This is a genomic window from Levilactobacillus zymae (assembly GCF_032190635.1).
Taxonomy (GTDB): Bacteria; Bacillota; Bacilli; order Lactobacillales; family Lactobacillaceae; genus Levilactobacillus; species Levilactobacillus zymae_A.
Genome location: NZ_JAVLAS010000001.1, coordinates 1,326,019 through 1,441,361, shown reverse-complemented (window position 1 = coordinate 1,441,361; position 115,343 = coordinate 1,326,019). Strand labels below are relative to the sequence as shown.

113 protein-coding genes, 1 tRNA gene and 1 pseudogene (2 of these 115 only partly in view) are annotated in these 115,343 nt (G+C 51.8%); 17 read left to right on the top strand and 98 right to left on the bottom strand.

Going from position 1 to position 115,343, the window contains the following annotated elements; genetic code table 11:
* The 15 genes from RI501_RS06605 to rpsB all read right to left on the bottom strand — a co-directional run.
* Positions 1-52, bottom strand: partial view of a L7Ae/L30e/S12e/Gadd45 family ribosomal protein gene (locus tag RI501_RS06605; RefSeq protein ID WP_313821035.1) — the 5' end (the start) only. It extends 254 nt beyond the left edge of the window; the window shows 52 of its 306 coding nt (coding positions 1-52); its start codon is at positions 50-52; its stop codon lies beyond the left edge, outside the window.
* The gene (gene rnpM / locus RI501_RS06600; protein WP_057730730.1) at positions 45-341 is read right to left on the bottom strand and encodes an RNase P modulator RnpM; all 297 of its coding nucleotides are present in this window, start codon (positions 339-341) and stop codon (positions 45-47) included. Before rnpM ends, RI501_RS06605 begins: the two co-directional genes overlap by 8 nt.
* 26 nt (positions 342-367) lie before the next feature.
* Positions 368-1,603 carry a transcription termination factor NusA gene (gene nusA / locus RI501_RS06595; RefSeq protein WP_313821032.1) on the bottom strand — a complete coding sequence of 412 codons (1,236 nt, stop codon included), beginning with the start codon at positions 1,601-1,603 and terminating at the stop codon, positions 368-370.
* A gap of 21 nt (positions 1,604-1,624) precedes the next feature.
* Positions 1,625-2,098 carry a ribosome maturation factor RimP gene (gene rimP / locus RI501_RS06590; protein WP_313821030.1) on the bottom strand — a complete coding sequence of 158 codons (474 nt, stop codon included), beginning with the start codon at positions 2,096-2,098 and terminating at the stop codon, positions 1,625-1,627.
* Positions 2,099-2,213: 115 nt separating this feature from the next.
* Positions 2,214-2,486, bottom strand: coding sequence for a hypothetical protein (locus RI501_RS06585; RefSeq protein WP_313821029.1), 273 nt, complete (start codon positions 2,484-2,486; stop codon positions 2,214-2,216).
* Positions 2,487-2,605: 119 nt separating this feature from the next.
* Positions 2,606-6,952, bottom strand: a complete 4,347-nt coding sequence (locus RI501_RS06580) for a PolC-type DNA polymerase III (RefSeq protein WP_313821027.1) — start codon at positions 6,950-6,952, stop codon at positions 2,606-2,608.
* 74 nt (positions 6,953-7,026) lie between these two features.
* Complete coding sequence (locus RI501_RS06575; RefSeq protein ID WP_313821025.1) at positions 7,027-8,739, bottom strand: proline--tRNA ligase; 1,713 nt, start codon at positions 8,737-8,739, stop codon at positions 7,027-7,029.
* A 28-nt stretch (positions 8,740-8,767) separates the two neighbouring features.
* A complete protein-coding gene (gene rseP, locus RI501_RS06570) occupies positions 8,768-10,045 on the bottom strand; it encodes an RIP metalloprotease RseP (protein ID WP_313821023.1) in 1,278 nt (425 codons plus the stop codon).
* 134 nt (positions 10,046-10,179) lie between these two features.
* Entirely contained in the window at positions 10,180-10,968 is a 789-nt protein-coding gene (locus RI501_RS06565) for a phosphatidate cytidylyltransferase (RefSeq protein ID WP_313821021.1), read from the bottom strand.
* A 26-nt stretch (positions 10,969-10,994) separates the two neighbouring features.
* A complete protein-coding gene (locus tag RI501_RS06560; RefSeq protein WP_313821019.1) occupies positions 10,995-11,771 on the bottom strand; it encodes an isoprenyl transferase in 777 nt (258 codons plus the stop codon).
* Positions 11,772-11,875: 104 nt separating this feature from the next.
* Positions 11,876-12,292, bottom strand: a complete 417-nt coding sequence (locus tag RI501_RS06555) for a hypothetical protein (protein WP_313821017.1) — start codon at positions 12,290-12,292, stop codon at positions 11,876-11,878.
* Between the two features lie 23 nt (positions 12,293-12,315).
* The gene (gene frr, locus RI501_RS06550) at positions 12,316-12,873 is read right to left on the bottom strand and encodes a ribosome recycling factor (RefSeq protein WP_313821015.1); all 558 of its coding nucleotides are present in this window, start codon (positions 12,871-12,873) and stop codon (positions 12,316-12,318) included.
* Positions 12,874-12,878: 5 nt separating this feature from the next.
* Positions 12,879-13,604 (bottom strand): UMP kinase, encoded by a 726-nt coding sequence (gene pyrH / locus RI501_RS06545; RefSeq protein ID WP_057730709.1) that lies wholly within the window; start codon positions 13,602-13,604, stop codon positions 12,879-12,881.
* 148 nt (positions 13,605-13,752) lie between these two features.
* Entirely contained in the window at positions 13,753-14,637 is an 885-nt protein-coding gene (gene tsf, locus RI501_RS06540; RefSeq protein ID WP_313821012.1) for a translation elongation factor Ts, read from the bottom strand.
* A gap of 147 nt (positions 14,638-14,784) precedes the next feature.
* Positions 14,785-15,588, bottom strand: a complete 804-nt coding sequence (rpsB, locus tag RI501_RS06535) for a 30S ribosomal protein S2 (protein ID WP_313821010.1) — start codon at positions 15,586-15,588, stop codon at positions 14,785-14,787.
* A gap of 238 nt (positions 15,589-15,826) precedes the next feature.
* On the opposite strand from rpsB, the gene RI501_RS06530 reads away from it, so the two are divergent.
* Complete coding sequence (locus RI501_RS06530; protein ID WP_313821009.1) at positions 15,827-16,540, top strand: HAD family hydrolase; 714 nt, start codon at positions 15,827-15,829, stop codon at positions 16,538-16,540.
* Between the two features lie 63 nt (positions 16,541-16,603).
* Here RI501_RS06530 and RI501_RS06525 read toward each other — a convergent pair whose 3' ends face one another.
* The 3 genes from RI501_RS06525 to RI501_RS06515 all read right to left on the bottom strand — a co-directional run bounded on the left by RI501_RS06525 (position 16,604) and on the right by RI501_RS06515 (position 18,712).
* Positions 16,604-17,599 (bottom strand): D-2-hydroxyacid dehydrogenase, encoded by a 996-nt coding sequence (locus RI501_RS06525; RefSeq protein ID WP_313821007.1) that lies wholly within the window; start codon positions 17,597-17,599, stop codon positions 16,604-16,606.
* 101 nt (positions 17,600-17,700) lie between these two features.
* The gene (locus RI501_RS06520) at positions 17,701-17,970 is read right to left on the bottom strand and encodes a GIY-YIG nuclease family protein (RefSeq protein WP_313821005.1); all 270 of its coding nucleotides are present in this window, start codon (positions 17,968-17,970) and stop codon (positions 17,701-17,703) included.
* Positions 17,963-18,712, bottom strand: coding sequence for a tRNA1(Val) (adenine(37)-N6)-methyltransferase (locus RI501_RS06515; RefSeq protein WP_313821003.1), 750 nt, complete (start codon positions 18,710-18,712; stop codon positions 17,963-17,965). Before RI501_RS06515 ends, RI501_RS06520 begins: the two co-directional genes overlap by 8 nt.
* 105 nt (positions 18,713-18,817) lie before the next feature.
* On the opposite strand from RI501_RS06515, the gene RI501_RS06510 reads away from it, so the two are divergent.
* The gene (locus RI501_RS06510) at positions 18,818-19,510 is read left to right on the top strand and encodes a lysophospholipid acyltransferase family protein (RefSeq protein ID WP_313821002.1); all 693 of its coding nucleotides are present in this window, start codon (positions 18,818-18,820) and stop codon (positions 19,508-19,510) included.
* 104 nt (positions 19,511-19,614) lie between these two features.
* On the opposite strand, the gene RI501_RS06505 is transcribed toward RI501_RS06510, so the two are convergent.
* The 4 genes and pseudogenes from RI501_RS06505 to RI501_RS06490 all read right to left on the bottom strand — a co-directional run bounded on the left by RI501_RS06505 (position 19,615) and on the right by RI501_RS06490 (position 23,875).
* Positions 19,615-21,408, bottom strand: a complete 1,794-nt coding sequence (locus RI501_RS06505; protein WP_313821000.1) for an ABC transporter ATP-binding protein — start codon at positions 21,406-21,408, stop codon at positions 19,615-19,617.
* Positions 21,395-23,162 (bottom strand): annotated as a pseudogene (locus RI501_RS06500) (ABC transporter ATP-binding protein). The gene RI501_RS06505 and the pseudogene RI501_RS06500 overlap by 14 nt, the downstream one beginning before the upstream one ends.
* A 135-nt stretch (positions 23,163-23,297) precedes the next feature.
* The gene (locus tag RI501_RS06495) at positions 23,298-23,528 is read right to left on the bottom strand and encodes a YneF family protein (protein WP_057730691.1); all 231 of its coding nucleotides are present in this window, start codon (positions 23,526-23,528) and stop codon (positions 23,298-23,300) included.
* Positions 23,529-23,626: 98 nt separating this feature from the next.
* Positions 23,627-23,875 carry a DUF896 domain-containing protein gene (locus tag RI501_RS06490; protein ID WP_313820997.1) on the bottom strand — a complete coding sequence of 83 codons (249 nt, stop codon included), beginning with the start codon at positions 23,873-23,875 and terminating at the stop codon, positions 23,627-23,629.
* A gap of 186 nt (positions 23,876-24,061) precedes the next feature.
* Between RI501_RS06490 and lexA the strand changes: the two genes are divergently transcribed.
* Positions 24,062-24,691, top strand: a complete 630-nt coding sequence (gene lexA / locus RI501_RS06485; RefSeq protein ID WP_313820995.1) for a transcriptional repressor LexA — start codon at positions 24,062-24,064, stop codon at positions 24,689-24,691.
* A gap of 60 nt (positions 24,692-24,751) precedes the next feature.
* Here lexA and RI501_RS06480 read toward each other — a convergent pair whose 3' ends face one another.
* The 3 genes from RI501_RS06480 to RI501_RS06470 all read right to left on the bottom strand — a co-directional run bounded on the left by RI501_RS06480 (position 24,752) and on the right by RI501_RS06470 (position 27,538).
* The gene (locus RI501_RS06480; RefSeq protein ID WP_313820992.1) at positions 24,752-25,192 is read right to left on the bottom strand and encodes a nucleoside 2-deoxyribosyltransferase; all 441 of its coding nucleotides are present in this window, start codon (positions 25,190-25,192) and stop codon (positions 24,752-24,754) included.
* A gap of 150 nt (positions 25,193-25,342) precedes the next feature.
* Positions 25,343-26,515, bottom strand: coding sequence for a hydroxymethylglutaryl-CoA synthase (locus RI501_RS06475; RefSeq protein ID WP_313820989.1), 1,173 nt, complete (start codon positions 26,513-26,515; stop codon positions 25,343-25,345).
* A gap of 156 nt (positions 26,516-26,671) precedes the next feature.
* Positions 26,672-27,538, bottom strand: a complete 867-nt coding sequence (locus RI501_RS06470) for a PPK2 family polyphosphate kinase (protein ID WP_313820987.1) — start codon at positions 27,536-27,538, stop codon at positions 26,672-26,674.
* Between the two features lie 171 nt (positions 27,539-27,709).
* Here RI501_RS06470 and RI501_RS06465 point away from each other — a divergent pair, with 171 nt between their 5' ends.
* From RI501_RS06465 to RI501_RS06450, 4 genes are all read left to right on the top strand, one after another.
* Entirely contained in the window at positions 27,710-28,372 is a 663-nt protein-coding gene (locus RI501_RS06465) for a histidine phosphatase family protein (RefSeq protein WP_313820985.1), read from the top strand.
* Positions 28,373-28,396: 24 nt separating this feature from the next.
* Positions 28,397-28,582, top strand: coding sequence for a PspC domain-containing protein (locus RI501_RS06460; protein WP_057730678.1), 186 nt, complete (start codon positions 28,397-28,399; stop codon positions 28,580-28,582).
* A gap of 116 nt (positions 28,583-28,698) precedes the next feature.
* A complete protein-coding gene (locus tag RI501_RS06455) occupies positions 28,699-29,151 on the top strand; it encodes a MarR family winged helix-turn-helix transcriptional regulator (protein WP_313820983.1) in 453 nt (150 codons plus the stop codon).
* Positions 29,152-29,169: 18 nt separating this feature from the next.
* Complete coding sequence (locus tag RI501_RS06450; protein ID WP_313820981.1) at positions 29,170-29,685, top strand: GNAT family N-acetyltransferase; 516 nt, start codon at positions 29,170-29,172, stop codon at positions 29,683-29,685.
* A 2-nt stretch (positions 29,686-29,687) separates the two neighbouring features.
* Here the strand turns inward: RI501_RS06450 and RI501_RS06445 are convergent, their stop codons facing one another.
* Together RI501_RS06445 and gnd are read right to left on the bottom strand one after the other, a co-directional pair.
* Positions 29,688-30,230, bottom strand: coding sequence for a GNAT family N-acetyltransferase (locus RI501_RS06445; RefSeq protein WP_313820979.1), 543 nt, complete (start codon positions 30,228-30,230; stop codon positions 29,688-29,690).
* Between the two features lie 119 nt (positions 30,231-30,349).
* Complete coding sequence (gene gnd, locus RI501_RS06440; RefSeq protein ID WP_313820977.1) at positions 30,350-31,252, bottom strand: phosphogluconate dehydrogenase (NAD(+)-dependent, decarboxylating); 903 nt, start codon at positions 31,250-31,252, stop codon at positions 30,350-30,352.
* A 229-nt stretch (positions 31,253-31,481) separates the two neighbouring features.
* On the opposite strand from gnd, the gene RI501_RS06435 reads away from it, so the two are divergent.
* On the top strand, positions 31,482-32,150 hold the full coding sequence (locus RI501_RS06435; RefSeq protein ID WP_313820975.1) for a histidine phosphatase family protein: 669 nt from the start codon (positions 31,482-31,484) through the stop codon (positions 32,148-32,150).
* Between the two features lie 61 nt (positions 32,151-32,211).
* Here RI501_RS06435 and RI501_RS06430 read toward each other — a convergent pair whose 3' ends face one another.
* Together RI501_RS06430 and RI501_RS06425 are read right to left on the bottom strand one after the other, a co-directional pair.
* Positions 32,212-32,916, bottom strand: a complete 705-nt coding sequence (locus RI501_RS06430; protein ID WP_087741890.1) for an MIP/aquaporin family protein — start codon at positions 32,914-32,916, stop codon at positions 32,212-32,214.
* A 221-nt stretch (positions 32,917-33,137) separates the two neighbouring features.
* Positions 33,138-34,235, bottom strand: a complete 1,098-nt coding sequence (locus RI501_RS06425) for a DNA alkylation repair protein (RefSeq protein WP_313820967.1) — start codon at positions 34,233-34,235, stop codon at positions 33,138-33,140.
* Positions 34,236-34,559: 324 nt separating this feature from the next.
* On the opposite strand from RI501_RS06425, the gene RI501_RS06420 reads away from it, so the two are divergent.
* Entirely contained in the window at positions 34,560-35,117 is a 558-nt protein-coding gene (locus RI501_RS06420; RefSeq protein WP_313820965.1) for a hypothetical protein, read from the top strand.
* 144 nt (positions 35,118-35,261) lie between these two features.
* Here RI501_RS06420 and RI501_RS06415 read toward each other — a convergent pair.
* The 7 genes from RI501_RS06415 to rnz all read right to left on the bottom strand — a co-directional run bounded on the left by RI501_RS06415 (position 35,262) and on the right by rnz (position 41,585).
* Positions 35,262-35,349: transfer RNA gene (locus tag RI501_RS06415), tRNA-Ser, on the bottom strand.
* A gap of 54 nt (positions 35,350-35,403) precedes the next feature.
* Positions 35,404-35,802: a TIR domain-containing protein gene (locus RI501_RS06410; RefSeq protein ID WP_313820963.1), complete on the bottom strand. Its 399-nt coding sequence runs from the start codon at positions 35,800-35,802 to the stop codon at positions 35,404-35,406.
* A 292-nt stretch (positions 35,803-36,094) separates the two neighbouring features.
* Entirely contained in the window at positions 36,095-37,171 is a 1,077-nt protein-coding gene (locus RI501_RS06405; RefSeq protein ID WP_313820961.1) for a YdcF family protein, read from the bottom strand.
* 154 nt (positions 37,172-37,325) lie between these two features.
* Complete coding sequence (locus tag RI501_RS06400) at positions 37,326-37,844, bottom strand: adenine phosphoribosyltransferase (RefSeq protein WP_313820959.1); 519 nt, start codon at positions 37,842-37,844, stop codon at positions 37,326-37,328.
* A 17-nt stretch (positions 37,845-37,861) separates the two neighbouring features.
* A complete protein-coding gene (gene recJ / locus RI501_RS06395) occupies positions 37,862-40,183 on the bottom strand; it encodes a single-stranded-DNA-specific exonuclease RecJ (RefSeq protein ID WP_313820957.1) in 2,322 nt (773 codons plus the stop codon).
* A 68-nt stretch (positions 40,184-40,251) separates the two neighbouring features.
* Positions 40,252-40,638, bottom strand: coding sequence for a LapA family protein (locus tag RI501_RS06390; RefSeq protein WP_313820955.1), 387 nt, complete (start codon positions 40,636-40,638; stop codon positions 40,252-40,254).
* Entirely contained in the window at positions 40,635-41,585 is a 951-nt protein-coding gene (gene rnz / locus RI501_RS06385) for a ribonuclease Z (RefSeq protein WP_313820953.1), read from the bottom strand. Before rnz ends, RI501_RS06390 begins: the two co-directional genes overlap by 4 nt.
* A gap of 160 nt (positions 41,586-41,745) precedes the next feature.
* Between rnz and RI501_RS06380 the strand changes: the two genes are divergently transcribed.
* Positions 41,746-42,018: a hypothetical protein gene (locus RI501_RS06380; protein ID WP_313820952.1), complete on the top strand. Its 273-nt coding sequence runs from the start codon at positions 41,746-41,748 to the stop codon at positions 42,016-42,018.
* A gap of 13 nt (positions 42,019-42,031) precedes the next feature.
* Positions 42,032-42,787 (top strand): hypothetical protein, encoded by a 756-nt coding sequence (locus RI501_RS06375; protein WP_313820950.1) that lies wholly within the window; start codon positions 42,032-42,034, stop codon positions 42,785-42,787.
* A gap of 205 nt (positions 42,788-42,992) precedes the next feature.
* Here the strand turns inward: RI501_RS06375 and obgE are convergent, their stop codons facing one another.
* Positions 42,993-44,285 (bottom strand): GTPase ObgE, encoded by a 1,293-nt coding sequence (gene obgE / locus RI501_RS06370; RefSeq protein ID WP_313820948.1) that lies wholly within the window; start codon positions 44,283-44,285, stop codon positions 42,993-42,995.
* 86 nt (positions 44,286-44,371) lie between these two features.
* Entirely contained in the window at positions 44,372-46,189 is a 1,818-nt protein-coding gene (gene uvrC, locus RI501_RS06365) for an excinuclease ABC subunit UvrC (RefSeq protein WP_313820946.1), read from the bottom strand.
* A 155-nt stretch (positions 46,190-46,344) separates the two neighbouring features.
* On the opposite strand from uvrC, the gene RI501_RS06360 reads away from it, so the two are divergent.
* Positions 46,345-46,527 (top strand): SPJ_0845 family protein, encoded by a 183-nt coding sequence (locus tag RI501_RS06360; RefSeq protein ID WP_313820944.1) that lies wholly within the window; start codon positions 46,345-46,347, stop codon positions 46,525-46,527.
* Positions 46,528-46,588: 61 nt separating this feature from the next.
* On the opposite strand, the gene RI501_RS06355 is transcribed toward RI501_RS06360, so the two are convergent.
* From RI501_RS06355 to rpsO, 8 genes are all read right to left on the bottom strand, one after another.
* Entirely contained in the window at positions 46,589-46,888 is a 300-nt protein-coding gene (locus RI501_RS06355; protein ID WP_057730639.1) for a nucleoside triphosphate pyrophosphohydrolase family protein, read from the bottom strand.
* Positions 46,889-46,890: 2 nt separating this feature from the next.
* The gene (gene yihA / locus RI501_RS06350) at positions 46,891-47,484 is read right to left on the bottom strand and encodes a ribosome biogenesis GTP-binding protein YihA/YsxC (RefSeq protein ID WP_313820939.1); all 594 of its coding nucleotides are present in this window, start codon (positions 47,482-47,484) and stop codon (positions 46,891-46,893) included.
* Positions 47,485-47,689: 205 nt separating this feature from the next.
* Complete coding sequence (gene clpX / locus RI501_RS06345; RefSeq protein WP_313820937.1) at positions 47,690-48,940, bottom strand: ATP-dependent Clp protease ATP-binding subunit ClpX; 1,251 nt, start codon at positions 48,938-48,940, stop codon at positions 47,690-47,692.
* 218 nt (positions 48,941-49,158) lie between these two features.
* Positions 49,159-50,466, bottom strand: a complete 1,308-nt coding sequence (gene tig, locus RI501_RS06340; RefSeq protein ID WP_313820935.1) for a trigger factor — start codon at positions 50,464-50,466, stop codon at positions 49,159-49,161.
* A gap of 552 nt (positions 50,467-51,018) precedes the next feature.
* Complete coding sequence (tuf, locus tag RI501_RS06335) at positions 51,019-52,209, bottom strand: elongation factor Tu (protein ID WP_313820933.1); 1,191 nt, start codon at positions 52,207-52,209, stop codon at positions 51,019-51,021.
* A 173-nt stretch (positions 52,210-52,382) separates the two neighbouring features.
* Entirely contained in the window at positions 52,383-53,312 is a 930-nt protein-coding gene (locus RI501_RS06330; RefSeq protein WP_313820931.1) for a hypothetical protein, read from the bottom strand.
* A 69-nt stretch (positions 53,313-53,381) separates the two neighbouring features.
* Positions 53,382-55,235, bottom strand: coding sequence for a ribonuclease J (locus RI501_RS06325; protein ID WP_313820929.1), 1,854 nt, complete (start codon positions 55,233-55,235; stop codon positions 53,382-53,384).
* A gap of 204 nt (positions 55,236-55,439) precedes the next feature.
* Entirely contained in the window at positions 55,440-55,709 is a 270-nt protein-coding gene (gene rpsO / locus RI501_RS06320; protein ID WP_313820927.1) for a 30S ribosomal protein S15, read from the bottom strand.
* A gap of 277 nt (positions 55,710-55,986) precedes the next feature.
* Here rpsO and rpsT point away from each other — a divergent pair, with 277 nt between their 5' ends.
* The gene (gene rpsT / locus RI501_RS06315) at positions 55,987-56,241 is read left to right on the top strand and encodes a 30S ribosomal protein S20 (RefSeq protein WP_313820925.1); all 255 of its coding nucleotides are present in this window, start codon (positions 55,987-55,989) and stop codon (positions 56,239-56,241) included.
* A 76-nt stretch (positions 56,242-56,317) separates the two neighbouring features.
* Here rpsT and holA read toward each other — a convergent pair whose 3' ends face one another.
* From holA to pdhA, 18 genes are all read right to left on the bottom strand, one after another.
* Entirely contained in the window at positions 56,318-57,355 is a 1,038-nt protein-coding gene (gene holA / locus RI501_RS06310) for a DNA polymerase III subunit delta (RefSeq protein WP_313820921.1), read from the bottom strand.
* Positions 57,356-57,360: 5 nt separating this feature from the next.
* Positions 57,361-58,989 carry a DNA internalization-related competence protein ComEC/Rec2 gene (locus RI501_RS06305; RefSeq protein WP_313820919.1) on the bottom strand — a complete coding sequence of 543 codons (1,629 nt, stop codon included), beginning with the start codon at positions 58,987-58,989 and terminating at the stop codon, positions 57,361-57,363.
* A 57-nt stretch (positions 58,990-59,046) separates the two neighbouring features.
* The gene (locus tag RI501_RS06300; protein WP_313820918.1) at positions 59,047-59,616 is read right to left on the bottom strand and encodes a DUF4131 domain-containing protein; all 570 of its coding nucleotides are present in this window, start codon (positions 59,614-59,616) and stop codon (positions 59,047-59,049) included.
* On the bottom strand, positions 59,613-60,095 hold the full coding sequence (locus RI501_RS06295; RefSeq protein ID WP_313820916.1) for a ComE operon protein 2: 483 nt from the start codon (positions 60,093-60,095) through the stop codon (positions 59,613-59,615). The genes RI501_RS06300 and RI501_RS06295 overlap by 4 nt, the downstream gene beginning before the upstream one ends.
* 47 nt (positions 60,096-60,142) lie before the next feature.
* Positions 60,143-60,850, bottom strand: coding sequence for a helix-hairpin-helix domain-containing protein (locus RI501_RS06290; protein ID WP_313820914.1), 708 nt, complete (start codon positions 60,848-60,850; stop codon positions 60,143-60,145).
* Positions 60,851-60,956: 106 nt separating this feature from the next.
* On the bottom strand, positions 60,957-62,018 hold the full coding sequence (locus RI501_RS06285; RefSeq protein WP_313820912.1) for a SepM family pheromone-processing serine protease: 1,062 nt from the start codon (positions 62,016-62,018) through the stop codon (positions 60,957-60,959).
* Positions 62,015-62,503: a pantetheine-phosphate adenylyltransferase gene (gene coaD, locus RI501_RS06280; RefSeq protein WP_313820910.1), complete on the bottom strand. Its 489-nt coding sequence runs from the start codon at positions 62,501-62,503 to the stop codon at positions 62,015-62,017. Before coaD ends, RI501_RS06285 begins: the two co-directional genes overlap by 4 nt.
* Before the next feature lie 2 nt (positions 62,504-62,505).
* Positions 62,506-63,063 carry a 16S rRNA (guanine(966)-N(2))-methyltransferase RsmD gene (gene rsmD, locus RI501_RS06275; protein ID WP_313820908.1) on the bottom strand — a complete coding sequence of 186 codons (558 nt, stop codon included), beginning with the start codon at positions 63,061-63,063 and terminating at the stop codon, positions 62,506-62,508.
* Complete coding sequence (locus RI501_RS06270; protein ID WP_313820906.1) at positions 63,060-63,344, bottom strand: YlbG family protein; 285 nt, start codon at positions 63,342-63,344, stop codon at positions 63,060-63,062. The genes rsmD and RI501_RS06270 overlap by 4 nt, the downstream gene beginning before the upstream one ends.
* Positions 63,345-63,365: 21 nt before the next feature.
* Positions 63,366-64,520, bottom strand: coding sequence for an FtsW/RodA/SpoVE family cell cycle protein (locus RI501_RS06265; protein WP_313820903.1), 1,155 nt, complete (start codon positions 64,518-64,520; stop codon positions 63,366-63,368).
* A gap of 353 nt (positions 64,521-64,873) precedes the next feature.
* Positions 64,874-66,718 carry a translational GTPase TypA gene (gene typA / locus RI501_RS06260; protein ID WP_313820901.1) on the bottom strand — a complete coding sequence of 615 codons (1,845 nt, stop codon included), beginning with the start codon at positions 66,716-66,718 and terminating at the stop codon, positions 64,874-64,876.
* Positions 66,719-66,854: 136 nt separating this feature from the next.
* On the bottom strand, positions 66,855-67,646 hold the full coding sequence (locus RI501_RS06255) for an inositol monophosphatase family protein (RefSeq protein WP_313820899.1): 792 nt from the start codon (positions 67,644-67,646) through the stop codon (positions 66,855-66,857).
* The gene (locus tag RI501_RS06250) at positions 67,646-67,945 is read right to left on the bottom strand and encodes a UPF0223 family protein (RefSeq protein ID WP_313820897.1); all 300 of its coding nucleotides are present in this window, start codon (positions 67,943-67,945) and stop codon (positions 67,646-67,648) included. The genes RI501_RS06255 and RI501_RS06250 overlap by 1 nt, the downstream gene beginning before the upstream one ends.
* A complete protein-coding gene (locus tag RI501_RS06245; protein ID WP_313820895.1) occupies positions 67,946-68,851 on the bottom strand; it encodes a Rossmann-fold NAD(P)-binding domain-containing protein in 906 nt (301 codons plus the stop codon). It abuts the gene before it with no gap.
* Positions 68,852-69,015: 164 nt separating this feature from the next.
* Complete coding sequence (lpdA, locus tag RI501_RS06240) at positions 69,016-70,443, bottom strand: dihydrolipoyl dehydrogenase (RefSeq protein WP_313820893.1); 1,428 nt, start codon at positions 70,441-70,443, stop codon at positions 69,016-69,018.
* Between the two features lie 7 nt (positions 70,444-70,450).
* Positions 70,451-71,764 carry a 2-oxo acid dehydrogenase subunit E2 gene (locus RI501_RS06235; RefSeq protein WP_313820891.1) on the bottom strand — a complete coding sequence of 438 codons (1,314 nt, stop codon included), beginning with the start codon at positions 71,762-71,764 and terminating at the stop codon, positions 70,451-70,453.
* An 83-nt stretch (positions 71,765-71,847) separates the two neighbouring features.
* Positions 71,848-72,825 carry an alpha-ketoacid dehydrogenase subunit beta gene (locus RI501_RS06230; protein WP_313820889.1) on the bottom strand — a complete coding sequence of 326 codons (978 nt, stop codon included), beginning with the start codon at positions 72,823-72,825 and terminating at the stop codon, positions 71,848-71,850.
* A gap of 2 nt (positions 72,826-72,827) precedes the next feature.
* Complete coding sequence (pdhA, locus tag RI501_RS06225; protein WP_313820887.1) at positions 72,828-73,943, bottom strand: pyruvate dehydrogenase (acetyl-transferring) E1 component subunit alpha; 1,116 nt, start codon at positions 73,941-73,943, stop codon at positions 72,828-72,830.
* Positions 73,944-74,219: 276 nt separating this feature from the next.
* Between pdhA and def the strand changes: the two genes are divergently transcribed.
* Positions 74,220-74,780 (top strand): peptide deformylase, encoded by a 561-nt coding sequence (gene def / locus RI501_RS06220; RefSeq protein WP_313820886.1) that lies wholly within the window; start codon positions 74,220-74,222, stop codon positions 74,778-74,780.
* Positions 74,781-74,874: 94 nt separating this feature from the next.
* On the opposite strand, the gene RI501_RS06215 is transcribed toward def, so the two are convergent.
* Positions 74,875-75,372 (bottom strand): hypothetical protein, encoded by a 498-nt coding sequence (locus RI501_RS06215; RefSeq protein ID WP_313820884.1) that lies wholly within the window; start codon positions 75,370-75,372, stop codon positions 74,875-74,877.
* A 201-nt stretch (positions 75,373-75,573) separates the two neighbouring features.
* On the opposite strand from RI501_RS06215, the gene RI501_RS06210 reads away from it, so the two are divergent.
* From RI501_RS06210 to RI501_RS06200, 3 genes are all read left to right on the top strand, one after another.
* A complete protein-coding gene (locus RI501_RS06210; RefSeq protein WP_313820882.1) occupies positions 75,574-75,792 on the top strand; it encodes a DNA-directed RNA polymerase subunit epsilon in 219 nt (72 codons plus the stop codon).
* On the top strand, positions 75,789-77,468 hold the full coding sequence (gene rnjA / locus RI501_RS06205) for a ribonuclease J1 (protein WP_313820881.1): 1,680 nt from the start codon (positions 75,789-75,791) through the stop codon (positions 77,466-77,468). The genes RI501_RS06210 and rnjA overlap by 4 nt, the downstream gene beginning before the upstream one ends.
* 153 nt (positions 77,469-77,621) lie before the next feature.
* Entirely contained in the window at positions 77,622-78,584 is a 963-nt protein-coding gene (locus tag RI501_RS06200; protein ID WP_313820879.1) for a diacylglycerol/lipid kinase family protein, read from the top strand.
* Between the two features lie 79 nt (positions 78,585-78,663).
* Here RI501_RS06200 and RI501_RS06195 read toward each other — a convergent pair whose 3' ends face one another.
* The 33 genes from RI501_RS06195 to murD all read right to left on the bottom strand — a co-directional run.
* A complete protein-coding gene (locus RI501_RS06195; protein ID WP_313820877.1) occupies positions 78,664-78,870 on the bottom strand; it encodes a hypothetical protein in 207 nt (68 codons plus the stop codon).
* Between the two features lie 163 nt (positions 78,871-79,033).
* Complete coding sequence (locus tag RI501_RS06190) at positions 79,034-80,575, bottom strand: LysM peptidoglycan-binding domain-containing protein (protein WP_313820875.1); 1,542 nt, start codon at positions 80,573-80,575, stop codon at positions 79,034-79,036.
* 485 nt (positions 80,576-81,060) lie between these two features.
* Complete coding sequence (locus RI501_RS06185) at positions 81,061-82,098, bottom strand: DUF1002 domain-containing protein (protein WP_313820873.1); 1,038 nt, start codon at positions 82,096-82,098, stop codon at positions 81,061-81,063.
* A gap of 104 nt (positions 82,099-82,202) precedes the next feature.
* Positions 82,203-83,093, bottom strand: coding sequence for a C40 family peptidase (locus RI501_RS06180; protein ID WP_313820871.1), 891 nt, complete (start codon positions 83,091-83,093; stop codon positions 82,203-82,205).
* Between the two features lie 115 nt (positions 83,094-83,208).
* On the bottom strand, positions 83,209-85,233 hold the full coding sequence (gene tkt, locus RI501_RS06175) for a transketolase (protein ID WP_313820869.1): 2,025 nt from the start codon (positions 85,231-85,233) through the stop codon (positions 83,209-83,211).
* Positions 85,234-85,546: 313 nt separating this feature from the next.
* Positions 85,547-86,467, bottom strand: coding sequence for a ribokinase (rbsK, locus tag RI501_RS06170; RefSeq protein WP_313820867.1), 921 nt, complete (start codon positions 86,465-86,467; stop codon positions 85,547-85,549).
* A 119-nt stretch (positions 86,468-86,586) separates the two neighbouring features.
* Positions 86,587-87,603, bottom strand: a complete 1,017-nt coding sequence (gene rbsR / locus RI501_RS06165; protein ID WP_313820865.1) for a ribose utilization transcriptional repressor RbsR — start codon at positions 87,601-87,603, stop codon at positions 86,587-86,589.
* Between the two features lie 293 nt (positions 87,604-87,896).
* The gene (locus tag RI501_RS06160) at positions 87,897-88,886 is read right to left on the bottom strand and encodes an aldo/keto reductase (RefSeq protein WP_313820863.1); all 990 of its coding nucleotides are present in this window, start codon (positions 88,884-88,886) and stop codon (positions 87,897-87,899) included.
* A 150-nt stretch (positions 88,887-89,036) separates the two neighbouring features.
* A complete protein-coding gene (gene murQ, locus RI501_RS06155) occupies positions 89,037-89,945 on the bottom strand; it encodes an N-acetylmuramic acid 6-phosphate etherase (protein ID WP_313820861.1) in 909 nt (302 codons plus the stop codon).
* Between the two features lie 192 nt (positions 89,946-90,137).
* On the bottom strand, positions 90,138-91,790 hold the full coding sequence (locus RI501_RS06150; protein ID WP_313820859.1) for a peptide ABC transporter substrate-binding protein: 1,653 nt from the start codon (positions 91,788-91,790) through the stop codon (positions 90,138-90,140).
* A 161-nt stretch (positions 91,791-91,951) separates the two neighbouring features.
* Positions 91,952-93,004 carry an acyltransferase gene (locus tag RI501_RS06145; RefSeq protein ID WP_313820857.1) on the bottom strand — a complete coding sequence of 351 codons (1,053 nt, stop codon included), beginning with the start codon at positions 93,002-93,004 and terminating at the stop codon, positions 91,952-91,954.
* A 68-nt stretch (positions 93,005-93,072) separates the two neighbouring features.
* Positions 93,073-94,053, bottom strand: a complete 981-nt coding sequence (locus tag RI501_RS06140) for a ribose-phosphate diphosphokinase (protein ID WP_313820855.1) — start codon at positions 94,051-94,053, stop codon at positions 93,073-93,075.
* A gap of 89 nt (positions 94,054-94,142) precedes the next feature.
* On the bottom strand, positions 94,143-96,662 hold the full coding sequence (gene recD2 / locus RI501_RS06135) for an SF1B family DNA helicase RecD2 (protein WP_313820853.1): 2,520 nt from the start codon (positions 96,660-96,662) through the stop codon (positions 94,143-94,145).
* A 6-nt stretch (positions 96,663-96,668) separates the two neighbouring features.
* On the bottom strand, positions 96,669-97,352 hold the full coding sequence (locus RI501_RS06130) for a tetratricopeptide repeat protein (protein ID WP_313820851.1): 684 nt from the start codon (positions 97,350-97,352) through the stop codon (positions 96,669-96,671).
* A gap of 13 nt (positions 97,353-97,365) precedes the next feature.
* Complete coding sequence (locus tag RI501_RS06125) at positions 97,366-98,025, bottom strand: histidine phosphatase family protein (protein WP_313823163.1); 660 nt, start codon at positions 98,023-98,025, stop codon at positions 97,366-97,368.
* Between the two features lie 266 nt (positions 98,026-98,291).
* On the bottom strand, positions 98,292-99,422 hold the full coding sequence (gene mnmA, locus RI501_RS06120; protein ID WP_313820849.1) for a tRNA 2-thiouridine(34) synthase MnmA: 1,131 nt from the start codon (positions 99,420-99,422) through the stop codon (positions 98,292-98,294).
* Between the two features lie 135 nt (positions 99,423-99,557).
* On the bottom strand, positions 99,558-100,415 hold the full coding sequence (locus RI501_RS06115) for a metallophosphoesterase family protein (RefSeq protein WP_313820847.1): 858 nt from the start codon (positions 100,413-100,415) through the stop codon (positions 99,558-99,560).
* Between the two features lie 74 nt (positions 100,416-100,489).
* Complete coding sequence (locus RI501_RS06110) at positions 100,490-100,831, bottom strand: DUF1831 domain-containing protein (RefSeq protein ID WP_313820845.1); 342 nt, start codon at positions 100,829-100,831, stop codon at positions 100,490-100,492.
* A 1-nt stretch (position 100,832) separates the two neighbouring features.
* Positions 100,833-101,999 (bottom strand): cysteine desulfurase family protein, encoded by a 1,167-nt coding sequence (locus RI501_RS06105; protein ID WP_313820843.1) that lies wholly within the window; start codon positions 101,997-101,999, stop codon positions 100,833-100,835.
* A 25-nt stretch (positions 102,000-102,024) separates the two neighbouring features.
* The gene (locus RI501_RS06100; protein WP_313820841.1) at positions 102,025-102,717 is read right to left on the bottom strand and encodes a 5'-methylthioadenosine/adenosylhomocysteine nucleosidase; all 693 of its coding nucleotides are present in this window, start codon (positions 102,715-102,717) and stop codon (positions 102,025-102,027) included.
* A 17-nt stretch (positions 102,718-102,734) separates the two neighbouring features.
* Entirely contained in the window at positions 102,735-103,034 is a 300-nt protein-coding gene (locus RI501_RS06095; protein WP_313820839.1) for a hypothetical protein, read from the bottom strand.
* Positions 103,035-103,042: 8 nt separating this feature from the next.
* Complete coding sequence (locus RI501_RS06090) at positions 103,043-103,585, bottom strand: NUDIX hydrolase (RefSeq protein ID WP_313820837.1); 543 nt, start codon at positions 103,583-103,585, stop codon at positions 103,043-103,045.
* A 3-nt stretch (positions 103,586-103,588) separates the two neighbouring features.
* Complete coding sequence (locus RI501_RS06085) at positions 103,589-103,810, bottom strand: cold-shock protein (RefSeq protein ID WP_313820835.1); 222 nt, start codon at positions 103,808-103,810, stop codon at positions 103,589-103,591.
* 158 nt (positions 103,811-103,968) lie between these two features.
* Positions 103,969-106,779, bottom strand: coding sequence for an isoleucine--tRNA ligase (gene ileS / locus RI501_RS06080; protein WP_313820833.1), 2,811 nt, complete (start codon positions 106,777-106,779; stop codon positions 103,969-103,971).
* Between the two features lie 348 nt (positions 106,780-107,127).
* Complete coding sequence (locus RI501_RS06075; protein WP_313820832.1) at positions 107,128-107,838, bottom strand: DivIVA domain-containing protein; 711 nt, start codon at positions 107,836-107,838, stop codon at positions 107,128-107,130.
* 19 nt (positions 107,839-107,857) lie between these two features.
* A complete protein-coding gene (locus tag RI501_RS06070) occupies positions 107,858-108,637 on the bottom strand; it encodes a YlmH family RNA-binding protein (RefSeq protein WP_313820830.1) in 780 nt (259 codons plus the stop codon).
* Positions 108,638-108,660: 23 nt separating this feature from the next.
* Complete coding sequence (locus RI501_RS06065) at positions 108,661-108,969, bottom strand: YggT family protein (protein ID WP_313820828.1); 309 nt, start codon at positions 108,967-108,969, stop codon at positions 108,661-108,663.
* Positions 108,970-108,980: 11 nt separating this feature from the next.
* A complete protein-coding gene (locus RI501_RS06060) occupies positions 108,981-109,424 on the bottom strand; it encodes a cell division protein SepF (RefSeq protein ID WP_313820826.1) in 444 nt (147 codons plus the stop codon).
* A 37-nt stretch (positions 109,425-109,461) separates the two neighbouring features.
* Entirely contained in the window at positions 109,462-110,745 is a 1,284-nt protein-coding gene (gene ftsZ, locus RI501_RS06055; RefSeq protein ID WP_313820825.1) for a cell division protein FtsZ, read from the bottom strand.
* A 22-nt stretch (positions 110,746-110,767) separates the two neighbouring features.
* The gene (ftsA, locus tag RI501_RS06050; RefSeq protein WP_313820823.1) at positions 110,768-112,105 is read right to left on the bottom strand and encodes a cell division protein FtsA; all 1,338 of its coding nucleotides are present in this window, start codon (positions 112,103-112,105) and stop codon (positions 110,768-110,770) included.
* Between the two features lie 142 nt (positions 112,106-112,247).
* Entirely contained in the window at positions 112,248-113,111 is an 864-nt protein-coding gene (locus tag RI501_RS06045; protein ID WP_313820821.1) for a cell division protein FtsQ/DivIB, read from the bottom strand.
* A gap of 33 nt (positions 113,112-113,144) precedes the next feature.
* The gene (murG, locus tag RI501_RS06040; RefSeq protein WP_313820819.1) at positions 113,145-114,239 is read right to left on the bottom strand and encodes an undecaprenyldiphospho-muramoylpentapeptide beta-N-acetylglucosaminyltransferase; all 1,095 of its coding nucleotides are present in this window, start codon (positions 114,237-114,239) and stop codon (positions 113,145-113,147) included.
* Positions 114,240-115,343, bottom strand: the 3' portion of a protein-coding gene (murD, locus tag RI501_RS06035; protein WP_313820818.1) for a UDP-N-acetylmuramoyl-L-alanine--D-glutamate ligase. The gene runs 276 nt beyond the window's last position; 1,104 of the gene's 1,380 nt are visible here — the last part of the coding sequence; its start codon lies beyond the right edge, outside the window; it ends in the stop codon at positions 114,240-114,242.

The window sequence follows — 115,343 nt, the reverse complement described above, 5'->3', positions numbered from 1 at the left end:
CTGCTCGCCGCACAAGGCCCAATAACTGTAAAGCTCGTTGAGAATTAGTCATGATCGAAAAGTTCCCGTCGAGCCTGTTGGTGATCCACGTAAGCAATCAAATCATCGTAAAATTGATCGTCGATTTTGACGCCAAAAACGTGATCGAAAGTTCGTTCCTTTTTAGCCCGCTTCGCCACGTCCACGTCTAAACTAATGTAGGCGCCCCGACCGGACTGCTTGCCCGTGGGGTCCAGACTGACTTCTTGGGCTTGGTTACGCACCACGCGTACCAATTGTTTCTTGGGTGCCATTTCCCCCGTAACGATGTCTTTACGCATCGGGATCTTTCGCTGTTTCATGGCTCCAAAACCTCCTTTAGCCGCGCTTACTCAGCCGGTTGATCGTGATTGTCGTCATCCGTGGCGGCCGGTTGGTCTTCAACCGGGGCCGCGGAAGCCGCCGACTCATCAGCCGCAGTGGCGTCAGTGGTGACCGTGTCAGTCGACTCATCACTAACCGGCGTCTCCGCATCGGTTGGCGTGGCGTCAGGCGTTGCGGCCGCTTCCTGTTCCGCTTCCATTATAGCAGATGCTTCGGATTCTGATTTAATATCAATCTTGTAGCCCGTTAACTTTGCGGCTAACCGGGCGTTTTGACCCCGTTTCCCGATGGCTAAGGACAATTGATAATCCGGCACAACCACCTCACAAGCCCGTTCGTTGTTCGGGTCAAAGATGACGTCCAGTACTTCGGCAGGATTCAACGCGTTGGCGATGAACTTCGCCTCGTCGTCGGTCCATTCGACGATGTCCATGTTTTCGCCGCCCAGTTCGTTAACGATGGTTTGAACACGTTGGCCCCGCGGACCCACACTGGTTCCCACGGGATCGATATCGGGGTTGTTCGACCGTACGGCAACCTTGGCTCGGTCACCAGCTTCACGGGCGATGGCCATGATTTCCACGGTCCCGTCGTAGATTTCAGGAACTTCTTGTTCAAACAAACGCTTCAACAAGTCCGAAGCCGTCCGACTCACGAAGGCCTGCGGCCCCTTGGTAGCGTTCTCCACCCGGGTCACGTAAACCTTGATGCGGTCGTGAATCCGATAAGTCTCGTTAGGCATCTGATCCTGACGACCCATCACGGCTTCAACTTTCCCTAAGTTTACGTAAACGAAACGGGAGTCCTGACGTTCCACTTCCCCGGTCACAATTTCGTTTTCGTATTGGCTATATTGATCGTAAATGATGTTTCGTTCAGCTTCACGAACCCGTTGCATAATGACTTGTTTAGCCGTTTGGGCCGCAATCCGACCAAAGTTTTTCGGCGTCACCTCAAACTTGATATCGTCGCCCAATTCATAGCCCTTGTTAATTGCTAAGGCGTCGTCCAAGCTAACTTCCAACCGTGAATCGTACACCTGGTCCACGACCTTCTTGACGGCAAACACGTGAATGTCGCCCTTACGTTGATCAAAGGTAACTTCCACGTTTTGGGCTTGATCGTAGTTGCGCTTGTAGGCCGAAACCAAAGCAGCTTCGAGGGCCTCAATCACAACTTCTTTTTTAATACCCTTTTCCGTTTCGAGGACGTCTAAGGCGCCCAGTAATTCTCTACTCATGTTGTCTTTCGCTCCTTAACTTTAGAACTTAATGGCCAACCGGGCCTGAGCAATGGCGGATCGCGGAATCTCGAAGGTCTTGAAACGCCCCTTAAGGTTTACCTTTAAATCCAGTTGCTCAGCGGTTAGCTTCTCCAATGTGCCTTCGTACACCTTACTTTGGCCAATCTTTTGGTAAAGTGATACGTGAATGTATTGGCCCACGGCTCGTTCAAAATCTTCCGGCTTCTTCAACGGCCGTTCGGCACCGGGTGAAGACACTTCTAAGAAGTATGCTTGCGGAATCGGATCGGGATCCAACGCGTCTAGCTGTTCAGACAATTCATCACTCACCAGCGCACATTCTTCAATGTTAATCCCACCGGGTTTATCAATATAGACGCGCAGGTACCAGCTCTTACCTTCCTTTACGAATTCCACATCGACCAGTTCGAATTGGTGACGGGCCACGATCGGTTGGACCAAGCTCGTCACGGTCTCGATGACTGTACTCAACTATATTCCGCCTCCTATATTTATCCATTAAAAAGAGTGAGCATGGCTGCTCACTCATTTAAAAACGAGTTTAATTACATTCTTAACTTTACTACAACTACGCCGTAATTGCAACTTACTCGCAAGTTGCCAAGACAATGATAAACCCTGCAATCGTAATAAATTCAAAAATTAGAAAATTCAGCTGCGTTAACTCTAACCGCCGTAGCCCGAACACCTTGATTAAGGTCAGGATAAAGGCGACGAAGAAGTACGCAATGACCAGGGCCAAAAATGGCGTTGCAGCAACACTGGCGATGAGACCACAGAACACGTACCCTAGTGCAATCAAACAATATCCCGCAAAGAAGAGCCAACCGTCTGGTAATCGAACGAATTGCCGTAACATGGGGAACACCCGCTTTCGTGATTGTCTGTGATTAAGTCATTCATTTCCTCAACCTCAGTATAGCACGTTTTTAGCATTTTGTAAGCGCTTCCCACGGGGTAAATCCCGCAAATCGGGGGTTACATCAGATCATCGAACAAACTCAGTTGGTTCTCATCGGGTAAGCCAGTCAAGACACCGTTTTCGGTCATAAAGTCAATCAACGTCTTCGAGACCTTCCCCCGCTTAGCTAAGTCTTCCTTAGAGATAAATGGTCGGTCGTTACGCGCGGCAACGATTTGCTTTGCCACGTTTAGGCCCAATCCGGGAGCCGCCCGAAACGGCGCAATTAAAGTGTTACCATCGATAATCCAATCGGCCGCATCGGACTTTTCCAGATCGATCATCTTAAAGTCAAAGCCACGTTCCAACATTTCGTTGGCGAGTTCCAAAACCGTTAACAGGTTCTTGTCCTTAGCCGAAGCATCCATGCCTTGGTCATTGATGGCCTTCATGGCGGCCTTGACCGCCGTCTTACCCTGCGACATGGCCACGACGTCGAAATCGTCGGCCCGCACGGAGAAGTAAGCGGCGTAGTAAATAATTGGGAAGTAGACCTTGAAGTACGCCACCCGCAAGGCCATTAGGACGTAAGCCGCCGCATGGGCCCGCGGGAACATGTACTTGATCTTTAAACAAGAGTCGATGTACCACTGGGGCACGTCGGTCTCGCGCATCTTATCCTGCCACTCATCCTTGATTCCCCGGCCGTGCCGTACCTGTTCCATGATCTGAAAAGAGGTTTCGGAATCTAACCCGTAGTTGATCAAGTCGGTCATGATGTTATCCCGACACCCAATCACGTTGGCGATGGTGGCGGTTCCGTTCTTGATCAACTCATCGGCGTTACCTAACCACACATCGGTCCCGTGAGACAACCCAGAAATCTGAAGCAACTGGGAGTAGTTCTGCGGGTGGGTCTGTTCGAGCATCCCCCGCACGAAACGAGTCCCGAATTCGGGCACACCCAACGTTCCCGTCTTGGACTGAATCTGTTCCGGTGTAACCCCTAACGACTCGGTCCCGGAGAACAACTTCATGACCCCCGGATCGTCCATTGGAATGGTGGTCGGGTCGACCCCAGACAAATCTTGGAGCGTCCGAATCATGGTCGGATCATCGTGACCCAGGATATCGATTTTCAAAATGTTATCGTGGATCGAATGGAAATCAAAGTGGGTGGTCTGCCAAGCAGCGTTTTGGTCGTCGGCCGGGTACTGGATCGGCGTAAAGTCGTAGATATCCATATAGTCCGGCACAACGATGATCCCCGCCGGGTGTTGGCCGGTGGTTCGTTTAACCCCGGTCGCCCCTTTGGCTAAGCGGTCGATCTCGGCGCCCCTGAAGGTCTGCTCGGTGTCGCGTTCATAGGCCTTGACGTACCCGTAAGCCGTCTTATCGGCCACGGTGCCGATCGTCCCCGCCCGGTACACGTTCTTCTCGCCGAACAATACCTTGGTGTAGTTATGGGCGATCGGTTGATAGTCCCCGGAGAAGTTCAAATCGATATCGGGCACCTTGTTTCCCTTGAAGCCTAAGAAGGTTTCAAACGGAATGTTATGCCCGTCGCCGATCATCAACGTGCCACATTGTGGACACTTCTTTTCGGGTAAATCGTAACCAGAGCTGTATTCCCCTTTGGTGTAAAAATGTGAGTACTGACAGTTCGGGCAACGGTAGTGCGGCGGTAAGGGGTTGACCTCGGTGATCCCGGTCAGCGTGGCCACCACACTGGACCCGACGGACCCCCGGGACCCAACCAAGTACCCGTCCTTATTGGACTTGGCTACCAGTCGTTGGGCAATCAAGTAAATCACGGAGAACCCGTTACCGATAATCGATTTCAGTTCCCGGTCGACCCGGTGTTGAACCAGTTCGGGCAACGGATCGCCATACCACGCGTGCGCGGTGGCCATGGTCCGTTCACGAATTTCATCTTCGGCGCCATCCATCCGCGGCGTGTAGAGCTTGTCCTTCAACGGATGAACTTCGTCGATCTCGTCGGCGATCTTGTGGGTGTTGGTCACCACAATCTCCTGGGCCGTTTCCGGTCCCAAAAAGGCAAACTGGTCCAGCATCTCGTTAGTGGTCAAGAACGGGACGGGCGGTAATTCCTGCCGGTTTAGCGGGTTAGCGCCCCCTTGCGAATGGATCAGGATCTTACGGTAAATGGCGTCGTTAGGGTTCAAATAGTGCACGTCCCCGGTCGCCACGACCGGTTTATTCAGGTCATGACCCAAATCCACAATATTCTTGATGATTTCGTGTAAGTGTTCCTCGTCAGCGATCAAGCCCGAGTCCAGCAGCGGTTGGTAAGCTTGCGGCGGTTGGACTTCCAGGTAGTCGTAGTACTTGGCCTTGGCCTCGGCTTCGACCTTCCCCTTTTGCATCATCGCGGTGAAGACTTCCCCCGACGAACAGGCGGAACCCACGATCAGGCCCTCCCGGTACTCCTCTAAAACGCTGCGGGGCACCCGGGGTACCCGGTAGAAGTACTTCACGTTGGATTCGGACACCAGCTTGAACATGTTCTTTAACCCGGCTTGGGTCTGTGCCAGGATGATGGCGTGATTCGGTCGGGCGTGCTTATAGGCGTCGTTATCGGTCATGTGGTCGTTCAATTGGTCGTGGAACTGCACGTGGTAGCGGTCCTCGGCGTCCTTTAAGAACAGATAATTCAAATGACCGGTCGATTCGGCATCGTAGACGGCCCGGTGATGGTGTTCCAGGCTGACGTGGAAGCGCTTGGCTAACGTGTTCAACCGGTAGCTCTTCAGCGTCGGGTACAGCCACCGCGCCAGCGTCAGGGTATCAATAATCGGGTTGGCAATCTCGTCCATACCATGGCGCTTATAACCGGTATTCATGAAGCCCACGTCAAACGTGACGTTATGCCCCACAATGATGGCGTCGCCACAGAACTCACGGAAGGCCTTGAAGACCTCCTCTTCGCTCTTGGACCCGGCCACCATATCGTCGGTGATACTGGTCAGGTTCGTGGTCTGTTCGGACAACGGAAAGCCGGGATCGATAAATTCATCGAATTGGTCGACCACGTTCTTGTGTTCCATCTTGACCGCGGACAGTTCGATCACCTTATCGTAGATGGCCGATAGTCCGGTGGTTTCCACGTCAAAGACCACGTAGGTCGCGCCGTCTAGGGGCACATGCGCACTGTTGTAGCCAATCGGCACACCGTCGTCCACCAGGTTAGCCTCGACTCCGTAAAGCATCTTCACGCCGGCCTTGGCGCCCGCATTAAAGGCCGCGGGAAAACCCTGGACGTCGGCATGGTCCGTGATGGCTAACGCCGGCATCCCCCATTTCTTGGCCTGGGACACGAAGTCGCCAATCGGATTGGTCGCATCCATCTGGCTCATGGTGGTGTGCAGGTGGAGTTCGACCCGTTTTTGGTCGGCCGGGGCCGTATCCTGGCGGGTGGCGTGCTTAACCTGGTTGATGTCATAGGCGTTCAGAGCCAAATCACGCATGAAGCTATCTTCTTGAACACTCCCACGGACCTTGACCCAACTGCCTTCTTCCACGCCGGCAAACTGGGCCTCGTCTTCGGCCCCCCGGGAGAACTTCTTGACCACGATGGAGGAAGTGTAGTCGGTGATCTTTAAGGTCAGCAGTTGCCGCCCCGACCGGAGTTTCCGAATTTCTTTGTCGAAAACGTAGCCCTCGACCACGACCGAGCGTTCCTCTTGGGTGATGTCGACCATTCGGGTGATCGGTTGATCGCCCTTAATGGTCTTCCCAATCTGGGTCGGCCCGCTAGCGGGTTGGACCTCGCCGTTAGCCTGCTGGCTTTGGCGTTTCTGATTGGCCTTTTCGATCGCCGCGGCAGCTTGTTGTGCGAGTTGCGCGTCGGTTTTTTCTCGTTGCGCCTTAAATTCGTCGATCTTGGCCTGCGATTTAGATTCGTCGACCATGACCTGAATGTTAAATTTCGGAAACCCGGCCTGCCGGTAGGTGTCTTCCAGTGGTCCTAAGGCCTGATTTTGTAGGAAGTCCTTAATGACTTCGTTTTGGGCATACAGTAGCACCCGCTGGTCGGCATCCAGTTCTGGCACCTGCGACTGGCGCAGTTCCTGCACTAAATTGTTGGTCAGCCCACTATTTTGGACCACCCATAACCAGTAATCACCCAGTAGCCGATTGGTCAATGCCGGATTAGTCGTCTGAATTGCAGCCGACACCGTGGCAATCTCGTGAAAGGCCAGTTGCAGGTGCTGCTGAAGCGTGGCAAACGTCTGGTACGGCAAAATTTCTGGAAACTGCAGTTGGAAATGCCACCGTCGCGATTGTTCGTGCACGGTCAACCGTTCGAGGGTGGCCGCCTTAAAGTTCTCTTGGTCAGCCAGTTGGCTGAGATCTAATTGTTGTAGCAGCTTTTCAAATAAGCTATGTCGATCTTCGTCCACGAGGAATCCCCTTCCTAATCTGTTTTCCGTCGAAAAAAGACCAGCCCCAATCGCTGGTCTTTTTCGTGGGGCAACTAGTCGTTATCCTTAAAGAGGATTTCGATGGTGCTAGCCACCTCATCCTTAATGACTTCGACCGTCTCCCCGGTCTTACGAATCTTGATTTCAACGATGCCTTCGCCGGCCTTCTTGCCGACCGTAATCCGGGCTGGAATCCCGATCAAATCGGAATCCGCAAACTTCACACCCGGCCGTTCTTTCCGGTCGTCGGTCAAGACCCGGTAACCAGCAGCGGTTAATTGTTGTTCTAATTCAGCCGTAAGGTCCGCTTGATCCGCCTTCTTTAAGTTGACCGGAATCAAGTGAATGTCGTACGGGGCAATGTTCCGGGGCCAAACCAACCCGTGTTCATCGGCATTTTGTTCCGCAACCGCGGATAGTAATCGGCTAACCCCGATACCGTAACAGCCCATCACCACTGGTTGTTGCCGCCCGTTTTCGTCGAGCACCGTAGCGCCCAATGCATCGGAATAACGGGTTCCCAGTTTAAAGATATGCCCAATTTCAATTCCCTTGGTGAACTTCAACACCCCGGCACCGTCCGGCGACAAATCTCCCGCCTGGACGTTACGTAAGTCGGCATAAGCGTCAACCCGGAAATCCCGATCAACGTTGGCGTTCAGATAATGGTGACCATCTTCGTCGGCCCCCACGGCCACGTTGACCATGTCACCCACATATTGGTCGGCCAAAATTTTGACGTCATCCCCAACGCCTACCGGTCCTAACGACCCAAAGTTGGCTCCCAGGTATTTCTGTGCATCTTCGGCCGTGGCCGGATCTAAGAAGTCGGCATCTAAGTAGTTCTTTAGCTTCACTTCATTGACTTCGTGGTCACCACGAACCAACACTAAGACGGGTTGATCCTTGTCAGCCATGTAAAACATGGTCTTGACTAATTCGCTGGGCTTAACCTTCAAAAAGTCGGCCAATTCGTCAATGCTGTGGACTCCTGGCGTGGCGATCTTCTTGAGGTCTTCTAGTGGCGCGTGCGATTTCTTACTGATGAACAGGCTCTTGGCCATTTCCAAGTTAGCCGCGTAATCGGAAGCATCAGAGTAAACGATGGTGTCTTCGCCTACGGGAGCAATGGCGGAAAATTCCTTAGAATCACTGCCGCCCATCGCGCCCCCATCACCTACAATGGCCCGATAATTCAGGCCAATGCGGTCAAAAATTCGTTCGTAAGCGGCTTCCATCTGACCGTAAATCCGATCAAGATCTTCGTCGTTTAGGGTAAAGGAGTAGGCATCCTTCATGATAAACTCGCGCCCCCGCAACAAGCCGTAACGTGGGCGATCCTCATCCCGGTACTTGGCTTGGATCTGATACATCACAAGAGGCAATCGTTTGTACGACTTCACGGCGTCACGCACCAACATGGTGTAAGTTTCTTCATGGGTGGGACCCAAGATAAAGTCGCTATCGTGACGATTCTTAAACTTAAACAAGTTGGGGCCATAAGTATCGTAACGTCCGGACTCCTTCCACAAAGAAGCGGGTAAGACCGCCGGCATCAACGTTTCTACGGCGTCGATCTTATCCATTTCCTCGCGAATGATCGTTTCAATGTTGGTTAGTACCCGAAAGGCCAGTGGGAGATAAGCGTACATCCCCGCGGTGACCTGTCGAATATAACCGGCTCGCAGCATCATCTGATGACTGAGAGCTTCTGCATCATTCGGGACCTCTTTCAAGGTTGGAATGAGTAGTTTTGATTGCTTCATAATCCAATATTCCCTTCTCGTAACGTAATTACCGAATAAAGTAGCGTTCGATATCGTTCCAGGTTACCAACAACATCAGGAGGACCAAGAAGGCCACCCCGACCAAGGTAATCCCCGCTTCCACGTTTTCCGATAGTGGTTTGCGGCGAACGGCTTCAATTAGGTTTAATAATATTTTACCACCATCTAAGGCTGGAATTGGTAATAAATTGACGATGGCCAGGTTCAGGGATAGAAACGCCAGGAAGTTCAAGATCCCGACCAACCCGAACTGCGTCGCCTGTGAGGTCGTGGCAAAAATGGCCACCGGCCCACCTAAATCGTTTAGGCTAAAGTGGCCCGCCACCATGTGCCACAGCGCCCCAAAGAGCAGCTTGGTCATGGTCCAGGTCTGCGTAAACCCGGATAATAGGATGGCCCCGACGTTTTTATCCTTCGCCTGGGTAATGCCAATCATCCCGACCGTCTTTCCATTAGACTTTTCACCCTTTGGCGTCACCGTCAGTTGACGGGGCTTCCCATCACGTTGAATGGTTAACGTGGTCCGCTTGTTCGCGCGGGGCTGAATCGCCTGGCTCAGAGCCGTCCAATCCTTGGTTGCTTTACCGTTAACGGCCACAATCTTATCGTTGGTTTTCACCCCGGCCGTTTGGGCGACCGACACCGGCGAGCTCGCCACCTGAACCTGATTAGTTCCCGTGGCCACCCCACCCTGGGCAATCGACATCAACATGAAGGTCACAATGGCCAAAAAAATGTTGTTCATCGGTCCAGCAAAGTTAGTCATTAACCGCCGGCCTAACGACGCAGACGGAAATTGAACGTCTTTGGGTGCAATCCGTAACTCGGTGCCGTCCGATTCAATAATCGTGGCATCGTGATCGACCGAATACCGCTTAACTGCGGACTCATCACCGTTTTCATAACCTTCAATCCATAACTCATTTTCCAGGTCCGTCGCCGTAACCTCCAGCGGAATACCGTTAAACAAGGTCGACTTCTTACTGGTATTGATCCGTTCCACCGTGTCGTGGGCCCCGATAAATAGGCTGACCGGCGTCCCGGGTTTAAGTTCTTCCTCGTCATCTTCGGCTCCGGCCATCCGGACGTACCCGCCCACGGGTAAGAGTCGTAAGGTATAGGTTGTCCCGTCCTTACCCCGATGATAGACCAGCTTCGGCCCCATCCCAATGGAGAATTCACGGACCAGTATTCCACCCCGTTTGGCAAAATAAAAGTGTCCGAATTCATGCACGATCACCAGGATCCCGAAGACAATGATAAAGGTAATAATCGTTTTAATCACAGATTTCGTCCCTTCCTCAGTTCGTTGTCTTAGTCGATAATACACGCCTGGTGCAACCTGGCACCGTAACGCCTAATTCGCTGTGTCTTAGCATACCCTAAGCCCCACCGTGGACGCAAGCGAACGTCTTCTAATTAAATCAGGCCAAAGAGGTGAATCACGGGCAGTACTAACAGTAAACTATCAAACCGATCTAGGATCCCCCCATGACCCGGTAAAATTCGGCCGGAATCCTTGACGCCATAGTACCGTTTCAGCGCCGATTCGACTAAATCCCCGAACTGACCCACAATGGAAAAGATCAGGGTTAAGAGGATCATCGTGGGTAAGCTGTAGTGGCCAAACGGGAAGAAAGCCCAGAAAATGGACACAATCAGCGTAGCGACCACCGTGCCCCCGACGGATCCTTCCCAGGTCTTATTGGGACTAATGTGTGGGGCTAACTTATGGCGGCCCAACTTACGACCAATCATGTAGGCCCCAGAATCGGTCACCCACACGATAAATAATGCGTAGAGTAACGCCACCAGGCTAATGGCCCGAGCAGCAATGAAAAAGTGAAAGCCAATCCCGATGTACAACATGCTCAGGGTGATCACCCCGGCATCATCAAAGGAGAAACGGTTACGTGACACCACCGTCCGTAAGAGCAGTAATAACACAAATAAGTACACGATGTACCAGGGACTGAGGTGTCCCGGTAAGTCCCGCCACCACGATTCCGGCGCAATCACTGCTAAGATCCCAATCCCCGAAATGATGGCTTCCGGACTGACCAGCAGCTTCTTACGCATCACCAAAATTTCCGATAACGCCACCAGCCCTAAGGCGAAGGCCGCAATATCAACCCAAATGCCACCAGCAATGATAATGGGAATAAAGATGATTAACGCCACCACTGCCGTAATAACCCGTTGTTTCATATTCTACGCTCCTCAATCACAAAGTTTTAATTAGTCAGCCCGCCAAAACGACGGTGCCGTTGTTGATATTGATAAATCGCTTGTTCCAGCGTTGTCTGGTCGAAATCGGGCCAATGCCGATCCATAAAGACAAATTCGCTATAGGCCACCTGCCATAACATGAAGTTCGATAGGCGCTCTTCTCCACTCGTTCGAATCAGTAAATCAGGATCCTGGAGAGCGCCCAGATCGCCGGTCATCAGGTGCTGACCGATCTGATCCTCATCGATGGTCGCCGGATCGAGCTGCCCCGCTTGAACCTGGCGTGCCAGAGATTGGACGGCCGTGACAATTTCGGCCCGCCCCCCGTAGTTCAACGCAAAGTTTAACACCATCCCCGTGCAAGCCTGCGTGGCTTCAATCGCGTCGTGAACGGCCTTTTGGGTCGCAGTGGGTAACTGGTCCGTGTAACCCATGACTTTGACGCGAATATTATTTTTCACCAAGTCCGGGACAAAAGTCCCAAAGAAATCGACGGGTAACTTCATTAAATAGTTCACTTCGGTCGTGGGGCGCTTCCAATTCTCGGTGGAAAACGCGTAAAGGGTCAACACTTTAACGCCCAAGTGACTAGCCGCCTTGGCAACCGTCTTGACCGTGTTCATCCCCTGCTTGTGGCCCGCAATTCGGGGCAAGTGACGCTGTTGCGCCCACCGACCGTTGCCATCCATAATGATGGCAACGTGGGCGGGAATATTCTGCTCGTCCAGCTGCAATTCGGCCACCTCACCGGTTTGCTGATCTTTATTTAAAAATGAAAACACAGTGCACCTCCATTGCTCTTCTTACAACCTCTCATCTTAACAAAAAAAGGGCCAGGATACTATCCTAGCCCCCAAATTGAGCGAAAACTTTAGCTTTTAGTCGACTACTCGATTAACCGCCATTCACCGCGTTTCGCATCCACTAACGTGCCAAAATAGCTCAGCAAGTTGTTGGCGTCATCCGCACTGACTTGACCCAACATGTTCAAGCCTTCGCCCGTAGGAATTGGGTCGGACAAGTCGGTAATCTCATTGTCGTTTTCAATCTTAGCCTTCGAGAAAGCGACAATCCAGTCGTCACCAATCAGCTGCGTGACAATAAAGAACAGGTTAAAATCATCACTAACAAAGGCGGGTTGCGCGTATACCCCGTCTTGAATCTGTTCCAATTCTGCCCCGTTGTAGTTTAGTACCGAAACATTTTCTGCGTTTACCGGGTTATTTAACCGAAAAACCATCTTCCCAAATTCCTTAGAACCCGGGGTAATTTCAACGTTTTCTTGTTGGTTATCTTCTGCCATGAGTCAACACTCCTTACTAGTGACTAGTCCGTCAAGACTTCCTTTTCCTTATCCGCCGCAATGGCGTCCACACCCTTGATGGCCTTGTCCGTTTCCTTTTGAACTTGGTCTTCTAGGTTGTGCAGCTGGTCGTCGGTGTAATCGCCAGCCTTGTGGCCCTTCTTCAGGCCGTCCATGGCTTCGCGTCGCACGTTACGCACCGCTACCTTACCTTCTTCGGCCGTTGCCTTAACTTGCTTGGCGATTTCCTTACGCCGCTCCTCAGTCAATTGTGGAATGACCAACCGAATGGCCGTCCCATCGTTGGCAGGGGTAATGCCGACGTCGGACTCCAGAATTCCCTTTTCGATGTTATCTAGCGCCGACTTGTCAAACGGCGTCACCATCAAGATCCGGGGTTCCGGAATCGTAATCGATGCGACTTGGTTCAACGGCGTTGGTTGGCCATAATAGTCAACCATGACGCGGTTTAAAATGCTAGCGTTGGCCCGACCGGCCCGAATCGTTCCCAATTCGCGCTTCAAAGCGTCTTCCGCTTTTTTCATCTTACTTGCTGCTGTGGTAATGATCTGATCTGCCATCTGTCTTACCCCTTACTATAAACTGTCGTTCCGATATTAGCGCCCTCGACCACCTTGCGAATGTTGCCACTCTTATTGAGGTTAAAGACCACTACCGGAATATCGTTATCCATGGAGAATGAGCTTGCCGTCGTATCCATCACGTGAAGCCCCTTGTTGATGATGTCCAACTGCGTTAACTGGTCGAACTTCACCGCGTTAGGATCCTTCTTCGGATCTGCCGAGTAGATACCGTCAACGCCGTTCTTGGCCATCAAGATGGCATCCGCGTTGATTTCAGCTGCCCGCAATGCCGCCGTGGTATCCGTAGAGAAGTAGGGACTCCCTGTCCCCCCAGCAAAAATCACAACCCGTTCCTTTTCCAAGTGTCGAATTGCCTTCCGCCGAATATAGGGTTCAGCGATTTGCCGCATCTCAATCGACGTTTGCACTCGGGTGGGCACACCGATGGATTCCAGATTATCTTGGAGGGCCAAGGCGTTCATGATGGTCGCCAACATGCCGATATAGTCGGCCTGGGCCCGCTCCATCCCCATCTGGGAACCAGCAACGCCCCGCCACATATTACCGCCACCGACCACGATTGCGATTTGAACGCCCAGATTGTAGACGTCCCGGATTTCTTGGGCCACCGTCTTAATGACGGGAGGATTAATTCCAAATCCCTTATCCCCGGCGAGAGCCTCACCGCTGAGCTTTAACATGATTCGCTGATACTTTACGTCCGCCATTGCGTTTCCTCCTATTGTATTCTGAGAACAATTCTATCATATTCCCCGAATTAGTGATAGTCAGGGCCCACGAAATCACCCTGTTCCTAAAATCTGCTCATAAGAAAAGCGTAGACCGCAAGCTGCGGCTACGCTTTTAGCTCAAAAATTAACCGTTGATTTGGTCTTGGACTTCCTTGGCCAGGTCAACCGTTGGCTTTTCGATGCCTTCACCAACTTCGTAACGGACAAAGGTCACTAACTTACCACCCTTGCTAGCCACGAATTGGCTCACCGTTTGGTCGCCATCCTTGACGAATGGTTGGTCAGCCAAGCTGATTTCGGATAAGAACTTGTGCAAACGACCTTCAACCATCTTTTCGACGATCTTTTCAGGCTTGCCTTCGTTCAAGGCTTCTTGCTTCAAGACTTCGCGTTCGTGAGCTAAGCGGTCGGCTGGAATGTCGTCCTTAGAAACGAATTCTGGGTTGATCGCAGCAACGTGCATCGCAACGTCCTTAGCCGTCGCTTCATCCGCACCATCTAAGACCACCACAGCAGCGATTTGGCCACCTTGGTGTAAGTAAGCGCCGAAGACTTGGTTGTCGGTCTTCTTAACAACCGCAAAACGCCGTAATTGAACGTTTTCACTCGTCACTTGCGTGGTTTTGATGATGGCTTCTTGGATGGTTTCACCATCGGCCGTCTTCAAAGCCAAAGCAGCGTCCAAACCAGCTGGTTCTTGCTTGGCAATCGTGTCACCAATCGTGTCAACTAAGCCGTTGAACGTGTCGTTAGTGGCCACAAAGTCGGTTTCGGAGTTAACTTCGATGATGGCAGCGTCGTTGCCGTTCACGACAACCTTAGCCAACCCGTTAGCTGCCACGTTACCACTCTTCTTCTTGGCCTTGGCAATTCCCTTTTCACGCAGGAAGTCGATGGCCTTGTCCATGTCGCCTTCAGAAGCAACTAAGGCCTTCTTGGCATCCATCATCCCAACTTGGGTTTTGTCCCGTAATTCTTTAACTTGTGCCGCAGTAATCTTGCTTGCCATGTGTAATGGCCTCCTTTTATAATCATAACGTTAGCGCCTAAAAAAGGCTGACCTAATCTCAGGCCATTAACGGTCCTTATTAAGCCAGCCTAAGGTGCTTTAAAGCGTGTATTTGGAAAGTTCCCGAACCGGGAACCTTGCATTTAATTACTTGTTGTCGCCTTCAACGGCGTTAACGATGTCTTCCATCGAGTTGTCAGACTTAGCTTGGCCATCCTTGGCAGCGTCATCCTTCTTACCTTCGAAAGTCTTTTCGTCAACTTGGTCTTCCCCTTGACGACCTTCAACAATGGCATCAGCCATCTTGGAAGTGATCAGGCGAACGGCCCGGATAGCGTCATCGTTAGAAGGAATCACAACGTCGATGTCATCTGGATCGGTGTTGGTATCAACCATGGCAACGATCGGGATGTTCAACTTTTGTGCTTCGTGAACCGCGATTTGTTCCTTACGTGGGTCAACGATGAACAGCACGTCAGGCAATTTAGGCATGTCTTCGATCCCGCCTAAGAACCGTTCCAACTTGTCTTGAGACTTCTTCAACAAGGAAACTTCCTTCTTAGGTAAGACGTCAAACGTCCCGTCAGTTGCCATCTTCTTTAAGCTCTTCAGACGCTTGATCCGCGTTTGGATCGTTTCCCAGTTGGTCAAAGTCCCACCTAACCAACGGTGGTTAACGTAGTATTGGCCCGCACGGGTAGCTTCTTCTTCGATGGAATCTTGAGCTTGCTTCTTAGTCCCGACAAACAGAACCACGGCACCCTTAGATGCTTCGTCCTTCATATAGTTGTAAGCAGCGTCGATCAACTTCACCGTCTTTTGTAAGTCGATGATGTAGATGCCGTTCCGTTCCGTAAAGATGTATTGCTTCATCTTTGGGTTCCAACGACGCGTTTGGTGACCAAAGTGGACACCGGCTTCGAGCAGTTGTTTCATTGAAATAACAGCCATGATAAAATGCCTCCAAATAGTTTTTGATTTCCTCCCCGGCGCTCAATTGGTCACGGAACTCATCACGAGCACCCCCGCGACCATCACGCAAGGTGTGAATTGGCGCATACGCACCGACAGTTATTATACAAAAGCCCCCACCGAAACACAAGCCAAAACCGTAAAAACTTTAGAAAAAATTGACAATTTAACGGAGGTATGATAAACTGCTAGGGAACTTAGACAGGAGGAAATGCACATGATAAAAGCGGTCGTCTTCGATGTTGATGACACGCTCTATGACCAAAAGGCGCCGTTTGTCGCCGCCTTAGCGCCGATTATTCAGGTGCCAACTAGCTTTGATCTAACCAGGACGTTTCAAGCCTATCGCCGCCAAAGCGGTCAGCTGGCCAAGCCCCTGACTTCCCGACGAACGGCAGATTGGCACCTCACGCGGTTAAACAACGCTCTGCACGCTCAGGACCTTCCTCCGGTAACCCCGGAAGCCGCAGCGGCCTTTCAAGCAGCCTACGTGCAAGGTCTTCAGGACATCAAGCTGTTTCCCGGTCTAGCGACAGCGCTCGATCAACTTAAAGATCAGTATCAGCTGGGCATCATTACCAATGGTAAAACGGATTATCAGTTAGCCAAGGTGATGCGTCTGCAGATGCACCGCTGGATCGACCGCGACACTATCCTGACGTCTGAAGAAGCCGGCGTCGCGAAGCCCGATCCCCAGATTTTCACCATGATGAATCGGCGGCTCAATCTCCGCGCTAGCGAAACCGTCTACGTGGGCGATTGCTACAGCCTAGATATCCGGGCCGCTAAGCAAGCCGGTTGGCAAGCCTTTTGGTTTAACCATCGCAACTTTGAAATGCCCGATGGGGATTGGACCCCTGACCAAACCGTCGAGGACCCCACCGAGCTACAGAATCTCCTACTCGCCCTAAGCGGCGTGATGCAACTCTAATCGAGACACCTAAAAACACCATCCCCGTCGTATTTGACCGGAGATGGTGTTTTTAGTGGCTAGCTAAAACTGAACTTCGTTTTCCGCCTGACCCGTTTCAATTAATTGCTTATTATTATTTAACGCATATTGAACCATGTTCTTCACGGCCGTCTTGGTGTAAAAGGCGATGTGGGGGCTGATCAACACGTTATCGCGACGCATCAGGTTCTTCAGCCGTTCGTCTGGAATGGCCTCGAAACTACCGAAATCGGTGTTAAAAATTCCCACTTCATCTTCGTACACATCCAACGCTGCCCCCGCGACTTTTCCGCTATCCAGAGCCCGAATCAACGCATCGGTATCCACCAGCGCTCCTCGTGCCGGGTTAACGATCCACACGCCGGTCTTCATCTTCGCAAAGGCCGCATCATTTAACATATGCTGGTTATCCTTAGTGGCCGGAGCATGCAATGAAATCACATCGGCTTGCGCGTAGAGCTCATCTAAGGTATCCACGTAAATCCCCTGCTTTTCCAGTTCCGGATTGTGGAAAACGTCGTAGGCAATCACCTTCGCCCCAAAACCTTGGTAGATCTTTAACGCCGCACGACCAATCCGGCCGGTCGCCACAATCCCCACGGTCATCGAATTTAACTCGTCGGCAATGTCCGGCGCCCAGCGTAGATCCCCCTGGGCCTGTTTACGGTCAAACGTCGGTGTCCGCCGCAGTAACCGCATTAGTTCGGTTACCGTAAACTCCGCAATCGCCGCCGGTGAATAGGCGGGAACGTTCGTCACCTTAAAGCCGTTGCGTTTAACGGCATCGGCGTCGACGTTATCGACCCCCACGTTACGCAAGGACAGATTGGTAATGCCTAGGGCCGCCAATTTATCTAACACGGCCGCCGTATACGGTTTTTGTTGATAAACCACTGCTCCGTCATATCCGTGAGCCAAGTCCACCGTAGTATCATCTAACAGCTGACTAACAGCCTTCACTTCAATTCCTTGGGCTTGCGACCATTGTTCTAAGTATGGTCGTTCGTCGTCGCGAATTCCATAAGCAATAATCTTCACAGTCGGTTCCTCCTTAAGTATTTTGCGTGCTAAATCACTAAACTACGTTCCTATCTTATCATGAAACCCTTTAAATCTTCACGGGAACGCTTTCGGAAAGTTCACTGCGGGAGGGTAACCCCGTGAGCCCGCAAAAAACGCACTTTTTTTTGTCGCGATTGGTGCTTGAAGGCCCACTCGGCGTGCAGCGCGTCATGCTTGGTCTTAAAGGCTTCCTGGTACAGGACCCGCACGGGCGGATGGGCCCTGGTATACTTAGCCCCTTTACCCGCACGGTGGGTCGCAAATCGCTGAGCGACGTCGGTCGTGAACCCACCATAAAACGAATTATCCGCGCAGAGCAAGACGTAAAAGTAATAGGCCTTAGCCATACAACAGTCGCCCCACTTCCGCCGTATAGTGACCGGTGGCATCGTAGACCGTCAGGGGAGCCAAAAAGCGCTGACCGCCGGGTTTACCGTCCTTAATGGCCTCCACCAGCACCATGTTGGCCTCCTTTTCCGGCTTGGGGTAGACCAAGCGGATGCGTTTGGGGGCTAGTCGATGGGCCTGCATAACCGCTAAAAGTTCTAATAACCGATCGGGGCGGTGGACGAAGTAGGCCTTACCGTTCATTTTAAGTAATCCACTAGTGGTCGCAACGACCGTAGCCAGCGTGGTGGTGATTTCGTGTCTAGCGATAGCCAGGTAGCGGTTGGGGTTCTTCTGGCTATCCGGTAGGTCCGCAAAGTACGGCGGGTTGCACGTTACGACGTCCACCGAATCCTTAGGAATCCATTGATTCACCTCGGCCAAGTCCCCTTGATAGACCGTCATCTGCCCGTCTAGTTGGTTGAGCGTTACGCTTCTGCGGGCCATGTCCGCTAAGCGTGGTTGCAGCTCTACCTCGGCGATCTGTCCCTTGGTTCGCTGACTCATAAATAGTCCCACGGCACCGTTTCCGGCGCAGAGGTCTACCGTATGACTATTGGCCTTAGTTGGCAACTTGGCAAACGCCGCCAAAAGTACGGCGTCTAAAGAAAATGCAAAGACCTCGGGACTTTGAATGATTTGAATATCCTGACTGTAAAGTTGGTCGATTCGTTCGCCCGGACGTAACTGTGGTTGCCCCATTCCGGCATCCCATCCTTTCAAATTATGGGGAGATTGCTTGCAACCCCCCCGTTTTTTTTGCATACTAGACAGATAAAGGTTCACTGTGAGAGGAGTGCGTCACCCATGTTCTATTCGTTTTTACGCGGGTTTATCCGCGTGCTGTTGGCCCTAATCAACGGTCACGCTAAATACCTGCACCGCGAAGACTTACCGGATGGGCCCTACATCTTAGTGGGTCCCCACCGGACTTGGTTCGACCCCATCTACTTTGCGTTGGGGGCCAGTCCCCGGAAGTTTAGCTTTATGGCGAAAGAAGAGTTGTTCCAAAATCCAATTTTACGATGGATTTTGAATCATGCCAATGCTTTTCCGGTAAATCGGGATCATCCGGGGCCCTCGGTCATCAAAACACCAGTCCGAATTCTCCGCCAAGGCGACCTATCGTTAATCATCTTTCCGTCCGGTAGTCGGCACTCCGCCGAGCTCAAGGGCGGTGCGGCCGTGATTGCCAAGATGGCCAAGGTTCCCTTGATCCCTACGGTCTACCAAGGGCCGTTGACCTTTAAACAGTTACTCACCCGTAAACCAGTCACCGTAGCTTACGGGCAGCCCATCACCGTTGATCGCAAGCTCAAACTCGACGAAGCGGGCTTGGCCCAAGTTGAGCAACAAATGCAACGGGCCTTCGACCAATTGGACCGCGAAATTGACCCAACTTTCCATTACGTGGACGTCACGGGCGAAAAACAAGCCGCTAAAGCCCAAAAACTTGAACAAACTGAGGAAAAGGCTGAAAAGAAACTGGAAAAAAAGTAGTGAAACCCGAAACGCGCCTGGGAAAACTCCCAGACGCGTTTTTTTACGTTCTGATCAGCACCGTTAAACCGCACCTCGACAGTTCACTCGGTGCAATTCAGAGGTTAAGCGTGCGCTGCATTTTGCAGTTGGATCATCTCGTAGTAATAACCCCGTTGACGCATCAGTTCATCATTGGTTCCGCGTTCGACAATGTGGCCTTGATGCAAGACCAGGATCAAGTCGGCGTTTTGAATCGTGGACAATCGGTGCGCGATGGCTACCGTGGTGCGATTGGCCCGTAAGCGGGACAACCCAGTCTGGATCATGGTTTCCGTTTGGGTGTCGACGTTGGCCGTCGCTTCGTCTAAGATCAAAATCTTGGGATCGGTCACCACGGTCCGCGCGAAGGTGATCAATTGGCGCTGACCGGCCGAATATTCGGTCCCGCGTTCCAAGACGGGTGTCGCGTAGCCCTGAGGTAACCGATCGATAAACTCATCGGCCTGCACGAACTGGGCCGCCCGGTGAACCTGCTGGTCGGTAATCGCGGGATTAAACATCCGGATGTTACTCTGAATGTCCCCGTAGAAGAGTTGCGGTTCCTGAAGGACCAGTCCCAGTTTAGCCCGTAATTCTGCGGCCGGATACTCCCGAATGTCACGCCCATCAATCAGAACTTGACCACTCTGGAATTCGTAGAAGCGCATTAAAACGTTAATCGTCGAGGTTTTTCCCGACCCGGTTTCCCCGACCAACGCCACGGTTTGCCCGGGTTCGGCCACGAAGGACACGTCCTTTAAGACCGGGTGCTTAGGGTCGTAACCAAACGTCACGTGCCGAAATTCGACCTTTCCCTGAGTAATCTGAGCCCCAGCCACGGGGTGTTGTTGCGGCGCCAAGGTTCGGTCGTCAAGAATCTTCAAGACCCGCGAACCGGCGACCATCCCGTTTTGAAAGTCGCTCAGACTATCCATCATCTGACTCATCGGGCTATAAAAGTTATTCAGGTAGGTGATAAAGGCGTACACGACCCCGGCCGCCACAACCTCGTGCATACCGCGTAAGCCGAATAGTCCCAGCACAATCACCGTCCCTAACGCGTAGAGCAGGTTAATCATGGGACTGAGGAGTAACGAATTGGTTCGAATCATGGCCCGCCGCGTGCCGTAGTACGCTTCATTGGTCTTTTCAAACCGCGTTGCCATTCGCTTTTCTTGCCGAAATTCCTGAATTACGCTGATGCCGGTAATCGCTTCGCTAAGCTTCGTGTTGAGCTCACTCAAGCGTTCCCGCATCCGCCGGTAGACCCGCGAACTAAACTTCTGATAGTACCAAATTACAAAGAGCAGGAATGGCACCAGCAGCAATGTGGCTAACGCGACCGTCCAGTCGGTCAGTGCCATGGCAACGACTGAAGTAATCACCGCAAACACGGCAAAAATCAGCGTGTTAAATAGCGCCCAAAAGTTCGAGAAGGTCATGGTATCGTTCATCAACCGGGACAGAATCGAGCCCCCGGGGGTCTGGTCAAAGTAGCGCATCCCCTTACCGTGCAAATCGGCAAACAGGTGCCGCCGCACACCTTCTAGCATGTACTCGGCGCCCATGGTACTGGTGTAGTTCTGCCAATACTGGGTCAACGCCTTGACCACCATCCCGAACAGGTAAAGCCCAGCGAACAGCCACATGATACCTAACGTGGCCGAACCGCGGCGCAGGTAATGATCCATATACAATTGGAGCAGCCACGGCAAGAACACGTTAATTCCGCTGATCAGCGCCGAAAAGAGAATCGACCCGATAAAGAACCATTTGTAAGGCGCAGCGAACTTGATCAACCGTTTAATCACCGTCAGCTGTTCCTTGGTGGACATGCTGTGCGCCCACACCGATTCCGTCGTTTTATTCGTGGCCATTCGTCTCGCCTCCCTTGACGCGGGTTTCTAATTGTTGTTGCGTAAACATCTGGTAATACCAACCGTGGGTGGCCATTAAGCTGGCATGGTCCCCCCCCCCGTTCGATGATCTGACCGTGATCCATCACGATAATTTCGTCGGCGTTCATCACCGAACTTAACCGATGCGCCGCGATGATTGTGGTCTTGTTGGCCCGTTCTTGGCGCAGGTTCGTGAGAATTTCGGTTTCGGTCTCCGCGTCGACCGCGGACAACGCATCGTCTAAGATCAGGAGTTCCGGATTGATCAATAACGCCCGGGCAATCGCTAACCGCTGACGTTGGCCCCCGGACAGCGAGATGCCGTCTTCACCAACCTGGGTGGCATAACCGGCCGGCAGTTGGGCGATTTGGTGGGCCAGATCACTCTTTTTCGCCGCAGCGACCACTTGGGCTTCCGTTGCCTGGGGCCGGGCAAACCGAATGTTTTCCAGAATGCTATCCGAGAATAGGAAGCTTTCCTGCGGCACGTAGCCGATAGCCGGCAGATAACTGTCTAGCGCATAATCCTTGATGGGGTGCCCCCCAAACCTAATTTCACCTTGATAATCGTCAAATTCGCGCAAAATTAATTTCATGATGGACGACTTACCAGCACCTACCCGGCCCACGATACCCAGGGTGTGGCCGGCTGCGAGGTCAAAGTTGATATCGTGTAGACTGGTCTGTTCGTCGTCGGGATAGTTGAACTGCGTCACGTGGTAGTTCAGGGCCCCCTGCGGCCGCGTCGTTAACCCATCCGTTTTGTCAATGACCTTACTTTGCTGGTTCAATAGTTCCATGACCCGGTCATAGCTGGCGTTGCCCCGTTCCATGGTATTAAATAACATCCCCACGGCAAACATCGGCCAGACCATCATGGCCAGATAACTGATAAAGGAGACCAGATTACCGATGGTGATGGTCCCTTGCATGACAAAGGTTCCCCCGAGCACGATGGTGGCCACGTACGAGATGGAAATAATCAGGGTAATCCCCGGATCGAACAACGAATCTAAGTGGTTGACGTGCCGGTTGATCTGAATGGTTTGCGCAATCTGTCGATTGTAGTCGGCAATGTCTTCTTGGTCCTGGCCTAACGCCTTAATCACCTTGATACCACTAATGCTTTCCTGAGCCTTGTTGTTCAATCGCGAAAAGGCTGCCTGGGACTTACCAAACGCCCGGTGAATTTTTTGCCCCAAAAACCAAGACACTCCCGCCAAAAACGGAAACGGAATGATTGCTAGTAACGTCAACCGCCAGTTAATCAAGGCCATCATGGCAATCAACGTGGTTCCCCCAGTAATGATGGCGTCGGCAAATTGGAGGATTCCCCCGCCAGCCACCCGTTGCACGGCTTCCAGGTCGTTAGTGGCGTGAGCCATCAAGTCTCCCGTTCGGTAACGCTGATAGAAGGTGCGGTCCATACGCATAAAGTGTTGGAACAATCGATCCCTTAAAAGCTGTTCCAACCGTGCCGCACCACCCCAGATGGCATTACGCCACATGTAGCGCGTCACATACTGGGCCACCGCCGCGCCGGTCACCAACGCTAGATCAAACGCTAATAGTGACCCGGTCATCGTCCGTCCGTGGATACTGTCGACCATATTCCCGATAATTCGGGGCGGTACGATAGCAATGATGGCCGTTAATAATAGCCCGATGACTCCGACCAAGTAACGTCGCCACTCAAGGCGAAAGTACCACGCTAATTTTTTAAAGATACTCACCCAGCATCCCTCCTTAAATTAAAATACGATTAGAAACTAATTATAGCAGACTTAACTATTCTAGCGAACTCCGCTAAAAAAGCAATCAAAAAAACTCGTCACCAACCGCTGGCGACGAGTCTTCCATTAACGAAGCTATTTCTTAGTATTACGGGATTGTTGTTGCATGGCATTCATCATTTGATGAAGCTTTCGTTGCGATGGCTTTTGCCCCATCTGTAACATCATGGCTCGTAATTGATCTTCATTAATAGGCGGATTGTCTCTCAGGTAGTTTTCCATGTATTTGCGAGCACCGAAAAAGCCCCCGACGGCACAGGCAATTCCGACGACGATCACGATAAGGATCCAAATTCCAGTTGACAAGACGTTTCCCTCCCTTACAAAAGCATTCATTAGACAATTTTACACAAACTTAACCCAAAATAAAAGAGTGAATCTCCAAAAAGACTCACCCCACTACCCTAATCGTCACGTAATCCTTTGTCCCGTTGGACCTGGCGAACCTTTTCGGGCGTGACCTCTTTACCATTTTTATCGTAAACCTGCATCATTTCGACCTGGCTTTTGAAGCTTTCGCGAAAAAGCTTCAGGTATTGCTGCCGTAAATCAGCCCGTTCGGCTTTTTCGGCAGCCGTTAATTCCGTTTTCTTGGCCTTATGCGCCAGTTCATTAATGCGCACGAGTAATGTATCCATCGTGGTTTCTGCCATTAGCGCCCCACACTCCTTCGGTAATTTTGATAATTAGTGATTGAGTTGATTCAAAACACACCCTATCATATCAGGGTTAATTTCAGAATTCAACCGATTAACCCGAACATCTGTTTGAAAACGTTCGCTACCTATGCTAGAATTGGGTTAAACTATACTACGAATGACGAACGAGGTGGCAACACTATGACAAAAGCATCTGAGAGTAAACAACTTGCCGTTCTCCGGTTCATCTGGGAACGAGTTAATGAGAAAGGCTACCCGCCAACTGTTCGAGAAATTGGCGAAGCCGTTTCACTGTCGTCAACATCGACGGTTCACGGCCACATCGCCCGTCTGGAAAAGAAGGGGCTCCTGACTAAGGACCCCACTAAGCCCCGGGCTCTGGAGGTCACGGCAGCTGGTTTAGAAGAACTAGGTGTTCACGAACAGCAGACCCAGATTCCCGTCTTGGGAACCGTCACGGCCGGCGAACCCATTTTAGCCGTCCAAGAGGCGACCGATTACTTCCCGGTGCCCCCAGAATTTGAGAGCAGTGAAGATCAGCTTTTCATGCTGACCATTCGGGGTGAAAGTATGATCAACATCGGGATTTTAAACGGTGACCAGGTCATCGTGCGGCGCCAGCAAACTGCCGACAACGGAGACATTGTGATTGCCATGACCGAGGACAACGAAGCCACGTGCAAGCGATTCTTTAAGGAAGCCGATCATTACCGACTTCAACCGGAAAATGACACCATGGCACCGATTATTCTCAATCAAGTCGCCATTTTAGGTAAAGTTGTGGGCCTCTTCCGTGACGACGTCCATTAAATTACTTTCTAAAAAAAGCGTTTCTCGCCAAATTGGTGAGAAACGCTTTTTGCTTGGTCGTTAGATGACTTCGCCTTCGTACCGGTTCGCCGGTAACGTGGCAAAGTCGTAGGTCGCTAACGCGTCTGCTTGGGTCAAGTAGGCTTGTAAGCTTTCGGCCAACATCAGGTTAACGATGTTATCCTTCTCGTGCACCAAAACCACCGGGGTATGACTATGATAAGCATACCCAATCTCAAAGGCAGCCCCCGAATCGACCTGATCATCCACATAATCCGCTAGGGCCACGACAACGTCAGCGGCATCGATCTGATCAGTGTCCATCTTAAACGTCTTAGCACACCACGTCGGCGTCCCCATCTCAAAGTCTCGCACCTCGTTTAGTCGGGGACTGAAGACCCGGTTGACCTGTGGGTTGGCGGCCAACGCCTTTTCGGCCCGACCGATTCGTTCTAATTGCTCGTCATCAAAAAAAGGTCCTGCTAAATAGATATTCGTCACGTTAATCTCCTCGTTTTCTCTTTGGTAGGTCCATTATAGCGAAAAAGTTAACTTTTAGCGATATATTTTTCTTAATTGTCCGTAATTTAATATTAAGTATATTATAAAGAGGCCTCCAGATGGCGGTTATCCTTTAAATTCGTAACAATCTCACGACCGTCGGCGATACTGGCGCTGCTGATGCTGCCGTCCTGCCAAATAAAAGGTCGCGGTATCTGCCCCCACGGGTAATTGCACATCCCGTCCGTTATTAGGTAGCTGTTGTTGAAAAATAGCTTCGTACTCCGCTACGCTGACGGCTTGCCGATCGGCGAGTAACGAGGTCAGTGCGTCATCATCAAAGCCCACTTGATAGTGTGGCTGAAGCGTGCCGCTGTAGAATTCACCTTCGGCTCCCGAACCGTAACTAAAACAACCAATCCGCTCACCGGATTGCAACGCACCGTGTCGTAACAGTGATAGTAAACTAAGATATAGTGACCCGGTATACAGGTTCCCCACGTTACGGTTATCCAGCTGACTAGCCTCAAAGGCCGCCGTGAGTTCCTGCTGATGCGCGGGAGTCGCTTCCGGCAAGACCTGCCGCAGACCCTTACGGCCCATCTTGGTAAATGGCAAGTGGAACACCATTGCCGCAAAGTCGGCAATGGTCCGTCCCGTTTGTTGCTGATAAGCCGCCCAAGTCTCCTTGAAAAAGTCCAAGTACACGTTGGTCGAATATTTCCCGTCCACTAAGGCTTCAGTCCGGTCCAACGGTCGCCAAAAATCCATCACGTCGGCCGTGTGGTAAGTGCTAATGGGATCGAGTGCTAAAATCTGTGGATTCGCCGTTACCAACATCGCGACGGCCCCGCCACCCTGGGTCACCTCGCCGGCCGTTCGGAGACCGTAACGCGCCACGTCAGCTCCAATCACCAAAACCTTCGCCGTCGGCCGCACGCGCACGTAGTCGGCCGCCAACTGTAGACCGGCCGTGGCGCCGTAACAGGCCTGCTTAATCTCAACGGCTCGGGTGTCAGCTGACAACCCCAGCAAATGAGCCAAATAGACCGCCGTAGCCTTAGAATTATCGATGCCCGACTCGGTTCCGAACAAGACCATGTTGATGTCGCTTAAGTCCGCCGGCGTTAAAATCTGTGTCGCTGCGTTAGCCGCCATCGTCACCACATCTTGAGTCGGTGGAATCACCGCCTGTTTATCCTGACCGATACCAACGTGGTACTTAGCAGGATCTACTCCCCGTGCCAGGGCCAACGCCGTCATGTCTAAATACAATTTGGGAGTGTAGAACCCCATTCGATCAATTCCCACCGTTACGGTCATGTTGCTTATCCTCCTTGAAAGCCATAAATTACTGGCATTAACCTTACCATTTTTCGGGGATTCTCGGCAAGCTTTCCCGTTATTATCACCAACAATCTACGGGTTAATCAATTCGTGATTTCCCAGTCAAAACGCTTTTTGTAAGCTACAATTTCTCTAGAGTTTTCCCGCTTCCAGTTTCTTCAAGACTTCTTGAAGTTTCTGGTGTTGCGCAGGTGTGACCTCAGGGTACCGTGGATCCAGTTCGGCGAGATTATTCGCTAAAATCGTCGCAACCAGTAACCGTGCCGTGGGCTTATTGTCGGCTGGAATCATGTACCAAGGATTCTTCTCAGTGGCCGTATGGGTCAGCATCTGGGTATAGGCTGCCTGATAAGCATCCCAATAGCGTCGTTCCTTAAGATCACTAGGATCGAACTTCCAGTTCTTTTCGGGTAACGCCAACCGTTTGGCCAGTCGCGTCGTTTGTTCATCGTAAGACAGGTGTAAAAAGAACTTGTAGGTGACAATTCCCTGATGCCGTAAGTATTGTTCGTAGTGGCGCAGGTCGTGGTACCGCCGCTTAAAGAATTTGTCGGTCACATCGGTGGTCGCGTGAACGTCGGGTAAATGTTGCCCCACTAGGATCTCCGGGTGAACCCGGCTAATCAGAACGTCTTCGTACTGGGAGCGGTTAAAGATGGCGATCTCCCCGCGAGCCGGTAACGCCTGGTTGATGCGCCACAAAAAGTCGTGTTGCAAATCTACCGACGTGGGTCGTTTAAAACTTTCCACGCGCGTCCCCGACGGATTTAAGCCACTGAAAACGTGCCGAATGAGGCCGTCTTTACCGGCGGTGTCCATTCCCTGTAAGATGACCACCACCCCGTTTTCCTTTTGCGCAAATAATCGTCGCTGCAGCTTTTGTAGCATGATCAGATCGCTTTCACGAATCTGGTCTGCATTCGCCGCGATTTCCTGCGTCGGCCACTGCGTGAGATCCATACTTTGTTTACCGTCATACCGATATGGTGTTAAGTCCATACGCTCATCTCCTAGCTTTAGGTTTACCATAACATGTTTACCCCCTAAAGCGGTTATTTTGTCTTCGTAAAACGTCTTACGTCAGGATTTTGGCCGCCAAAACCTTAGCGTTCTGTTAGGTGAGTTGCTATACTTAACTTGTACCTATGTCGATGAAGAGGAGTCTCAATTATGAAAAAAATTACTGCTTATTTTGTGCGTCACGGACAAACCATGCTGAACCACTACAACAAGGTTCAGGGGTGGATTGACTCCCCCCTAACTGCTAAGGGGCGTGCCGACGCGCAACGGGCCGGGGAACAGTTAAAAAACATCCCCTTCGTTGCCGCGTACAGTAGTGACTCCGGGCGCGCCATCGAAACGGCGCGCATCGCGCTGCGGCAAAACCCGGCCAACATGAACATTGTTAGCTACCAGTACCCCGAGTTTCGGGAACAGTGCCATGGTTACTTTGAAGGCAACGATCTCAATCAGATGTGGCAATTCGTCGGCGCCCAAGTCAAGCTAACCTCTGAGTCTGCGGTGCTGGGCACTTACGGGTTGGAAAAAGCTCGCGACCTGATTCACCAAGCGGACCTGTACGGCGAAGCGGAAAATAACGACATGTTTTGGAAGCGTCTAGACCGTGGCTTTGACAAGCTCCGCGCCAACTCTAAAGACGGCGACGAGGTCTTAGTCGTGTCTCACGGCATGACGATTCGGTCCATCGTTGACCGCTACGCCCCCGATCTCGATCTGGGGGTGGCCACCATCAACGGTAGCATCACCAAGCTAGAAATTACGGACGACAACATCCACGTCGATTTCTTCAATAAAGTTGATTTCCAATCTTAATTTCGCTTAAAGGAGTGCGCCACTATGAAAAATATTCACCGTTCCCTCAATAACCGCGTCATCGCTGGCGTTATCGGCGGGTTGGCCGAACATTGGGGCTGGAACCCCACGTTAGCACGAATCATTTTCGTCTTACTGGCAATCACGCCCGCCTTTCCGGGCCTAATTGCCTACCTCATTCTCTGGATGATCATGGGCGATCCAGCCTAGCTGACCGCCTTACATCGCCGCTCAGATCACTGGGCGGTATTTTTTTATAGACATTTTGATGTATTTGCATCAAAATTATGTTACACTAGGTCCGTTCCCGAAAGGAAGTGCGTCCGATGCCTGACGTTTTACGCGAGATTGGCATGATTGCTCGCGCGTTAGACTCAATTAGCAACGTTGAATTCAAGCAATACCAGTTAACCAAGGGCCAGTATCTGTACCTAGTACGCATCTGCGAACACCCCGGCATCATCCAGGAGGATCTGGGTAAGCTGATCATGGTGGAACGGTCAACGGTCATCCGGGCCGTGCAAAAATTGGTGGCGCAAGGACTCGTTGAAAAACGTCCCGATGCCACCAACCGTAAGATTCGTCATCTATTTCCGACCCCCCAAGCCCAGCCCATCTATGCTCGGGTCATAGCCGAAAACGCCTATTCCACTCAGGTGGCCCTTCAAGGCCTTAATCCGACCGAACAGGCTCAATTGGGCCACTTATTGCAACGCGCCCGGCTGAACGTGGCTACCGACTGGGAAGCCGTTCAACGAGGCCAAACCCGCCACTATTAATGATAAAGGAGTTTTTTAATGACTATTCAACTTAAACCTTGCACCCGCGATGATTTATCCGCGCTCCAGGCCGTCAGCCGTGAAACCTTCACCGCGACATTTGGGGACCAAAACACCCCGGCCGATTTAGCAGCCTACCTGGACACCGCCTACTCATCGGCTCAACTGACTCAGGAATTGGAAAATCCCGCCTCGCAATTCTTTTTTATTTTGAAGGACCAAGCCGTGGCCGGCTACTTAAAGTTAAACACCGGTACCGCCCAGACGGAGGCCATGGGTCCCAACGACTTGGAAATCGAACGGATCTATCTCCGGACGGCCTTTCAACACCAAGGCCTCGGGAAGCGGCTCTTTCAAGTTGCTCTCGACCAAGCCCATCAGCAGCATAAAACCCAAATTTGGCTCGGCGTCTGGGAACATAACCTTAACGCGCAGGGTTTCTACCACAAGCAAGGCTTTCGGCAAATCGGTCAACACACCTTTACGCTGGGCAGTGACCCCCAGACCGACTTGATTTACGCCAAAACCCTTTAATCTTAACGCCACTCTTCCCGCAACAACCCGTACTGGTACTCGTCATGATACCCGTCGGCTAAGCGTTCGTTTTGCCGCAACCGCCCCTCGGGTTGAAAGCCAGCGCGCCGAGCGACGGCATTACTGGCCAAATTATCCACGGCCGCTCGAATAGTAAGTTTGTTTAGGTCGTAATCCCGAAACGCCAAATCGCACATTCCCCGCGCTGCCTGGGTCATGAGCCCTTGTCCCCGAAAGGGTGCCCCCAACCAGTACCCAATATCGGCACTTTGGTTTGTGGGATCAAACCGGTTACAGCTGATCATGCCCACGATTTGCTGGGGTAACCACACCACCAAGTTCAAAGAAGTGCCCTGTCCCAAATGCTGATTGACCAGCCGTAAAAAGGCTTGTTCATCGGCCACTGTGCGGGTCGTCGCCACCCACGGCAGGTACCGAACTAGGGCGGCGCGGTCCTGCTCAATCAGGGCAAATAAGGCGGCTGCATCCTTGGCGGGCCGCGGAACCGCCAAAGCTAATTCTGGGGTAACCTGATAAGTTAACATCGTTGCCATCTCCTCTACTTTTAACGCCTCTCAGCATACCACACGAAAACGCGCCCAACGGTCAGTTAACCGTTAAGCGCGTTTTTAATCATATTAAGTTAAGTTAAAAGGTGGGTGCGTTAGGCCTTGTCGACCGCGTGACCACCGAAGCCATTCCGCAGGGCGGAAACGACCTTCCCCGTAAAGGTGTCGTCCTCCATGGAACGGTAACGCATCATCAAAGAAAGGGCAATGACTGGCGTTGGCACTTGTTGGTCCAGTGATTCTTGTAAGGTCCACTTACCTTCACCAGAACTGTGCATCGTGCCCCGGATTTCGTCCAACTTAGCGTCCTTTGCAAAGGCTTCCTCAGCCAATTCCATGAGCCATGAACGAACTACGGAACCAGCATTCCACAGCCGGGCAACGGCTTCGTTGTCGTAGTCGAATTGGCTGTGTTCCAGCACGTCGAAGCCTTCACCAATGGCTTCCATCATGCCGTATTCGATCCCGTTGTGGACCATCTTCAGGTAGTGACCGGAACCAGCAGCACCGGTGTACAGGTAACCGTTAGTTTGGGCGATGCCTTCAAAGACGGGCTTCAAGGCGGCGTCGAAGGCTTCTTGAGAAGTTCCCCCGATCATAAAGTTACCGTCGCGACGGGCACCGGATTGGCCACCAGAAGTCCCACAGTCGAAGAAGTTAATGCCCTTGGCTTCGGCCTTTGCGGCGTCTTCCACGGAGTTCTTCCAGAAGGAATTCCCACCGTCAACGATGTAGTCACCCTTGGCTAAGGTATCCGTTAACGTGGCGATCGTGCTTTCGGTTGGCTTGCCGGCCGGCAGCATCAACCAAACGATCTTAGGTGATGGTAACTTGCTCAACAGGTCTTCCAAAGACGTTGCGGCTTCAGCACCCAGCTTAGCAGCTTGGTCGACAAAATCTTGGTTTAAGTCAAATCCAACAACTTCTTGGTCGTGATCCATCATGTTTTGGGCTAAGTTTAACCCCATTTTCCCTAATCCAACTAATCCAATTTTCATGGTTAAATTCCCTTCCTTGGTGAAAAGTCCTAATGCCTTTTATCAAACAAGCATTATTATATGAAAAAGTTTTACACTTTTCAAGCCTAAAAACTGAAAAAAAGTTACATTTTTAATTTAATTGCCAAATTCCCTCAGTTTAAGGCGTTTGACTGGCCACCCCCATTCAAAAATAATCGGGTAACCGGTATACTATGAGTAACCACAATCGTTGAGGAGGAATCTATTCATGAAAACACTTACCGTTGACTTCGTGCGTCACGGGCAAACTTTATTTAACATTTTAGACCGCCTACAGGGCTGGTCCGATTCGCCACTAAGCGCGGCGGGGCTAAAAACCGCCGATGAAACCGGACAACGATTAAAAACCGTCCATTATGATCACTACTATTCATCCGACCTGAAGCGAGCTATCGATACCGCCCACCACGTGATTGCGCCGAACCAGTTTAGTCAGGCGGAACCCACCCAGCTGAAAGATGTCCGAGAAGTCTACTTCGGTTCTTTTGAAGGCGCCGATAACACCGCCTCTTGGATTACGGCTGCCCGACCATTGGGCTTTAAGACCCAAGCCGAGATCATTGCCCATGACTCCTTTTCCGCGGCCCGCGACGCGATGCACGCTGCCGACCCGCTGCACCTCTCCGAAGACGGTCAAACGTTCGAAAACCGAGTTAACCGGGGATTACAAACCTTGTTGGACCAGGGACAAGACGGCCAGCGACTGTTGGTGGTCACGCACGGCACCTACATTCGCTCCTTAGCCCTGCGCTTTGGTTCGCAGTTCGACCCGTTAACCGTCTTCCCGGGAAACGGCAGCGTCACCACCCTGACCCTGCAAACGGCCGACAATGCCGCCGGGTTCCACGCCGAAGTCACCGCTTATAACCAACTTTAACCTAATTATGCCGCAAAAAAACTCATGACCGTCAACCGACGATCATGAGTTTTTAATTGATTTACTTTAATAAAACCTGTAGTCCGGCGGCCAATAAGCCCCCTACCAGGGGACCACACATGGGAACCCAGGCGTACGACCATTCGGCACTACCACGGTTCGGAACCGGCAAGATGGTATAGGCCAACCGGGGGCCCCAGTCCCGGGCCGGGTTGATGGCAAACCCGGTGGTGGTCCCTAGCCCCATCCCGATCACGGCGATCAAGGTCCCCACGATGAAGGGTTTCATCCCCTGAGTAAAGTCACCCAGATTCAACAGGATGAAGATAAACGCCCAGGTCGCGATGGTTTCGGACAGGAAGTTAAAGACCGGATTAGCGATCGCCGGGCGCGTAGCGAAGATGCCCACGGAGTTCCCGTTTTTCGCCGACGTGGCTTGAAAATGCGGCCGGAATTGGATGATGACCAGCGCGGCGCCCACAAAGGCCCCCAGAAATTGGCCTAATAGGTAGGGCAATACCTGGTCCCACGGGAAGAAACCAAACGCCGCAAACCCAATCGTCACGGCTGGGTTCAAGTGACCATCCGATCCCAAGTTACCGGCCACGTAGACCCCCATAGTTACCGCTAAACCCCAGGCCAGCGAGATAAAGGTCCAATCGCTGCCGGTCCCGTAGGTCTTCTTCAGGTTCACGCTCGCGCACGAGCCCGTTCCCAAAACAATTAAAATCAACGTTCCAAAAAATTCACCAATAAAACCACTCACAGTTACCCACATCCCTAATCTTTGCGTTAGTTTATAAACTCCTTGGTAAGTTTACCATAATTTCAATCCTGGGGGACCGTTCCGACAAAAAAGATTGACCGGCCAATCGTAATTCTCCCGCGGATGGTACCGCTACCGTGAAGGTAATCTGCTAGCGCTCACCTAGAGGCTCCATTTGTTGCCAATTGCCGATTCACAGCCACTCGTTGCTTCGGACGACCTTAACGTGTCTGCTCCACCGTTAATTTCACGTGAGCAGTCGCCACCACCCGCGTATTCACGAGTAACTCAATCACGTGGTCTCCCGAATATAGTTTTCTGGTCGTTAGCTGCCGCCAAGGACGCGTCACCTGACCACTTACCGTTGCACCAGGCCGGATAGTTGTGCGTTTAATGTAGAAATCCTTAAAGGTCGTTCCTTGACGTTGTCGAACGTAGTGCACCCGGTAACCTAAGTAAACGGGTAGTGACCGGCCAGTCTCGGCCGTCATAGTATATTGAAGCGTCGTTGTCGTTCCTAAACTCGCCGTCTGCTCGATCGGGGTCAACGAACAACCCGTCAGGTGATCAGCGGCGCTCAAGGCATACCCTTCTAAGGCCAAGACTGCGGGATTTCCCTGCTTAAACAGGGTCCGCAATCCCCGGGTCAGTATCCAGGTCGTTTGTGGCGTTTGTCCCCAGTAAGTTTGCGCCCAGTCGATCACGGCTTGGGGATGATCTTTACTGATATCGTTGAGATTATTAGCGACCGACTTTTGCACGTACTCGCTTTCATCAGTCATGAGTTCCCGTAAAACCGGCCAGATTGGCGCGGGGTCGGTCACATACTGCGTTAGCCGAATCCCCCACGGTAGCCTGGGGCGTAACCCCTCACTAGCCAAGCGCCGGACGGCCGGATCCTGGTCATGCGCCCACCGCAGCATCTGGGTCTCAGTGGCCTGCGGTGCGTGAATCAAAAACGGTCGAATCGCAAATTCACTACTGGAATAACGCGTCAGTTCTTTCAACAGGACCATGGCAGTGGCCCAATGCGCCAACCCGTACTGGGCCACATACTGGGGTAAACAAACGGCCGCTAATCCCGTAAATTGCGGGGCAATCGCCCGCAAAATGGGAGCCGCCTGTTCAAAATCGGCCGGTAATTGCCGGTGGAGACTGTTCACTAGCCGGTCACGTCGTTCCATTAATTTTAGCTTTGGCCAATCAGCACGTAAACAATCGGCTAATAGCCGATCGGGTTGAACCAACGGATATTCTCGTTGTATCGCTTCTCCCAGATGCCGAATAAAAATCGGTGAATACAGTTCTTTTAGGTCCATAGCGCCCTCCATTAAAACTAGTTTTAGCCTTAGTTTACCGCAAGTGCCCGTTGCTTAGCGACGCCATCACAAAATTTACAACATTCAAGCTAAATAGTTCAACGATTAATCCACTCAGATTTAAGCGGCCGGGTAGCCCGAAAGCGGTTCGCCTACAAAAATGGCATCCCGCGGGAATTTCCGGCTAAATCCACTAGCTTTTGGATTCCTGCCCCTTTAATTTTCCGCAGTCTCATGGTTTAATGGAGCTAATTATTCCGGTTTTGCTGCCGGGGTCCACACCCGACGACCTAAAAAGCTGACATTTTAACGGGGGGAATCTTCATGACATCATCTAAATTATGGGCAGTGGCCTTAGCGACGCTGTCGGCCGGGTTAGTCTTTGTGGCACCACAGAACGCCTCTGCGGCCAAGGTCCACAAGGCAAACTATCGCGTGGCGAAATACACCGGCTTTACCAAGAGTTACCGGACGGGGTACCTGACCAACCGCCAGTGGAATTATTCTTTTTATAAATTAAATAAGGCGCTCAATAAGCCCAGCAAGACGGTCGCTTTCAAGATTAAAAACAGCCTAACGCCTTTAAAGGTCAAGAAAACCGGCGTCAACGGCGAACACGAAACGGCTTATGCGGTCAAGTACCACAAGAAGGTAGCGACAGAAGAATACTGGCGCTCTTACAGCACCCTCTACCCGTACAACTCGTCTAAGCTCGACGCCACGACCATCACGTCTCAAACCACGCCGTATTCCGGCAAGGCCGTACTCCCTCACGGCACCAAGACCAGCAAGCTAAAGGTCTGGATGACCATTAAGCACGGCAATAAGACCGTCTTCTACAAGCACGTTAAGCACGGTTGGAAATACAGTGGCACCATCTAACATCTAACAGCGTATTTAATCACGTTTTCGTGGCGAAGATTCAGCACGAAAACGTGATTTTTTTTGATTTCATAACTGCCAAAACCAAACAAAAAAGCCACCAAACCGTTGTTTGATGGCCACTGTCTGTGGTGAAGCTTCTTAAGGAGAGTACAGGATTTGAACCTGCGCGCCGGTATTAGCCGGTTCGCCGGATTTCGAGTCCGGTGCATTACCACTCTGCCAACTCTCCATTACTTAATCTATTCTACCAATAATGAATATAAATGCAAGACCCGATTTTAAATTAAATTGAACGCTGCAACAAAGCTCCCGGATCAAACGGGTCAATCCATAACGGATCCGCTTCGAAGAGGGCTAGCGGCGTCATGCTGGTGGTATCCAACTTAGCAGCCATGAGCTGTTTATCCTGTTGGACCGCCGTCTTAATTTCCCAATTGACCCATTCAGACTGCCAAGTTTCACGGCTAATCACCACTAAGTAGCTCTGATTTTCTTTGATTTCCCGCCGTAAATGGCGTTTAAGTCGGTTAGCCTGGCGACTATCGAAAGCCACCGCGGGTTGTTGTTCATGAAAGATGAACGCCGGGAAATCCCAGCTAGCGGCGGACCACTGACTTAATTGCAAGCGAAAAGAGTGGGCTAACGGATCCGTCGCCTGATAATTCACAATAACTTTACTCATCGGCTGCTCGTCCCTTCATCTCGGATTGTCATGATTGATTATACACGCTTAATAAGTCAATCGTGTAACAACCACATATATTCCTGATGAATACAATTCGGCGAACCTAATTTAACCCCTGAGTTTCCGTCCCCCATCACGACGACTAGGTTTAGCGAGGAACGTTTAATTTCCATAAAAAAAGATCACTCCCCCGCGGATGGTAGAGTGATCTCGTCTTCTGGATGGTTCTATCCTAGCAGAGAACCTTACCGCAACACAACTAATTCCTCGGGTAAGCGCGGTGAACTATCTAAGCCCCTAACGTAGGTAACCAGACTAGCAGCCCGCTTAGAATCACCATCAGCCCCAAAGCCACCGCGTGCCACTTACGATTCCGCACGAAAATGGCGATGTATTCCCGTAAGACCGCGTTTGGCAAGAAAAATCCCGCCGTGCGCGACCCGATTCCGTCGGCCTTTAATCCCACTTGGCGGGCAATCATCCCCGCCCGAAACGTATGGTAATTGTTGGTGACAAAAATGACGCGTGGCTTTGTGATCCCACTAGCCTGAATCAGCGCCTGGCTAAATTTTAAGTTTTCAAAGGTGCTGGTCGACCGTTGCTCTGCCAATCCATCCGCTGCAGGCAACCCCTGAGTCAGCGCGTAAGTCAACATCGCTTGACCTTCCGGCACCGTTTCGTCGGCACCCTGGCCCCCCGAAAAGATCAGTTTAACCGGGTGTCCCGTCTTCGCCCGTTGCTTACGATAAAACGCCAGCCCCCGATCGATCCGTTGTTGCAGCAGTGGCGACACCTGGTCACCGTTTAACAACCCCGCTCCCAAAACAATGATGAAGTCCTGCCGCCACCGCGGATGGTTGAATTGATAGACCACTAACATGGTCAGATAATTGTAAAACCAAAACGCGACGTAAAAGATCCCCAAATTAACCAAGATCACTAAAAACTCGTCGACTTGTGCCGGCAAAAACTGTCCTGCTAAATGATTAACCCAGGGTAACAATAAAATGGCCAACCCCAGCCAGAGGGTCAACATATTGGCAAGCGTGTGCTGTTCCCGGCGCCACACCAGCCACGCATTCCACAAAAGCAAAAAGGCTTGTAACAAGAAGGCGAGTCCGATAACCATCAGTAAGATGACAAATAGCCCAACACTGACGATGATTAACCACCGATTTTCCGTTCCCAAAATCGACATCGCTAACACCGCTAAAAAGCTATATAGAGTGGCCGAGAACCATAACCCGTTACTCAGCCGACATTTATCCCGTTGATACCGCCAAGTAAAGATGAGTCCTAAGCCAACGGGCAACACCCACAGCCAATACCAGGCCGCCGGAATGGCCGTTGCATATTCTGGTGACATTTGTTTTTCCTCCTCATGATTTCCACCCTTGAGGATAGCATAAATTTCCAAGGCTTTTGGCCCTAACCCCTTCGAAATAGCTAATTTCCCTCCACGACACAAAAAAACAGTGCGCCCCGCTAACTAGCGGACCCACTGCTCACTTAGAATTAGCTTAATAGTTCATCAAACTGAAGACGTCGTAACCCTTCAGCTTATCGCGACCGTGTAAGGCGTCTAACTCAATCAGGAAGGCCGTACCGACGACTACCCCGCCTAAGTCTTCCACCAGCTTGATTGTTGCGCCAATCGTGCCACCCGTGGCTAATAAATCGTCGGTGACCAACACCCGTTGTCCCGGCTTGATGGCATCCTTATGCAGGTATAGCGAGGACGTGCCGTATTCGAGATCGTAGCTGGCCTTAACCGTTGCGCGGGGTAGCTTACCTTCCTTCCGTGCTGGGGCAAACCCCACGCCAAGTTCGTAAGCCACTGGGCAACCCACAATGAATCCCCGGGCTTCGGGCCCGACAATCATTTCGACCGCCTTGTCCTTCGCGTATTGCACGATCTGATCAGTTGCGGCGTGGAACGCCTCACCGTCCGCCATCAACGGCGAGATGTCGCGGAAAATAACGCCCTTTTCTGGATAATCGGGAACGCTTGCAATGTATTTCGTAAAATCAATGGCCATTTTTAAAATTAGCTCCTTTATTTTAGGTCGATGAGGTCCTGGAGGCGCTGCGTTAACGCCTGGGCCGGACAAAGTAGCAGGTCTTGTTCGGTCTGCATTTGTTGTTGCCGTAACTGATAACTCGGCGCACTCGTCAAATCTTGATGTCCCGGTTGGGCGACCGCATCCATAATGCCGTGCGCAATCGAGATAAACCCACATTCGAAGAAGACCTGGATCATAAAGACCAGTTGCGTGCGGGGAATTTGAATGAACGTGCTGAGTTGCGCCAATTGATGACCCACGTCGACGTGTTGGTGTGTTGCAACGAACTTAAATAGTTTAGCATATTGTGCGCGAGAAGGCATCCCTAAACGCGAAAGACTTTCTTTCTCGTAAAGATAAGCTATAATCCGCTGGGGCGCCAACTGGGTCACGACCGTCGTCAAGTCCGTCGTCAGATCAGGACAATCAACCAGGTAAACCGGTTGTTCGTCCGTGATTGGTGCTAAGGGTTGGCCCGTATATAGCACCGCCGTGCCCGTGGCCGGCAGCCGGGAAGCCAACTGCTGATAGATATTTTGGTGAAAAAAGACGTAGGTTCCCGCTTCGGCAAACATCGCTTGGTGTAACACGGTCGTCCGCGCAACAACGACGGCCGCCGTCTGCGTTTGTAAGTCCTTCACCATTACCTGAAGCGAATGACGACCCTGCCAGACGTTATCCTCTAAGGTCCCCAAAACGGCGACCTGGTCGGCCTGTTCGAGAGCCGCAGCCTGGGATCCCGCGCCAAACTGAATGGCGTTAAGCCGACTGTTGCCCGTCTGCAGCTGAAATTTCAAGTGATCGTGCGTTTTACCGATGGCCTTGACCTGAGTCACACTTTCCGGCTCAAAGGCAAATAAGGGTTGGGGATTGTCCGTACCAAATGGCGCCAATTTCCCCAAATCGTGATACAACGCCATCGTTGCATCCGGTACCGCCAACGTGGCCGCCACGGTAACGTCACTGGGGCCTTGGTCAGCTAACCGTTGTGCAGCAGCAGTCGCTTCTAAAGCGTCTGCTAGCGCCGCTAATTGCTCGGCCGGGACGGTGAGACCCACTGCCATGTGGTGCCCCCCAAAAGCCGTCATTAGGTCCCTATGTTGGTCTAACGCCGCAAAGAGATTAAAGGCTGCCACGCTACGGCCCGACCCCTTAGCTCGTCCCTGAGCATCGATATTTAAGACCAGCGTGGGTTTACCCGTTCGTTCCACGACCTTGCTGGCAACGATTCCCAAGACCCCTTCGTGCCAATCGTGACCACTAATCACGAGGGCTTGCCGGTCCTGGTGCTGCGCGTCCGCCGCTTGGGCCAATGCCGCCGTACTAATCTCGGCAACCAATTCCTGTCGCTGCCGGTTTTTCTGTTCCGTTTGTTGGGCTAGATCTTGAGCCACGTCTTCGTCCAACGTCGTGAGGAGTTTTACGGCGGGTCCCGCATCCCCTAAACGTCCCAAGGCATTCAGCCGGGGAGCGATGCCAAACCCAATCGATTGTTCCGTTAAATCGTCTGGTTGAATCCCCGCCGTCTTCATTAAGGCCCGCAGTCCGGGCCGCTCGTCTTGCTTGAGTAACGCCAGACCAAAGTAGACCAGTACCCGATTTTCATCGGTCAGGGGCACCAAATCCGCAACGGTCCCAATGGCCGCCAAGTCTAACAGGTCTTGCGGGATCTCTTCACGTAGCGCTTGGGCCACCTTAAAGGCCACCCCCGCCCCGGAGAGCCCTCCAAACGGATATTCGGCACCGGGATACCGCGGATGAATGATGGCATAGGCTGCCGGCAGCTCCTGGGGTAGTTCGTGATGGTCGGTCACCACCACATCGACCCCCGCTTCGTTAGCAGCCGCAATTGCCGCGTTACCCGCAACCCCGTTATCGACCGTTACCAACAGCTGAGTCCCCGCCGCGATGAGCTTTTGAAACGCAGCGACGTTGGGCCCGTATCCGTCGGTAAAGCGATTAGGGATGTAATAGTTGACCTTAGCGCCCAGCTCATTCAGGGTTTCGTACATGATTGACGTACTGGTAACCCCATCGGCATCGTAATCCCCGTAAATGGTAATCTGTTGCTCCGCGGCAATGGCGTCTTCAATCCGGTCAAGTCCCTTACGCATATCGTGGAGTAAAAAGGGATCGTGCAGTTGCTCCGGTCCCGGGGTCAGGAAGGCCCGCACCGCTTCTAAAGTATCGATCCCCCGGTTTTGCAGAATCTGAGCCACGATGGGCGACACCTGAGCCGCCTTGGCTAACGTCTGCGCCGCTGCGGACGGCTGATCCACGTGCTGGTTGTTCCAATGGTATTGGGCCGCAATCATTCCACTGTCATCCTTTCTAAAAGACATGAAGAGTGACGACCACGCGCCACTCTTCGTTTTCAACGTGTTTATTTAGCTGCGAGCTGGGCTTGTAACGCCTTAACCTGAGCTTCCAGGTCTTGAATCTGCTTATCCTGTTGCCCGGCGGCTTGTTTACCCGAATTCTTCAAACGCTTTTGTAAACGCTGATTGTCGTCGGTTAACGCCGCAATGCGCGCTTGACTCGTTTTTTCGAGTTCCTTGTACGCCCGGTTATGCTGCAACGAGGTGATAGTTGAAAATAAAATCACCAGGATTGCGCCGATGAGGATGGACACCAACAATAACAAAATTAAAGGCCAGTGAACCGTGGTAAACCCAAACGACACGGGAACCGATTCAACGTTTAAAATTGCAAAGACTGCCACCACAATGACCAATAAGATGGTCACGATAATCCGCCATTGATTCTTCATGCCTTAGTCGCCCCCGCTTTTTTCTGAAACAGTACTGGAATCTCATCAAAATCCTTTACAACCCGGGTGTTCGCGAACACCTCACGGGCCTGATGCTGTAATTCCGCGGCTAATTTACCCGTGTAACGCGCAGAGATATGGTTTAGTAACAACATCTTTACGTGCGCACGTTTAGCCAATTCCGCCGCCTGAACGTTGGTGGAATGGTAATAGGAACGGGCCAATTTACCTTCGCCCTTCGCAAAGGTGCTTTCGTGAACCAAAACATCGGCATTGCGCGCCAACTTCTCGGCATTCGGCGTTTGGCGAGTATCACCCAAGATGGCCACGATCCGCCCCGGTTGTGCGGGCCCCAAGTAATCTTGCCCATTAACTACCCGACCATCGCTCAAAGTGACGGTCTTGCCGGCCTTAAGCTGGCCATAAAGTGGGCCGGCGGGAATCTGATCGGCCCGCAACCGGTCCACCATTAACTCGCCCGGATGGTCCTTTTCGACGATGCGGTACCCGTAACAGGCGATGCGGTGATCTAGATGGGCGGCGAAGACCTGAAACTTATCATCTTCAAAGATCAAGCCATCCCCGCTAATTTCTTGGTAACGAATCTTATACGCCAACTTGGTTTCAGTGACCCGCATACTGACTTCCACAAAATCGCGAATCCCCTTGGGCCCATAGATGGTCAGCGGCGAATTGCCCCCTTGAAAGGACCGACTGCTCAATAACCCCGGCAACCCAAAAATGTGATCCCCGTGCAAGTGGGTAATAAAAATTTTATCAATCTTTCGTGGCTTTAACGTTGTTCGTAAAATTTGATGTTGCGTGGCCTCCCCGACGTCAAACAACCAGACCGAATTTCGTTCGTCCAACAAGCGTAACGCCGTACTCGTGACATTCCGAAACTTACCAGGTGACCCAGCACCCGTTCCTAAAAATTCAATTTCCATATTTTTTTCGTTCCTATCTAATCGTTTTAAAGTCCGTTCACTATTTTAGGGGATTTTGGGGCAAATCGCAACTTTTGTCTTCGCCGGTCCACGGAGAATAAGATTAGGGTTCTGCTCCTAAATTCGGTATAATTGGGGTATCCAAGAGGAGGTGGGACCCGTGCGCTTAATCGATTTTGACCGGTCAACCAGCGACCTGGCACCACAATTGCGGTTGTACTTAGAGGCTCAACCCAATCAACCCATCCAAGACCTGCAAGTCCACGCCGAGCGACTTTATCTCATCACGGGACCGGGGCGGCCACTGACCCTCGATCAATTTCGTGCCCGAACCCAACAAGTCAGTCCCACCGCCAGTCTTTTCCTAGCGGGACCGCCCCCTCAACGACTCTACGGTTACCGACTAATTCCCCAATGTCTCCTGTTGGGTTAAAGGAGTGCTTACCATGCATTTTTCACGCATCACCTGGTTATTAGGTCTGAGTTGTTTGTTGGTCGGGCTCACCGGCTGTCACCAACAATCCCAGCAAAGTCATACGAGTTTTAAAAACGCCAGTTCCCAAACCAGCCATTATCGCGCCGCTAGTCCCGACGCTGCCGTAACGGCCTCATCATCTACTCACTTTAAACAAAATTTCCACCCTACACGGGCTCAGACCCAGAGTCGCCAGTACGTCAAGTCGGGAAACCTCACCCAAAAAGGACAATACACTTACGACGGGGTGGGAACCAAGTTAACTCTGGCCCGGGTGCGTCATCCGAAAACCACCATCAAGAGTGGTGCCTTTACTTATCAGTTAACGACGGTCCGATTAATGCGTAACGTCGCTGAAACTACCGACGCGAAGAAGATGGCCGCTCAAGCGCTGAACCTCAGTACCATCAAGAGTCCTTACTACACGCTCCAGATCAAGTTTACCATTATTAATCACCGCAATCAGGATCTCACCACCGACGGCATCAAAGGAATTCAACTGGGAAATGGCACTCACACGTTAAACGCCACCACTCAGCTCAGTGACGCCAGCGCCGGCAAAACGATCCCCGCCAATGGTCGGCTTAACACTTACGCGACCGGCCTTGCTAGCCAAGGAAAGGCCCCGACGTTTAAGCGCATTAAGATCGCCTTTGCCGGTGCCTACACCGCCAAGCAAAAGCAGGTGGTTCCGCCCAGTGGCTGGTTAACCGCTCAACTCAACTAACAATGGAACTAGAACCCGATTGCCTAGCGCCCAGCGCCTGATCGAAGCTCCTCCTAGGGTCAATTACGGTCTCACAATGGGTACTAACCGATAATTTAGCCCGTTTAACGTCAAGCGACCACTATTCCCCAATTGAGGAATAGTGGTCGCTTTTGACGTTCAGGCTCAGCACCCAAGCGCCTTTGTTTTACTTCAATTTTCGACCTTAGGCCATGTATTCAAAACTAAAGTCGTCAATCTGAACCGTATCACCATTTTGGGCACCCTTGTCCCGTAAGGCATCGTCCACGCCCATCCCCCGCATTTGCCGGGCAAACCGTAACAGGCTTTCGTCGTGGTTAATATCGGTCATCTTAAAGAGCTTTTCGAGCTTGTCGCCGCCCAGAATCCACACGCCATCTTGATCGCGCGTAATGGTGAAGTCCGGTGTCTGGTGGAAATCGTATTCGGCCGTCTTGACCGTAGCGTCCTTGACCGGGAACTTCGGCGTCTGTGCGAGCACCTCAGCCGTCCGCTGCAACAGCGGCGTTAACCCGTCATGGGTGATGGTCGAGATGGCGAAGACTTCTGGCGTATCCGCCAACAGCTCATCTTGACCTAGCTGTTGCTTAAACGTCGCCAGGTTGGCGGCAGCAGCGGGCATATCCATCTTGTTAGCCACCACAATTTGGGGTCGTTTGAGAATATCCGGATCATAGGCCTGTAACTCCCGGTTGATCTTTTCGAAGTCGTCATACGGGTCGCGTCCTTCCACGCCACTCATATCAATGACGTGGAGAATCACTCGGGTCCGCTCCACGTGCCGTAAAAATTGGAACCCTAAGCCGATTCCGTTAGCGGCGCCTTCAATCAATCCAGGTAAATCGGCCATGACAAAGTCTTGACCATCGGGTAAGCGAACCATCCCCAGATTAGGAACCAAGGTGGTGAAGTGGTATTCCGCAATTTTCGGTTTCGCACTCGTCACGGTTGCCAGGAGCGTGGACTTACCAACGGACGGAAAGCCAACCAGCCCGACGTCGGCTAACACCTTCAATTCCAACTGAACCTCAAACTCTTCACCAGGTTCCCCATTTTCGGCAATCTCTGGTGCCGGATTTTTCGGTGAGGCAAAGTGAATGTTTCCGCGCCCACCGCGGCCCCCGTGAGCCACGATCACGGAATCGTCATCACCAACTAAGTCGCCAATAACGGCGCCAGTTGCGCTATTAACTACCGTGGTTCCCTGGGGAACTTGCACAATCAGGTCGTCGGCGCCGCGACCCGTCATCGATTTAATGGCCCCGTTACCGCCGTTTTTCGCCTTAAACTTTCGCTGGTAGCGAAAATCCATCAACGTCCGTAAGCCTTGATCCACGACAAACACGACGTTACCGCCGCGGCCACCGTCACCACCGGCTGGACCACCATTAGGAACAAATTTTTCTCGCCGAAAGGCAACCATTCCGTTACCGCCGTTACCGGCTTTCACATTAATTTTAACTTGGTCTACAAACATATTAATTTCCTCATTTTCTTAATCAGTTCAGTGACGTGGTCGTCACCGGCACACGCTTGTCAGTATACCGACAAACCGGTGCGGCGTCAAAGTTTCGTCGGTGTGCGGGGCTTTTTGATCTCCGCCGTCTCGGCCTTCAGGGTCAATAAGATGGTCTGCGCCACCGTCTTATTAATGCTCAACGCCTGCAAGTCTTCCACACTGGCCTCCCCAATCTTCTTGGTCGAGCCAAACTTACGCAACAGTTTATTGCGGGTCTTGGGACCCACACCCGGAATCGTATCCAGCTTCGAACTTAGCGAATGCTTAGTGTGGACTTGACGGTGGAAGGTAATGGCAAACCGGTGCACCTCGTCTTGGATCCGTTGAACCAGATAGAAGCCCTGACTTTGCGGATCCAAGTGAACGTGCTGATCGGCCGGCCCAAACAACAGATCGGCGGTCTTATGATGATCGTTTTTGACCATCCCCGCCACCGGTATATGCAGATCTAATTCGTCCTCGAGGACTTCCTTAACGGCATTCATCTGAATGTCGCCCCCATCCATCAAAATTAGATCCGGTAATGGGGCATGCTCCTTTAATAACCGCGTATACCGCCGCCGAATGACTTCTAAGGTACTGGCCGTTTCGTCGGCGTGATCAACGGTCTTTAATTTATACTTTCGATAAAGTTTCTTGTTAGGCTGGCCGTCCACGAACACCACCATGGCCGACACGAGATCGGCTCCCTGAATGTGGGAGTGGTCGAAGGCCTCGATTTTATGCCCCGGCGCAATCCCTAACGCGTCGGTAATCTCCTTCATGGCCCCAGTGGTCTTACTTTCATCCAGTTCCAACAAGCGGAATTTTTCTTCTAGGACTAACCGGGCATTTTTACCGGCCATGTCCAACAAATCACGCTTAGTTCCCCGTTGCGGCGTCCGCACGGGGACGTGGAGTAACGCTTCAATCATCTCACCATCAATACTGGCTGGCACCAGAATCTCGCGCGGGAGCACCGTATTCTTGCGTTGATAGAACTGCACGATGAAGCTGGCCAATTCCTCTTCGGCCGTGTTAACCACCGGAAAAAGCCGTTTTTCACGCTTCATCAACCGGGCTTGACGGATAAAGAAGACCTGAATCGACAACCACCCCTTGTCCAGATAAAAATTAAAGATATCTCGGGGAATGTGGTCGTTAGAAATGATCTTCTGTTTTTCAACGGTAGCCTCAATATAACGAATCTGATCACGTAAATCGGCCGCCCGTTCGTAAGCCATTTCCGCTGCCGCCGCTTCCATGCGTTCGTGCAGCTCCTTTTCGGCCCGGCCCACGTTACCGTTTAGAAACGACTTAATCTTGCGAATCTGCCGGTCATAATCGGCCTGGGGAACCTCCTTGAAGCACGCCCCCAGGCACTGCCCCATGTGATAATACAGGCACGGACGGCCCTGATACCCGGTGCACCGCCGCAAGGGGTAGACCTTTTGGAGAAAATGAATCGTTTCTTCGGCCGCATAGACGTTCGGATAGGGCCCAAAGTAATAGCCACCATCCTTTTTGATTTCGTTAACTAGTAACAGTTGGGGGTCTCGTTCGTGGGTGATTTTAATGTAGGGATACCCGGTTCCCCGCTTTAACTTGATGTTAAAGTACGGCTGATGTTTTTGAATCAGGGTGATTTCGAGGAGGAAGGCTTCCTTGTCGGTCGACGTGATGATCGTTTCGAAGTCCACGATTTCACTGACCAATTGCGCCGTCTTGCCCGTATGGCTACTCTTAAAATAGGAGCGTACCCGGTTCTTGAGGTTTTTGGCCTTCCCCACGTAAATAATCTGACTATTCAAATTCTTCATCAGATAACAGCCGGGTAATCCCGGGAGCAAGGCCAGCTTATGTTCGAGGTATTCCGATGCCACGACGATCCCTCCATTTCTTATTTTAGCTAATAAATTATAAGCCGAATCCCTGTTCGGCGCAAGCAATCCACCCGCAAGCCGGCTCCTTGCGTTTCGAAATGACAAACGAGATGAGTTCTGCTATGATAGCTGAAAAGACATCAGGAGGTGGCAACATGGCACTTAAGGTAAAACGGCAAGATGATTTAGACTCCATGTTCGGCAAGTTTGCCCAAATGGATCCCAAGGACGAAAAGCGCGATAAGTTCTTAAAGCGAGCAGACGCGCATAAGGACAATAAACGCGCCAAGGGCCTCACTAAGACCGACCAAGAAAAGATTGAACATGACAACCAATAATTCCCACTAATCATAGTGGGGAAAAGCCCTCACGGAACCACTTCCGCGAGGGCTTTTTCGGTTACTTTTCGGCCTGATAACCGTTCGGATAACGGGCATTCAACCGATCAATGTTACTTTGAGCCACCTCATCGAAGTCGATATCGGCCCATTGAGCAATCTGACTCAGATACCACAAAACGTCGCCCATTTCTTTGACTAACGCATCATGGTCGAGGTCCTTACCGTGAAAGGTGTACTTCTTGATTAACTCCACAACCTGTCCGGATTCACCGGCCAAGCCCAACGCACAGTTAGTCAACACCTGTTCGTTCCCGTAAAGGGTTCGGTTCGCTGCTTTTTGATAGTCACTAAATTCCACGGTTATTCCTCCCCAAAGGCTTGTTGTTCAATCCACTGCCACACGGCAGCCTTCCCCGTCTTCTGCGGTGCCGAAAACAGGATGATGTTATCAGTATTGGGTAACCCCAACGATTTCTTAATCTGACTAATGGTTTGGTTCCACTTACCCCGGGCCACCTTATCGCTTTTCGTTGCCACAATCAGCGTTGGCAGGTTGTAATAGGCCAACCATTGGTACATCTGAACATCCGCTGCTGTGGGCGCATGGCGCGCGTCGATCAGCGACACAACGCCCTTTAACTGGTCGCGCTGCGTCAGATAAGTCTCAATCATCTGGCCCCACTTTTCACGGGCCGCCTTCGACACCTTTGCGTAGCCGTAACCAGGCACGTCGACGAAATACAGTTGATCCTCCACGTTATAGAAGTTCAACGTCTGGGTCTTCCCCGGTTGACTGGAGGTCCGCGCGTAAGAACGTCGATTAATCAAAACATTGGTTAGGGATGATTTCCCCACGTTGGAGCGGCCGACTAGGGCAATCTCCGGGTAACCCGTCGTGGGATATTGACTTGGCTGTACCGCGCTCATAACTAGTTCTACGTGATTCACTTCCATTGCTTCGTGCCATCCTCTCCAAAATCGTCTTTCATCATTCTAACACAGAACGGCTCGGCGTACCGGTTCCTTTCCGGCCGTAAAACTTGCGTAAGCGGTTGAAAGCCCCGGACGGTCCGGGTTTGTCTCCGCTGATAAAATCTCAAAATGTGATGACTACAAAAAAGGCTCGGTCAATGACCGGGTCTTTTGAGATTACCTTAAATTATGACGCCTTTTGATCTCGTAAAACGAGTTCTGGTTGAGCGTGATCCGTCACCGTCGCGGCCGTGATAATCACCTTGGCAACGTCGTTACGACTCGGTAAGTCGAACATGATGTCGTGCATCACGTCTTCGATGATCGACCGTAAGCCCCGGGCCCCGGTATTCCGGGCAATCGCCAACTTGGCCATTTCTCGTAATGCCGCGGGTTGGAATTCGAGTTGCACGTCGTCTAAGGACAACAGCTTCTCGTATTGCTTGACCAAAGCATTCTTCGGTTCCGTTAAGATCCGAACTAAGTCATTTTCATCCAGCTTTTCCAGTGCCGTCAGAATTGGGAGCCGCCCGATGAATTCAGGAATCAGTCCAAACTCTAAGAGGTCTTCTGGAATCACGTGTTGCATCAAACTATCGCCGGACGCCAAGACCTTTTGTTCCTTGGTATCGGCACCAAACCCGATTGTTTGGTCCCCTAACCGGCGCTTAACGATACTGTCGATGCCGTCGAAGGCCCCACCCACGATAAACAGAATGTTGGTGGTATCAATCTGAATGAACTCTTGTTGGGGATGCTTCCGCCCACCCTGCGGCGGCACGTTGGCAATCGTTCCTTCCAAGATCTTCAGCAGGGCCTGTTGGACCCCTTCACCGGAAACGTCCCGGGTAATCGACACGTTTTCCGCTTTCTTGGCAATCTTATCGATTTCATCGATGTAGATAATACCCTTTTCGGCCCGGTCGACGTCGTAATCGGCGTTTTGCAGCAACTTTAAGAGGATGTTTTCCACGTCTTCACCAACGTAACCGGCTTCGGTCAAGGTCGTGGCATCCGCGATGGCAAACGGCACGTTCAGCATCTTGGCGAGACTTTGTGCTAAGTAGGTCTTCCCGGACCCAGTCGGTCCAATGACGGCAATGTTACTCTTTTGCAGTTCCGGACCGCCGTCATCCTTGGCCATCTCGTTGACCCGCTTGTAGTGGTTATAAACCGCCACGGAAAGCGTCCGCTTGGCTTCGGTTTGACCAATCACGTATTGGTCAAGGTTCTTCACGATTTCAGCCGGTGTTGGCACTTCTAAGGTCTCTTGTGCGTTATCTTGACTGAATTCCTCGTCAATAATTTCTTTACATAAATCGATACATTCGTTACAGATGTAAACACCCGGACCAGCAACGATCTTTTGAACTTGATCTTGGGTCTTTCCGCAAAAAGAGCAGGTCACTGGGCCATTGGTTTCGGTGTTTTCAAACAATAAACTCACCCTTTCTATCCGGGCTAGTGCCCATCTCTCGGTCAGTTAATCCGTTGAACACCGGATTACCCCGTCATTGATGTACTATACCACAGATATGAACGTTAGAGAATCAATTCGCCTTCTCAACCAGTTGGTGGCACGGCCGGTTGCACCGCCCTAAAGAAAAACCGGAACAACGAAAACGTCGTCCCGGTTCAGTCCACGTTGATAACGGCTTAGTCGTTGTCAGCGTCCTTCTTCTTGTCTTGCTTAGCGGAATCAGCAATCAGGTCAACCGCACTCTTAATGGCGATGTCATGCTTTAACATGTCGTCGGAAAGAGCACTGCGAACGGCGCTTTCTTCCATGCCGTATTGGCTGGCAAGATCCTTAACTTCGGCCTTAACTTGGTCTTCCGTTGGTTCGATCTTTTCAGCTTCCACAACGGCTTCCAAGACCAAGTTGGTCTTAACCCGCTTTTCGGCACCATCGGCGAATTGCTTCCGCAAATCGTCTTCCGTGGTCCCGGTCAACTGGAAGTACATTTTAGGTTGGATCCCTTGTTGTTGCATGTTAGCCAAGTATTGTTCCATTTGACGATCAATATCATCTTTGATCATGGCTTCTGGCACGTCACCGATTTCGGCGTTGTCAACAGCTTCGCTGATGGCTTCGTCTTCAATCGCATCGTGAGCCGCATGCGTCTTTTGTTCCTTCAAACGATCCTTAGTCTTAGCTTGTAATTCTTCTAAGCTGTCAACGTCTTCGTCAACGTCCTTAGCGAATTCATCATCTAATTCAGGTAATTGCTTTTCCTTAACTTCGTGGATCGTTACTTTAAAGGTAGCTTCCTTATCTTGTAAGTCCTTAGCTTGGTAATCCTTAGGGAACGTGACCTTAACGTCCACGTCATCGCCCGCCTTGTGACCAACTAATTGATCTTCGAAGCCAGGGATAAAGGAGTTTGAACCTAATTCCAAGGAGTAGTTGTCAGCCTTACCACCATCGAATTGCTTGCCATCAACGTAACCGTCGAAGTCAATAACCACCGTATCGCCCTTAGCGGCTGGTTGGTCTTCCTTCAACACTAATTCAGCTTGTTGTTGACGTTGCTTTTCTAATTCAGCATCGATGTCTTTTTGGTAAACCCGCGTGTTTTGCTTCGTGACACTTAAGCCCTTGTAGTCGCCCAACTTAACGTCTGGCTTAACCGTAACAACGGCCTTCAAAACCCAGGCCTTACCCTTATCCATGGATTCAACATCCACTTGAGGTTGGTCGACGGGTTCGATGGACGTTTCCTTGATAGCTTCTTCGTAAGCATCAGGTAAAACAATGTTTAAAGCATCTTGGTATAATGCTTCTTCACCGTACATTTGGTCGAAGATTTGACGTGGCACACGGCCCTTACGGAAACCAGGCACTGCCAGGTTCTTCTTGGTGCGTTGGAAAGCTTTGTCTAAACCTTCCTTAATCTTATCAGGGGCAATTTCAAAGGTTAATTCACCCTTGTTTGCTTCCTTTTTTTCCCACTTTGCAGCCATTGTATTCCCTCCGAAATGAAAGATATTACTATTTACAATTCTAGCAATTGCATACTGTCTTAGTGTACCTTAACCGTTGCCAATTGTAAAATGGTTTTTGCTTAAAAGCCGTGAATGGCGCGGATTCGCTCCCCTCAACCAGCCGGGGTTGTGAATTTAGACGGCCTTAAAATGGTACCACTTTCCGTCACCGGCCTCAAGTAACTGCCCAACAGCTCACCACTAGTATTGCCACTTGCCGGCACGACCATACGTGACCCAATCCGGTGCGACACAACGCCACTCACCCGCACACACGCTTAACCGCGGTATCTAACGATTGAGCCGCCAAACTCGGTCTTCACTGGTTACCGAACCTATCACAGGACACGGATCACTTCACTCATCCACCCCCTAAACCTAGGCCCGTGCTCACGGCCAAAAATCATCATCGGCGAGCTTACCTACCAGGGTGACAGCCATGGACCGAATTTCTTTGGGCATACAAAAAGGAGCCGAAAAGCAAAGCTTTTCGCACTCCTTTTTGCGGTACAGCTAATTAAGAAAACTTAATTAGTCGTCAATTTCCGTAACGGTACCGGCACCAACGGTGTGGCCACCTTCACGAACAGTGAACTTCGTACCCTTTTCAATGGCAGCTGGTTGGATCAGTTCAACAGTGAACGTCACGTTATCACCAGGCATAACCATTTCTACACCATCAGGCAATTCGATAACACCAGTGATATCAGTGGTGTGGAAGTAGAATTGTGGACGGTAGTTGGAGAAGAATGGCGTGTGACGGCCACCTTCTTCTTTGCTCAAGATGTAGACTTCACCCTTGAACTTCTTGTGGGTTTGGATCGAACCTGGCTTTGCCAAAACTTGGCCACGAACGACTTGTTCCCGGTTAACCCCACGAAGTAAGGCACCAACGTTATCCCCGGCTTCACCAAGGTCCAACGTCTTCCGGAACATTTCCAAACCAGTAACGGTCGTCTTCAATACGTCGTCATGTAAACCAACGATTTCAACTTCGTCACCAATCTTAACAGTCCCACGGTCGATACGACCGGAAGCAACCGTCCCACGACCAGTGATCGTGAAGACGTCTTCAACAGGCATTAAGAATGGCTTGTCGTTGTCACGTTCTGGCGTTGGGATGTAGTCATCAACGACATCCATTAAGTGTAAGATAACCTTTTCTTGTTCTGGGTCGCCTTCAAGAGCCTTCAAGGCAGAACCGCGGATAACAGGAATGTCATCACCAGGGTAATCGTATTCGGACAACAACTCACGAACTTCCATTTCAACTAAGTCAACCAATTCGTCGTCGTCAACTAAGTCGGTCTTGTTTAAGAAGACCACGATGTAGTTAACACCAACTTGGCGAGCTAACAGAATGTGTTCACGCGTTTGTGGCATAGGACCATCGGTTGCGGCAACAACCAAGATGGCACCATCCATTTGAGCGGCACCAGTGATCATGTTCTTGATGTAGTCAGCATGTCCTGGGGCATCGATGTGAGCGTAGTGACGCTTTTCCGTTTCGTATTCAACGTGGGCAGTGTTGATCGTGATACCACGTTCACGTTCTTCTGGAGCAGCATCGATATCTGCGTAATCTTCGGCCTTAGCTAAACCTTTGTCAGCCAATACCTTAGTGATTGCAGCAGTTAACGTCGTCTTCCCATGGTCAATATGGCCAATAGTACCAATATTTACATGGGGTTTAGTTCTTTCATAATGTTCTTTTTCAGCCATTAATGAAACCCTCCTGTATTTTATCGCAAGAATCCTTAACTTTCAGACGAAAATTAATAACTCTTTGCGTAAAATTATACTACTTCTTCTTTGAAAGGGAAAGCTGGAACCCTCTAAAAAAGAATCCTTGACTAGTATATCTGCTCGCCAATTATTTGTAAACTAAAAAATCACTAATTTTCGGGCTTTTCGTTATTTATTGCGGTAAATAGTTCTTGTAAGAGCTTCCCCAAGCGCTTTTGCCAAGTTTTCACGTATTTTTCCTGGGCGGAGCTAATCCCCGTTTGCACGGGACGACCAATCAATTCATCAATCCAAACTTCCGGTGCGGTAACGACACGATCCGCAAACGGATAAAGCAGCATCAACTGCAAATTGAGTGTTTGCCGAACATTAGCCATTAATCCAGGATTAGATTGGGCCAGCTGGACCGTTAAATAGTTTAGTGCCGCTTGAGCCGCCGGACTGGCCGTCACCGAGTCCAAATGAGCCGTCTCAATCGGGTAGATTTGGTCATCCAACCATTGCAGCTTCACCGTCGTCGTCAACCGTAGCCGGGATAGTTCTTCTAATAAAGTGGCTCGTAATAACGGGTGCAGGAACGGATCAACCAATAAATACTGCACCCCCCGTAGAAATTCCCGTAAAGGGAGTTGGTGAGCGCGCTCAATGCGTCGCCGCTGTTCGCCCAGCTCAGTATCTCCTAGGTGATAGAATTGTTTGGCAATCACTCGCTGAGTCGCCCCTAACGTTCGACGCGACTGCTCCTCCGCCGTCTCGATTTGCGCTAATCCAGCCGCCTTCCACGCTTGCGCCTGTGGCAAAGCACACCATTGGCGAGCGAAAATAAACTGTTGATTTTTAAGGGCAATGGCCAGCCGTTGGGTAAACCATTCTTGATTAATCAGGTACGCGCGGTCATTTTCAGCAGCAATCTGCTCGGCAGCAAGAAACTGCTGGTCACGGTACAGACTTGTGGCCAAGTAACGGTTCAATTCTGCCGTCTGCTGCGCCTGATAAAGGGTTGTAAACGCCGCACTAGCTTGCGACCACTGTTCTTGACGAAACGCCGCTAACGCCTGCTGAAATCGTGCCGAATCCATAAACTCCCTCCTTATTTAATAGAAACGAAAAGGGCCCCCCTCCCTTAGCGGAAGTTGGCCCAGATTCATTTAGACTTTGTTCGTCGTAGCCGAGTGGTTACTCCGGCGCCGACACCGATGATTCTTACTCTTAGAGTGCTCGGTGGCCGTCTGAGTAGCTTTAGTCGTCTTGTCTGCCTTCTTACCCTTAGCCTTGTGTCCCTTAGCGGTTGACTTGGCTTCCGGCTTAGCCGACTTGCTCTTCCCAGTCCGCCGGTGATGTTGGTTGACTTCCATAATCACGGGCAGGATGACGGGACGCCGGTGTGTCTGATCAAAGAGGTAATGGCTCAGATGTTCCCGCACGTCTTGTTTCAAGTGACCCCAGTCAAACTCTTTGTTGTCGAGGTTGTTTTGAACCGTCTTACAAATGATGTCAGAACTCTCCTGCATTAAATCCTTATTAGCCTTCACGTATACAAACCCACGCGACGTAATCTTCGGGGCCGCCACGATTTGCTTCTTCTTGCGGTCAATCGTCACCACGGCAATAAAGATTCCATCATCAGCTAAGACTTTTCGGTCCCGCAACACAATGTTACCAATGTCTCCGACACCAATCCCGTCGATCATGGTATCACTCACGTCGATACCTTCACCTAAGCCCATTTCGCCGTCCGCATAAGTCAACACATCGCCCTTGGCGAGGATGAAGATGTGGTCAGCCGGCATCCCTAGCTCCAGGGCTGCTTGGGCGTGAGCGTTCAAGAGCCGGTATTCTCCCTGAATTGGGATTAAGTACTGGGGCTTCATCAGGTTCAGCATTAATTGCAGATCCCGCTTGTAGGCGTGTCCCGACGAATTCAGCTCATCGGAAATTGCCTTAACTTCTCCACCAGCGCGATAAATCATGTCCCGCGTTTGCGCCACCGTGGTGTCCATCGCGTGTGACGGAGTTGTCACGATGTAGACTAAATCACCGGGTTGAATATTTAACTGTTTTTCTTGCTTGTTGGCCATTCGTTGCAACGCCTTGATGGGTTCCCCCATCTTACCCGTTTGCAGAATTACCGTTTCGGTAGGATCTAGAGCTGCTACCTGGTCAGGCGTGATCAAAAGGTCATCATCAAAGGACAACTTTCCGAGGTCCATCGCCGTGTGGACAATCTTTTCCAGGTCTTGCCCCGTTAAGCAGACCTTGCGCCCCGTTTTGACGGCAGCGTCGAAGATTTGCTGAATGCGTAAGATGTTCGAGGCCACGCAAGCCACAATAATCCGACCATCCCGGTAATGAAAGGTCTCTTCAATGGCCTCTGCCAGCTCCTGCTCCGAGGCGTTCATCTTTGGGTTCTCAGCGTTAGCGGAATCGCTTAACAGCGCTAAGACACCCGCTTGACCGATGGCTCCCAACCGCGCATAGTCGGTCTGGTAACCTGGTTGAGCGGTCTGATCAAACTTGAAATCACCGGTATAGACGATTTGACCTTCGTCGGTCTTCAAATCAATTCCCAGTGATTCGGGAATCGAATGCGTCGTGGCAAAGAAGGAAACGACCACGTCGCCAAAATCGATTTCGGTTTTTTCGTCAATGACATGGAAGTCATCGTAGTCTTTGACCTTCGGTTCAGCGGTAACACTAATCTTAGCCAACGCAATCGTCATTTCGGATCCGAACACCGGAACGTTGAACTCACTCAAGAAGTAAGGCAACGCGCCAATCGCATCGGCGTGGCCGTGGGTCAGAAAGACCGCAACAATGCGGTCCTTATTTTCTCGCAGGTAATCCCAGTCTGGAATCACTACGTCGATCCCTAGGAGTTCGTTTTCCGGGTACTTTAACCCGCAATCTAAAATGTAAATGCCGCCATTAACGTCCACGGCGTACATGTTTTTTCCGTTTTCGCGGACCCCGCCAAACGGAATGATTTTAATTTTTGCACTCATAAGTTCACCTCAAGTATCTTTTCTTTAATTTTGGTCAATCCCGCAACGTTGCGCAGATTGCTTATCGGTAGGTTACCGAATTTCGTCCGTAGTTAAACTTACCCCAGTTTACCATACTTTACCCAAATACAGAACTATGATGAGAGGTGCCCAAACAAAAAAGCCCATCCCCAGTGGGAATGGACTGGTTGGTCCAGCAGCGAATTAACGACGCAGGCCCAAGCTCTTGATTAATTCACGGTAACGTTGAACGTCAGTCTTACGTAAGTAAGCTAATAAGTTACGACGGTGACCGATCTTCTTCATCAACCCACGTTGGGAATGGAAATCCTTCCGGTGAGCTTGCATATGCTTGTTAATTTCGTTGATGTCAGCGGTTAAAACGGCAACTTGAACCTCCGTCGAACCGGTGTCACCTTCGTGACGTGCGTATTGCTTGATGATGTCGTTCTTTTGTGCTTGACTGATAGCCATGGTAAATTACCACCCTTTCAAATAAGTGCCCCAAACTGAGTAAGCCGTCGGTGGCCGCCGGCAAACTAAGTCAGAGGTTTGTGCTTTTCACACAGTTATTTATCATACTGGAAAAGTTGTAAAAACGCAAGACTTTCGCTAAAAGTAGCTATCAAGTAAAATTGCTTTACAATAATCCGGCGAAGGTATTGCATTCCCTCTCAGGGTTCTGTATAATGACATACGTTGAAATTAAGATTTCCGGTACCAGGATTTCTCATTCGGAGGTGAAATTTTCATGCCAATTATCAAATCTGCTATCGAACGGGCCAAGACTAACGTTAAGGCTAACGAACGTAACTCCGCCCAATTAAGCGCAATGCGGACTGCTGTTAAGCGTTTCGAACAAGCTAAGACTGCCGGTGCTGACAACGCGGAAGAATTATTCCGTTTAGCTAGTGCTGCCGTAGACAAGGCTGCTACTAAGGGCTTAATCAAGCGGAACAAGGCTTCCCGTGACAAGTCACGGATGGCTGCCCGTTTAGCTAAGTAATCACACATCAACCTCATGAGATGATGTAATAAAGGCGCGACCAGCAATTGGTCGCGCCTTTTTGTGTGCTAATTTTTCATGATATCGTGGCTTTTTGCCCCGCAAACTGCGTCATAAAAAGTGAAAAGAGCAGTTCGGGATCCAAAGACGTGGATTTCATCTGCCGTTCCACTTTAAACAGGCCTAGGTAAGCCCGGTTAAGATCGTCTAGGTGAAACCGGCGGTGTGTCTGGAGAGCTAATTTAATCCGGTACGGATGAACCTTGAGCGTACTGGCCAATTTGCCTTGACTATACCCCTGCTGGGCCAGCACCTTGGTCTGGATCAATAAACGGAACTGTCCCTGTAGAATGGCATTGATCCGTAAGGGTTCTTCCTTGGCTTGGAGGAGTTCGCGGTACAACGCCACGGCCCCCGCCGTATTCTTGGCCAGTACCCGGTTGACTAAATCAAACACGTTTTGAGTCAACGTTTGCCGGACCAAGCCTTGAACCGCGGCAACCTGAATCTCGTGATCGGGTAACGTAAAGAGCTCCAACTTTTCGCGTTCATTCATCATCAACGACAAGTCGGCATCCGTTCGTTGGATCAAGTCGTTCAATGCGGCCGGCACCATGGTGTAACCATCCTGTTTTAATTGTGCTTGAAAGAACTGCCGGACTTCGCGTTCTGCAAAATCCCCTAATTCGACCGTGGTGGCCACTTTTTTGAGCTGTTTAACAATCTTCTTGCGTCCATCTAACTTGGCATACGGGGCAAAAAAGACCAACACCGTACTGGCCATCGGGGCCGTTAAGTATTGTTCGAGACTATTCAAATCGTGGTCAACCTTACTTTTCTTGGTCTCTCCGGTTAGAAAGACGGGATTATCCAGACAAACTACGCGGCGTTCCCCAAAGAATGGTGCCGCCATCGCATCGTCGAGTCCCACCGCCAGCGGCACCGTTTCCAGGTCATAACTGGCGTAGTTCATCGTCTGCTCTTCCGTGGGCACCAGTTGCTTAAAGGCCGTTTTTAAGCGGTGTTGAAAGTAGGGCATTTCGCCCAAAATAACGTAGATGGGGGCGGTCACCTGACCAGCCGCCAGTTGTTTTAAAAGTTGTGTTATCGTCACGCCTGTTATTCCCCTTTTAAATTCAATTTGGTTTGCCAAGTTCCATGCTGGCCCCGATAAACGTACCGGATCATTCCCCGCTGTTGGGTACTGGCCCACGGCACGTGAGCCGCCTGCAGGGTCCGTAACGTTTCGGGGCTGGGATGACCGTAGCGATTATGCCGGCCCGCCGAAATAATGGCTAGTCGGGGCCGGACCTGGGCCACAAAGCTCGCCGCCGTGGCGGTCTTACTACCGTGATGACCTAGCTTCAGCACGTCGGTCTGTAGTTGGGGTTGGGCCGCTAAAATCTTCTGCTCCCCCGCTTGATCTAAATCACCCATAAATAGGAAGTTTAACCCACCAAAGTCCCCCTGTAAAGCCAGTGAACCAGCATTATCGGCCGGCATGACCGCGAAGGGATGGTGGACCACCAGTGACGCCGGAACGCCCACCTGTAAGGGGCGCACCTGCAAGCCGGGGTACCTGGCCACGGTTCGTTGCCAGGCCACTTCCTGCGCCATCCCCGTCGACACCCACACGCAATCGACCCGAAACTCGGCTAAGATTGCCGGCAGATCGCCGATGTGGTCCGCATCGTGATGGGTCAAATAAATCTCGTTGATATGGGTAATTCCCCGACTCTTTAGGTAGGTCACACTGGTGTGCTCAGCGCCGTAGGTCACCGGCTGTACCGGAGCCCAGGCAGGCTGGGGAAATGCGAGCCGCCCACCCACGTCGATCAGTGTCACTCGGCGATTACCGGGCGTACGAATCAGGATGCTATCTCCCTGTCCGACGTCAAAATAAGCCACTTCGCCGTGGAGCGGATAGTGAATGCCGACAAACACCAGACCATAACTCACCAGCAACCCCACCAGCCAGCGTCGTCGCTGCTCAGGCGGTCGGCTCCAAATCCACCAAGTTCCCAGATACCACGCGACCGCAATTCCCCAAGCGGGCTTGCCAAAAGCCACGTTACCCGGTAACGCTGCGACCCGCCGCAACAGCTCATCAACCCCTGCTAGGCCAGCGGCACATCCGTTCGTGATTGCGGGAAAACGTGGTCCCGTCAGCGTACCCAGCACGGTCAGGGGTAACAGGAGTACGGGAAATAGCGGCACCACCACCCAGTTGGCAAGAATCGTTAGGCTATGCCACTGAAAGATGCCACTGAGTAAACTGGGTAAGCCCAGCAGAGTTAACCCCAGTTCCCGCCAACGCGGCGTCTCCTCTTTGAGTAGGATCAACGCCAACGAAAGACCGTAACTGAGCTGACTGCCCAATTCGAACAGCAACCCCGGATTCTGCGCCAGCCCCACCAAAAAGGCTCCCGTCCAAGCGCCCAACGGACTAACGGGCCGGTTTAACCGGCGGCCCCCCAATTGTAAGCCGCGCATCCAGCAGGCCCGGAAGACCCCACTGCCGCTGCCGGCCAGGATTGCATATCCCGGGAGTCCCACTAGCAGGGCCCACTCCCACCATTCACGCGGTAACCGGGATTGGATCAACCCCCATTCGGCTACCGTCAGAACCAACGCGACGTGCAATCCCGAGATGGCAAAGAGGTGGATCAACCCTAGCTGCTGCATTCCGGCGAGCTCCTGGGGGGCCTCACTGGCCCGACTACCCGGGAACAGGCCTAGCGCGTACACCCGTAACGCTCCGGGTAACTGCTCACAGTATCGAATCAGACCACTGCGCCAGCCATGTCAGGTATCCGTCCACCAAGTCAGCCCCCGGCTTGGAGCCGGTCGCCAGGTCACACTCGTCGCCCTCACGGTATTGACGATGCACCGATTGGCCCAGTAGCGGGCCGCATCAAACTGGTTAAAGTTCGGGGCTGGTAGCAAGCCGCTCTCCTGACCCGTGACCGTCCACCAAGTGGGGTGCCGGAGTTGCCGCAGATGCGCTAATTCATCAGCTGAGTGCAGCGTGCCATGAACCGTCAGGCGCTCCCCGTTTAATTGTTGTCCCACGAGTGTATACCCGCTACCGTGAATCACAGGACTGTCCGGTTGGACCCGTAAACGTAAGGTAACCGGTTGAAGCGTCGTCACGGCGAGTTGGCGGTGGGCTAACTGTGTTTGGCGCCAACCAAACCACCCGGCAAATCCCAGCAATAATCCCCCGGTCATTAGTAGAGTGGGTAACGACCGCAACGTGATGACCCGTCCGATACTCAAGACTAGCAGTAACCCGCCGCCTAACCAGTGACCCCCTAAGATCACGCTTAACGCGGCGACCGGTAGACTGGCCAAAAACCAGTGGGCCGCAGTCACTGCCCCGTTTTCGGTTGGTCAAACGATAAGTGCGTTAACAGCTGTGGATCAACAGTGACCTGTTGCACAGCCACGTGTTTTAAATCTAACAGTTTCTGGGCGTACGGGTCGTTATGGTAATTCCGCAGGTAGGTAATTTTGGTGATCCCCGCCTGTAACAGCATCTTGGTGCATTGTAAGCACGGGAAGTCCGTAACGTAGATTTCCGCGCCATCCGTGGCCTCGCCAAACTTGGCACACTGCAAAACAGCGTTCATTTCTGCGTGAATCGTCCGGACACAGTGCCCGTCGACCAGGTAACACCCCTGGTCTAGGCAATGGTCGTCACCCGAAACCGAGCCGTTGTAACCGCCCGCAATGATGCGGCGATCGCGAACCACAATGGCTCCGACAGACAGCCGGTTACAGGTGCTCCGAGTCGAAATCACTAACGCTTGTAGCATAAAATATTGGTCCCACGGAATTCGTTCTTTAGTCATGTCGCTGGTACCCCGTTTCTTCAGTTTACAATTCAGTATACCACGCCCTAAGTCGTCAGTTGGGCTTGTAAATGGGCGACCGTCTTCTCCCCAAAGCCCGCGACCTGTGTCAGATCTTTGACGCTCTTAAACGGTCCGTGTTCGGTCCGGTAGTCCACGATTTTCTGCGCCTTTTTCGCCCCAACCCCCGTGAGTTGCTGTAATTCGGTCACGGTTGCCGTATTCAAATTGACCGGTGCTCCGCTCGAACCGGACCCGCTCGTTGCCCCGCTGGCGGGTGTTCCCGTGCCGCCAGTCCCACTGACAGCCGTTGTTGCTGGAGCCTTCTCGCCCTTTAAGGGGACGTAAAGTTGTTGCTGATCCGTCAAGCGTAAGGCTAAATTAATCTGGCGCCGATCCGCGCGCGGGGTCAGTCCACCAGCCGTTTTGAGTGCATCGGCCACCCGCATCCCCTGGGCAAACTGATACAAACCGGGGTGGTTGACCGCGCCCTGAACGTCGACCCAAACCTGAGTGTCGTGACTCGCCCCGGAAGCCCCTGCGCTGGGACGACTCGCCCGCGTCGAACCAGTCCCTGATGAACTTGCCATCCCCGTAGTAGCCGGGGGTGGCGGGGTTCCTAGTCCGGTGCTAGACGCTGCTGAACCGGGGCGTAAGACGCCCCACAGGCCTAGCATCAACCCGCCCACCATCAGCAGACCTAATAGTCGTTGGTAGCGGGGAAGCTCTTCCCACCAATCCATAAGTCGTTGCATGCCTCTCACCTCCTCGTGACACAGATAACTCCGGCTAACCGCGCATCAATTTTTTTAGACGATAAAAAAACCACCTTTCGCTGGAAAGGTGGCAACCTGACTGGGGTTAAGGATGCGTTTGGAGATAGTGCAAGGCATCCTGAAAGTTCTTCACCGGAACAACTTTCATGTTCGGCGCGTACTTCTTCGCCGTAGCCTTAGCTAACTGATAGTTTGTCTGGTGGTGTTCCTCGTACTTTAACAAAGCCTTGGTGGGTTTGACGTACGGGGCAAAGAAAATGGTGGCCCCGGCCCGCTTAGCGGCGATGATCTTCTTATCGATTCCGCCAATTTCTCCCACGTCACCGTTACTGTCCACGGTCCCCGTCCCGGCAATTTTGCGGCCGTGACGCAGGTTTTCGTTGGTCAGTTGTTGATAGATTTGAAGACTAAACATCAGCCCCCCCGACGGGCCCCCAATGTTACCGGGATTTACGGTAACCTTAGTCTGGGGTACGACCTTGACGTTATCGGTCAACGTGATGCCGATTCCGGCCTTTTTGGTTGGCAGACTCATCAATTTTGCGGTGGCCGTACGGGTCTTGCCGTTATGTTGATAGGTAATGGTGGCCCGGCTACCAACCTTTTGGCGTTGGATATAGGTTTGATAGCCGACCATGTTGTTGAAGTGCCGGCCGTTAACCTTGGTCACGGTATCACCAACGTGTAGGTCCCGTTTAAACGGCGATTGGGCGTCCACGCTGACCACGTAAATCCCCAGATATTGCCGGGTCACCGGCCGCTTAGCTGCCCGGTAAGCCGTGTAGATCGATTCATTGATCGCACTTTGCATGTAGAAGTCCTGCACCTTGTCATAGGTGGCGTTACTTTCGCCTCCCGTGACATTCGCCGTGGATTCCACCGAATAATGGGGATTGAGCTTGGCGTACAAATAGCTAACCGGCCGGGCCTGGGCGACCGCCACGGAAGTGATCATGAACTTCCCACTTCGTTTATCCGGATGGCCGGGCATCTTCACGAACGATTTCAAATTATCCGCCGACCCCGGGCCCTCGATGTATTCCGGTAAGGGCAACATAAAGAAAGCTAAGATCGCCAAAAGTGCCACTAGCATCCCCACAAATTGGGTCCGTTGTTCCCGAGTGATTTGTCGTAATCGCCGCATCATGGTTGGTCACTTCCCAACCGTTGGGCCAACGCCTGAGCGACCGGAACCGGAACCAACGTGGTCAAGTCACCGCCAAACTTGGCGACTTCGCGTAATAGACTCGACGATACGAACTGGTACTGCGGATCGGCCATCAAGCACACCGTCTCAATGTGCGCATCCAGATGACGGTTCATCCCAGCGATGCCTTGCTCGTACTCGAAGTCGGTGCTATTGCGCAGTCCCCGAATCAGCACCGTGGCGTGACATTGCTGCATGAATGCCACGGTCAGTCCCGTTTCTACCCGCACCGTAACGTTGGGTAACTTCTCGACACTCTGCTCGATAAAGGCAACCCGTTCAGCGGGCGTAAAGACGCCCTGCTTAGCCGTGTTCTGTCCCACCGCCACAATCAACTGATCGAATAGGCGACTGGCCCGGGTGATTAAGTCTAAATGGCCGTTGGTTAAGGGATCAAAGCTCCCCGGAAAAACCGCAATTGTCATGTTTAATCCCTTCCTATTGCATAAATCGTTAAGACTGTAATGCCATAGTTGCGCTGCTCAATGAAGGTGAACCCCGGGACCGTTTCCGGTAACTGGGCCTGTTGATCCGTCTCACACACAATGCGAGCCGTCGCCGTTAATAGGTTCAGCTCCCGCAATTGCGTCATCTGCTGAACAATCTTTTGTTGGGCGTACGGTGGATCGAAAAAGACGAGGTCAAATTGTTCGCCCCGGCTCGCTAGTTCTGGAACCGCCCGCTTAGCGTCGCGTTTCAAAATCTCAAATCGCTCGGGAGCTTTGGTGACCGCCACATTATCCTTGATGGTCTTAATGGCCGCGTACTGCCGATCAATCAAGACCGCCCGGGCAATCCCCCGGGAAACGGCCTCAATACTCAAGCCCCCAGAGCCCGCAAATAGATCCAGGCTCTGGCCCCCATCGAAGTAGGGGCCAATGATGTTAAACATGGCTTCCTTAACCTTATCCGTGGTGGGCCGAGTCGCCATTCCGGGTACCGCCTTTAACCGTCGGCCGCCAAAGTCACCTGCCACAATTCTCATCCTTCATCATCCTTTGCTTCCGCGTCTTCCACGGGGTTGGTCACCCCATTAAACGTTTCATTAATTTGGGGCCGCATCGACGGTACTACCCGCTTAACAAACCGTAAACGTTGTAGTTTTTGCGTTAATTCATCAATGTCTTTTTGATCCACGTACAGGACCACATACCGCATCTTCTTGGACACGTACATGACGGTACCGTAACGTTTCAGCTGGCGCGTTTGTTTCAAGCTATACGTGTAAACAATTAAACTTTGCCGTGGCTGAATGTCAAATGCCATGAAACTCATCCCTTTTCGTTTTTAATGTGTCGCCCGGTAATGTTTCTGCCGCGCGCTAATGTTTAAGACGATACCCATCACCAGCGCCAAAGTCCAAGTACTCGATCCCCCGTAACTAATGAACGGGAACGTCACCCCAGTAATCGGCAAGAGGCCTAAGACCCCCCCAATGTTAAAGAACGTTTGCACCGTCAAGTAGGTCGCCGCCCCGTAACACACCAACGCATAATAGGTGGAATTACTGCGGACACCCACTAAAACGATCCGGGTAATCATTAAAAAGAGCAACGCAATTACGCCCAGGGCCACTAATAAGCCCAGTTCTTCGGCTAGAATCGCCATAATAAAGTCGGTATTGGGTTCCGGCAAATATCCCGTCTTTTGGATACTATTGCCCCACCCGACACCAAAGATTCCACCGTTACTCAGCGCATAGTAGGAATTTACCAATTGCTGCCCCACACCTTGGGAGTGCACAAACGGATTTTTGAACGCAACCATCCGCTGCAATTGATAAGATCCCTGGGCCATTCTGGTCTCAGACAACTTGACCAACAGTGGAATAAATACCACGACGATGGCGATTAAGCCACCACTCATAAGCCCGGTCGAAAGCTTCCAATTAAACCCACTGGCAAAGAGGAGGACCACGACAATACTGGCGTTAATGGCCGCCCCACCAAGATCGGGTTGAATAAAAATCAACCCAATAATCAGCGCACTGGTCACGATGGGCTGCCACATGGTCGCCCACCAGCCCTCAGTCGCTAACTCATCCTGCCGATTGGTAATCGTATTGGCCATCCAGATAATCAAGTAAAACTTCACAAATTCCGCGGGTTGTAAACTAATGGGGCCAAAGTGAAACCACCCCGCCGCCCCATTGACGGTTTTCTCTACCAACAGTAAGGCCGCTAGGGAACCCAACGCCAGGTAACTGAGTCCTCGCAATAAAGTGGGATGGCGCAGTTTTTCCAAGTTCATCGCCAACATGAAACTGACAATGATCAACCCCAAAATCACGTACAGGGATTGCTTAATCAGGTAACTGGTCGGACTCCCCCCATTTTGATTGCCGATATCGGCACTGGCTGAATAGACCATGACAATCCCCAACAAGCTCAGTACCAGATAGGGAACTGCCAGCCAATAGTCTAAATATTTTAATCTTTGCATACGTTCGTTCGCCCCAAGCCTGCCGGTTAACCCCGGCATTCGAATGTTGTCCGCGTCGTTTGCTTAGCTGAAATCAACTGTCGCTAACTGATTGGCCGCCGGCTACCACACTGTCCCAAATTGCCGGGTTCCGTGCGCGGACAGCTAACCTAACTCGTCAGACGCGTAATGGTTACATTATACCAAACTCGAATTTAATTGTATCACAGATGTTTCCGTGAAACGCTTGGTCATCCCGTTTTAACATTTCTTAATTTTCCAGTGACCCCCTACCGAATTTTAGACAAAAAAACCGGAAGATCACACGGTTTCCCGCACAATCTTCCGGTAAAATTTTAATTAAAGGTACTCAATTACTTGTTGTTCCCGTGACGCAACTTCTTAGCTGCCTTTTCACGTTCACTGGTATTTAAGATTTGCTTCCGTAAACGGACGTGTTCTGGCGTAATTTCACAGAATTCGTCTTCGTTGATGAATTCCAGAGATTCTTCCAGCGACATTACTAATGGCGTTTTAACCTTCGCAATATCTTCAGAACCAGCGGCCCGGACGTTGGTTTGGTTCCGGCCACGCGTGATGTTCACGGAGATGTCGTTTTCACGACTATTTTGACCGATGATCATCCCTTCGTAGACTTCCGTCCCGGCAGGCGTAAAGATAATTCCCCGGTCTTGAACGGCCATGATGGCATAAGTCGTAACCTTACCAGAGTTGATGGAAACCAACGTCCCGTTACGACGACCTGGGTTCCAGTTCTTAATCACTGGCATGTACTTGGAGAACGTGTGGTTCATGATCCCGTAACCCCGGGTCATGGACAGGAAGTCCGTGGAGTACCCAATCAACCCACGAGTTGGGGCCAAGAAGGTCAACCGAGTTTGGCCGTTACCCACGGCCTCCATGTTCTTCATTTCACCCTTGCGCTTGGACAGGGAGTCAATGATGGCCCCAGTGTATTCGTCAGGGGTGTCAATTTGCACGGATTCGAATGGTTCGCAACGCGTGTTGTCGACCGTCTTGTAGATAACTTCTGGACGGGAAGCTTGCAATTCGTAACCTTCACGCCGCATAGTTTCAATCAAGATGGACAAGTGCAATTCACCACGACCGGATACGACCCAGGCACCTGGATTATCCGTGTCGTCAACCCGCAAGGACACGTCGGTGTGCAGTTCACGCTTCAACCGTTCTTCGATTTGACGAGACGTTACAAATTTCCCTTCGCGACCAGCAAATGGCGAGTCGTTCGTCCGGAAAGTCATCTTCAAGGTTGGTTCGTCAATCCGTAACAGTGGAAGTGGTTCCAAGTGGTTCGGGTCCACAACGGTTTCCCCAACGTTGATTTCTTCCATCCCAGAAACGGCAATCAAGTCCCCGGCCTTGGCCTCGTTGATTTCCAAACGCTTCAAACCAAAGTACCCAAATAACTTGGTAACCCGGAAGTTTTGCTTGGAGCCGTCCAGCTTCATAACAGTCACGTTATCGCCGACCTTGATCTTCCCACGGAAAATCCGACCGATCCCAACCCGACCAACGAAATCGTTGTAGTCCAACATCGCAACTTGGAATTGTAACGGTTCGTCTTCGTTATCGATTGGTGCTGGGATGTGCTTGATAATCGTGTCAAAGATTGGCTTCATGGTGTGTTCTTGGGTGTCCAAGTCTGGATCGTAACTGGAAGTCCCGTTCATGGCTGAAGCATAAACGACAGGGAAGTCCAGTTGGTCTTCGTCGGCACCTAATTCAATGAAGAGGTCCAAAACTTCGTCAACCACTTCGGATGGACGAGCGCCTGGACGGTCAACCTTGTTGATGACCACAATTGGGGTCAAGTGTTGTTCCAAGGCTTTCTTCAAAACGAAACGGGTTTGTGGCATCGTTCCTTCGTAGGCATCGACTACCAACAAAACGCCGTCAACCATGCGCATGATCCGTTCCACTTCACCACCAAAGTCGGCGTGTCCTGGGGTGTCCAAAATGTTGATTTGCTTGTCGCCGTAACGAACCGCAGTGTTCTTGGACAGGATCGTGATTCCCCGTTCCCGTTCGATTGCGTTCGAGTCCAGTGCCCGGTCCTCAATGGACGTGTGGGAGTCCAACGTATCGGACTGTTTCAGCATTTCGTTAACTAAGGTCGTCTTCCCGTGGTCAACGTGGGCAATGATGGCAATGTTACGGATATCATCTCTGGTTTTCAAGTGTATTTCTTCCTTTCGTGCTTGTTGAATTAGATGGTTCTTGGCGCACCCATAGAGTAAGCACGCCTTATTGTAGCGTCAATGACCGGCAAAGTCCATCCATACCGGCCGGTCGCATAAAAAAACTGTGACCGGGTCACAGTGAGACGTCATCTTCTTCAATTTGGAGAATATCACGTTGCGCTTGTTTCGTCGCTACTAGTACAAGGTTAGATGATAGCATATCAAGCGGTTGTCCGTCAATAGTTGAGGTCCGAACCCCTAAGGTATTTAACAAAACCTGTCCCGCCGCGAAATCCCACGGTTTCAGGTAAGAAATGTACCCTAAGGTCTTGCCTAACATAATATTAATCATTTCAATTCCGGCACTACCATAAATGCGCATCCCGGCACTGGCATGCACAATCGCTTGGGTATGAGCAATGTCCTTAATCACTAAAGGTGAGCTCATGCCAATCAGCCCGTCCGCTAAGGCTAGATTCGCCGGCGCACTCAGCCGTTGTTGGTTGGCCCAGACACCGCCGACCTGTGGTCCCCCGTGATATAAGACGTCGTTCATTACATCGTAAATGAAGCCTAGTTGTCCCACACCATCCTGATAAATTCCAATCATCATGGCGAAATTATCCCGTTGTTTGACAAAGTTCATGGTGCCGTCGATGGGATCAACGACCCATAGCCGTCCTTGAACGGAGGTTACCCGATCCCCAAACCCTTCCTCACCTAAAACCTGCGCTTGGGGATCCAGCTGACGAATTGCCTGAATCAAGAATTGCTCGTTTCCCTTATCCACATTGGTGACGAGGTCCTTGCGCCCGGTCTTCTCGTCGACCGTTAGGGTTTGTTGCATCTTCGCCATGACCTGCCGCCGGGCTTTTCTCAAAAGCGCCTCGACGTCTCGACTTAATTGTTGCCAATCCGTTGCCATTAGTTTTGTGGTCCTTTCATTTTGACCTGTCCCGTTCCTAACTGTCGTGCGAGTTTCACGGTTCGGTAGATACTGTACCCGGATGCCGTTTGAAAATCTCGATCCAGTTGCTTTTCTTCAAATTTTTGGGGCACCACCGTCTGAAAATCCCGGTAAGCTGCCAGGATCGTCGCCGCCGCCACGCCCTGATATTGTTCATACGCCGCTTCAACCGCTTGATACAGCTGGGTGACCTTCAAGATATCGGCCGTGGACCAGTCCGAGTACAGTGGATACTCATAATTTGTCGTTTGTGCCATTTACTTTCCCTCCGTTTGCGTGCCCTCAACCTGGGCAATCTCGTCTTGAATTGCGGCCAGCGTGACGGCATAAGTCTGCTGTTCATCTTCCGACAAGGCCAAGTTCGGCAAGGGTTTCCAACCGTTCGCCGTGACTAACACCGGTGTGGCCGCCGCATAGGCTGGCGTCGCCGGTTGGGGATGCGTAACCGGCACAATCAGGGGCTGGTTAGCCAGAACGGCCCGCAAGATACGAATCAGCACCAACATGCGCAAGGTCGTCTGCGAGGCCATCGCTTCACGTTGTAACCAGGTCCCCATTTTTCCCAGATCGTCAGCGTTAAACTTCGCATCGGCGGTCGCTAAATACATCAAAATGGGTGTTGGCCCGACGTAGGTTCGGCTCCATGCCGGAATCGGATTAACTGATCGGCCCACAACCGTGGTCTGAATTGCTCCCGGTCCCACGCCCAGCCGCTCCGCCAGGCGACAAGTCAACAACCGCGTCATGGGATAGGTGCCCAGCCCCCAGATTTGCCCTGGCGTTGCGCCAGAATATTTCCAGGCAAAGTAGGTGAGCAGGTCGTCGTGTTGGCCGGCAAAGATAATCTGCCCCTGAAAGCCATTTTCTAAACTCCGACTGATTAACCGGCGTAAGTTGGCCACCCGTTCGGACAGCGTCACCGCTTCGACTGTTCGATCAAGCACCACTAGCCAAGCCGCCTGACCGTAATCCGTATTGGTGCCCACCCGAATAGAGAGCTGCGCACACAAGGCACTGGCCACGACCAACGATTGATACTGTGGCGTATCGGTCGTGTGCTCGGGTAAAACCACGCAATCCACCGGCAAGTCAGCAATTAACAATTGTTGGAGTAACTGACAGGTCTGGGCCAGCTCCCCCTGAATGAGTAGTGTTGGTTTCATCGAACCCCTCCACTTTTCTCTGAATTATCGTCATAGTCTCATTATAAGTGATGGCGCCGGGATAGCAAGCCACAGCCCACCCCCGCCATAACACTCAGCACACAAAAGGAGCGATGGGTCGTCGCCCACCGCTCCTCTTTAAGTTCAAGTTACCAATTATCGGTTTATAGATGAGTTGGGAAGCCCAACGCAATGTCGCCCGCTTCTTGAATAGGTTCGTTCAAGGTTGGGTGTGGGTGAATCGTCAAGGCGACGTCTTCAACGTTCATCCCGCCATTAACGATCAACGATAATTCACCGGCCATCGTGCTGGCTTCAGGTCCGACGACCTGTGCCCCCACGATGTTCTTATTATCATCATCCGTGTAGACAAAGCGGACGAAGCCCTCTGGTTCATCCAAAGAAACGGCCCGAGCATTCCCAGCAAATGGGAACTTCGCGGTCTTCACCGCAATGTTCTTGTCCTTAGCTTCAGCCGCCGTGTAACCGACCGTTGCCAATTCTGGGTCCGCGAAACAAACCGCCGGAACACTGACGTAATCGTTGGCCACTTTCTTGCCAGCAATGGCACCGGCCGCCGTTTTGGCTTCATAGAAAGCCTTGTGCGCTAAGGCTGGTCCCGCCACAATGTCGCCAACCGCGAAGATGTGTTCGGAAGCCGTGCGGCCTTGGTTATCCACCTTGACCAGCCCGTGATCGTCTAACTCAACCTTGGTGTATTCCAAGCCCAAGTTATCGGTATTCGCCCGACGACCAACGGTGACCATGCAGTAATCCGCCTTCAACGTGGTTTCCTTACCGTCTACCGCATAAGTAACTGCCACACCATGTTCATCTTGAGCAGACCTCTTGGCCATGGCGTTGGTAATCACGTCAACACCCTTCTTCTTCAGCTTCTTCAAAACGACAGAAACCATATCTTTTTCGAAGTTAGGCAGAATAGACTTAGTTCCTTCAATGATGGTGACGTGAGACCCTAAGCTAGCGTATGCGCCCGCTAATTCGGTCCCGACGTAACCCCCACCAATGACGACGAATTCCTTAGGGATTTCTGGTAAGTTCAACCCACCAGTGGAATCGATGACCCGGCCTTCAAACTTGAAGCCAGGAATTTCGATGGGGTGACTCCCCGAAGCAATAATCAAGTTATTGAATTCGAAAGTCCGCCCCGTGTCCGTCGACATAAACTGTTTCTCACCAGTTGGCATAATCCGCAATTGGGTATCGCTTAAGAAGACGGCTTCACCGTTAACGACGTCCACATGATGCTTTTTAAGCAGCATGTTAACCCCACCGGTCATCCGGTCAACCACTTTGTGTTGTTTCCAGTCCTGGGTCTTCTTAAAGTCAATCGTTGCGGGTTGGGTCGTAATTCCGTAAGGATCGCCGTGGTTGGCCGCTTCTAAGCGGTGACCAGCTTGGATCAAGGCCTTGGAAGGAACACAGCCAACGTTTAAACATACCCCACCAACGGTGTCAGCTTTTTCGACCAAGGTAACTTTTTGGCCTAATTCTGAAGCCCGAATTGCGGCGACGTAACCGCCGGGGCCAGCACCAATGATGACGGTATCCTTTTTTTCAACATCTGCCATATTTCGATCATCCTTCCATTAACAGCATTTCTGGGTCATGCAGCAATGCTTTCATTTCGTTCAAAATGTTCTGAGCTAAGGCACCGTCGATTAACCGGTGATCGTAACTCAGGGAAAGTTTCAACATCCGGCCAACCACGATATCGCCATCTTCGTTGACGTAAGGGGCCTTTTCAATCCGGCCAACCCCTAAGATTGCCACTTCTGGTTGGTTGATTACCGGCGTGAACCAGCCACCACCGATGGACCCGACGTTACTAATGGTAATGGAACCACCAGCCATGGAAGCTGGCGACAACTTGTTATCGTAAGCCGCTTGCGTATTTTCGCTAATTTCCTTGGCAATCTGGAACATACCCTTGGAATCAGCGGCCTTGATGTTCGGCACGTACAATCCGTGATCCGTGTTCGTGGCAATCCCGATGTTGTAGTAGTGCTTGTAGACGATTTCTTGCGTGGTATCGTCAATTGAGGCGTTGATTTCTGGGAAGTCCTTCATCACAGCAACCAAAGCCTTCACGATGTAAGGCAAGAAGGTCAAGTGAATGTCGCGATCAGCGGCAGCCTGCTTGTACTTCTTCCGGTTAGCCATTAACTTAGAAACTTCAACTTCGTCAAACGAGGTAACGTGTGGCGAAATGTCCTTGGAACTCCGCATACTCTTCGCAATAATCTTCCGCATTGGGGACATTGGTTCCCGCGTTTCCAGATCAGGACGATCCGCTTGCCAAGGCTTGATTGCCCCACCAGCGGCACTCTTGGTGGCAGCTGGAGCGGCAGCGGCTGGCGCAGCGGCCTTCGCTGGCGCAGCAGCCCCGTTAAAGTTATCAATATCGGCCTTCAACACCTGCCCGTGATTCCCAGTTGGGGTCACTAAGGTGATGTCAACGTCCTTTTCACGCGCGTATTGCCGCACGGATGGCATGGCCATGACTAACTTATTCGGATCAGCAGCAGCGGGAACACCCGTTGCGGTTGCCGGTGCAGCGGCAGCAGTCGTGTCAGCAGCCGGAGCAGCTTCTTCGGCCGGTGCGGCAGCTTCCTTGGCGTCGCCACCCTTACCTAAATCAGCCGGGGTGTCTGACCCGTCGTCAATCACGATTAAAGGATCACCAATTTCAACGGTGTCCCCTTCTTGCGCAACAATTTGGGAAACGGTACCATTTACGGGCGATGGCAGTTCCGAAACCGACTTATCGTTTTGGATTTCAACTAACGTGTCGTCTTCCTTAACTTGGTCGCCTTCTTTAACTAACCATGAAGAAATTTCGCCTTCGGCCATCCCTTCACCAAGCTCCGGGAGTTTGAACGTATAAGCCATGGGAAAACTTCCTTTCTTTCATCATGACGTGGGATTAATCCCACATCGTGTCTTTAATGTTTTTAGTAGTGACTGATTTTAAATTAATAGTTGAAGATGTCGCGAGCCTTAGCCTCGATGTCATCCGCATTTGGAATCCAATCATTTTCGGCTTGGGCGAACGGATAAACACTATCTGGGGCCGCAACCCGACCAATTGGTGCATCCAACGACATAATCTTTTCTTCGGCGATGTCGGAAGCCACCTGAGCACCTACCCCGGCCATCTTTTGAGCTTCTTGTACCACCACAACCTTGTGTGTCTTGTCAACGGAGGCAAAGATGGTATCGGTATCGATTGGGGATAAGGACCGCAAGTCGATGACTTCGGCATCAATGTTGTCCTTGGCTAAGGCATCGGCCGCCTTCAACGATTCGTTAACTTCAGCACTATAAGCCACGATGGTAATGTCCTTACCTTCACGAACGACCTTAGCGGAGTCCAACGGCACGGTGTACTTCTCATCTGGCACTTCATCCTTCATGGAACGGTAAAGCTTCAGGTTTTCCATGAAGAGAACTGGATCATCGCTTTCTACAGCGGAGATAATCATTCCCTTAGCATCGTAAGGGTTAGCTGGGGTTACGACCCGCAGCCCTGGCGTACTAACAAAGTAGTTTTCCAGGTTATCCGCGTGCATTTCGGCGGTATGGGTCCCCCCACCAAATGGCGTCCGAATCGTAACGGGGAAGTTCTTCGTCCCACCAAAGCGGTAGTGATCCCGGGCTAATTGGCCCACAATCCCGTCCATGGCTTCGAACGTGAATCCCATGAATTGAATTTCAGGAATTGGCCGCCAACCGGTTAAGGCTAACCCAATGGCCAGACCCAAGATCCCAGATTCAGCTAATGGCGTATCGAAAACCCGGTCTTCGCCGTACTTGTCTTGCAAGCCGACAGTCGTCCGGAACACACCACCGTTTTTACCAACATCTTCACCGAAGATCAGAGTCTTTGGATCATCGTTTAAGACTTGATCTAGTCCAGAAGTGATCGCTTTAATATACGTCATTTTAGCCATGATTACTTCGACTCCTTTGCTTCAAATTCTGCAATTTGCTTCTTCACACTTGGAGTAGGAACGTTGTAAGTCCACTTCAGGAAGTCAGAAACCTTCTGTGCAGGCGCTGCTTCGGCTTCCTTCATGGCGTTCTTGAAGTCGTCCTTATATTCTTCAACCAACTTATCTTCTTGATCTTGTGACCAAAGCTTCTTGTCGGTTAAGACCTTACGCATCCGAATTAACGGATCGGCGTCGAACCATGGCTTTTCTTCTTCCTTGGTCCGGTAACGCGATGGGTCATCACCCGCAGACGAGTGGGCGCCGAAACGATAAGTTAACGTTTCGATCACCACTGGTCCGTTGCCGGCAGCGGCGTATTCCCGTGCCAACTTAGAAACTTCGTGAACCGCCACGATATCCATCCCGTCAACTTGCACGGAAGGAACGCCCATGGCAACAGCCTTTTGAGCTAAGGTCTCCGCTGCGGTTTGCTTGTACCGCGGTACGGAAATTGCCCAGCCGTTATTTTGCACGAAGAACACTGCTGGCGCTTGGAAGGCACTGGCGAAGTTAACCCCTTCGTACCAGTCACCCTGTGACGTCCCACCGTCACCAGTGTAGACAAAGGCCACGCGGTCCTTATCTTGGTTCTTCTTAATTCCTAAGGCAACGCCCGCCGTTTCAACGTATTGGGCGCCAATGATGATTTGTGGAAACAGCATGTTTTTATTTTCATGAATGTTTCCTTCAACGTGACCCTTGGACCATAAGAAACCTTTTGCAACAGTTGTTCCGTGTTGAATCATTTGAGGTAAATCACGGTAAGCAGGTGCTAGGAAGTCCTGTTCCTTAAAGGCGGTAACACTCCCCATTTCACTTGCTTCCTCACCGGCAGTTGGCGCGTAGAAACCCAGACGGCCTTGACGCGAAAAGTTCATGGTTTGTTCGTGTAACGTCCGTTCCCAAACCATTTTCTTCATGAAGTCAACCAGTTGATCATCTGAATATTTTGCTAAGATATCGGGATTGACGACCTTACCTTCCCGGTCAATAACTTGCACCGGGTGCTTGTAAGGGTCGGCCATCGTAGCTTTGATCTTGGCAAAGTCTACAATCTGTTTGCTTCCATTAGCCATAAGTAACACTTTCCTTTCACTTGATATGAAATTGTTAACTAAAGGTGAGTCAACGTTGCGTTTCCTGACTACGATTATAAAGTAACATCTTTTCATAGATGTTGCAAGCCCTTTCATTATGATTAATTCAGCAATTATAGCTCATCCCTTATGAAACCTATGATTTCTAAAATGAATAGATTTGAAAACCCCAATCGTTTTCCTTTCATTTCATTTTGGGGACTGACTATGCTAAAATAAATAATAATTATGAGTAATTTTTCGGAGGTAATGTCCTTGTTCTTAATGAAAGATATTGTCCGCGACGGCGACCCGGTCTTACGCCAAGAAGCTGCCGACGTGACCTTCCCGCTGTCTGCTGAAGATCAGCAACTCGCAAAGGATTTAATGGAATACTTAGTCGTGTCTCAGGACCCCGAACAATGTAAGAAATACGGTTTGCGGGCTGGTGTGGGCTTAGCAGCACCACAAGTTGGCGTCTCCAAGAAGATGGCATCTGTCTTGGTCCCCGCTCCGGAAGAAGGCGGTCAATCACCGTTCACCGACGTCATCATCAATCCCGTCATCATTTCCGAATCCGTGCAAAATGGGGCCCTGACCGAAGGAGAAGGCTGTCTGTCTGTGGATAAAGACGTGCCGGGATTTGTTCCTCGGCATGACCGCATTACGCTACGGTACTACGACGTTAATGGTGAAAAGCACCAGGTTCGGTTGAAAAATTATCCGGCAATTGTGTGCCAACACGAAATTGATCACTTACACGGTATTCTGTTCTACGACCACATCGACCAAGACCAACCCTTCGGCCGCGAAGAGGACATGGTCATGATCGACTAAGTACTTCTTTTCACCAAGTACTCAAAAGGGCATTCCCGATGATAACCGGGAACGCCCTTTCTTTTCTCTTCCATTATATACGATTGTTTGTGCATTATTGAACAGCTGGATCGTTCAACTTTTTCAAATCTTTAAGGTATTCAACCGTGGATTCGTTCATTAAATAAGCAACGTCCAAGTGCAGGCGATCCTCGTAGACCCAGATATCACTGACCACAAATGCGGACCCCGGTACAATCGCCTTCACCTGATGGTCGGTACTAAAGCTGGCTAGTGCTTCATTAAACGCTCGCTCCAGTTGGGGCACCTGGTGCTCAGCTGCTAGCCCCACCGCAAAGGTGTATTCGAAGGCCATAACTCCCCGCCCCCAGACGTCCGCGACCGTTTCAGAAGGCGTCACCCGACCCTCGGCGGCGCTTAAAACGTCGTGGTTGATTAACCGCTGAGTTGCCGCTTTAACGGCCACGTCCGTCTCGGCTTGCGCTGATCGCCGCACGATTCGCGTGGCCCGCTGAACAATTGTCCGGTGAATTAGGGCATACACCGCCCAAGCAATGACGATCCCAATGATGATCTCGATTCCTAAGGCCATAGTGGTCCCTCCGTTCAGAGCTTCTCTACATTTATCATAGCATGAATTGTCGTCTAGGGGTAATTCTATACAATTGCCAAAAACTATGCTAAAATTGTGCTAATTGTTGTGTAAGCAACCCGCAGTTCGGAAAGACCAAAAAAATGATTTGACACTTGCAATTCGTCAAATTAAATCTACTACAGAAAAGGAGTCTTGTTAGTGATTTACAAAGTTTATTACCAAGAAGACAAAAAACGGAATCCTAAGCGCGAGGATACCCACGCACTTTACTTGGAAGCCCCAACGGAAGTTGAAGCTCGGGCCCAAGTTGAAGCGCACACGGACCACAATATCGAGTTCATTGAAGCCATCGAGGGAGATACCCTGGCTTATGAACAACAGGAACCAAATTATAAATTAACGGAGTTCACTGAATGAACAAGTTAAACGTCAAAAATAACGAAACTGCTATCTTTGGCGTGGGTGGATTAGGTGAAATTGGGAAAAACACTTACGGCATTCAATTTCAGGACGAAATCATTCTAATTGATGCCGGCATTAAGTTTCCTGAGGACGAACTGTTAGGGATCGACTATGTGATTCCCGATTACCAGTACCTCGTCGAAAACCAATCCAAGATCAAGGCGCTAGTGATTACCCACGGCCACGAAGATCATATTGGCGGTATTCCTTATTTGTTACAAGCTCTTAACGTTCCGGTTTACGCGGGTCCCTTAGCGTTAGCCCTAATTAAGAACAAGCTCGAAGAACACGGATTACTTAAATCAACTGAATTACACGCAATTGACGATGATACGGTGCTTAAGTTCCGCAAGATGAGCGTTTCGTTCTTCCGGACCACGCATTCGATTCCCGATACGTTAGGGATCGCCGTCCACACACCGGTCGGTACCATCGTCGAAACTGGAGACTATAAGTTTGACTTAACCCCCGTTACCAACCAGCCGCCTGATTTACAAAAGATGGCTAAGTTGGGCGCGGACGGCGTGCTTTGCTTAATGTCCGATAGTACCAACGCTGAACGCCCTATTTGGACTAAGTCCGAAAAATGGGTCGGTAAATCAATTCGTCGAATCTTTGATCAGGTGCAAGGTCGCGTGATTTTCGCCACCTTCGCTTCCAATATTTCCCGGATTGAAACCGCCTGTGAAACGGCATTGGCCCACGGCCGCAAAATCGCCGTCTTTGGTCGTTCCATGGAAGCAGCCATTGTCAATGGCCGAGAGTTGGGCTATCTGAACATTCCCGATGATGCATTAGTTGACGCCAACGCTATTCGGTCCTTGCCTGCCGATAAGGTCATGATTCTGTGTACCGGCTCCCAGGGTGAACCCATGGCCGCCCTTTCACGGATCGCTAACGGGACACACCGACAGATTTCCATTCAACCGGGCGACACGGTCGTCTTCTCCAGTAACCCGATTCCCGGAAACACAATTTCCGTAAACCGCGTGATTAATGAGTTGGAGGAAGCCGGCGCCAAGGTTATTCATGGTAAGGTCAATAACATCCATACCTCTGGTCACGGTGGTCAAGAAGAACAGAAGCTAATGCTGCGCTTGATGCAACCTAAGTTCTTCATGCCGATTCACGGGGAGTACCGGATGCTCAAGATCCACACCGAATTAGCCGAGCAATGTGGTGTTCCGTTGGACCACAGTTTCATCCTGCAAAACGGGGATGTACTGGCTCTAACCAAGGATTCTGCTCGGGTTGCCGGTCACTTTGCTGCTGGAGACGTCTATATTGATGGCTCCGGTATTGGGGACATTGGGAACGTCGTCTTACGTGATCGCCAACTGCTATCCGAAGAAGGACTCGTCGTGGTAGTGGCTACCATCGATTTGAAGAATCAAGAAATTAAGGCTGGCCCGGACCTGTTGTCGCGTGGGTTTGTGTACATGCGCGAATCTGGTGAGCTACTTAACGAAGGTCGGCGGCGTGTCTTCCAGACGATTCGCCGGGCGATGCGTAATCCCAAGGCTACCGAAGCCTCGATTCGTAACGCCGTCATCGATGACTTACAGAATTTCTTATTCGAAAAGACGGAGCGTCACCCGATGATCTTACCAATGTTCATTATGACCAAATAACTTTTAATCACGAAGACCGGGACCCTTGTCTCGGCCTTTTTTGCTGGCCGCACCCCACTCATTTCTAACGACCTGGCAAAGTTCTTGGGGAATGACTAGGCACGTGAAAAAAAGTTCGTTATAATAAGAGAGAAAAAAATTGCGAGGAGCAGTATGGTGAGTGTCCAGTACTATATTATCTTAAACGAGCATGCGGGGAGTGGTCGCGCTGGTGCCCTGTGGCCGCAAATTAAAGAACGCCTTGATGCCGCTCAGGTAACCTACCAGGTGGCCATCTCCGAGTATGCGAATCACGCCATCCTCCTAAGCGAACAGTTTGCTAAGCACCTCCCTGACGATAACACCCAGAGGTGGGTCGTCCTCGCCGTCGGCGGCGACGGAACCCTTCACGAGGTCATTAATGGGCTTACCCGTTATCACCGGCAGCATCTGATTCCCGTCGCCTACCTTCCCGTGGGATCGGGTAACGACTTTGCTCGCGGTGCGGGCATGGCCCACGATTGGCCCAGTGCACTAAACCAGATTATTCAATGTACCCACGCAACCGACTATGATTTGGGGAACTATAACGAAACTATCAAGCAGGAACGGGGCGTCTTCACTAATAATCTGGGTATCGGCTTCGACGCCAGCATTATCGCCCAGGCTAACCAATCGAAGGCTAAGGTGTGGCTCAATAAACATCACTTAGGGTCCCTATCCTACCTAGCTTCCGCACTGAACGTCTACTACAACCAATCCGGGTTTACGTTAACCGTCCACGTCAACCAGCAACGGGATATCTACCCCAACGCCTTCCTGGTCACGACCACCAATCACCCCTACTTCGGTGGCGGTGTAGGCATCGTTCCCAACGCGACCCTGACGGATCATCAACTTCACCTGGTAGTCATCGAAAAACCCAATTTCTTTAAGTTGATCTGGCTGGCTCTCCGGCTGGTATTCAAGCGTCATTTGACCTCTAAGGCGGTCCACTACTATACCGCCACCAATCTGCACCTCACCGTGCCGGCCATCGAATACGGCCAATTAGACGGCGAGGAGATGGGCGGCCGTTTCTTTGATGTCTACATCGGTTTACAACGCTATCCTTTCTGGATTGACGTTACCATCTAGCGTTACCAAAAAATCCGCAATTCCCTCGTTAGGGATTGCGGATTTTCTGTATTGGCGAACCTGCCAACGGAGGTTTATTTTAATCTTCAGAAGCAGCCATGGCTTCTAGAATCATATCAAGCTGAGCGCACTTATTGGTCAGGTACGTCATTTCTTCACCGTACCGTGGTTCGATTTTGACCGTTTCCGTGCCTGAGTGGATCCCAACAGCTTCCTTTTCCTTTAACGTCGCTAATTGCGTATTAGCTTGGCGGTATTCTGCTAAAATTTCCATTCGATTACCCATAACCTTCAACAACTCCTTTTCCACCAGATATTATCTATTCAGTCGTCGTAGAATGACTACTGGAGAATAATACCACGCGCTTTCAGATTTGTTAACGATTATCTTAAAAAAATTCGCCACTTACTCAAAACTGGTCAAAAATCTAACCGTCCTAAGCTTGACTTTACTTCACCGTTCCCGCAAAGGATGGCATGAAGTACTTACTGATTTGTTGAACCGAAACGTTTTGTCCCGGCTGTGGTGCGGCAACAAACTGATTATTGCCTAAGTAAATCGCATCATGGTAGGTCGAACCGTGGCCACCCCAGAATAAAATATCTCCCGGTTTAGCCGACCCCACGGAATGCGTTGACACGTACCCTTCCTGTGCCGTCGTGCTGTGTGGCAAGCTAATCCCCAGGGCATGCTGATAAACGTACGCAACTAGTCCGGAACAGTCCATTCCGCTCAGTGAGGAACCGCCCCACACGTAAGGAATATTGGCGGATGCTAACTTTAACGCCAATCCCGTAACGGAGCCACTGGTTAAACCAGCCGTATTTTTCTTAGTTGCGGTACTAGAACTCGTGGCCGCGGTTGCATTGGTCGTTGTACTAGTGCGCGTTGTCTGCGTCTTCTTGAGCGCCGTCACCGTGCGACTAGTTGTCGTCGCCTGACTACTAGTATTGACCGTGGCACTATAGGTCGTCGCTGTCGTAGTTTTAGGTGTCTTAGAGGTCTTAGGCGTAGACGTTGTCGTTGCAGCCGAACTGCCGGTCGTCGAATTCCCGGTAGCCTGGCTAGTCGTTGATTGACTGGTGCTAGCCACCGAAGCCTTAGGCGTTGTGCGGGTAACCCGCTTAACGGACTGTGCCCGACTCGTCGGCGTCGCGGTCGTCTGACTGGTCGACGTTGTTGTCGCGGCTGCCGACGGGCTGGTTACCTGCGAGCTGGTCGTTGCTGACGAACTAGTGGCCGGCGTACTCGACTGGCCAGCCGCCGTTGCGGTGGTCGCGCTCGCCGCCTGCTTAGGTGTCGTTACCCGGGAGGTCATCGTATGCTGGGCTTTAGAAACCTGGGTGCTCGAACTATTCTGCGCGGCTGACGTTGCCCCCACTGCTGATGAACTGGTGGCGCTAACCGTTGAGGGTTGGCTACTCGTAACGCTACTTGACGTACTTTGCCGCTGCTGTTGTTGACTCGCTGCCGCTTGTTGCTGCGCCAAAATCTGCGCTTGAAAGGCGTTGGCCTTTTGCGTCACCTGTCGCCTAGTTGAAGGCGTCGTCGGTGCAGCTACCGTTGGATTAGTAGCAGTCGTGGTGGTCGTCTGGTGGCCCGCTTGCGGGATCACCAAGTGCTGACCCACGCTCAACATATCACCGGTTAAGTGGTTGGCCTTTTGTAATTGGGCAACCGTCGTGTGATAGTGCTGGGCTAAATCCCATAGCGTATCACCGGACTTAACCGTGTAGTTGATTTGGGGGTTCGCCGTTTTCACTTGTAGCCGTTGCCCCACAAAGATTAAATCGGTGTTCGTATCTAATGAATTCTGTTCCTCAAGCGTTTGAATCAAGACGCCATACTTCTGGGAAAGTCCCCAAACCGTATCGCCGGATTGAACCTGAATACTATTCGCGCTAGCCGTCATTTGTGCGCCGGCGGCTAAGGCCCCGAGAGCGCCAACAACGCCAACTGCGACTTTCGTTTTTCGTTGCTCCGTACTCATCTTCACACACACGTCCTTTATTCCTCAATTTTTTTGCTGATGCATTCCCCCACGAAATCTTTGCTAAAACTTCGCTTGGTCCCGTTGGTTCACAGTAAATACGAATTACAAATTAATCTTACCACACGTTTTGCGCGTTTCTTGTGAATTATTAAGAAAACATTAACGGATTTTCAGTCCAAAACGTACGTTCTATTAAAACGATTACAACAAATCCGATGGTTGTTGATTTCAATTATACCAAGGGGTTTGATGCTCTCACTAGCGAACTGACGTTCATTTCGTCAGTGCAACCAATTAGTTCTTCCTCTAAAGAAACTAAAGCGGTTTCTTTTTCTCAGCATCTATTGTATTCTACAATCTATTTGGCCTCACGCTTTTTGTATCCTACAATATCTTAATCTACCGCTAGTCTTGTGAAATCTAGCTAACCGCACAAAAAAACGAGCAAATCGCTCGTTAATTTGTTCAGTATCTGTCTCAATTTAATTAAATAGTCCGGTAAAGAAGCTCACAATCTGGTGCCAAATCCGAGCAATAAAGTTTTCAGCCTGCTTGGCGTCCGCGCTATTCGCAAAGTCCTTAACACTGGCCATCTTATTGCCGATACTATTGGCCAGATTATTCGCCACGTTTTTAACGTTAGACACATAATTCTTACTGGTCGAAACCGGTGCTTGTTGTACCTTACTCAAGGCAATTGAAATATTATTAATCTGGGTCTGAGTTGTTTGATTGGTAATTCCTTGCTTGGCTAACGCCTTTTGGAGCATCGCTTCGATGTCCGCTTTCGTTGCCAAGTCATTGCCATTTTGGCGTTGCTTAGCAAGATCGGAAGAAACGGATCCCACCGCCGCCATCAATTTACCCGGGTACTTTTTATCGCTACTGTTCGAATTAATTGCTGGTTGCGTAGCGTCCAAAACCCCGTTGGCCGCCTGAGTATTCTCAGCGTTGAGGGTTAATCCATCCGCCGCCAAGGCCTTGTAGACCCCCGTCAACGCGGATTCTCCCGATACTGACTTATCGGCGGTCACCGTAATGATGACATCCTTAACCCCGGCCATGGTTGCCACCATGGCATATTGCTGCGCCGTCACCTGAGTAATGTTATCACTACCATTATACTTAGCGATGTTCACCTTAACCCCCGACCCCGGATCGGCCGGTGCTAACGCCACCGAGCTAATCATGCTGGCATCCGTGGTCCCCGCCGAATTGAGGTACTGGGCGTAATCACTCCCCGTCGCCGTTAGCGCCGTGTAGTTGGACTTGACGCCAAGCGCTGAAGCAACGGTATCCTTATCTTCACTAGCTAATCCGGCCCCGTAGACCACATAAGCCTTCGAAAGCGCTTTGGTTTGGACGGCGCTCCCACTATCACTAGTCGTTGAACTACTATCACTAACCACCGAACTGCTGGTGGCATCGGTCGTGTCGGCATGGCCAACCACGGCATGGCCGCCTAAGGCCATCGCTGCCGTAATCGTGGCAAGACCCAGTAAAAGTCGTTTGGCGTTCATTTATCTGTCCTCTTCTTTCACGAGTTTTATCTGACCCTAGTCTTCAGTATAGCATGCCCCCACTAACTTGAGTGGCTTCACCAATGACCTTAGGGGATTCTTCATTATTGCCAGAACCGCCGAGCTCCCACGTACTCTGCCGCGTATGGTACGCGACAAAGCGGCGTCAGCGTAACGGATTCCCCCGGCTTAGGAGCGTGCAACATCTGCCCCTTCCCCGCGTAGATGCTAACGTGATGCACGGTCCCCGTCCCATGATCGGCAGCAAAGAAGACCAGGTCTCCGGGAGCTAAGGCTTCAGGCGCGATTGGATAACCATTGGTAAATTGATCTTGCGCATCCCGTGGAATGGCGTAACCCAGTGCTCGGTGTAACGCATAGACCAATCCGGAACAATCAAATCCTTGAGGCGTAATGCCGCCCCAAAGGTATGGCGTTCCTAAAAATTCTCGCCCCAATGCGAGGAGCCGGTCACCATCGTTGACACCGCCCACTGTCAATTGAGCGGCTTGAGCACTAATTTTCCCGGCACCTAAGGGCGTCAGCACCTGTATTTGCTGGGAATCCTGTCCCGTGGTGGTCAGGACCGTGCCTAAAGGTAACTGGGCAACGGTCTGCCCCTGTTCATCTAATAACGACGTTTGTGCCTGGACCAACCGTACCGTGGTCGTGGGATAATCTAACTCCTGATCGTCAGCGGAAAGTTGGGTCAACGGGACCCAGCCAGGATAGCCGCGGCGTTCCAGATGAGTGGCTTGCCGCTTCACGAAAACGTGCGCCCAGTCGCCCTTCACTTGATCCAAGATGACGCGATCGTTCAAGAGCGCTTGCGTGACAATGACGTCTTGACTAGCCAAGGCCTCTTGATCCGCCGTACTTAACTGTGCCAACCAAGTGGTTATATCTGGCGCCTTCAAATAGGCCTGTGCCGCCTTTAATTTGGTTGGTGCGGCCCACACAATTGCCGTGGGCACTATTACCCGTCGAATTTCCATAAAACCGCCTCCAAATCCATTTGCCTCCAATATACCAATAAATTATGGGGGTGACCAGTTAATCTCAGAAAAAAGATCAGGCCAAGTGACCTGATCTTTATATTAATGGGGTGAACTAGTTTAAATTGAGATAAGTCTGTACCACTCGTTCCGGTGTGAATCCGGCCATGGCAATCACTTGCTCGCCGTTACCACTGGCGCCAAATTGGTCTTGAGAGATAACCGCACCATCTAACCCGGTGTATTGGTACCATCCCAAACCGCTAGCCATTTCAATGGCTACCCGCCGCCGCAAGTGCTTAGGCAGAACCTTCTCCCGGTAGTCAACCGACTGTTGATTGAAAGCTTCAAAGCTCGGGATTGATACTACCCGGACGTCGCGGCCCTGATCGGCCAACAGTTTCTGGGCACTTAAGGCCACCTGAACTTCGGACCCGGAAGCCAGTAGAATCCCTTCAGCTTGGTCCTGAGCATCGGCAACGACATAGCCACCGCGTTTAACTCCCGTGTGAACACGTTGCGCTGGTTTAGGAAGCGTCGGTAAGCCCTGACGCGTCAAGACAATGGCGGTCGGATGGTCCGTGGCCTGCAGTGCTGCCAACCAGGCTGCCGCGGTTTCATTACCATCCGCTGGCCGGTAAACCGTCAGTCCTGGAATCGACCGCAACGCCGCCAATTGTTCTACGGGTTCGTGGGTCGGTCCATCTTCCCCCACGGCTAAGGAATCATGGGTAAAGACGTAAATCACGGGCAACTTCTGCAGAGCTGCCAGTCGAATGGCCCCCTTCATATAATCGGAGAAAACAAAGAACGTCGATCCGTAAACCCGGCTACCGCCATGCAAGGCAATCCCATTCATCGCAGCTGCTTCGGCAAATTCACGTACCCCAAACCAGAGGTTCTTCCCTGCTGGATTAGTTGCACTAAACCGATCCCCGTCCGCCACGTTCGTCTTATTAGAACTAAAGAGGTCCGCCGAGCCGCCCCATAAGTTCGGGCATGCGGCACTTAACCGTTGGAGGATTTCGTGACCACTCGCCCGGGAAGCTAATTTATCTTTTTTATAATAAGTTGGTAATTGTTCGGCCAGATTCTTCGGTAGGGTCTGACTGATTCCCTGCGCAAACTGAGCGGCTAAGCCAGGTTCAGCGTTAGAATAGTGGGCTACCAGGTTGGACCATTCTTGGTGACTGGCCCAGCCCCGGGCCTTAATCGTGCTCATGAAGCGGTCGTGCACCTCCGTAGGTACCGTGAACGGGTCGTTATGCCAGTTGTAAAAATCCCGAGTGGCAGCCAGATCTTCGGCGTTTAATGGTGCGCCATGAACTTTGTTCGTCCCGGCATGGGGACTCCCCGCTCCAATCTGCGTCTTCACTTCGATTAAGGTTGGTCCGTTTTGATTGTCTTTAGCGGCATTGATCGCCGTATCGATTGCCGTCAAATCGTTGCCGTCTTCCACCCGTAAGTAGTTCCAGCCATAGCTCATGAATCGTTGGCCGACGTTGTCGTGGCAAGCGTTACTGAGCGGACCATCCAGCGACACGTCGTTGGAATCGTACAACACGATTAGTTTATTTAATTGTAACTGACCAGCTAAGCTAGCGGCTTCCGCGGCAACCCCTTCCATCAGGTCGCCATCCCCGCAAATCGTATAAGTATAGTGATCAACCACTGGATAATTGGTTCGGTTATAGGTCGCCGCTAAATGACTTTCCGCCATTGCCATCCCCACAGCCATCCCCACACCCTGGCCCAGCGGACCGGTCGTGGCATCAACACCGGGCGTCACTCCGTATTCAGGATGGCCCGGCGTCTTGCTTCCCAGTTGCCGGAAGTGCATCAAGTCATCACGCGATACCGCAAACCCACTCAGATTTAGGAGGCTGTACAACATCGCCGAACCATGGCCCGCTGATAACACAAACCGGTCCCGGTTAAACCATTGAGGAAACGATGGGTCCACTCGCAAGTGACGAGAGAATAACACATAAGCCATTGGTGCAGCTCCCAACGGTAATCCCGGATGACCGGACCGGGCCCGGGAAATCATATCCATACTGAGCATCCGGACCGCCGTGACGGCTTGGGTATCCACTGCATCAAAATTCGCTTGTTGTTCAATTGCTTTTTCATTTAACATCTCATAAAACCTCGCTTTTGAGTTGACCGGACCATTCACGGTCATCCGTTTTAAGTCATGACGCTAAACGTTAATTTTACCGGTAAAGTCAACGTTCCGTATCGACTTTTCTAACTATACCAATTCGAGAATATAATTGCAACCCCTCTCATAAAAGTTATTTTGCCGGTCTTTGTCATAGATATTTTAGTTAAACGCCTACTATACCGTTTATGGATGGATTGCAACCGGTTGTTCTCAGCGTACCAAAAAAGCGATTCTTTTCCGAAAATTCGAAAAGAATCGCTCAATCGTTTGTTAGTTTTCTGAAAAATTACTTTTGACTCGCAGCAATCACTTGGTCATAAGTTGGGATCGAAGGCATCGCACCCAGACCCTGAACGGTTAAAGAACTAGCCCGTTGGGCAAAGACCAGAGCCGTTTCAATATTGCTCAGGTCAGTCTTCAATTGTGAGCTTAACGCCCCAATGAAGGTATCACCGGCCGCCGTCGTGTCCACAGCCTTGACCTTAAAGGCTGGCACAAAACCGGAACCAGCTGGCGTGGAGTAGTAAGCCCCCTTGCTCCCCACCGTAATAATCAGGTTCTTAACGCCCATTTCTTGGAACTTCTTGGCGTTAGCATCCATCGAGGCCACGTCGGTAACCTCAATTCCCGTTAAGATGGCACTTTCGGTTTCGTTTGGCACCACTAGATCCGTCACCTTCAAGATGGCCGGATCAATCTTAGCAGCCGGTGCCGGGTTCAGGATCGTCACCACGTCATGTTGCTTAGCAATCGTGAAGGCCGTTAAGGTTGCGGCTTGGGGCGTTTCAAATTGGGCGATGAGGAAATCTGCCTTGGCAATCTCACCTTCCACGGCCGTCACTTCTTCGGACTTGAGCTGTTGGTTAGACCCACCATAAACCAGAATACTGTTCTGACCAGCTTCGTCCAACAAGATAAACGCCGAACCAGTTCCGACCGTTTTATCCGTGACAATGGCACTGGTATCAATGTGGTCGTTATCCAACGACTCTACCATGAATTGCCCAGCACCGTCGTTCCCAACTTTACCGATGAACCGCGTTTCGGCACCAGCCCGCGCTGCGGCAACGGCTTGGTTAGCACCCTTACCCCCAGCTGCACTGGTCTTGTTTTCTGTTGACAACGTTTCTCCCGGTTGCGGCATCCGCGCAAGCCGTAATGTCGTATCGACGTTTAAACTCCCTAAAACTGTCACATGATTTGCCATAATGACCTTCACTCCTTCGTTTTTGCTAACGTGTAAAACGTTTTACGCACTACCGACGTAACTTATCGTTCGTTTTGGCTACTTTTAAGATTACCATATTCCGAAAAGGCTTACAAGGGTTAATTCTGGTCTGTCACCGGTCCCGTACTCTCCCGTTGCCGTAAATCTACCGGCAAGTCAACGGTCTGCCCACTTTGCCGCCGATTCCGGATTCGGTTGATCAGGAGTTCCGTGGCCTGCTCCCCCATCGTCACCACCGGCTGATGAACACTACTCAACTTAGGAACCACGTAGTCGTCCAGGTCGATATCATCATACCCCAAGACCGATATGTCTTCCGGCACCCGGAGTCCCTGTTCGTGTAACCCCCGAATTAGACCCAAGGCGGTTTCATCGTTGATGGCAAAAACAGCCGTTGGGTGCTGTGCAATCACGGCTGTGGCAGCCTGATACCCGCCTAACTTAGTCATGGGCGATAGAATCACGTTTTCGGTGGGCAGGGTCACCCCAGCCGCCCGTAGTGTTTGCCGAAATCCGGCTAGTCGTACCGTCAAGTTTTGTGTAGGCTGAGCTGGCATGATGACGGCAATCTTCCGGTGTCCCAAGTCCAAAAGGTGTTGGGCCGCCAGTTGACCTCCCCGGGTATCATCGATCCGAATGCGGTCCAAACTCGGGCCCCCATTTTGATCGATCAACAGGTACGGAATACCGTTTTTCTTCAGGATATTGTCGATTGCCTCGCCGGTAATGGAGGCACTCGCGATAATCAACCCATCGACCGCCCGTTTAATCAACTCCTGCAAATAGTAACTTTCGAGTTCCTGATCATGGTTGGCACCAAATATCAGGGGAATGAATTTCCGCTCACGACAGGCGGCCTGAACCCCTTGAATGAACATACTAAAGAAGGGATTCCCCAAGTTCGGTACCACGACCCCAATCGTTTGGGCGGACTTCATGATTAAATTTCGGGCGTTAAAATCGGGCACGTAGCCCATCTTCTCTTGCAGTTGATGAACCCGCTGCCGGGTCTCTAGGCTAAAGCGTTCACCCTTACCGTTTAAAATCTGTGAGACCGTGGTCACCGAAACACCAGCTGCTTCGGCGAGATCTCGAATCGTTACTTTTCGTGTCATAGGATCCTCCACACCGTTACGCGTTTTCCTAAATTATACCCCACCGAACGACCTTACGGTGCCCTTTTTCAGAAATTAACCGAAAGCGCCACCATTTCTCTGCAAAAGGGGGCGCATTCAATTGCATTAAGTCCCCTTTTCAACCTCAGCGCTGACCGCTTAGCCGTGATAACCCCGACAATTTGCTTAATCTAAAAGTGACCACTATTCCCAATTCAGGAACAATGGTCACCTTGACGTTCAGGTGTATCAACTAAACACCCTTGGTCGTACTCAGTTTGCTAAAAATAACGTTACGCTTTGAGAATCTTATCAATTGCGGCTAACTCTTCCGGATCAAATTTCAAATTTTGAACCGCCTTCACGTTTTCGTAAAGGTGATCCGCCTTGGACGCTCCGGTGATCACACTGGTGACTACGGGATCGTGCAGTAACCAAGCCAACGCCATGTGCGCCAGCTTCTGCCCCCGACTATGAGCGATCTGGTTCAGCGCCTGAAGTTGGTGCCAAACCTTATCCCGACCATCCTTAAAGATGAACCGACTCGACCAATGAACACTGACGTCATCCGGAATACCATCCAGATATTTGTCGGTTAGTAGGCCCTCCGCTAACGGCCCGTACGCCATGATGCCGGCGTTATTTTCCCGCATCCGATCGAATAAGCCGTCTTGAGCGGCCGTTTGATTTAGCAGGTTGTAGGAGACTTGATCCATCACGAACGGCGTGTGTAGCTCTTTAAAGATCTTGACCATGGCCATCGCCTGCGGGGCCGTGTAGTTGGAAATTCCCACGTACAACGTCTTTCCTTGCTTGACCAGATCATCCAAGGCCACAGCCGTTTCCTCGGGAGACGTCTCGGCATCAAACCGGTGACTATAGTAAATGTCGACGTAGTCCAATCCCATTCGCTCTAGTGACTGGTCTAGCGACGCAATCAACGCCTTACGCGAACTCATCTGGCCATAAGGCCCGGGCCACATGTGAAAGCCCGCCTTGGTACTAATAACCATTTCATCACGGTAAGCAGCCATTTCACGGTGAAAGACTTGGCCGAAAAGTCGTTCAGCTGCACCGGTACCAGGCCCGTAATTGGCCGCCAAATCGAAACTGAAAATGCCGGCATCAAACGCCTTTAACATAATATCGCGTGTATCGGCGTAATTGGCGTTTTCGCCAAAGCTGTGCCACATACCAAAGGAAATGGCCGGAAGTTGAAAACCCGTATTCCCCGCGCGCCGAATCGGCATTTTTTCGTATCGGTGTTCATCTGCTACGTACATGTAATTGCCACATTCCTTTCTGCTCCATACCAACGATTGGCTGCCCGCTTACTCCCACAGTTTCATGGCGGTAGCGGTTCAGCCAACCCATCTTATACCATCTAAAAGTATAGGGAATTGGTGTGGACCAGTCAAGTTGGTCGAACCAATTTAGTGGCGATCGTCACTCAACTTAACGGCCTGCGAGACGTGGCCATTCGTGGTCGCCAGTAATTCTTTGGCCTCCGCAATGGTTCCCTTGGTCTCGATCAGCACAATGGCCAATGGCACGTTGTTGTTTGCCCGATCTAGGGCCCGTTCAGCTGCTAACGTCGAGGTTTGCGTCGCTTCCGCAATGATCTTCTTGGACCGTTCAAACGTTTTATCGTTAGTCGGTACCACGTTAATCATCAGGTTCTGGTAAACCTTCCCGGTCTTGATCATAATCCCGGTCGACAGCATGTTGAGCACCATCTTTTCGGCCGTTCCCGCCTTTAACAGCGTGGCTCCAGTAATCACTTCTGGACCGACAACCGGCGTAATTGGATAGTCCGCTAACCGGGCCACGGGACTCTCGGCGATACACGAAAACCCAATCCCTAATGCCCCTTGTTCTTGGGCGTACCGCAATGCGGCCACGGTATAAGGGGTCTGACCAGACGCCGCGCTAGCGACCACTACATCATCGGTGGTGAGATGAACCGCATCGAGGTCCGTTTGGGCTAACTCCGGCGAGTCTTCCGCCGCTTGGACCGTTTGGGTTAACGCTCGGGGGCCCCCAGCAATCAAGCCAAACGTCTGTTGAGCGGTCAGTCCGTACGTCGGTTGTAATTCCGTCGCATCAATTACGCCCAACCGTCCGGATGTTCCGGCACCAATGTAGATTAGCCGCCCCCCCTGGTCAAACTTGGGGTAAGCCGCATCGATTGCCGCCGCAATCTGGGGCAGCTGTTTCTGCACCGCTCTGGCTACGCGCTGATCCTCACGGTTGATCGTCGCCACCATATCTAACGTGGGCTCCCGATCGATATGGGTCGAACGGTGATTTCGCTGTTCCGTTAAGATTTCATCTAATTGCATCTCGTCATCCTCCAACCTAACGCAAAAATTTATTTTCTGCCTTATGTATTCGTTTTCATGATTCTTATCTTAGGTATACCATGTTCCATACCGAATTTCAATTCAGATTTGTAAAATGTTAGCGAGCGCTTTCATTTCGGCGTAAATAAAAAAGAATTGGGCATTCCCAATTCTTTTTTCGTAACGTGACGCTTATTTTTCAACGGCCATCCATTGGTATCCCCGACTCATGCCGGCAGGGTTCCACACATAGCCTGTGACCTTCGGATTCCAAAGTTCCACCGTGGCCGGTTGATACAGCGGGATCACCCCTTGTTGGGCCATCAACCGTTTTTCGGCTTGCACGAGGTCGTGATACCGGGTTGCCGGGCGGTTAGCGTCCTGATTTTCAGATTTTTTAATCAAGGCGTCGTACCGAGCATCACTAAAGCTACCGTTATTGTTCGTGTTCCCCGTGGTCATTAACGACAAGAAGTTAATGGGATCCGCGAAATCGGCTCCCCAGCTCGACAATACCAAATCGAAGTTACCGGAGTTTGACCGGCTCAACCGCGTCTTATACGGCAACGTATTCAACGATACCTTGACGTTCGGCAATTTCTCCAACTCGGCCTGAATGTATTGGGCCACGGTCTTGGTTACCGACAAATCATCACACATCAAAGTTAGGTCCAATTGCTTAGTCCCGGTGGCCTTCAGCCCGGCTTTTAATAACCGCTTAGCCTGCGGCAAATCGTAAGCCACACCCTGCTTAACGTAAGCGTCTTTAGCGAAGTCCGCCTTGGTCCGTGGATTTTGGGTTAGGTTTTGCGAAACAAAACCTAATGGGGCCTTGGACCCATCCCGCAAAACGTGACTGGCCAACTGTTGCTTGTTAATGGCTAACGATAATGCTTGACGGACCTTAACGTTCTTCAGGGCCTTCACCCGCTTTTGGTTCATCTGCATGTAGTAGGTGGTGCCCCCCACAAACGTCTTCATGTCGGCATTGTTCTTAAGGTTAGCCACCTGGGTTCCATCCAGGGTTGTCGCGTCCAGAGCCTTCTTCTGGTACAGGCTGAGTCCGGTCGACGGATCGGCTACCACCTGGAAATTCATGCTTTGCAGGTGAATTTGTTTGTGATCCCAGAACTTCGGGTTCTTGACCAACTTCCAGCTCTGCGAGGTTCCGGTCCACTTGGCCATCTTAAACGGCCCATCGTAAGCCGTCGCGTTCCCCGAATGACCGTAATGACTCCCTTCCTTGACTACAACGCTCTTTTCTTGTGGGAAAAAGGTGGGAAAGGCCAGTAACAGCTTAAAGTACGCAACCGGCTTACTTAACGTCACTTCCAACCGGTAGTTACCTAAAGCCTTGACGCCCAACTGGCTAGGCGCTAACTTCCCCGCTTGAACCTGGTTAAAGTTCTTGATCCCGGCCATCAGGTAGGCGTATTCCGAGGCAGTCTTGGGGTTCGCCGTCCGTTGCCACGAGTACACAAAATCTCGGGCCGTCACCGGTTTGCCATCGTTCCAGCGGTTAGTCTTACGCAACTTAAAAATGTACCGCTTGCCCCCGTTGGTTACCGTGGTCTTCGTCGCCAGGGCGTTCACGAGCTTCTCATTCTTACCTAATCGAAAAAGTCCTTCTTGGGTATGATACAGCATGGTTAAGCTAGTTGAATCAGCCGCCTTCGACACGTCTAAGGTCGTGACCTCCGACTTGGCCGACAACTTAACCGTTTGTTGGGTGGCCAGCCCCTTCGACGAACTGCTCGAAGAAGACTTCCCACAAGCCGCCAGTCCCCCCATAACTAGCAGACTTACTCCTACTAAAACGCCAACGTGTTTTCCGTTCAAAATCACTCGCTCCTCAATTTAATTTCTGTGATAGCGCGGCGCAATCCAGACCGTGCAGGCACTAAAAATACTAATTTTTCGTAAGCAAAACATCTGTTTCCACCATACCGGCTTTTAAAGGGGTTTGCAAGTCGAACGACCCCTAGATTAGAAATTTGGGTTATTCCCTAATGACCTTGCCATTTTAAGCGTTGCCAGCACCAATGAAGCCCATACGTCGTGGCAAACGCCAGCCCCCAAGTGAGGGGGTAACTCACAACCACGCGCCAACCGAGCGATAGCCCCCCGGTTAACGGCCAGAGCCAAAAGAGCCAAAAAACGTGACTCAGGTACGCTCGGTACGCATAGGTCGCTAGCCAGTGAACCGGGCCCAGCCAACGCGAACGCCGTTCAATGTGGGTTGTGGCCAAACAACTAACCAGTCCAATGACGGCAAAGGCGTAGAGGGTTCCCGCCGGTTGATAATAACTGATAGTTGCCAAGCGGACCGGGGTCCCGCGACCGATTAATTGGCCGCTCAACCATCCGTAGGCCGCTACCCAGATAACCATGAGCCAGCGCCAATGCCGCCGCAGCCATTTGGCCCCGTGCTTGAACTGCCACCACAAAACGCCGGCCACGGCATAGGGCAGAAAGCTAAGCGCTAGCCGATCCACCAAATACGTTGGGGCGTGAGGAAACCACGCCAACCAACCCACATAGGCGAACATCGTCATGCCGAGACTAAACCGGGCACGCCGACCATCAACACCGACCCACCGTGACCACCCCCAAAAGAGCGGCATTCCCACAATAAACTGAAGCATCATGGTGTTATACCAGAGATGCGGCGCGGCATTGCCACTAACCGCTTGCCAGCAAGCCCCCCGTAGCGTCTGAAAGGTGCCGTGTTGCTGTACTTGGGGAATCACCCCCAAATAGATGAGCGTCCACCAGACCGTGGGCACCCCCAAAGCCGACCACTGTTGACGCCAATACTGGCGCATTCGACTGGGATGGCTCGCGTGTAACCGCGCCGTGGTATACAAGATCCCGAAAATAAAGGCGGGCGCCGTAAATTTCACCAGGACATCGGCCCCACCAAATAGCCATTGTTGGGTAACCGTGGGCTGGGCCGCCATAGCCCGGCCTAAAACCGACTGTAACATCACTGCGGTACAGGCGGCCACTTTAAGGTAGTCACCAATGTCGGTGTCTGCCCCCGTTGTTCGTTGTTGCATCTACTCAGTCCTTACCAAAAAAGGAGACTCTCCCGAGTCCCCCTCAACCTGATCGTCTAATTTAATGGTTACTTCTTCATAATTGGAGACCGAAAAAGTTGGTCCACCGGTTGTTCATGATAAATTAAATTGATGGCCCGCCCGAAGAGTTCGTCAACGGACATCACCACGAATTTATCGCTTTGCTTATCTGCCGGAATCTGAATCGAATCCGTCACCACGACTTTTTCTAACGGTGCTTCATCAATCCGCACGGCAGCATCCCCGGACAGAACCGCATGGGTGGCACAAGCGTAAACGTTTGCCGCGCCAGCATTGCGTAGCGCCACGGCGGATACAGAAATTCGCACGGCCGTATCAATGATGTCATCAACTAAGATGGCATGCTTATGACGGACATCCCCAATCACGGCTTCCGGATGCGTGGCATTCTCGGTCTCACTGCGGTTGTCGATAATGGCAATGGGCGTACCCAAGAGCTCGGCCAAGCGCCGCGCCCGGCTAACTCCTGCATGATCGGGAGCCACCACGACCGTGTTCTCCGCATTCAGATCGGTATTATCTTCAAAGTAGCTGGCCAGTAACCGGTCGCTTTGCAGGTGATCAACGGGAATGTCGAAGAACCCTTGCAGTTGTGCCGCATGTAAGTCTAGTGCAATCACGCGATTAACACCGTCCATTTGCAGCAGCGAGGCCACCAGCTTAGCCGTAATGGGTTCGCGCGAACGGGCTTTACGGTCGGCCCGAGAATACCCGTAGTACGGGATGACCACGTTAATTTTGGCGGCACTGGCCCGCCGTGCGGCATCCACCATGATTAACAATTCCATGAGGTTGGTATTCACGGGATCAGAGACGGACTGAATGATAAAGAGTTCATCCCCCCGGATACTTTCATCAATACTGATTTGAATTTCACCGTCACTAAAATGTTTAACGGTTGCCTTGCCTAATTCTACGCCGGCTACCCGGGCGATTTTTTCGGCTAAGGGCCGGTTAGAGCTTAAGGCAAAGAGCTTCATTTTGCCCGCTTCGACCTGTTCTACCATAACAGCCTCCTATGCTTGTTCACTGGTTAAATTAACTCGTCTTCATTATCGCAATTTCCCACCATAAACGCAACGTTTAACCACACGTTTTAGGCCCGGGGCATAAATTGTTGGGGCGTAATCCCCTGCATACCAATCATCGGATCGATCTGTCCGGCCGCCGCCAATTCCGGCGTTAAACGGTAATCCGGCGGCGTCGTTGGTTGGGCGGCTGGGGCTGGCGACTGCTCTACTGAAGCCTTGGCCGCCGTAGCAGACGGTGTCGGTGCGTTCGATGTCGGCGCTTCGCCAGCAGTCGGCGTTTGCGGGGCATCCGGGGCCAAGACCGCCTGGATGCGTTGGGTCAACGTGGTGTGCCGGTTGACCGACAAGTTCTCCACGCACGCCGTAAAGGCCTGGGGTTCGCCCACTAGAATCAACATCTGTGCCGCTCGGGTCACCGCCGTATATAGCAGGTTACGCTGGAGCATTCGACTGTACTGACTGACCATCGGCAAGATGACCAGCTTAAATTCGGAACCCTGAGCTTTGTGAATTGACATGCAGTAGGCCAAGGTCAAGCGAATCCAGTCGTTCCGGGCATAAGTAACCTCGGTTTGTTCAAAGGCAATCGTCAGCTGATCGCTTTTAACCTTGCTGTGCTTATCACTAGCCAGGTCAATCCCGGTGATGGTCCCAATGTCGCCGTTAAACACGTTATTTTCGGGACTATTGACTAGGTGTAAGACCTTGTCACCGATCCGAAAACGCTGGTGACGAAACTCGACTTCCTTGGTGCGTTCACTCTTCTTGGGGTTCAAAATTCCCTGCAAGATGTCGTTAAGCCGGTCGATGCCAGCCGTCCCCCGGTACATCGGGGCCAGCACCTGAATATCGGCGGCGCTAAAGCCCTTCTGGTGAGCCTTCCCCACAATCTGGTCGATCACGTCGGCTACCTGATTGGCATGACAGGCAATAAACGACCGGTCCGGTTGATTTTGCGTGAAGTTGGCGGGCAGTTGCCCGTTCTTAATGGCGTGGGCCAACGGAATGATCGAAGACCCGTCCCCCTGCCGGTAAATGGTATCTAGTTGAATCTTGGTCAGCTGATCGCTCGCTAAGAGGTCGTGAAAGACCTGGCCCGGCCCCACGGAAGGCAGCTGATCCTTATCCCCCACAAAAATCACCTGCATGCCCACCGGCACGGCCCGTAACAGAACCTTCATCAGTGACACGTCAACCATTGACACCTCGTCGATGATCAGTAAACCGCCCTCTAAATCCTTGGTGGTGGCGTCTTCGATGTCGGCTTCGCGACCAGTCAATCCCAATAAGCGGTGAATCGTACTGGCGGGCAGGCCGGTGGTCTCACTCATCCGCTTAGCGGCTCGACCAGTCGGGGCCGCTAACAGGATCGGAAACGGCCGTTCCTTGTACTCGTTAAGGTCTAAAGAAAGCTCGTGTAGCCGGGCATATAACTGGACCAAACCGCGAATGATCGTGGTCTTTCCGGTCCCCGGTCCCCCGGTCAGTAATAGGACCTTGGCCCGAATCGCCGCGGTCAGCGCTGCGGTCTGGGAGTCGTCGTAGGTGATGTCCGTTTGTTTTTCGACGATGCGTAATTGTTTTTGAATAGCCTCGTCATTGAACTTGGCCGCCGGATCGTCGTCGGCTTGTAAGAGCCGGTTGAGGTGTTCGGCAATTTGCCATTCGTCGTCGTACAACGGTTTTAAGTAGATGCGCTGGTCGTCGCCCACGACCTTCTGCTGCTTGGCCAGTTCCAGTAACTGGGTCGCCAGGTCCTGCGGGTTCAACCGCACGTTACGGCTGTTTTCCAACAAGCCCAACGCATTAGTCAACAAGGGCTTGGCCGTGGTATAGGTGTCCCCGTTGGCCACGGACAAATCCCGTAGTGTCTGCAAGATGCCGGCGCGTAATCGTTCGGGGCGGTCCGGAGCGTACCCCAGCTGCGTGGCAATCTGATCGGCCCGCTTGAAACTCACCCCGGCGATGTCCTCGGCTAACCGGTAAGGATTCTCATGAATCACGTCGAGCGTTTTTTCCTGGTAGTGGTTATAAATGGCGGCGGCCAAGGTACTCCCAAAACCGTAGCCATTTAACCCAATGATGATCTGCTCCATGCCGTTATTGGCCTGGAGGTTATCGATCAACGTCTGGGTGACCTTCGGCGACAGCCCCAACGTCTCCAGCACCGTGTGATCGTTTAGGATGGCCTCAATAGCGTCGTTGCCCAGGGCGTCCACCACCCGTTCGGCGGTCTTTTTGCCGACACCGGGAAAATCATCGCCACTCAAATAAGCAATGACCCCGTTCCGGGAAGTCGGCGTTTCGTTTTGATAGTTGTCTGCCTGGAACTGGACCCCGTACTTAGGGTGTTCCACTCGCTTACCGGTGAACCGGTAGGCCACGTCGTCCTTGATATCCGCAAAGTTGCCGGTGACCACAATCTCGTCTTCGTGCCAGTCTAAACTGGTCTCACTGATCTTAACCAGCATGACTTTATAAAAACTATCCTGGCTGGCAAAGAAGACCGCACTCACCGTCCCCACCACGTAATCGGCTTGGTGGCCGTTATCGGTCGCGAGTAAGTCCAAAGATTCGGTTGCCATGCCTGATTACTCCTTCTTTTGCTTGTGCTGCGTTTGAATGAAAGTTTCAATGTCGGCCAATTTCTTTTGCCCCTGTGCATAATAAGCCGGGTCGAGGTGTTGAGCCCGCTTAAAATACTGCGCGTAAGGCTCACCTTGCACCATGGCCACTAATCCTCGATCAAACGTGGCCCGCCCGTTCTTCGCATCGAGGGCTAAGACCTGGTCGTAATACTGCGCCGCTTGGGCCATGTTCCCCAAAGCCAACAGGTTTTCGGCCACCACTTGCAAGGTCGCCACGTCTTTAGGCTGACTGGTCAGGGCGGTCAACGCAAAGGCCAAGGCCCGCTTATGGTCGCCATTCGCCATGTGGCTCTGAGCAATCATCAAGTAGCCGGCCCCCTTGAGTTGGTCGCCCAACTGGTCAAACTGGGCGATGGCCTTAGGGTAGTCTTGGGCCGCGTAATACACGTTACCTAGTCCGTAATGCAATCGCTCCACGGCGGCCGGCTGGGCGGCAAAGAGCCCCAGGGCCTTCATCAAGAGTTCTTCGGCCTGGGCGTACGAATTCAGATCGACCAGCACGGTCGCTAACTCATAGTAGGGCTCGAACTTCCCGGGTTCCTGGGTAATCTGTTGCACTAATTGGTGGACTAATTTTTCTGAGCGTTGTTTATCCGCTGCTCGGCCGGCGGAAGTGGGTTCTGTCATGTGATCACCTCGTCTAAATCGTATCGGTTGGCGTTGCGGCGGCCGTCAGAAAGCTGGTGTTGTTCCAGTCCAACAGGTCAAAGTGTTGCCCGTCACTGGTCTCGAGGACCGTGACGCTGGTGTTACGAATCCCACCGCGCTTACGTAAGTCGGCCAAGGGCGTCGCCAGTAAGGCGTTGATCTCGGCGTTTAACGCCGCCCCGTGCCCCACGATCAACACGTTGTCTTGTGGCCGGGGGTTGTTGGCCACGATGGTCTGAATCGCCGGGGTCATCCGGTCGATCACCTGCTGGAAGGTCTCCCCGCCAATCGCAGCCGTGGTATAGCGGTCGGGATGGTTGCGAAAGGCGTCCAATTCCGCCGGAAACCGTTCCTGAATCGACGTAAAGGTCTGTCCCTCCATCCGCCCCAGATGAAATTCCTCTAGGCGACTCATCAGGGTCAACGGCACCTTCTGGTGAAGTTCGCGGATGACGTGTTGGGCCGTAACCCGGGCCCGTTTAATGGGACTGGCATAGGCGTGGGTAAAGGTAATGCCGCGTAGGTAGCGGCCCACCTGGACCATTTGCTGGTAGCTTTCCGGTAACAGCGGGGAATCGCCCCCGGCCCCCTGGAAACGCCCTTCCAGATTCCACTGGGTCTTTCCGTGACGAATAAAGTATAGTTTCATGATTACAAGCGTCCTTTCAACGTCCTCTTACGCGTTGCGTTTAAAATTCTGGTGAAGCAATCTCTACATATTATGCCAGTTTTCGCGACGTTTTCAAAGTAACTGGGCCAAAAAGCCCGTTTCCCGTCAAAGCGTGCACCCCCATTCATTCGGAGAAACTAAAGAAAAACAAAAACAGAAAGAAAAACCTCAATTTTCGAGAATTTTCTTTCTGCTTATTAAGAATCCGGGTGCTGTCCCGGGCCCTGCTTCCGGGCCCTGCTTAATGATTAGATTAATTGCAACTGACGCTCTTCGTTGTAAGCCGCGTCGATAATGGCGCTACCCAGGCACTCGTTGCCGTCGTAGAAGACCACGGCCTGCCCTGGGGTAATCGCCCGGGCTGGATCGTCGAATTCTACGGTGACCTGCTGACCATCATCGCTCAGATGAACGGTCACGCCGGTATCCTTCTGCCGGTAACGGAACTTCGCCGTACAGTGGAAGTCCTGACCCCGGTCGATGGTGTTGACCCAGTGGATGTCGGAAGCGGCCAGATGCGTGGCGTACAGGTGCGGGTTGTGGTAACCCTTGCCCACGTACAGGATGTTTTGGCTCAGATCCTTACCGATAACGAACCATGGCTCGTTATCGATTCCGTCACCACCGATGCCTAAGCCACGACGCTGACCGATCGTGTAGTACATCAGGCCAGCATGCTCACCTTTGACCTCACCGTCAACGGTCATCATCTTGCCGGGCTTAGCTGGTAAGTAGTGGTTCAAGAAGTCCTTGAAGTGCCCCTTCTCACCGATGAAGCAGATGCCCATGGAATCGGGCTTCTTAGCCGTCGCTAAGCCGGCCTCTTCGGCCATCTGACGCACCTGCGTCTTCTTGACAAGGTCCCCGATTGGAAACATCACGCGGTCCAACTGCTCAGCGGAAAGCTGACTCAAGAAGTAGGTCTGATCCTTGTTCTGGTCCACGGCACGCAGCAAATGGTTGTGCCCCTCGGCATCGCGCGTTAACTGCGCGTAGTGTCCGGTCGCGATGTAGTCGGCCCCTAACTCTAAGGCGTAGTCCAAGAATGCTTTGAACTTGATTTCCTTGTTACAGATCACGTCGGGGTTCGGCGTCCGGCCCTTCTTGTACTCGTCCAAGAAGTACGTGAACACGCGGTCCCAGTACTCCTTTTCAAAGTTGACCGAGTAATAAGGAATCCCGATCTTCGCGGCAACCTTAGCCACGTCCTTATAGTCTTCGGTTGCGGTGCAAACGCCGTTCTCATCCGTGTCGTCCCAGTTTTTCATGAAAACGCCCACGACATCGTAGCCCTGCTGCTTTAACCGCAACGCCACGACAGAAGAATCGACACCGCCGCTCATTCCGACAACCACACGTGTTTGGCTGTTGTCTTGCATGGTATCACCATCATTTCTATCAGATTCTGGAGAATCTACGAGTTGAAGGTCGCACAAGTCCAGTATTTATCAGTGTAACGATTTCGTTTCCAATTTGCAAGCCTGGTGTTTCTTTTCAGCAAACCGGTGGCCGGCCTAATCCTGGGCGGGACCGCCAGCCGGAAATTGGGCACATAACCGGGCGAATTCGGCTTGGTACCCGTGCCGTTGGGTCGCCGCCGCTAACCCCGGCCGGTCGTGGGTCCGTACCACCCCGGTGTGGAGCTGAGCCGTATACAAGTCGAGGTACGGCAAGTGTGCGGCTTGGGCTAAGGCCAGCTCGGCCTCGGCGTCGTAGGCCACCCGGCGTAAATCCACCGCGGGCGCGTCAAAGTCGTGAGTGGTCAGGATCGCGTACTGGGCCCGCAAGTCCTTGGCAAAGGCCGCCCACTGGGTGAAGGGCATCCCCACGGTCCCCGGATTAATGATCAGTTGGCCGGCGCTACTCTGCCGCACCAGCTGATGGTGGGTGTGGCCGTATAAGAAGACGTCGGCGGTACCGGCCGCCAACTGGTCAAAGGCCGCTTGGTCCTGGGCCGGCATCAACGTGTGACCAAAGTTTTTGGTCAGCTGATTGTGGGTCAGTTGGTAGGTCAACCCGTTAACGGTACGCCGCTGAACCATCGGTAATGCGCGCAATCGTTGATGATCAACCGACGTCAGGTGCGTCCAGATGTAGTGCCCCAGAATGGTGGCGTAAACGTCAATCGGGTCGTTCCGGTCGATGGCCCCGTCGACCGTTGCGAACAGAATATCTTCCCAGTTCCCCCGTACGTAAGCCGTGATGGGTAACGCATCGAGCAGCGCCAACAGGTCGTGGGCCCCCGGTCCCGGGAAGAACAGGTCGCCGAGGAACCAATACGCCGTGCATCCCGCCGCCCGGGCATCGGCGAGGACCGCTTGAAGCGCCGTGACGTTACCGTGCACGTCCGAAATCACTGCAATTTTTGCCATAAACTTTTCATCCCTCCTGAATGGTGCCTAAAGAAAAAGGCCCCCATTGCTGGCGGCCCTTTACGCTTTCCCGGTTATTTCTTCCGCAAGATTTCCCGGTCAATCAAATTTTGCATGATAAAGTGATATTGCTCGACGTTGCCCTCGGCGTGTGGTCCCTTGAAGATGTTCAAGCGCCGGTTGCCCGAGGCGTTAGTCGTCGCCATCTTGAAGCCGGACAAGTCCTTGGCAATCGTGATCTTCAACATTTGGTTCTTGTTATACGGCGAGGTCGGATCGACCGACCGTTCCAGGGTATAGTTCCCGGCGTTAGATACCTGGAACCCCACGTCCTTTAAGGCGTACGACTTAATGTTGGGATCCAGTTCATAAACATCGGCGTCCCCGTCAATTTGCATCTGCTTTTCAAATAACACGCTACTTCACCTCACTGGTATGCTTTAAACGCGTCACAATCTTGGTCACGGCGGTAATAAAGGCGTCCAGATCCGCCATGGTGGTGTAAGCCCCGAACGACAAGCGAATCGACTCACTGATCCGCGGACTGTCGGCCCCAAACATCGCCGTCAATACGTGCGACGGTTCGATGGACCCGGCCGTGCAGGCAGACCCGCCGGACACCGCAATGCCCGCCAAGTCAAGGTTGGTCTGCATGACGTAGGTCGAGACACCCTTGATCCAAATGTTCAGCACGTGGTTCAGGTTTTCGCCGGTCAGCGACCCATTGACCTCAAAGTCGATGCCGTTTTGGGTTAACCCGTCGACCACGTGTTGCTTAAAGTCGTGGTACTTGGTCTGCCGTTGAGCCTTCACTTCGGGCGTTAAGGCCTGAACGGCCGTGGCAAAGCCGGCCAAGGCGGGCACGTTTTCGGTTCCGGCCCGACGCTTTTCTTCCTGATCACCACCCTTGATCAGACTCGGGAAGTTAATGCCCTCGCGCCGATACAGGAAGCCCATCATCTTGGGCCCGTTGATCTTATGCGCCGACGTTGACAACAGGTCGATGTGGTCGCGTTGCACGTCGATGTCTAACAAACCATACGCCTGCACGGCATCGGTGTGGAACCACGCCTGGTGGTCCTTTAAGATTTCACCAATCTCATGGATGGGCATTCGACTACCGACCTCGTTATTACCCATCATGATGGACACCAAAATCGTGTCGTCACGCAGGGCCGCCTTGAAGTCGTCCAGACTGATCCGGCCGTGCTGATCGACGGGCAGATACGTGACCTCAAACCCTTCTTGTTCCAAGGCCTTCAGGGGTTCTAAGATGGCCTTGTGTTCGATGGCCGTGGTGATGATGTGTTTGCCTAACGCTTGACGGGCGTGGGCCGTTTGGGTAATGGCGGTGTTGTCACTTTCACTACCACCACTGGTGAAGACAATCTCTTCATCGCTGGCCGCGTGAATGCTGTCCGCAATCACCTGCCGACTATTTTCCATGATCGTATGGGCTTCACGTCCTAAACCGTACAGGGTTGACGCGTTGCCGAAGACGTGGGCCAGCTTGTCCGTCATCTCCGCTAAGACAGCGGATGACAAGGGCGTGGTGGCCGCGTTGTCCAAGTAAATCTCCTTCACTCCCAAAACCTCCTAGAAACTATGGTTACTGTTGTGCGGCAAAGAGCGCCAGTAACATCTGCGCCGACTGCCGACCAGCGTCGATGATGAAGTCGTCAAAATCAACGCCAGAATTGTTATCTGCCGTGTCGGACATCGCCCGCACGACCACGTAAGGAACGTCAAATTGATGGGCCACTTGCCCCACCGCTGCCCCTTCCATCTCACCGGAAAGTGCATCGGGGAAGTGTTCCAAAATGGGTTTAGTGGCCGCCGGACCGTTTAAGAATTGGTCGCCGGACACGATCAAACCTTGCTTGGTGGTCAGGCCGGTTTGGCTGGCTGCCGCTGCAATCTTGGCGCCCCATTCCTTTGAAGCCGCGAACCGGGCCGGTTGTTGGGGCAGTTGGCCGTATTCGTAGCCAAAGGCCCGCGCATCGGCATCGTGATAGGCCGTTTCGGTCGAGATCACCACGTCACCAATCTTTAAGCCGGCTGCCAAAGCGCCCGCCGACCCGGAGTTAATCACCACGTCCACGTTAAACTGGGTAATCAACAGTGCCGTGGTTAAGCCGGCTTCCACTTTCCCAATTCCGGAACGCACCAACACAACGCTTTGGTCGTGAATGGTTCCCTGGTAGAACGCCAACCCATGAATGTCAGTGGTTTGTTCGTCCTTAAGGGCTGATTTAAGTTCTTTGATTTCTTCTTCCATGGCACAGATTACGCCGAATGTCATTATGGTGAGTCACTCCTCTAAAATTCTACAAAAAATAAGATTAAATACACGGCCACAATCAGCACCGTCAGCCAAAAAATTGCCCAATTTAGGCGGCGGCCTAACCGTTGCTGCTTAGTTTGTGGTGTGTGGTCGTCCAACGGCCCCCGAGAATCTGAGCCATTATCGGGTTCTAAGTCGTCGGCCGGTTGATGACGTGTGGATTTACGCTCCTGCCGCTCCCGGTCATTAGCTTCCCGTTCCGCTTGTTCCTGTTCCCGGCGATAGTCCGCTCGGGTCTTGGGCTGATCATCATCGGATTGCCAATCGTTTCGCATCCCGTCACCTACTTTTGTAAAAGCCAGTAATAGATGGCCGTAATGGTCTTGGCGTCTTCGATCTCGCCGCGGTCAATCATGGCTTGTGCCTCCGCTTTCGTGACCGTCAACAGTTCCAAGTTTTCCCCCTGGTCGCGGGGGAGCTCCGTGGTCACCGGTTTCAAATCGGTTGCCATGAATAACGTCATGTATTCGTCGGAAAACCCAACGCTTGAATAAAACCCGGTGATCCGTTTCAATGTTCCCGGTTCGTAACGAATCTCTTCATTTAATTCCCGCCGAACCGCATGTTCGATGTTGTCGGCATCGCGACTATCGAGCTTGCCGGCTGGAATTTCTAAGGTTGCTTTAGCGATGGGCGCACGCCACTGCCGTTCCAGAATCATGTGGTCGGGATCTGGTAGGGCTAAGATACCTACCGCGCCGACGTGCCGCACAATCTCCCGGGTTGCCGCTTCACCGTTAGGCAAGCGGACTTGTTGTCGTTCCAAGCGGACAATTACCCCATCGTACAGCGTTTCCGAAGATTCAACGTGTTCTTCTAAGTCCATGCGCTACGCCTCCTGATCCGCGGTCACGACCGGGGTCACTTTGGCCGCTTGCGGCCCCCGTTGGCCTTGCACAATCACGAACTGAACGGTCTGACCCGCTTCCAGTTTCCGAAAGCCGTCGCCTAAAATGCCCGTGTAATACACAAACACCTCGCCGTCCGCCGGTGTTTTAATGAAGCCAAAGCCTCGTTGTTCACTATAACTTTTTACCGTACCGGTTAACATTCGTTGGTTTCCCTCCCGTCTAGATATACAAGCAGATTATACCCGTTTTCGTAGGTCCCCGCAAACCAGGCGCCGCGACGCCAAAACGGACGACCCACGCTTATCGCGCTAGTCGCCCGTTTCCGGAGAACTCTTTAATGATTGGTTAATCTTAGTCCTTATTCGTCAAACCCGTCCGTGGCCGTTTCCGGAAAATCCTTCCGGACGATGGCGGCACACCGGGCACAGAAGTGTGGGTAAGCGGCATCGCTGCCCACGTCGGTCTTGATCAACCGGCAACGTTGACACTCGTCGCCTTCGGCTGGGGTGACCACAATGGCCACGTTACCGAAATCTAACGCGTCAGCTGGTTTTTGGTCGTAGGCTTTGACGTCTAACCCAGAAACCAACAGGATTTGTTGAACGTTCACGTCAAGTTGGTCAAATAGCGTTTGCACGTCGGCACTCACGTAAAGATCCAAGTGAGCTTCGGCGGCCTTCCCGATCAACTTGGCATTCCGAGCTTCTTCCAAAGCCTTCAAGACGTCGCTCCGAACCGTCATGAAGCGGTCCCAAGCCGACGTTTCGCCTTGATCTTGAACCTCGTTAGTGTCCGGTAAGTCTAAGACGGCGGGCATTTCCGCCAACTGAACGAAATCTTCTGGTTCCTTCAAGAAGGACCAGATTTCTTCGGTGGTGTGGGGCAGAATTGGCGTCAATAACTTGGTCAACGTCACGGCAATCTGGTAGAAGACCGTTTGCATTGAGCGCCGAACCGGACTGTTAGCGGATTCGATGTACAAGACATCCTTGGCAAAGTCCAGGTAGAAGGCGGACAATTCGGTGATTACGAAGTTCATCAATTCCTTGTAGATATTCAAGAAGTTGTAGTCGTCGTAGTCGGCCTTGACGTCCTTAACGAACTCGTTCAACCGATAAAGCATGTGCCGGTCCACGGCCTGTAAGTCGTTGACGGCAACCGTATCGGTCTGCGGATCGAAATCGCTAGTATTGGCCAGCAGGTAGCGCATAGTGTTCCGCAGCTTCTTGTAGCTGTCGGAAATCTTGACGAAGGCTTCGGTTGATACCCGCACGTCGGCGGAAGTATCCACGGAAGTGACCCAGAGACGGACGATATCGGCCCCCATCTTCTGGATGATTTCGCTCGGCGCAATCGTGTTACCTAGGGACTTAGACATCTTGTGGCCGTCCTTATCCAGGGTAAACCCTTGGGACACGACCTGTTTATACGGTGCCTGACCTTCGGCGGCCACACTGGTGATTAGACTAGAGTTGAACCAGCCCCGGTATTGGTCGGACCCTTCCAGGTACAGGTCAGCCGGGTAGACTAAGTCGTCACGTTCAGCCAGAACTCCCTGGTGGGAAGTCCCAGAATCGAACCACACGTCCATGATGTCGGTTTCCTTGGTGAATTCACCGTGGGGCGAATGCTCGTTGGTGTAGCCGTCTGGTAACAGGTCCTTAGCCTCACGGTCGAACCAGACGTTGGAGCCATACTTGGCAAACAAGTCGGCCACGTGGTTAATCGTTGCCGTTTCTAAGATGGCCGTGCCGTCTTCGGCGTAGAAGATCGGTAGTGGCACACCCCAGACCCGTTGCCGGGAAATGACCCAGTCGCCCCGGTCCTTAATCATGTTAGCTAAGCGACGTTGGCCCCAGTCCGGCTTAAAGGAAACGTCCTTTAAACTGGCCAGAATCTCGTCACGGACCTTGTCCACGGAAGCGAACCACTGCGGCGTTGCCCGGAAGATGACCGGCTTCTTGGTCCGCCAGTCAAACGGATAACTGTGTTCGTAGGGCATGTACTTCAGTAAGGCGTTGTTTTCCTTCAGCTTGTCTAAAGCGATTTGGTTGGCATCTTCGTAGAACACACCCTTAAAATCGGGACCGGCTTCTTCGGTCATGTAACCCTTATCGTCCACGGGAACCAGAACCGGTAAGTGGTAGAGTGCGCCGACGTTAAAGTCGTCTTCCCCTAAACCAGGAGCCGTGTGAACCAGACCAGTCCCGGATTCGGTTGTCACGAAGTCCCCTAACATCACCACTAATTTACGGTCGGCGATGAACGGGTGTTGGGCCGTGATGTTTTCCAAATCTTTTCCGAGCACGGTCTTGACCACTTGCACGTCTTCCCAACCAAAGCGCTCGGCGTTTTCGGCGACCAACGTGCTGGCCAGGACGAATTGCCGGTCGTCGTTAGCGGGCTTGACCACGGCATATTCAATGCCGGCGTCAAGGGTGACCCCTTCGGAAGCGGGCACGGTCCACGGCGTCGTGGTCCAAACCACGAAGTACGTGTTGGTGTCTAAGACGCCCTTGCCGTCAACCACTTCTTCAGCGAAGAACGCGGATGGTGACGTCACGTCGTGGTATTCCACTTCGGCTTCGGCCATGGCCGATTCGGAGGACCAAGACCAGTAAACTGGCTTCTTGCCCCGGTAAATCAAGCCCCGTTCGGCCATCTTACCGAAGACCCGTACTTCTGCGTCTTCGAATTCTGGCTTCAACGTCAGGTAGGGATTGTCCCAGTCGGCCGAAACGCCTAAGCGCTTGAAGCCTTCCCGTTGTTGGTCGACCTGCTTTAAGGCGTATTCGCGACATAGGTCCCGGAACGCGGAAGTGGACATCTTCTTACGGTCGTAACCGGCCTTGGTCAATTGTTGTTCAATTGGTAGGCCGTGCGTATCCCAGCCGGGAACGTAAGGCGCGCGGAACCCGTTCATGGACTTGTAACGCACGATGATGTCCTTAGAAATCTTGTTCATCGCGTGGCCCATGTGGATCGGTCCGTTCGCGTACGGTGGCCCATCGTGTAGAATAAAGGTCGGTTTCCCTTCGTTTAATTTCTGGCGGGCTTGATACAGTTTGTTATCCGCCCAGGCCTTTTGCCGGTCAACTTCCTTGACCGGTAAGTTGCCCCGCATTTTAAACTTGGTCTTACCCAAGTTCAGCGTGTCTTTCACTCGCATACCCGTAATTCCTCCTTGTGTTTAATCTCCTCGGTCAGTCAACCGGTGAGCTCAAGTTGTGGGCGCAACCTCAGCTCACCGGTCGACCTGCCGGAAAAGTTTTAATCCTCAACCACGCAAAAAACGACCCCGTCGCAAGGGACGAAGTCGTTCGTGGTACCACCCAATTTTAGAAGGTGTTGCCCACCTTCCCTCAAACCCGTAACGGGGGTACCCGCTAGAACTTACTGGTTTCAGTCCTAGAGCGTCGGAGACTGATCACGCCACGGATGCTGACCTCCTAGGCTTCCACCATCCCCAGGTCGCTATCGTCGTTTACCGTTACGTTGTGGTTCTCCATACTAAATTTTACTTACTTTTTTGATCGTAATGATTTTGGTCATTATCCGGGAAAATGACGACGGTCTCTTGACTTGCATCACCCGTATCCGTTACCGGCGTTTCCGCCACGGCCGTGGTGCCATCGTCTTCCTGCGGTGCTTTTGAGTTTACGCCTTGTTCCGTGGCGTTGTCAAGTCGATCACCCACGACCTTCTTGATTTCCTCGTAGCTCGACATGGACCCTTCCTTCAGCAGATCGTCCCAGTCGTTAGACTTGACCACTTCGAGTTGACTTTCTAACATAACTTGAAGTCGTTGCCGGAAGACCCGGGTACTCTTCTTCAAATCGTCGGTCTCAACGGCCAGTTTCTTGGCGCGCTTCGAAGCTTCGTCCATAATCTGGTTACCCTTGTTAGTGGCTTCAGAAACGATGTCGGAACTTTGCTTTTGGGCCTCACGAATAATAATTTCGGATTCTTTTTGCGAGTTAGCCTTCACCTTGTCGGCCGCCTCTTGGGCCACCAAGATGGATTGGTTCAGCGAATCCTTCAAGTCGTTAAAGTACTTGAGCTTTTCGTTGGCCGCATCTAATTGTTCTTCCAATTCCTTATTGTGATTCAACGTGATTTGGTAGTCTTTGATCACTTGATCTAAGAAATCATTGACCTCATCGACGTTATAACCCCGCATCTTCGTTCCGAATTCTTTATTATGAATATCTAATGGACTAAGTACCATTTGTACGTTCCCTCCGCATCTATTTCTTCAGCACCGCTAGGATTACCCGAATTTTTTCTTTTTTGGTTCGGCCACCCACCTCATCGAGGCGAATTCGCCCGAATCCCCGCACGGAAACTAGATCCGCCACGGCTAACTCGTAGTCGGGTTTCTCCGTATTCGCCCAGTTAACCCGGACCCGACCGGCTTCGATCAGTTCCTTGGCCCGGTGACGGGATAAATGAAAACCCGTTCCGACGATGCTATCCAACCGTAAGGACGATAGGGTCGCCGCTTCCGGTTCCCACTCGTCTTCACGCTGGACTAACGTGTCCCAGGTTGTCGTGACCAGGCGGGCCTTAACCCGCCCAATCCGCTCAATCTGACCCGTTAAATAATCGGCCATATTGGCTTCGGTAACCAATTGCCAAGTCTGACCGTCTGTCACAATGTCTCCAATAATTTCTCGTTCAATACCGGATCCCAGAAGTGTTCCCAGGATCTGACTATGATGTAGCGTGGCGAACTTGACCGGATAATCCACCCGTAACAACGTCAGCTCGAAGTCTTTGGCTTCGGGGGCGTAATAATCCGGATAAAAGAGCGCCCGTTGCATTTCTGCCGCGGTAAAGCCCCCACTGAACCGCACCGGAATATCCGCCCGGCGTGCCAGGGTAGTGGCCACGTAGACCTGCCGGGGATTCAGGAAGTGGGTCAACACCGGTCGATACTCGTCTTGCACCTGTTGTAGCCAGTTGCCGACCGCATCGATAAATGGGGCCTCTTCCGGCCGAAAATGTTGCGTGATATTCTCATCCACGGCCGTTCACTCCTCTCGTGGCGCTAGAACAGCAGCCGCAAAATAAACTCCTCTAGGGCTTGTAGCCCATACTGAACCACCGTTAACACAATAATGGCCACGACCGGGCCAAACCCTAAAGGTCCCACGGCAATAAAGTTGAAATAACTGAGAAATGGTTCCACTAACCGGCCAATTAATTGACCAAAACGGGATTGATACCCGCCTGGTAACCAGCTGAGTAACGCGTAGATCACGATTAACAGGACATACGCGCCCACTAGCCAGTTCAAAATCTTAAAAATGAAGGCAACCAAGTTAATGACCGCTAAACTTACTGCAGTAGTAATCACAGCACCGCTCCTTATGACGTAAATTGCGTTCCGAGGTTTGCCGCAACGTCGCCACTCACCTCGAAATTATGTGGCGTACACAGAAAAATTTGTTCGCCAATCCGCTTGATTTCACCGCCGACCGCAAAGGCCGTTCCGTTAAGAAAATCCACGATACGTTGCGCTTGGGCTTCATCAACTCGCGCAAAGTTCACAATTACCGCATCTCCCGTGGTAATTTGCTTAGCGATGCCCTTCGCATCCGAATAAATTCGTGGTTCACAAATCGCGATGTGGCTTGAATTTGGTTTTGCTGACCGCATGGCAACCACCTTCCGAGTGTCGACGGGCCGCTGAGAAACCGCCGATTTGACCTGTGGCTGTTGTTGCGAAGTCACCGGGCTAGGTTCCTGATAGTCTTCGTCATAATCATCGTTCATGCCGAAAAACTTACTTAGACTAAACTTATCCGCCATGGTTGGTCACTCCTCTCACAACGGCGTCCCGATCGAGTTACTTGCGTCGCCGCTTGAAAAACGGAGGCGTATCCTCGCCCTGATCGTCGTCCGCTGCCGAACTCTGATTGGAACTTGGGTTAAAAATGTTAAAATCTGGTTTGTCAACCCCAGCAAATTCGTCGTTCCCCGACTTAGGTTGGGGTTCTGGCCGGTGAGCTGGTTCGCGAATATCCCAGTTACCAAACGGATCGCTCTTAGGTTGCTCATTAGCTTGAGCGTTGGCACGCGTTGTTGGCTGGGTTGATTGACTGGCCGCTTGGTTGGCATTGCCCGCGTTAGCTCGCCGCGCAACCCGACTACGACCGGCTTCCTTTTCTTCTCGCTTCTTGTCGATCCCGGTGGCAATCACGGTCACCCGAACTTCATCGCCAAGTTCTTCGTCAATCGACGTCCCGAAGATGATGTTTACGTCACTAGTGGCCGCATCGGACACAATCTGTGAGGCCGCTTGGGCTTCAAACAATGACAGGTCGGGACCCCCGGTAATGTTCAAGAGGACTTGTTCGGCCCCATCGATGGAAACTTCCAATAACGGTGAAGAAATGGCTTTCTTAGTGGCATCTTCCGTCCGATTTTCGCCGTTAGCGGACCCAATCCCCATTAAGGCGGACCCTTGATCCTTCATGACCGTTTTCACGTCGGCGAAGTCCAAGTTCACGTACCCAGGGCTGGTAATCAGATCGGAGATTCCTTGAACGCCTTGACGTAAAACGTTATCGGCTTCCTGGAAGGCTTCCATCATTGGCGTCTTCTTGTCAACAATTTCTAATAGGCGATTGTTAGCAATGATGATCAACGTGTCGACGTTTTCCTTCATGGCCGCAACCCCTTCGGCGGCAAACCGTGCTCGCCGAGGACCCTCAAAGCTAAACGGCCGGGTGACAACCCCCACCGTCAAAGCGCCACTTTCCTTGGCAATCTTCGCTACGATTGGTGCGGCACCGTTCCCGGTCCCACCGCCCATTCCGGCGGTGACGAAGACCATGTCGGCCCCTTCCAAGGCTTCGGTGATGGCTTCTTCACTTTCTTCGGCGGCCTTCGCCCCGATTTCCGGATTAGCTCCGGCACCGAGTCCCCGAGTTAACTTCGGGCCAAGTTGAATTTTAGTTTCGGCCTTCGAAGCTTCCAAGGCCTGCACATCGGTGTTGGCAACGATGAATTCGACGCCCTTAACGTCTTCCGTAATCATCCGGTTAACGGCGTTGTTACCCCCGCCGCCGACGCCAATCACTTTAATGTTGGCGCCATGATTTTGAGCAGAATCTAATGAATATTCCATTGTGTTTTCCTCCATCTCACAATTAGTCGAAGAAGTCGCTAAAGAACTTCTTGAACCGTTCGGATCGATTGTTCTTTTTGGCTTTAGGTTTCTTAACGTCGCTTTGACTCGTCGGCCGCATTTCCGGCTCGGAACTGCGAGGGGCAGCCTCGGCTTCACGTTGCCGAAGCTCGTCGGTTTCGTCGGCTAACTGGGTGGACCCCGTTAAGGCGCTCTTAATCAGGAGATCGATCTCGCTGAGACCGCCAAAGTAATTGACGAGGGCTAAGGCCAGGGTAAACGACGGGTGTCGCAACCCCATTTGATCCGGCACGTAGACACGAACGTTGGTCCCAAACTCGTCGGTCGCTAACGCCGTAATCCCAGGCAACGCCGCCACGCCACCGGTTAGGACAATGCCCCCGGGGAGCTCTAAGGCCTGAACCTTATCTAAGTTGGTGCGTAACCGTTTGAAGACCTGGTCCAGCCGGGCTTCAATAATTTCCGCTAAGTATTTTTCCGACACCGGCGTGGGTTGGCTTTGCCCAACCACGTCGACTGGAAATTCGTCTTCGTCACTGGCTTGTGTCGAGTCTGCATACCCGTAGTCGCGTTTTAACTTTTCGGCACTGTCCAATGAGGTGTTCAAGACCACCGAAATATCCTTGGTGATGAATTGACCACCCTCCTGGTCGACGTCGATGTATTTGAGTTGATGGTCGTGAATCACGGCCGCGGTCGACTGACCGCCACCCAAATCAATCAAAATCGTCCCGAAGTCTTGTTCCCCGTCGTTCATCACCATCATGCCTTGCGCCATTGGATTAATCACAGTTCCCCGTAAATGTAACCCGGCTTGTTTGACCGCTTTGCGGGTATTGTGCATAATGGTCTTGGGTCCCGTGAAGAGCGTGCCGTGCAATTCCAAGCGCACGCCCACCATTCCACGGGGATCCTTAATCCCGTCGAACCCATCCACGACAAACTCATCGGCGAGGATGTCGACGACTTCGCGCTCTGGGGGGAGACTCTGAATCAACGCGGCTGCCGCAACGTTACGCACGTCACGGCCGGTAATTTCCCGCGATTGATCATCAATGGCAATCATGCCGCTACAAGTTTCAATTTTTAACATATTTGCGGGAATTCCCACAATGACATCGTGAATTTCGATACTAGCCTTTTCTTCGGCTTGCCGAATAGCGCGCTGAATTGCTTCAGCTGCTTTGTCAATGTCCACGATCACACCGCGACTGACACCATTCGAACGTTCATTCCCCACGCCAATAACGTTCATTTGCCCTTTAACATTTTCAGCAACAATGACTTTTATTGAGGTGGTTCCTATATCGAGACCTACGTACATCCCTGAATTATCCATAGAAAAAGGAACCTCCTAAGCTAATCAATCTATTAACACGTATGAATTCGCTTTTTCTCCTAATTATCCTTCAGTTTACCACATTTACTAGGGGTTGAAAAAGCCTTTATCAGCGCTTTTCGACGCTGAAATCAAAATGAAATTATTTCTTAAAAGCGTACGAATAAGCTCCCACTTCCAAATTGACAACTCCCTTTTGTTTCATCTTGCTAGCAATGCTCGGATAATACGCCATTTTACGGGCAAATGTCGTTAAACTGGCATACACTTCATTGCCGTCGTTCATGAACAAATGTATCCGCTGGGGGTCCGTTTTGGTTGGTGATGCTTGAATTTCGCTAATGCTATGTTTAATTGGCGCGCTCAATTTGGCATACTGTAAAATCATCCGGTGTAACGTCTTGGCCGACTTAAAGTTACCGTATACCGGCGTACCACTCTTCGGCTGGGTAACCGATTGTTGGCTCACCACCCCATTCTCTAGGACTTCATAATATTGTCCTTGTCGCATCACGTATCCGGCGGTGACGTACTCCGTCACCGTCACCGTGACCCGATTGGGCTGGTGGAAGCGGACCGTGGCCCGCTTGATGCGTGAGTTACGCTTAGGCGCCCGTTGTTGGAGAGCACGCTCGTGTCCCCACACATTAAAGATGGAATCGCCAGGCGTAATGCCCACCGCTCGTTGAATCTGCCGAGACGATAAGGCCCGGGCGCCTTGGATTCGCACTGTCTGCACGTGACTCAGTGGGGAAACCAGATACACCATGAGTCCCATCACCACTAAGAAAATTCCCAGGAGTAACGTCAAGCGACGCGCCAGTTTTTGGTTCCGCTGATGGCGCAGCCGGGGAAGCTTATCACCGATCCGTTTGGCCCGCCGAAACCACTTGGGCGTCTTCGCCTGCTTTTGCCGCTGAGCCGCCCGCGACTGATAAGCCTCCCAGGGGGTCATTTCCCGTGTCTTGGGCTGTTGGGATTGTTTGCGGTTCAACCGAAACTTCACGTGTGTCCACCTCCGCTACTTAGAATTACGGGATTACTTCCGCTTTAAGGACATGACCACGTCTAGGACCCGGTCGGCCGCATCCGGAACCCCCAGATGCTTAGAAGCCACCGCCATATCGTGGCGTAAGTGGCCATCGTTCATTAATTGATCAGCCTTGGCGACCAGCGTATTGCCGGTCAAATCGGCCTCTTTAATAATTTCAGCAGCGCCTACGCTTGCCAGCGACTGGGCGTTTTTAGTCTGATGATCGGCCGTCACATAGGGACTAGGGATCAGAATTGATGGAATGCCATCGGCCGTAATTTCGGCCAAACTAGTGGCCCCCGCGCGACCGACAATGGCGGCCACCTTCGGCAACACTTCCGGCATATTCGGAATGTAAGGCTTGACCACCACGTTAGGCGCCACCGTGACCCCCTTAAGCTGATCCATTACGCCGTCATAGCGCTTCTGGCCAGTCACAAAGACCACTTGGTATTGGCGCTGGTTAAATTGTGGCAATGCCGCCACCGTGGCCGCGTTGATTTTCAACGCCCCTTGCGAGCCCCCGAAAATTAACAGCGTTGGCACATCGTCCTGCAGCCCATATTCCGACCAGCTGAAGTGGCTAACCACTTCGGCGGCTTCCTGGGCTCGGGGATTACCGGTTTTCACCATCTTGTTGGCGGGTAATTGATCGACCGCCGCATCGAAGACGTAGGCAATCTTATTAACGTAACGACTCAAAAACTTGTTGGTGATGCCCACCACGCTGTTTTGTTCATGGATCATCGTGGGCACGTGCAAGCGACTAGCCGCAAAGACGACGGCACCGGAAACGTACCCCCCGGTCCCCACGACAACATCGGGTTTAAATTCCCGAATCATCTTCTTCGCACTGTGGACACTCTTCAAGAATAGATAAACCGTTTTGAAATTTTCTAACGACAAGGATCGCTTGAACCCCTGAATACGGGTCGCTTTAAAGGCAATTCCCTTCGCCGGAACGATCGAACTTTCTAATCCCCGTTCCGAGCCAACGTACAGAACCTCAGCGTTGGGGTCCCGTTTTTTGAGGGCTTTGATCAGTGCCAGGGCCGGATAGATGTGGCCCCCGGTACCGCCGCCCGATACCATTAATCGCATTTAAACTTCCTCCTGTTTACCGGTTAACTTTTCCACGGCTTTGATAAACTTATCGCCCCGTACCTCGAAGTTCGGGTACTGATCCCAGCTGGCGTTGGCCGGCGATAAAAGGATGATGTCGCCCGGCGCACTCAGTTCATAAGCCACGGGCACCCCGGTTTCGGGATTTTCGGTCATCTTGATGGTCTTAATCCCCGCTTGTTTGGCGGTTTCAGCTAAGAGGTTCGCCGTTTCGCCGAACAAGACAATCGCTTTAACGTGATCCTTAAACGCGGGAATCATCTTTTCAAAGGTGTAGCCCCGGTCTAGTCCCCCAGCCAACAGAATGACGGGCGCCTTAAAGCCCTTCAGTGCCATCTCCGTCGCTTCCATGTCGGTGGCCTTAGAATCGTTGTAGTACTGCCGACCATCGGCTTCTAACACGAACTGAGTCCGGTGACGCACGCCCCCAAAGGCCCGTAACACGGCCACGATGGATCCGGTGCTGACGCCTTTAATCTTGGCCACCGCAATCGCCGCCAGCGCGTTTTCGATATTGTGATCACCAGGTACCTTGACCTCATCAGCAGGCATGATAGCCTCTCCACGGAAGTACAGCGTTCCGTGGTCTTCGTAAGCCCCATCTTGAGTCACATTTTGCCGGGAGAAGGGGACGACTTGCGCCTTAGAATGGGTACTCAGTTCCCGCCATTCTGGGTTATCAAAATTTACCACGAAGTAGTCACTGGCCGTTTGATTGGCTGTGATTTTCATTTTAGCGGCCACGTAATTGGCCCGCGTCTTATGGTAATCCAGGTGATTAGAGAAGATATTGGTCAACACCGCGATGTGGGGATGGAACGTGGTGGTCCCGACCAACATGAAGCTGGAGACTTCTAAGACCAAGGTGTCGCTCGCCGTGACTTGTTGGGCGACCTGGCTAGCCGGAATTCCAATGTTACCGGCGTAGACCGCGTGGCCAGCCGTGCGGTCATGATCCAGCATCTTTTGGATCATGGTCGTCGTGGTGGTTTTACCATTACTCCCAGTTACGGCGACCAGTTCGGCTTCAGCGACCTCGCTAGCAAGTTCCATCTCGGTGATGATTGGTAACTTCAGAGCTAA

Bases quoted from the DNA above. Each gene is read 5' to 3' on its own strand.
- rnpM (WP_057730730.1), bottom strand. From the start codon at position 341: ATGAAACAGCGAAAGATCCCGATGCGTAAAGACATCGTTACGGGGGAA.
- nusA (WP_313821032.1), bottom strand. From the start codon at position 1,603: ATGAGTAGAGAATTACTGGGCGCCTTAGACGTCCTCGAAACGGAAAAG.
- RI501_RS06585 (WP_313821029.1), bottom strand. From the start codon at position 2,486: ATGTTACGGCAATTCGTTCGATTACCAGACGGTTGGCTCTTCTTTGCG.
- RI501_RS06575 (WP_313821025.1), bottom strand. From the start codon at position 8,739: ATGAAGCAATCAAAACTACTCATTCCAACCTTGAAAGAGGTCCCGAAT.
- RI501_RS06565 (WP_313821021.1), bottom strand. From the start codon at position 10,968: ATGAAACAACGGGTTATTACGGCAGTGGTGGCGTTAATCATCTTTATT.
- RI501_RS06555 (WP_313821017.1), bottom strand. From the start codon at position 12,292: ATGGCAGAAGATAACCAACAAGAAAACGTTGAAATTACCCCGGGTTCT.
- frr (WP_313821015.1), bottom strand. From the start codon at position 12,873: ATGGCAGATCAGATCATTACCACAGCAGCAAGTAAGATGAAAAAAGCG.
- pyrH (WP_057730709.1), bottom strand. From the start codon at position 13,604: ATGGCGGACGTAAAGTATCAGCGAATCATGTTAAAGCTCAGCGGTGAG.
- tsf (WP_313821012.1), bottom strand. From the start codon at position 14,637: ATGGCAAGCAAGATTACTGCGGCACAAGTTAAAGAATTACGGGACAAA.
- rpsB (WP_313821010.1), bottom strand. From the start codon at position 15,588: ATGGCTGTTATTTCAATGAAACAACTGCTCGAAGCCGGTGTCCACTTT.
- RI501_RS06530 (WP_313821009.1), top strand. From the start codon at position 15,827: ATGATAAAAGCGGTCGTCTTCGATGTTGATGACACGCTCTATGACCAA.
- RI501_RS06520 (WP_313821005.1), bottom strand. From the start codon at position 17,970: ATGGCTAAGGCCTATTACTTTTACGTCTTGCTCTGCGCGGATAATTCG.
- RI501_RS06515 (WP_313821003.1), bottom strand. From the start codon at position 18,712: ATGGGGCAACCACAGTTACGTCCGGGCGAACGAATCGACCAACTTTAC.
- RI501_RS06510 (WP_313821002.1), top strand. From the start codon at position 18,818: ATGTTCTATTCGTTTTTACGCGGGTTTATCCGCGTGCTGTTGGCCCTA.
- RI501_RS06505 (WP_313821000.1), bottom strand. From the start codon at position 21,408: ATGGCCACGAATAAAACGACGGAATCGGTGTGGGCGCACAGCATGTCC.
- RI501_RS06490 (WP_313820997.1), bottom strand. From the start codon at position 23,875: ATGGCAGAAACCACGATGGATACATTACTCGTGCGCATTAATGAACTG.
- lexA (WP_313820995.1), top strand. From the start codon at position 24,062: ATGACAAAAGCATCTGAGAGTAAACAACTTGCCGTTCTCCGGTTCATC.
- RI501_RS06475 (WP_313820989.1), bottom strand. From the start codon at position 26,515: ATGACCGTAACGGTGGGAATTGATCGAATGGGGTTCTACACTCCCAAA.
- RI501_RS06470 (WP_313820987.1), bottom strand. From the start codon at position 27,538: ATGGACTTAACACCATATCGGTATGACGGTAAACAAAGTATGGATCTC.
- RI501_RS06465 (WP_313820985.1), top strand. From the start codon at position 27,710: ATGAAAAAAATTACTGCTTATTTTGTGCGTCACGGACAAACCATGCTG.
- RI501_RS06460 (WP_057730678.1), top strand. From the start codon at position 28,397: ATGAAAAATATTCACCGTTCCCTCAATAACCGCGTCATCGCTGGCGTT.
- RI501_RS06455 (WP_313820983.1), top strand. From the start codon at position 28,699: ATGCCTGACGTTTTACGCGAGATTGGCATGATTGCTCGCGCGTTAGAC.
- RI501_RS06450 (WP_313820981.1), top strand. From the start codon at position 29,170: ATGACTATTCAACTTAAACCTTGCACCCGCGATGATTTATCCGCGCTC.
- RI501_RS06445 (WP_313820979.1), bottom strand. From the start codon at position 30,230: ATGTTAACTTATCAGGTTACCCCAGAATTAGCTTTGGCGGTTCCGCGG.
- gnd (WP_313820977.1), bottom strand. From the start codon at position 31,252: ATGAAAATTGGATTAGTTGGATTAGGGAAAATGGGGTTAAACTTAGCC.
- RI501_RS06435 (WP_313820975.1), top strand. From the start codon at position 31,482: ATGAAAACACTTACCGTTGACTTCGTGCGTCACGGGCAAACTTTATTT.
- RI501_RS06425 (WP_313820967.1), bottom strand. From the start codon at position 34,235: ATGGACCTAAAAGAACTGTATTCACCGATTTTTATTCGGCATCTGGGA.
- RI501_RS06420 (WP_313820965.1), top strand. From the start codon at position 34,560: ATGACATCATCTAAATTATGGGCAGTGGCCTTAGCGACGCTGTCGGCC.
- RI501_RS06410 (WP_313820963.1), bottom strand. From the start codon at position 35,802: ATGAGTAAAGTTATTGTGAATTATCAGGCGACGGATCCGTTAGCCCAC.
- RI501_RS06405 (WP_313820961.1), bottom strand. From the start codon at position 37,171: ATGTCACCAGAATATGCAACGGCCATTCCGGCGGCCTGGTATTGGCTG.
- RI501_RS06400 (WP_313820959.1), bottom strand. From the start codon at position 37,844: ATGGCCATTGATTTTACGAAATACATTGCAAGCGTTCCCGATTATCCA.
- recJ (WP_313820957.1), bottom strand. From the start codon at position 40,183: ATGATTGCGGCCCAATACCATTGGAACAACCAGCACGTGGATCAGCCG.
- RI501_RS06390 (WP_313820955.1), bottom strand. From the start codon at position 40,638: ATGAAGAATCAATGGCGGATTATCGTGACCATCTTATTGGTCATTGTG.
- rnz (WP_313820953.1), bottom strand. From the start codon at position 41,585: ATGGAAATTGAATTTTTAGGAACGGGTGCTGGGTCACCTGGTAAGTTT.
- RI501_RS06375 (WP_313820950.1), top strand. From the start codon at position 42,032: ATGCATTTTTCACGCATCACCTGGTTATTAGGTCTGAGTTGTTTGTTG.
- obgE (WP_313820948.1), bottom strand. From the start codon at position 44,285: ATGTTTGTAGACCAAGTTAAAATTAATGTGAAAGCCGGTAACGGCGGT.
- RI501_RS06360 (WP_313820944.1), top strand. From the start codon at position 46,345: ATGGCACTTAAGGTAAAACGGCAAGATGATTTAGACTCCATGTTCGGC.
- yihA (WP_313820939.1), bottom strand. From the start codon at position 47,484: ATGGAAGTGAATCACGTAGAACTAGTTATGAGCGCGGTACAGCCAAGT.
- tig (WP_313820935.1), bottom strand. From the start codon at position 50,466: ATGGCTGCAAAGTGGGAAAAAAAGGAAGCAAACAAGGGTGAATTAACC.
- tuf (WP_313820933.1), bottom strand. From the start codon at position 52,209: ATGGCTGAAAAAGAACATTATGAAAGAACTAAACCCCATGTAAATATT.
- RI501_RS06330 (WP_313820931.1), bottom strand. From the start codon at position 53,312: ATGGATTCGGCACGATTTCAGCAGGCGTTAGCGGCGTTTCGTCAAGAA.
- RI501_RS06325 (WP_313820929.1), bottom strand. From the start codon at position 55,235: ATGAGTGCAAAAATTAAAATCATTCCGTTTGGCGGGGTCCGCGAAAAC.
- rpsO (WP_313820927.1), bottom strand. From the start codon at position 55,709: ATGGCTATCAGTCAAGCACAAAAGAACGACATCATCAAGCAATACGCA.
- rpsT (WP_313820925.1), top strand. From the start codon at position 55,987: ATGCCAATTATCAAATCTGCTATCGAACGGGCCAAGACTAACGTTAAG.
- RI501_RS06295 (WP_313820916.1), bottom strand. From the start codon at position 60,095: ATGACTAAAGAACGAATTCCGTGGGACCAATATTTTATGCTACAAGCG.
- RI501_RS06290 (WP_313820914.1), bottom strand. From the start codon at position 60,850: ATGCAACGACTTATGGATTGGTGGGAAGAGCTTCCCCGCTACCAACGA.
- RI501_RS06285 (WP_313820912.1), bottom strand. From the start codon at position 62,018: ATGATGCGGCGATTACGACAAATCACTCGGGAACAACGGACCCAATTT.
- coaD (WP_313820910.1), bottom strand. From the start codon at position 62,503: ATGACAATTGCGGTTTTTCCGGGGAGCTTTGATCCCTTAACCAACGGC.
- rsmD (WP_313820908.1), bottom strand. From the start codon at position 63,063: ATGAGAATTGTGGCAGGTGACTTTGGCGGCCGACGGTTAAAGGCGGTA.
- RI501_RS06270 (WP_313820906.1), bottom strand. From the start codon at position 63,344: ATGGCATTTGACATTCAGCCACGGCAAAGTTTAATTGTTTACACGTAT.
- RI501_RS06265 (WP_313820903.1), bottom strand. From the start codon at position 64,520: ATGCAAAGATTAAAATATTTAGACTATTGGCTGGCAGTTCCCTATCTG.
- RI501_RS06255 (WP_313820899.1), bottom strand. From the start codon at position 67,646: ATGGCAACGGATTGGCAACAATTAAGTCGAGACGTCGAGGCGCTTTTG.
- RI501_RS06250 (WP_313820897.1), bottom strand. From the start codon at position 67,945: ATGGCACAAACGACAAATTATGAGTATCCACTGTACTCGGACTGGTCC.
- RI501_RS06245 (WP_313820895.1), bottom strand. From the start codon at position 68,851: ATGAAACCAACACTACTCATTCAGGGGGAGCTGGCCCAGACCTGTCAG.
- lpdA (WP_313820893.1), bottom strand. From the start codon at position 70,443: ATGGCAGATGTTGAAAAAAAGGATACCGTCATCATTGGTGCTGGCCCC.
- RI501_RS06235 (WP_313820891.1), bottom strand. From the start codon at position 71,764: ATGGCTTATACGTTCAAACTCCCGGAGCTTGGTGAAGGGATGGCCGAA.
- RI501_RS06230 (WP_313820889.1), bottom strand. From the start codon at position 72,825: ATGGCTAAAATGACGTATATTAAAGCGATCACTTCTGGACTAGATCAA.
- pdhA (WP_313820887.1), bottom strand. From the start codon at position 73,943: ATGGCTAATGGAAGCAAACAGATTGTAGACTTTGCCAAGATCAAAGCT.
- RI501_RS06215 (WP_313820884.1), bottom strand. From the start codon at position 75,372: ATGGCCTTAGGAATCGAGATCATCATTGGGATCGTCATTGCTTGGGCG.
- rnjA (WP_313820881.1), top strand. From the start codon at position 75,789: ATGAACAAGTTAAACGTCAAAAATAACGAAACTGCTATCTTTGGCGTG.
- RI501_RS06200 (WP_313820879.1), top strand. From the start codon at position 77,622: ATGGTGAGTGTCCAGTACTATATTATCTTAAACGAGCATGCGGGGAGT.
- RI501_RS06195 (WP_313820877.1), bottom strand. From the start codon at position 78,870: ATGGGTAATCGAATGGAAATTTTAGCAGAATACCGCCAAGCTAATACG.
- RI501_RS06190 (WP_313820875.1), bottom strand. From the start codon at position 80,575: ATGAGTACGGAGCAACGAAAAACGAAAGTCGCAGTTGGCGTTGTTGGC.
- RI501_RS06185 (WP_313820873.1), bottom strand. From the start codon at position 82,098: ATGAACGCCAAACGACTTTTACTGGGTCTTGCCACGATTACGGCAGCG.
- RI501_RS06180 (WP_313820871.1), bottom strand. From the start codon at position 83,093: ATGGAAATTCGACGGGTAATAGTGCCCACGGCAATTGTGTGGGCCGCA.
- tkt (WP_313820869.1), bottom strand. From the start codon at position 85,233: ATGTTAAATGAAAAAGCAATTGAACAACAAGCGAATTTTGATGCAGTG.
- rbsK (WP_313820867.1), bottom strand. From the start codon at position 86,467: ATGGCAAATCATGTGACAGTTTTAGGGAGTTTAAACGTCGATACGACA.
- rbsR (WP_313820865.1), bottom strand. From the start codon at position 87,603: ATGACACGAAAAGTAACGATTCGAGATCTCGCCGAAGCAGCTGGTGTT.
- RI501_RS06160 (WP_313820863.1), bottom strand. From the start codon at position 88,886: ATGTACGTAGCAGATGAACACCGATACGAAAAAATGCCGATTCGGCGC.
- murQ (WP_313820861.1), bottom strand. From the start codon at position 89,945: ATGCAATTAGATGAAATCTTAACGGAACAGCGAAATCACCGTTCGACC.
- RI501_RS06145 (WP_313820857.1), bottom strand. From the start codon at position 93,004: ATGCAACAACGAACAACGGGGGCAGACACCGACATTGGTGACTACCTT.
- RI501_RS06140 (WP_313820855.1), bottom strand. From the start codon at position 94,053: ATGGTAGAACAGGTCGAAGCGGGCAAAATGAAGCTCTTTGCCTTAAGC.
- recD2 (WP_313820853.1), bottom strand. From the start codon at position 96,662: ATGGCAACCGAATCTTTGGACTTACTCGCGACCGATAACGGCCACCAA.
- RI501_RS06130 (WP_313820851.1), bottom strand. From the start codon at position 97,352: ATGACAGAACCCACTTCCGCCGGCCGAGCAGCGGATAAACAACGCTCA.
- mnmA (WP_313820849.1), bottom strand. From the start codon at position 99,422: ATGCAAGACAACAGCCAAACACGTGTGGTTGTCGGAATGAGCGGCGGT.
- RI501_RS06115 (WP_313820847.1), bottom strand. From the start codon at position 100,415: ATGGCAAAAATTGCAGTGATTTCGGACGTGCACGGTAACGTCACGGCG.
- RI501_RS06100 (WP_313820841.1), bottom strand. From the start codon at position 102,717: ATGACATTCGGCGTAATCTGTGCCATGGAAGAAGAAATCAAAGAACTT.
- RI501_RS06095 (WP_313820839.1), bottom strand. From the start codon at position 103,034: ATGCGAAACGATTGGCAATCCGATGATGATCAGCCCAAGACCCGAGCG.
- RI501_RS06090 (WP_313820837.1), bottom strand. From the start codon at position 103,585: ATGGACTTAGAAGAACACGTTGAATCTTCGGAAACGCTGTACGATGGG.
- RI501_RS06085 (WP_313820835.1), bottom strand. From the start codon at position 103,810: ATGTTAACCGGTACGGTAAAAAGTTATAGTGAACAACGAGGCTTTGGC.
- ileS (WP_313820833.1), bottom strand. From the start codon at position 106,779: ATGCGAGTGAAAGACACGCTGAACTTGGGTAAGACCAAGTTTAAAATG.
- RI501_RS06075 (WP_313820832.1), bottom strand. From the start codon at position 107,838: ATGGTACTTAGTCCATTAGATATTCATAATAAAGAATTCGGAACGAAG.
- RI501_RS06060 (WP_313820826.1), bottom strand. From the start codon at position 109,424: ATGGCGGATAAGTTTAGTCTAAGTAAGTTTTTCGGCATGAACGATGAT.
- ftsZ (WP_313820825.1), bottom strand. From the start codon at position 110,745: ATGGAATATTCATTAGATTCTGCTCAAAATCATGGCGCCAACATTAAA.
- ftsA (WP_313820823.1), bottom strand. From the start codon at position 112,105: ATGGATAATTCAGGGATGTACGTAGGTCTCGATATAGGAACCACCTCA.
- murG (WP_313820819.1), bottom strand. From the start codon at position 114,239: ATGCGATTAATGGTATCGGGCGGCGGTACCGGGGGCCACATCTATCCG.